Origin of the sequence: Shewanella aquimarina (assembly GCF_023349185.1) — a bacterium.
Lineage (GTDB): Bacteria > Pseudomonadota > Gammaproteobacteria > Enterobacterales > Shewanellaceae > Shewanella > Shewanella aquimarina.
On record NZ_JAKIKY010000001.1, the window covers coordinates 1 to 115,343 of the forward strand.

87 protein-coding genes and 1 rRNA gene (1 of these 88 running past the window's edge) are annotated in these 115,343 nt (G+C 51.2%); 32 read left to right on the forward strand and 56 right to left on the reverse strand.

The genetic code is table 11. The features are described 5' to 3' along the window. The 16 genes from L2731_RS00005 to L2731_RS00080 form a co-directional block, all read right to left on the reverse strand. Nucleotides 1-189 (reverse strand): 16S ribosomal RNA (locus L2731_RS00005); the annotation flags it as partial. A 952-nt stretch (nt 190-1,141) separates the two neighbouring features. Continuing rightward, nucleotides 1,142-2,137, reverse strand: a complete 996-nt coding sequence (locus L2731_RS00010; RefSeq protein WP_249251215.1) for a tetratricopeptide repeat protein — start codon at nt 2,135-2,137, stop codon at nt 1,142-1,144. Nucleotides 2,138-2,188: 51 nt separating this feature from the next. Further along, complete coding sequence (locus L2731_RS00015; RefSeq protein ID WP_249251216.1) at nt 2,189-3,160, reverse strand: type II secretion system F family protein; 972 nt, start codon at nt 3,158-3,160, stop codon at nt 2,189-2,191. A 1-nt stretch (nt 3,161) separates the two neighbouring features. Further along, complete coding sequence (locus L2731_RS00020; protein WP_249251217.1) at nt 3,162-4,139, reverse strand: type II secretion system F family protein; 978 nt, start codon at nt 4,137-4,139, stop codon at nt 3,162-3,164. 11 nt (nt 4,140-4,150) lie between these two features. Beyond that, complete coding sequence (locus L2731_RS00025) at nt 4,151-5,476, reverse strand: TadA family conjugal transfer-associated ATPase (RefSeq protein ID WP_239851966.1); 1,326 nt, start codon at nt 5,474-5,476, stop codon at nt 4,151-4,153. Between the two features lie 15 nt (nt 5,477-5,491). Then, the gene (locus L2731_RS00030; RefSeq protein WP_249251219.1) at nt 5,492-6,739 is read right to left on the reverse strand and encodes a CpaE/TadZ family protein; all 1,248 of its coding nucleotides are present in this window, start codon (nt 6,737-6,739) and stop codon (nt 5,492-5,494) included. Between the two features lie 81 nt (nt 6,740-6,820). Continuing rightward, entirely contained in the window at nt 6,821-7,255 is a 435-nt protein-coding gene (locus tag L2731_RS00035) for a TadE/TadG family type IV pilus assembly protein (protein ID WP_249251221.1), read from the reverse strand. Then, nucleotides 7,252-7,725, reverse strand: a complete 474-nt coding sequence (locus L2731_RS00040; protein ID WP_249251222.1) for a TadE family protein — start codon at nt 7,723-7,725, stop codon at nt 7,252-7,254. Before L2731_RS00040 ends, L2731_RS00035 begins: the two co-directional genes overlap by 4 nt. Before the next feature lie 9 nt (nt 7,726-7,734). Continuing rightward, nucleotides 7,735-8,967, reverse strand: a complete 1,233-nt coding sequence (locus tag L2731_RS00045; protein ID WP_346429469.1) for a pilus assembly protein TadG-related protein — start codon at nt 8,965-8,967, stop codon at nt 7,735-7,737. Between the two features lie 89 nt (nt 8,968-9,056). Continuing rightward, entirely contained in the window at nt 9,057-9,344 is a 288-nt protein-coding gene (locus tag L2731_RS00050; RefSeq protein ID WP_249251223.1) for a hypothetical protein, read from the reverse strand. 15 nt (nt 9,345-9,359) lie between these two features. Next, nucleotides 9,360-10,778 (reverse strand): type II and III secretion system protein family protein, encoded by a 1,419-nt coding sequence (locus L2731_RS00055; RefSeq protein WP_415837000.1) that lies wholly within the window; start codon nt 10,776-10,778, stop codon nt 9,360-9,362. Between the two features lie 89 nt (nt 10,779-10,867). Beyond that, nucleotides 10,868-11,707 (reverse strand): Flp pilus assembly protein CpaB, encoded by an 840-nt coding sequence (gene cpaB / locus L2731_RS00060; RefSeq protein ID WP_249251224.1) that lies wholly within the window; start codon nt 11,705-11,707, stop codon nt 10,868-10,870. A 50-nt stretch (nt 11,708-11,757) separates the two neighbouring features. Continuing rightward, on the reverse strand, nt 11,758-13,098 hold the full coding sequence (locus L2731_RS00065) for an ATP-binding protein (RefSeq protein WP_249251228.1): 1,341 nt from the start codon (nt 13,096-13,098) through the stop codon (nt 11,758-11,760). An 11-nt stretch (nt 13,099-13,109) separates the two neighbouring features. Then, nucleotides 13,110-13,673 (reverse strand): A24 family peptidase, encoded by a 564-nt coding sequence (locus tag L2731_RS00070; protein WP_239851152.1) that lies wholly within the window; start codon nt 13,671-13,673, stop codon nt 13,110-13,112. Between the two features lie 103 nt (nt 13,674-13,776). Then, entirely contained in the window at nt 13,777-13,971 is a 195-nt protein-coding gene (locus L2731_RS00075) for a Flp family type IVb pilin (RefSeq protein ID WP_041509514.1), read from the reverse strand. 534 nt (nt 13,972-14,505) lie between these two features. Further along, nucleotides 14,506-16,020: a L,D-transpeptidase family protein gene (locus L2731_RS00080; RefSeq protein ID WP_249251231.1), complete on the reverse strand. Its 1,515-nt coding sequence runs from the start codon at nt 16,018-16,020 to the stop codon at nt 14,506-14,508. A 318-nt stretch (nt 16,021-16,338) separates the two neighbouring features. Between L2731_RS00080 and L2731_RS00085 the strand changes: the two genes are divergently transcribed. After that, a complete protein-coding gene (locus L2731_RS00085; RefSeq protein ID WP_249251233.1) occupies nt 16,339-16,674 on the forward strand; it encodes a hypothetical protein in 336 nt (111 codons plus the stop codon). A 100-nt stretch (nt 16,675-16,774) separates the two neighbouring features. Continuing rightward, on the forward strand, nt 16,775-18,949 hold the full coding sequence (locus L2731_RS00090) for a sulfatase-like hydrolase/transferase (RefSeq protein ID WP_249251235.1): 2,175 nt from the start codon (nt 16,775-16,777) through the stop codon (nt 18,947-18,949). A gap of 79 nt (nt 18,950-19,028) precedes the next feature. Here L2731_RS00090 and gmhB read toward each other — a convergent pair whose 3' ends face one another. Further along, complete coding sequence (gene gmhB / locus L2731_RS00095; RefSeq protein ID WP_239851161.1) at nt 19,029-19,589, reverse strand: D-glycero-beta-D-manno-heptose 1,7-bisphosphate 7-phosphatase; 561 nt, start codon at nt 19,587-19,589, stop codon at nt 19,029-19,031. Nucleotides 19,590-19,764: 175 nt separating this feature from the next. On the opposite strand from gmhB, the gene L2731_RS00100 reads away from it, so the two are divergent. After that, a complete protein-coding gene (locus L2731_RS00100; RefSeq protein ID WP_239851169.1) occupies nt 19,765-21,084 on the forward strand; it encodes an aminopeptidase P N-terminal domain-containing protein in 1,320 nt (439 codons plus the stop codon). A gap of 94 nt (nt 21,085-21,178) precedes the next feature. Here the strand turns inward: L2731_RS00100 and L2731_RS00105 are convergent, their stop codons facing one another. The 3 genes from L2731_RS00105 to L2731_RS00115 all read right to left on the reverse strand — a co-directional run bounded on the left by L2731_RS00105 (nt 21,179) and on the right by L2731_RS00115 (nt 24,300). Beyond that, the gene (locus tag L2731_RS00105; protein WP_239851171.1) at nt 21,179-21,760 is read right to left on the reverse strand and encodes a uracil-DNA glycosylase family protein; all 582 of its coding nucleotides are present in this window, start codon (nt 21,758-21,760) and stop codon (nt 21,179-21,181) included. 162 nt (nt 21,761-21,922) lie between these two features. Further along, on the reverse strand, nt 21,923-23,245 hold the full coding sequence (locus L2731_RS00110) for an NAD(P)/FAD-dependent oxidoreductase (RefSeq protein WP_249251237.1): 1,323 nt from the start codon (nt 23,243-23,245) through the stop codon (nt 21,923-21,925). Between the two features lie 14 nt (nt 23,246-23,259). Continuing rightward, nucleotides 23,260-24,300, reverse strand: coding sequence for a proline racemase family protein (locus L2731_RS00115; protein WP_239851175.1), 1,041 nt, complete (start codon nt 24,298-24,300; stop codon nt 23,260-23,262). A gap of 203 nt (nt 24,301-24,503) precedes the next feature. On the opposite strand from L2731_RS00115, the gene dapA reads away from it, so the two are divergent. The 5 genes from dapA to L2731_RS00140 all read left to right on the forward strand — a co-directional run bounded on the left by dapA (nt 24,504) and on the right by L2731_RS00140 (nt 29,977). Then, nucleotides 24,504-25,418: a 4-hydroxy-tetrahydrodipicolinate synthase gene (gene dapA / locus L2731_RS00120; protein ID WP_239851177.1), complete on the forward strand. Its 915-nt coding sequence runs from the start codon at nt 24,504-24,506 to the stop codon at nt 25,416-25,418. A gap of 20 nt (nt 25,419-25,438) precedes the next feature. Then, nucleotides 25,439-26,440: a 4-hydroxyproline epimerase gene (locus tag L2731_RS00125; RefSeq protein WP_249251238.1), complete on the forward strand. Its 1,002-nt coding sequence runs from the start codon at nt 25,439-25,441 to the stop codon at nt 26,438-26,440. Between the two features lie 26 nt (nt 26,441-26,466). Next, a complete protein-coding gene (locus tag L2731_RS00130) occupies nt 26,467-28,032 on the forward strand; it encodes an aldehyde dehydrogenase (NADP(+)) (protein ID WP_249251239.1) in 1,566 nt (521 codons plus the stop codon). 106 nt (nt 28,033-28,138) lie between these two features. Then, nucleotides 28,139-28,810 (forward strand): GntR family transcriptional regulator, encoded by a 672-nt coding sequence (locus L2731_RS00135; RefSeq protein ID WP_239851183.1) that lies wholly within the window; start codon nt 28,139-28,141, stop codon nt 28,808-28,810. 99 nt (nt 28,811-28,909) lie between these two features. After that, entirely contained in the window at nt 28,910-29,977 is a 1,068-nt protein-coding gene (locus tag L2731_RS00140; RefSeq protein ID WP_239851184.1) for a ketoacyl-ACP synthase III, read from the forward strand. Nucleotides 29,978-30,162: 185 nt separating this feature from the next. Here the strand turns inward: L2731_RS00140 and L2731_RS00145 are convergent, their stop codons facing one another. The 13 genes from L2731_RS00145 to smc all read right to left on the reverse strand — a co-directional run bounded on the left by L2731_RS00145 (nt 30,163) and on the right by smc (nt 47,162). Further along, nucleotides 30,163-30,750 carry a lecithin retinol acyltransferase family protein gene (locus tag L2731_RS00145; RefSeq protein ID WP_249251241.1) on the reverse strand — a complete coding sequence of 196 codons (588 nt, stop codon included), beginning with the start codon at nt 30,748-30,750 and terminating at the stop codon, nt 30,163-30,165. A gap of 144 nt (nt 30,751-30,894) precedes the next feature. Next, complete coding sequence (locus tag L2731_RS00150) at nt 30,895-31,575, reverse strand: exonuclease domain-containing protein (RefSeq protein ID WP_249251243.1); 681 nt, start codon at nt 31,573-31,575, stop codon at nt 30,895-30,897. Further along, complete coding sequence (locus L2731_RS00155; protein WP_249251245.1) at nt 31,576-33,423, reverse strand: DUF294 nucleotidyltransferase-like domain-containing protein; 1,848 nt, start codon at nt 33,421-33,423, stop codon at nt 31,576-31,578. A gap of 121 nt (nt 33,424-33,544) precedes the next feature. Next, complete coding sequence (locus tag L2731_RS00160; protein ID WP_249251246.1) at nt 33,545-34,165, reverse strand: class I SAM-dependent methyltransferase; 621 nt, start codon at nt 34,163-34,165, stop codon at nt 33,545-33,547. Between the two features lie 151 nt (nt 34,166-34,316). Next, the gene (locus tag L2731_RS00165) at nt 34,317-36,035 is read right to left on the reverse strand and encodes a sodium:solute symporter family protein (RefSeq protein WP_239851194.1); all 1,719 of its coding nucleotides are present in this window, start codon (nt 36,033-36,035) and stop codon (nt 34,317-34,319) included. Nucleotides 36,036-36,046: 11 nt separating this feature from the next. After that, nucleotides 36,047-36,313, reverse strand: a complete 267-nt coding sequence (locus L2731_RS00170) for a DUF4212 domain-containing protein (RefSeq protein ID WP_041509501.1) — start codon at nt 36,311-36,313, stop codon at nt 36,047-36,049. Nucleotides 36,314-36,601: 288 nt separating this feature from the next. After that, nucleotides 36,602-37,234 carry a thiol:disulfide interchange protein DsbA/DsbL gene (locus L2731_RS00175; protein ID WP_249251248.1) on the reverse strand — a complete coding sequence of 211 codons (633 nt, stop codon included), beginning with the start codon at nt 37,232-37,234 and terminating at the stop codon, nt 36,602-36,604. A gap of 80 nt (nt 37,235-37,314) precedes the next feature. Next, a complete protein-coding gene (locus L2731_RS00180; RefSeq protein WP_249251250.1) occupies nt 37,315-38,199 on the reverse strand; it encodes an SDR family oxidoreductase in 885 nt (294 codons plus the stop codon). Between the two features lie 63 nt (nt 38,200-38,262). Continuing rightward, nucleotides 38,263-39,471 carry an HD-GYP domain-containing protein gene (locus tag L2731_RS00185; protein ID WP_415836999.1) on the reverse strand — a complete coding sequence of 403 codons (1,209 nt, stop codon included), beginning with the start codon at nt 39,469-39,471 and terminating at the stop codon, nt 38,263-38,265. A gap of 488 nt (nt 39,472-39,959) precedes the next feature. Then, on the reverse strand, nt 39,960-40,430 hold the full coding sequence (locus L2731_RS00190; protein ID WP_249251253.1) for a DUF2919 domain-containing protein: 471 nt from the start codon (nt 40,428-40,430) through the stop codon (nt 39,960-39,962). Nucleotides 40,431-40,591: 161 nt separating this feature from the next. After that, nucleotides 40,592-42,601 carry an NAD-dependent DNA ligase LigA gene (gene ligA / locus L2731_RS00195; RefSeq protein WP_249251257.1) on the reverse strand — a complete coding sequence of 670 codons (2,010 nt, stop codon included), beginning with the start codon at nt 42,599-42,601 and terminating at the stop codon, nt 40,592-40,594. 68 nt (nt 42,602-42,669) lie between these two features. Continuing rightward, nucleotides 42,670-43,701 carry a cell division protein ZipA gene (gene zipA, locus L2731_RS00200; protein WP_249251259.1) on the reverse strand — a complete coding sequence of 344 codons (1,032 nt, stop codon included), beginning with the start codon at nt 43,699-43,701 and terminating at the stop codon, nt 42,670-42,672. 23 nt (nt 43,702-43,724) lie between these two features. Next, a complete protein-coding gene (smc, locus tag L2731_RS00205) occupies nt 43,725-47,162 on the reverse strand; it encodes a chromosome segregation protein SMC (protein ID WP_249251261.1) in 3,438 nt (1,145 codons plus the stop codon). Between the two features lie 188 nt (nt 47,163-47,350). On the opposite strand from smc, the gene cysZ reads away from it, so the two are divergent. Further along, entirely contained in the window at nt 47,351-48,133 is a 783-nt protein-coding gene (cysZ, locus tag L2731_RS00210) for a sulfate transporter CysZ (protein WP_249251263.1), read from the forward strand. A gap of 49 nt (nt 48,134-48,182) precedes the next feature. Here the strand turns inward: cysZ and L2731_RS00215 are convergent, their stop codons facing one another. Further along, on the reverse strand, nt 48,183-49,379 hold the full coding sequence (locus L2731_RS00215) for an RDD family protein (protein ID WP_283164999.1): 1,197 nt from the start codon (nt 49,377-49,379) through the stop codon (nt 48,183-48,185). 263 nt (nt 49,380-49,642) lie between these two features. Between L2731_RS00215 and cysK the strand changes: the two genes are divergently transcribed. Then, nucleotides 49,643-50,611, forward strand: coding sequence for a cysteine synthase A (gene cysK / locus L2731_RS00220; protein WP_041509491.1), 969 nt, complete (start codon nt 49,643-49,645; stop codon nt 50,609-50,611). A 66-nt stretch (nt 50,612-50,677) separates the two neighbouring features. On the opposite strand, the gene L2731_RS00225 is transcribed toward cysK, so the two are convergent. Beyond that, nucleotides 50,678-51,334: a TetR/AcrR family transcriptional regulator gene (locus tag L2731_RS00225; RefSeq protein ID WP_249251265.1), complete on the reverse strand. Its 657-nt coding sequence runs from the start codon at nt 51,332-51,334 to the stop codon at nt 50,678-50,680. Nucleotides 51,335-51,588: 254 nt separating this feature from the next. On the opposite strand from L2731_RS00225, the gene L2731_RS00230 reads away from it, so the two are divergent. Both L2731_RS00230 and L2731_RS00235 read left to right on the forward strand, forming a co-directional pair. Next, nucleotides 51,589-52,656, forward strand: coding sequence for a methyltransferase (locus tag L2731_RS00230; RefSeq protein ID WP_249251266.1), 1,068 nt, complete (start codon nt 51,589-51,591; stop codon nt 52,654-52,656). 1,084 nt (nt 52,657-53,740) lie between these two features. Further along, complete coding sequence (locus L2731_RS00235) at nt 53,741-56,440, forward strand: TonB-dependent receptor domain-containing protein (RefSeq protein ID WP_249251269.1); 2,700 nt, start codon at nt 53,741-53,743, stop codon at nt 56,438-56,440. A gap of 71 nt (nt 56,441-56,511) precedes the next feature. Here L2731_RS00235 and yfcC read toward each other — a convergent pair whose 3' ends face one another. After that, nucleotides 56,512-58,041: a putative basic amino acid antiporter YfcC gene (gene yfcC / locus L2731_RS00240; RefSeq protein ID WP_249251271.1), complete on the reverse strand. Its 1,530-nt coding sequence runs from the start codon at nt 58,039-58,041 to the stop codon at nt 56,512-56,514. Nucleotides 58,042-58,420: 379 nt separating this feature from the next. Between yfcC and L2731_RS00245 the strand changes: the two genes are divergently transcribed. Continuing rightward, nucleotides 58,421-59,335, forward strand: coding sequence for a LysR substrate-binding domain-containing protein (locus L2731_RS00245; RefSeq protein WP_041509486.1), 915 nt, complete (start codon nt 58,421-58,423; stop codon nt 59,333-59,335). Between the two features lie 299 nt (nt 59,336-59,634). On the opposite strand, the gene focA is transcribed toward L2731_RS00245, so the two are convergent. Then, the gene (gene focA / locus L2731_RS00250; protein ID WP_239851230.1) at nt 59,635-61,158 is read right to left on the reverse strand and encodes a formate transporter FocA; all 1,524 of its coding nucleotides are present in this window, start codon (nt 61,156-61,158) and stop codon (nt 59,635-59,637) included. 971 nt (nt 61,159-62,129) lie between these two features. Here focA and L2731_RS00255 point away from each other — a divergent pair. From L2731_RS00255 to pflA, 3 genes are all read left to right on the forward strand, one after another. Continuing rightward, nucleotides 62,130-63,662 (forward strand): DUF3360 family protein, encoded by a 1,533-nt coding sequence (locus L2731_RS00255; protein ID WP_239851232.1) that lies wholly within the window; start codon nt 62,130-62,132, stop codon nt 63,660-63,662. Nucleotides 63,663-64,225: 563 nt separating this feature from the next. Then, on the forward strand, nt 64,226-66,508 hold the full coding sequence (pflB, locus tag L2731_RS00260; protein ID WP_239851234.1) for a formate C-acetyltransferase: 2,283 nt from the start codon (nt 64,226-64,228) through the stop codon (nt 66,506-66,508). Nucleotides 66,509-66,611: 103 nt separating this feature from the next. Further along, nucleotides 66,612-67,352, forward strand: coding sequence for a pyruvate formate lyase 1-activating protein (gene pflA / locus L2731_RS00265; protein WP_239851236.1), 741 nt, complete (start codon nt 66,612-66,614; stop codon nt 67,350-67,352). Here the strand turns inward: pflA and yfbV are convergent, their stop codons facing one another. Next, nucleotides 67,353-67,796, reverse strand: a complete 444-nt coding sequence (yfbV, locus tag L2731_RS00270) for a terminus macrodomain insulation protein YfbV (RefSeq protein ID WP_249251272.1) — start codon at nt 67,794-67,796, stop codon at nt 67,353-67,355. 195 nt (nt 67,797-67,991) lie between these two features. Here yfbV and ackA point away from each other — a divergent pair, with 195 nt between their 5' ends. The 4 genes from ackA to L2731_RS00290 all read left to right on the forward strand — a co-directional run bounded on the left by ackA (nt 67,992) and on the right by L2731_RS00290 (nt 73,085). Beyond that, nucleotides 67,992-69,188: an acetate kinase gene (ackA, locus tag L2731_RS00275; protein ID WP_041509480.1), complete on the forward strand. Its 1,197-nt coding sequence runs from the start codon at nt 67,992-67,994 to the stop codon at nt 69,186-69,188. Between the two features lie 96 nt (nt 69,189-69,284). Beyond that, nucleotides 69,285-71,423, forward strand: a complete 2,139-nt coding sequence (gene pta, locus L2731_RS00280) for a phosphate acetyltransferase (protein ID WP_041509479.1) — start codon at nt 69,285-69,287, stop codon at nt 71,421-71,423. Between the two features lie 335 nt (nt 71,424-71,758). Continuing rightward, nucleotides 71,759-72,190, forward strand: coding sequence for a hypothetical protein (locus L2731_RS00285; protein ID WP_041509478.1), 432 nt, complete (start codon nt 71,759-71,761; stop codon nt 72,188-72,190). 670 nt (nt 72,191-72,860) lie between these two features. Continuing rightward, a complete protein-coding gene (locus tag L2731_RS00290; protein ID WP_239851244.1) occupies nt 72,861-73,085 on the forward strand; it encodes a hypothetical protein in 225 nt (74 codons plus the stop codon). A gap of 38 nt (nt 73,086-73,123) precedes the next feature. Here the strand turns inward: L2731_RS00290 and L2731_RS00295 are convergent, their stop codons facing one another. Continuing rightward, the gene (locus L2731_RS00295) at nt 73,124-74,041 is read right to left on the reverse strand and encodes a class I SAM-dependent methyltransferase (RefSeq protein ID WP_249251274.1); all 918 of its coding nucleotides are present in this window, start codon (nt 74,039-74,041) and stop codon (nt 73,124-73,126) included. Between the two features lie 43 nt (nt 74,042-74,084). Beyond that, the gene (locus L2731_RS00300) at nt 74,085-75,197 is read right to left on the reverse strand and encodes an AI-2E family transporter (protein ID WP_249251275.1); all 1,113 of its coding nucleotides are present in this window, start codon (nt 75,195-75,197) and stop codon (nt 74,085-74,087) included. 75 nt (nt 75,198-75,272) lie between these two features. Between L2731_RS00300 and folX the strand changes: the two genes are divergently transcribed. Both folX and L2731_RS00310 read left to right on the forward strand, forming a co-directional pair. Continuing rightward, nucleotides 75,273-75,638, forward strand: coding sequence for a dihydroneopterin triphosphate 2'-epimerase (gene folX, locus L2731_RS00305; protein WP_011866196.1), 366 nt, complete (start codon nt 75,273-75,275; stop codon nt 75,636-75,638). Nucleotides 75,639-75,736: 98 nt separating this feature from the next. After that, a complete protein-coding gene (locus tag L2731_RS00310; protein ID WP_249251277.1) occupies nt 75,737-76,666 on the forward strand; it encodes a TIGR01777 family oxidoreductase in 930 nt (309 codons plus the stop codon). A 97-nt stretch (nt 76,667-76,763) separates the two neighbouring features. Here the strand turns inward: L2731_RS00310 and L2731_RS00315 are convergent, their stop codons facing one another. Together L2731_RS00315 and L2731_RS00320 are read right to left on the reverse strand one after the other, a co-directional pair. After that, nucleotides 76,764-79,214 carry an ABC transporter permease gene (locus L2731_RS00315; protein ID WP_249251279.1) on the reverse strand — a complete coding sequence of 817 codons (2,451 nt, stop codon included), beginning with the start codon at nt 79,212-79,214 and terminating at the stop codon, nt 76,764-76,766. Continuing rightward, nucleotides 79,214-79,954 carry an ABC transporter ATP-binding protein gene (locus L2731_RS00320; protein WP_220060444.1) on the reverse strand — a complete coding sequence of 247 codons (741 nt, stop codon included), beginning with the start codon at nt 79,952-79,954 and terminating at the stop codon, nt 79,214-79,216. Before L2731_RS00320 ends, L2731_RS00315 begins: the two co-directional genes overlap by 1 nt. 34 nt (nt 79,955-79,988) lie before the next feature. Between L2731_RS00320 and L2731_RS00325 the strand changes: the two genes are divergently transcribed. The 3 genes from L2731_RS00325 (at nt 79,989) to L2731_RS00335 (ending at nt 85,072) form a co-directional block, all read left to right on the forward strand. Then, nucleotides 79,989-80,582: an arylesterase gene (locus L2731_RS00325; RefSeq protein ID WP_249251281.1), complete on the forward strand. Its 594-nt coding sequence runs from the start codon at nt 79,989-79,991 to the stop codon at nt 80,580-80,582. A gap of 551 nt (nt 80,583-81,133) precedes the next feature. Continuing rightward, complete coding sequence (locus L2731_RS00330) at nt 81,134-83,785, forward strand: parallel beta-helix domain-containing protein (RefSeq protein WP_249251283.1); 2,652 nt, start codon at nt 81,134-81,136, stop codon at nt 83,783-83,785. Nucleotides 83,786-83,836: 51 nt separating this feature from the next. Next, nucleotides 83,837-85,072, forward strand: a complete 1,236-nt coding sequence (locus tag L2731_RS00335) for an SO2930 family diheme c-type cytochrome (protein ID WP_249251285.1) — start codon at nt 83,837-83,839, stop codon at nt 85,070-85,072. On the opposite strand, the gene L2731_RS00340 is transcribed toward L2731_RS00335, so the two are convergent. The 3 genes from L2731_RS00340 to L2731_RS00350 form a co-directional block, all read right to left on the reverse strand. Beyond that, nucleotides 85,069-86,082: a helix-turn-helix transcriptional regulator gene (locus L2731_RS00340; RefSeq protein WP_249251287.1), complete on the reverse strand. Its 1,014-nt coding sequence runs from the start codon at nt 86,080-86,082 to the stop codon at nt 85,069-85,071. The genes L2731_RS00335 and L2731_RS00340 overlap by 4 nt on opposite strands. A 138-nt stretch (nt 86,083-86,220) precedes the next feature. After that, on the reverse strand, nt 86,221-87,252 hold the full coding sequence (gene sohB, locus L2731_RS00345) for a protease SohB (RefSeq protein ID WP_220060439.1): 1,032 nt from the start codon (nt 87,250-87,252) through the stop codon (nt 86,221-86,223). Nucleotides 87,253-87,380: 128 nt separating this feature from the next. Beyond that, nucleotides 87,381-89,867: a VolA/Pla-1 family phospholipase gene (locus tag L2731_RS00350; RefSeq protein WP_249251290.1), complete on the reverse strand. Its 2,487-nt coding sequence runs from the start codon at nt 89,865-89,867 to the stop codon at nt 87,381-87,383. Between the two features lie 260 nt (nt 89,868-90,127). Here L2731_RS00350 and L2731_RS00355 point away from each other — a divergent pair, with 260 nt between their 5' ends. Continuing rightward, nucleotides 90,128-90,865, forward strand: a complete 738-nt coding sequence (locus L2731_RS00355; RefSeq protein ID WP_249251292.1) for a YciK family oxidoreductase — start codon at nt 90,128-90,130, stop codon at nt 90,863-90,865. A 202-nt stretch (nt 90,866-91,067) separates the two neighbouring features. Here L2731_RS00355 and fabB read toward each other — a convergent pair whose 3' ends face one another. Next, entirely contained in the window at nt 91,068-92,279 is a 1,212-nt protein-coding gene (fabB, locus tag L2731_RS00360; protein ID WP_011866207.1) for a beta-ketoacyl-ACP synthase I, read from the reverse strand. Between the two features lie 298 nt (nt 92,280-92,577). Between fabB and mnmC1 the strand changes: the two genes are divergently transcribed. Next, nucleotides 92,578-94,488, forward strand: coding sequence for an FAD-dependent 5-carboxymethylaminomethyl-2-thiouridine(34) oxidoreductase MnmC1 (mnmC1, locus tag L2731_RS00365; RefSeq protein WP_249251295.1), 1,911 nt, complete (start codon nt 92,578-92,580; stop codon nt 94,486-94,488). Nucleotides 94,489-94,617: 129 nt separating this feature from the next. On the opposite strand, the gene L2731_RS00370 is transcribed toward mnmC1, so the two are convergent. The 6 genes from L2731_RS00370 to prmB all read right to left on the reverse strand — a co-directional run bounded on the left by L2731_RS00370 (nt 94,618) and on the right by prmB (nt 100,204). Beyond that, nucleotides 94,618-95,142 (reverse strand): RNA methyltransferase, encoded by a 525-nt coding sequence (locus L2731_RS00370; RefSeq protein WP_220042792.1) that lies wholly within the window; start codon nt 95,140-95,142, stop codon nt 94,618-94,620. Nucleotides 95,143-95,144: 2 nt separating this feature from the next. Next, nucleotides 95,145-95,426, reverse strand: coding sequence for a YfcL family protein (locus tag L2731_RS00375; protein WP_220042793.1), 282 nt, complete (start codon nt 95,424-95,426; stop codon nt 95,145-95,147). 22 nt (nt 95,427-95,448) lie between these two features. Next, nucleotides 95,449-96,615, reverse strand: coding sequence for an ATP-NAD kinase family protein (locus L2731_RS00380; protein ID WP_249251296.1), 1,167 nt, complete (start codon nt 96,613-96,615; stop codon nt 95,449-95,451). A 20-nt stretch (nt 96,616-96,635) separates the two neighbouring features. Continuing rightward, nucleotides 96,636-97,811 carry an MFS transporter gene (locus tag L2731_RS00385; protein WP_249251631.1) on the reverse strand — a complete coding sequence of 392 codons (1,176 nt, stop codon included), beginning with the start codon at nt 97,809-97,811 and terminating at the stop codon, nt 96,636-96,638. 235 nt (nt 97,812-98,046) lie between these two features. Continuing rightward, nucleotides 98,047-99,141 carry a chorismate synthase gene (aroC, locus tag L2731_RS00390; RefSeq protein WP_239851276.1) on the reverse strand — a complete coding sequence of 365 codons (1,095 nt, stop codon included), beginning with the start codon at nt 99,139-99,141 and terminating at the stop codon, nt 98,047-98,049. Nucleotides 99,142-99,259: 118 nt separating this feature from the next. Further along, the gene (gene prmB / locus L2731_RS00395) at nt 99,260-100,204 is read right to left on the reverse strand and encodes a 50S ribosomal protein L3 N(5)-glutamine methyltransferase (RefSeq protein ID WP_239851277.1); all 945 of its coding nucleotides are present in this window, start codon (nt 100,202-100,204) and stop codon (nt 99,260-99,262) included. Between the two features lie 79 nt (nt 100,205-100,283). Between prmB and smrB the strand changes: the two genes are divergently transcribed. Continuing rightward, entirely contained in the window at nt 100,284-100,811 is a 528-nt protein-coding gene (gene smrB / locus L2731_RS00400; RefSeq protein ID WP_041509459.1) for an endonuclease SmrB, read from the forward strand. Between the two features lie 168 nt (nt 100,812-100,979). Here the strand turns inward: smrB and sixA are convergent, their stop codons facing one another. Further along, nucleotides 100,980-101,450, reverse strand: coding sequence for a phosphohistidine phosphatase SixA (gene sixA / locus L2731_RS00405; RefSeq protein ID WP_041509458.1), 471 nt, complete (start codon nt 101,448-101,450; stop codon nt 100,980-100,982). 211 nt (nt 101,451-101,661) lie between these two features. Here sixA and L2731_RS00410 point away from each other — a divergent pair, with 211 nt between their 5' ends. The 3 genes from L2731_RS00410 to L2731_RS00420 all read left to right on the forward strand — a co-directional run bounded on the left by L2731_RS00410 (nt 101,662) and on the right by L2731_RS00420 (nt 109,958). After that, nucleotides 101,662-104,451, forward strand: a complete 2,790-nt coding sequence (locus L2731_RS00410; RefSeq protein ID WP_249251298.1) for an insulinase family protein — start codon at nt 101,662-101,664, stop codon at nt 104,449-104,451. 516 nt (nt 104,452-104,967) lie between these two features. Then, the gene (locus L2731_RS00415; RefSeq protein ID WP_249251300.1) at nt 104,968-109,245 is read left to right on the forward strand and encodes an EAL domain-containing protein; all 4,278 of its coding nucleotides are present in this window, start codon (nt 104,968-104,970) and stop codon (nt 109,243-109,245) included. Between the two features lie 149 nt (nt 109,246-109,394). Further along, nucleotides 109,395-109,958: a hypothetical protein gene (locus L2731_RS00420; RefSeq protein ID WP_249251304.1), complete on the forward strand. Its 564-nt coding sequence runs from the start codon at nt 109,395-109,397 to the stop codon at nt 109,956-109,958. A 270-nt stretch (nt 109,959-110,228) separates the two neighbouring features. Here L2731_RS00420 and L2731_RS00425 read toward each other — a convergent pair whose 3' ends face one another. The 3 genes from L2731_RS00425 to fadI form a co-directional block, all read right to left on the reverse strand. Continuing rightward, nucleotides 110,229-110,429, reverse strand: coding sequence for a hypothetical protein (locus L2731_RS00425; protein WP_249251644.1), 201 nt, complete (start codon nt 110,427-110,429; stop codon nt 110,229-110,231). A 165-nt stretch (nt 110,430-110,594) separates the two neighbouring features. Beyond that, the gene (fadJ, locus tag L2731_RS00430; protein ID WP_249251306.1) at nt 110,595-112,715 is read right to left on the reverse strand and encodes a fatty acid oxidation complex subunit alpha FadJ; all 2,121 of its coding nucleotides are present in this window, start codon (nt 112,713-112,715) and stop codon (nt 110,595-110,597) included. Nucleotides 112,716-112,719: 4 nt separating this feature from the next. Continuing rightward, nucleotides 112,720-114,030, reverse strand: coding sequence for an acetyl-CoA C-acyltransferase FadI (gene fadI / locus L2731_RS00435; protein WP_249251311.1), 1,311 nt, complete (start codon nt 114,028-114,030; stop codon nt 112,720-112,722). Between the two features lie 409 nt (nt 114,031-114,439). On the opposite strand from fadI, the gene L2731_RS00440 reads away from it, so the two are divergent. Further along, nucleotides 114,440-115,343, forward strand: partial view of an AAA family ATPase gene (locus tag L2731_RS00440; protein WP_249251315.1) — the 5' portion only. It continues 53 nt past the right edge of the window; the window shows 904 of its 957 coding nt (coding positions 1-904); it begins with the start codon at nt 114,440-114,442; the stop codon falls past the right edge of the window.

A 115,343-nucleotide genomic window follows, 5' to 3' on the forward strand; every position in this document is an offset into this window, starting at 1 on the left:
AGGGCGTATGCGGTATTAGCAGTCGTTTCCAACTGTTATCCCCCTCGACTGGGCAGTTCCCTAGGCATTACTCACCCGTCCGCCGCTCGTCATCTTCAAAAGCAAGCTTTTAAAATGTTACCGCTCGACTTGCATGTGTTAGGCCTGCCGCCAGCGTTCAATCTGAGCCATGATCAAACTCTTCAATTAAAAGTTTTTGTGCTTGGCTTGCGCCAAACGACTCAATGAATTCTACTGTTTCTCATTCACTGCGTTCACGAAGAAGCAGTAAACTCGATACTTACACTCTTGTAAAAACATGAGCGTAAGACATATTGCTATGAACACTCACTATTTCTAGTTGAGAATGCATTGAGATTTAAATCGTTTTCGATTAACTCAATACCTGTGAGTGTCCACACAGATTACTTGATAAATTGTTAAAGAGCATGCCGACTTGGTGTTCTCTGTGAATCGTTCCAAGTGGCTAGGGCTGCGTATTCTACTCAGCGCGACTAAGGCGTCAAGGCCTTTTCTCAGAATGTTTTATAAATTTGGCCCAAATGCTCAAACATCGAACAATGTGGTGAATTCCCCATCAGAAAAGCGATTTTTTAATAGATAATAACCTGGCTATCAGCCCCAAACTTCGCTTCATCCCCACCATAGAAGCTAGGGATAGCACAAAAGATAGGACAGAAAGATAGGAGAGTTTAAAGCTTTGCGCTGATTAAGCTAAGTCTTGATTAAGACAAGTCATGATTAAGACAAGCCATGACTGTATATGTAACCGTTTCACCGATGAGCACTAAAATACAGGTCGGCACCCCCTGCTCGGCAAACATGCCCTCTGCCCAAAGGGCATATAGTCATCTAGGCTCCAGCCACGACAAGCCGGCTCGGCTCTCTCGTTAAAAACCGTGCAGCTCTCTTGAGCATACACGCCACTATCATGAGCATACAGGCATAGACTTAACACCATCAAAGTGTACCTAGATTTATCCTATGGTTACCCTAAACCACAGATATGCCTGCGTTAATGATTTAATTATCTCTTATGACAGCATAGATCTATCTTGAAAAGTCTAAAAAAACCAGTAAGAGTCATTATACTTCGACTAGGCCTTAGCTAAAGCTAAAATCGAGTTAACTGACCTGATTATTAATTCATTTTAGAAGCCAAGGCTATCTTCAGGTTTTTCTGCGCGCGCTCAAAATACGTGGGTGAAGTGTCTATCGCTTGCTTAAACATAGTGATCGCTTGCTCATACTTGCCTTCTAACATTAAAAAGTAACCCAGATCATTTAATGCATCAGCTTTGGACATTGTTTGCTCAAAACTAGCCAGGGCTTTTCGATACAACCCTTGACGTATGTAGACCAGACCTAAATTTGACCACGCACGATTAAAACTGGGATCGGCTCTTAATGCCTGCTTAAGATAGACTTCTGCCTTTTCATAGTCTCCAACAAGATAAAATGAATAACCTAAGTTAGTGGCAATTATTGACGATTGCGGCTGAAACGCTAAGACCAACAAAAAATAGGTTCTCGCCATCTGATGGTAATTCTCGAGGTCTTCTAAAATCCCCAATGCGTTATACACTCTTAAAGGAGATAGCTCATCCAAAGCAATATACCCTGTATTCGCAGCGGCCATCTTCTGCTCCGCTAATCTTTGTTGATCGAGCATGACGGTCTTTTCAAGGTGTTTGCGAGCCAATGCGTATTGACGCTGGTCAATCTCAAGAATCCCTAATTCAGCATTGGCTAACTTGTGCTCTGGAGCGATAGTAAGAGCTTCGTTATACGCTTTAAACGCTATGTCTTGATTACCTTTTGCTAAGTTAATTCGGGCAATTTGATAAAAAGTATCGGCATTATTCTGATTAAAATCTAACGCTTGAATATAAGCATAAAGCGCCTTATCCAGGTCACCTGCTCGCTCTGCATCGATGGCTCGATTAAGTGCATCCTGCTCAGACATGGGCGCACTAGCTCCCAAAGCAATTTGAGACTGTCCCTTATATAGATCTTGGCGCTGCGGTTTGGGAGAAATTTGAGCTTCCTCATTGGTAGATGCGCAGCCACACAAAATGAGTGAAAAAACCAACACGACAACAGTCAATCGCCGCGATCCCCCGAACCTTGTTAACATAAACTCACTCCTTAGTTTATTTAAAGCACAACATATTACCCCATTGCTAAATTAGAAAGCTTGCCCCCAGACTTTCATCACTTTCAGCACAGCAGGGCCCACGGCAACAATAAAGAAAGAGGGCCATATACAGAACATCATAGGAAATATCATTTTTACAGCCATCTTTGCCGCTTGTTCTTCGGCTTGTTGTAAGCGCTTATCTCGGTATTCCTCAGAAAACACCCTTAGAGTGGCTGCGATTCCGGTACCTAACCTTATACTCTGTGAGATAGCCGAATTGAGTCCCTTAATATCTTCTAGCCCTGTGCGTTCCGTAAACTCATTCAGGGCCACTTTTACTGTCAGTCCCGCTCTAATTTTATTGCACACCAATTCGAGTTCACTGGATAGGTCAGGATGACTTAATGAAAGCTCTCTCGCGACACGCTGTAACGCCGCTAAAAGCCCTAACCCCGCCTCACAACAAACAACCAGCAAGTCAAGCGCATCAGGAAATCCTACCCTCAGCGCACGCATACGTTTATGTGCCATATAGGTCAAAATAGTAGATGGCGCCAAAAACAAAATCCCCATGATCAAACAGACTAAATAGATACTGATCATGACTGATAAATCATTAAAATATTGGAGTAGCACTACAGAGATCACTGCACCAATCAGCAATAACAAAAGTCGAATTGCACTAAATACCGCCAATGCATTGTCTGAATGCAAGCCCGCATGTATTAGTAGTCGACGAGTTTCGTCATTAGATAAATTCAAAAAAGAGAGCTTACTTAACTTTCCAATACCATGCTCTAAGGTCTTGTTTACTTCACTTTGCTCATAGGCACCTGATTGGCTCTGCTCACCTGTAATATGCTGTAAACGCTTTCTTACGGGCGAATAGACGCCGCTAATCAGGAAAGAAACTGATAATGCGAGTGTTATTCCCACTATCGCAGCAACGATATAGATTGCCCATTCAACGTGTTTGGGGTCATCAAAGAGCTGATTAATAAGTCCTATTAAGTAGTCCATATCACATATCAATCCTAATCAATTTACTGATCCAAAGGCCACCGAGTGTCATACCAATCGCGCCCCATACTAATAGACGACGCCCATCTTCGGTTCCTGTGAGTTCGCCGACATAACTAGGTGTCTGGATGTAGATCACAGCAAAGAGTACAAAAGGTAATAAAATTAAAATCCAAGCAGAAAGCCGTCCCTCAGCCGATAGCGTTTTCACTCGTCGACGAAACATAAAACGCTTACGGATAACTTGAGACAGGTTGTCGATATTTTCTGCTAAATTACCACCAGTTTCCTTCTGCACCATGACGGCACTTGCAAATGCCATGGCTGACACGCTTGGTACACGTTCGATGAATCCGAGAATAGCCCTTTTAGTGTCTTTGCTGTAATTGATGTTGGCAAACATTAGACTGAACTCTTTAGCTAGCGGTCCATCCATCTCTTCAGTGATTAACTTAATGGCATCAGAAAAAGAATAGCCCGCTTGTAAGGCACGTCTCAGAACATCAAGCGCATCGGGAAAGCTCGCTTCGATCGCATCCATTCTTTTGGCAGTGTCTCTATTGAGCTTGAAAAAGAACAACATGAAAACCATGAAAACAACGAAGACAGTCATTAATGGTTCACGCATATACCACCAGCTAGCCCCACCAATCACACTGGCAGTCACCAAGGCTAACAGTAAGAACTGATGACCCAATAAACGATAATCAGCGAGCTCCAGTCGATAGCTTAAATCTTCTATAAAACCTATATGCTCTAATGCTCGACCTATCGCGCCCACTTTGCTTAAGCGATTCTTTCTAAGCAACGAGGTTTCCAGTACTCCATCACCAGACTCCTGCGATAACTTCTGTAAACGTTTCCTAACCTGAGCGGTATTAGCACGCTGTGGACTATACACGGGTAAAAATAGGGCTTGAGATAGGAAAATAACCGCGATGAATATTAACCCTAAAAATATCATTTCATTAGAAAGCATAGGTGTATCTCCTAAAACTTAGCGAAAGGATCACCGCAGTTAAACAACTTATAAGGTAAATCGATGCCACGTTGTTTGAGTTTAGAGTGAAAACCCGGGATTACGCCAGTAGCCTCAAAACTGCCCTTTATCTGACCATGTTCATCGATACCTTCGCGAGTAAAACGGAATATCTCAGACATAGTGATGACATCGCCTTCCATGCCGTTAATTTCCTGAATACTAATCACACGCCTTCGCCCATCCTCTTGGCGTTCAAGTTGAACGACCAAATCGATAGCCGAAGCAATTTGAGTTCTAATGTTACTCACTGGCATATCAAATCCAGCCATGCAAACCATATACTCTAATCTGCCGAGCGCGTCTCTAGGGCTATTGGCATGCAATGTGGTAAGCGAGCCTTCATGACCAGTATTCATCGCAGTAAGCATGTCTAATGCTTCACCACCACGAACCTCTCCGACCACGATTCTATCTGGTCGCATACGCAGACAGTTCTTAACGAGATCTCGCTGCGTCACCTCACCACGACCTTCGATGTTTTGCGGTCGTGTCTCTAATCTGACTGTATGAGGTTGCTGCAATTGCAGCTCGGCGGAATCTTCAATGGTTACAATGCGTTCATCAGAAGGAATATAGCCAGACAACATATTTAGTAATGTTGTTTTACCGCTACCGGTACCGCCTGAGACCAATACATTTAACTTTCCCTTAACGCCACCTTGAAGAAGTTCGACCATGTCAGCTGTAATTGACTCATAATCGATCAATTCTTTTGCCGTTAATTTATCAACGCCAAAGCGTCGAATAGATAGCGAAGGGCCATCTAAGGCCAGGGGAGGAATGATGGCATTGACCCTTGAGCCATCAGCCAATCGAGCATCAACCATGGGCGATGACTCATCAATACGACGCCCGACACTAGAGACAATACGATCTATGATATTGAGAAGGTGAGCATTGCTATGGAATTTAACATTAACATGCTCTAATTTACCATGACGCTCCACATATACCCTGTCAAAAGAATTAACCAAAATATCTGAAACTGTCGGATCAGCTAATAATGTCTCTAGCGGTCCCAAGCCTAATACTTCATCAATAATGAGTTTTATTAATCTTTTTCTAGATGCAAGGTTAATTGGAATATGCAAATCACTCATGAGCCTGTCGCATATTTCACTTATTTGACCCCGAGCTTGATCTGCTGAAACCGTTTCAATCAATGACAGATCCATCACCCCTAACAACTTATCATATAACTTGATTTTTAGTTCTTGCTCTTCAACACTCAGAGGTTGATAACTTTCCTCACCAGAAAAACTCTTATTCTCCATCATAAGACACCTCAACTAATGTCCCAATAAACGCGACAAAAAGCCTTTCTCTTTTTTAGGCTCATTACCATTCGCAGGAATTAAATTTTGAGTCAAGTCGATTAAATCTAGATACATTCTCTGTTTTTTAGCTATTTCCGTGATGGGTCGCCCCAAGTCCTCACATTGGCTTGCCAAGTTATAATCATTCCCCACAACAAACACTGAATCAATACCAAGCGCATGCTTAATATCATTTATTTTTATTTGTGCATCGGACTTATTGTATCGATTAACCAATATATGGATTTTACTCTTATCAATTCCCAAATGATTAATTAGCTGTTGAATAAGCGCCTTCACCTCTCTAATTATGATCAGGTTTTGCTGCGCAACCAACAAAATATCGGCATTGCGGAGCAATTCAATATTCCAATGCTCTGGGCCACGAGAATAATCTAAAATAACTTGATCATTAAACTGACGGCACTTCCATATTAAGTCGTATATATTTTCCAACTTAATATCATGGTGCAAATTTAATAATGAGAAAGGAGCCGCGGCAAGCAGGTGTAACTTACCTTTCGAAATCATTGCACTACGCAATGCAACCTCATCGAGCTCATCCAAGGCCTGTAAAGCATCCACAAGGTAATAATTGGGCTCCACGCCTAAAATGTGTGCTAATGCCCCATGGTGTAAGTCGGTATCTAACAAAGCTACATCCATATCACCTCGCTCAGCGGCGATAGCTGCCAAGCTTGACGCAATAAAACTGGCCCCGGATCCGCCCTTACCGTTAACAACGGCTAACACAGGAGCAAGCTCAGCCTTAGTGCTTAACAGCTGAGCAATGTTTTTAAGCGCTGTGATCAGTTCAATATCGGGCGCATCCAAAGGAATAAAATCACTCACTCCATATTGAAAGGCATGTCGTATTACTTTTTGGGGGGTATCTCTTCCTAGAATTATCACCTCTGACTTATAACTGGCAGCACATGCTAAGGCTTGTTGAGCTAACACTTCTTCATTTGGAATGACCAACAAAATTAGGTTAAAAGACTTACCTGACGCATCTGCATTTTTACTTCCTGTCAAATCTGTAGTTTTCTCCCAATGTAAATTGACACACTGAGTTAAACTAGCCTCAATTTTAGGTAAAAACTCTTTTTGCACATCTATCAACAAGACGTTCAATGGAGAAGGCATATAAAAATCCATATTCTCCTCTAAACTCGAAGCATTACTAGATTCACTAGTGAATAATTTCAATGGTTTGTCCATATAGCCAACCCTGAGTTACTACAACAATCCTTATCATTACTATAGTCGCTAATTCGGAGAGTCATCACACTAATATCGTGATTATTGACAGATGGTGCTTCCTCCAGGAAAAACCCCCAAGCTCTCTCGCGGGAGCGTGGTGGTAAATACTGGCGAATTTAGGCTGAGATGTAATCCGGGTATCCAGAGATCATGCTGATAATTTTTAATTTCTGCTTTGACAAGCTCTATATCGGCTCCCGTTACATCATCGCCTTTACCATTAAGATACCTAATATCCAGATTGTCAGCCGTTAAATTAGGTACCAGGTTTGCGCCATTAAACAATGCCAAGTCATCTATATTTGTGCTGGGTTGGCAGACGATAGCCAGTCTAGCGGCGCGACGTGAGGCTTCTTGCAATACACTGTAGGTATACAATAATCGGCCGACCTCAATGGCACCAAACAGTAAGATAAAAAACACTGCCGCAACAATAGCAAACTCGACAGTATAGATGCCTTTATCTCTATTCATAATACTGTGACCGCATAGTGAGCATTGAGATTAAAACTAAGATCGACCTCATTGCCCAGGCCAAAAGTGGTGAGTTTCTCCCCCAGTATCGGTCGCCAATTGTAGGAAACAGAAATAACCAATCTTCGACTGCCGGCTGGATACTCATCAATATTAATATCTGCTGCGCTTAACCCCTTTAAGATAGGGCTTGTCCCTGCAGTCGTCTTACCATAGAGGAGTAAGTTTGTGGTTTTTGTTATACAATCATTACAGTCATCATCCTCCAATGGATCAGGAAGAATTGATGTTTGCCGAGTATCGGCATGAGCCCCTAAGTACAATCCAGCATCGCGAACTAACTTAGTCAGGGTATTATATTGAAACAAAAAATGCCCCAACTCTCCGGTTGCAAAAACCAGTAGCAACATAAAAGGCAATAGAATGGTCATTTCAACTGCCGCGACGCCCTTTTGTAACGAAAAGTTCATTGCATTCTCCTAGGAGTCTGGGCTATCAGGATCTTTATAAAGCACTATTGTATGATTATTGCTGACGAAATAGGGATCGACCGATGCATTGCCAGTTCCTGGGCACTCGGTCACAAACTCCCCAACTACAAAGGATTCTTGTCCACCTTGGTCAACATCTTGTACTAAGAAAAAACAGCCAGTCGTTTTAACTTCAATTTCATTACGTCCATTGGTCAGTCCATCGCAAACACCAATAACCACTGGCATCTCTCTGCGATAATTTGCGTCTATGGTACTGTCTATACAATTATCGATATTGTCATCCGCTAAATATTGGCTATGACTGTAGTAAGCGGCGCTAGGGTTCGCTATGTTACCATCGGCATCAAGATTAATGCGCTCTCCCTGACATATGTTTCGATCTCTTGGGTGATCCGTGGAATTTAATCCCCCGCCTTGCCACTGACCAAAACGGGTATTTAGACCTTGAGACACAGGGCCAACATTATTACCAGGCTCTGTCGGTACGAAATCACCTGCTCCGACACAGCTATTAGTAGAGTATTCACCCGCCAGCGCCTCGCGCATAACATCGGCCCCTGTGCCGTCCAAAGCTAACAATTGAAAATTACCCGGCCCGATAGCTTCATCACTTGCCTGCGCTGAACCCGACTTCATGGCGTACAGGCTGTTAGTCTCTATGCCATAGGGGGCAGGTACTTGCTCTCCACTTGGGCCGGTTACTGTATAATCGGGATCATCATTCACTGCACAAACCAATAAGGGCACAATTTTATTATTGCAGGTTATATCAGTACTTCGCCCCGCGACCGCTGATGCCCTAACACGTTTATTAAAACTCAACAGTTGGGCAAGAAAATTATCTAAACCAACATTTTCAACTCTCACTCTGACATATTCACTCCCTTCGGTCGTGACAGGGATAAAGGGATCGGGCAAAACTGAGAATTCAATCGAGATATTACTCGTTACATTATTTGTGCTGTAATCGGCTGGGCTAAAGCTGATATTAGTTTCCAGTTCATTGTTTTCTTTAAAAGCAAGATTCTGTGACAGCATACTCACTGCCGCCTGCCTTGCTTGCGCTAGCGTTGCACCGTTATCGAGTGCTTTAGCGGCATGCAGGGCCGAGGCATCCACAGCATTTTGTAACCGCCCCTTGCTCAGTAACATATGACCACCATCAAGAGCTAATGCGGCCACCGCAAGCAACGAAAATAAGCCTATGGTAAACATCACCAAAATTGCACCGCGCTGACGCCTTACACCTATATGCGTTATCGAGTCCTTGCCTGACGTGCCATACATATTTGATCTCCGACTAATAATTATTCAATTATCATCGAGGTGCCTAGCTCTTTAGCCTTAGTGGGACTTTCACTACTTTCTCGATAATTCAACATCACTTGCCGACCATAGTTACCCTCTAAACTTAAGACTAATCCGTCGTTACGCTCAGAGGCTTCAGGATCGAGAACTTGAACCTCTCTCACTTGTAAATAGCTGTCTCCCATAGAAAAGTTGTGTTCGTTAGCACAAGCCGACACAAGTAAACTGCATGCAATAACACATAGCCACTTGTTCACTTCACTCACTCTGACATTAAAATTGTTCATACTCATCACTCCAATCTAAAGTGAATGGCCGTATTTCTGTTGAGTGCCACTGTTTTCAATCTTGATATTAGACATCACAGGTTCGTATGGCGTATCCGCCTTGTCCTTAGGACGCTCTTTGGTAGAGCTTTTACCCAGTAGATAAAACTCGACATCCGATGGAGCAACAAAGCCATCTGTGGGAAGGACAACATCCTTTTTATTGAAAGGTCTCACTAAGCGTGGTGTCACTAAAATCACTAGCTCTGTCTGACCACTACGAAAGCTCTTGCTGGAAAAGAGCTGTCCAAATACAGGAACATCACCGAGACCTGGCACCTTATCGATATTTTCACGTAAGGTGTCGCTAATCAGGCCACTAATGGCAATCGTTTGACCGTCGGCCAACTCAACAGTTGTCGCTGTGCTGCGTTTAACCAGAGAGGGAACAATTAACACTGAAGTGGTATTACTCCCTGATATCGAAACAGAATTAGAATTACTTAATTCACTAACGACTACGTCCAAATTTAAATTTATCTGGCCTGAATCCAACACAGTGGGTAAAAACTTCACCCCAACACCAAAATCACGATATTGAATCGTAGTGCTACCATCTTTGTCCGGCACAGGAACGGGAAATTCGCCACCGGATAAGAACTCGGCCGATTGACCACTCATAGCAGTCACATTGGGCTCAGCCAACACCTTGGCTAATCCATTTTGTTTAGCCACATCGAGGGCAAAGTTCATGAGTAAGTCTTGGTTAATATACTGAGCGAAAAAGCCTTTACTTGTTACTCCACCAATACCCGAATCGACGAATCCACCACCGCCACCAACGACACCGCCGGACAGGTGTGAGCCTTGATTAAAGATCAGAAATTTTGAATCAAACTGACGCGCGATTTCACGCTGAACCTCGGCAACGACCACTTCGAGCATCACTTGGTGACCGCCTCCTATGGTCATCATGTTTAATACGGTACTTTTGGGTTTACCTACCGTAGGCGCCGCATCCACATATGCCTGAGCCAACTCCATTGCAGTGTTCATTTTTTGTAGATTGGAGGCCTGACCACTTAATAAAAGTTGTCCCTGAGAGGTTTGTACTGCCAATTTTTCTGTGGGTAAAAACTCATGCAAACGTAATTTTAATCCATTTAAGTCATGGGTCACTTCAATATCCATGACACTGGTTAATATTTCGTTTTCATCCCAGATCATCACATTCGTACTACCCAACTTTTTACCCAGTACATACAGATTATTCTTGGGTAAGAGCTTGATATCTGCGATATCAGGGTTCCCAACAGAGACTCTTTGTACCGATTTAGGTAATGGTAAGACACGAGACTTAAAGATAGGGATCTGCTTTAACTCCTTTGCTCCCTCAAATGGCCCTCCAGCCATTACTGGTAGATGCATCAAGGCCGAAATGAACACCAAGAACATGCATCCTAGCTTCCAGTTTTTGCCAGTCGAACGTAGCATAGTCCACTCCTCTTCAACCCATGGGTTGTATCATGTAAGTATTCAAGCGATTAATCATTCACCTTAACCTCTTGCTCTTTCATTCCTTTTAAGATTCGCACTTTAGATTTAGAGCCAGACTGAGCATATACGACCTTTTCAGTTGGTATTGATGGCTTAATGACTACAGGCTGAGCCTCAACGAGTGGCTTATTCGACTCGGACGGCTCAGATTTGTCTTGATTGAGTAAAGCCACCTCAACTTGTGCATCATCATTGGGGTTTCTTAAGGCTAATTGCAGTGAGCCACGCCCTTTCGCAACCAACAACTGTTCCGCTTGAGCCATACTCAGCTCTAAGGTAACCGCTCTAACCAGCACGGGTTTATTCTCATCGTTTGACGCTCGTTGATCGATAGCCAAAATCTTTACATTAGAAAGCACCACATCGGTCTTATAATCCCCCTCTTTAAAAAGGTTGATTACATCTACTCGGTTACCTGGGAGCAAGAAACCTGCTACGCCAACCACATCGTTTACCCTTATGGTAACTGCTCGCATATTAGGCTGAATAAGGCTAGCTAATGTGCTCCCCTCACCTTTATTGATCAGTTTTTCTTGGCGTAAAATCTCACCAGGGTACAGCTTTTGATTTACGACCTTTCCTTCGGCATCTTCAAACTTGGTCACAGAGCCCTTAGGCACTATGCCTTCAGGGACAGCGGTGAGAACTAAATGCTTGCGATCAACAATGGTCCCCATAGGCACCAAGCTTGACACTGTTACCACGTTGGTGGTGTTTGCCACCTTGGTACCACTGGTGTTGGACTCAAGCCAATTTTGAGCGAGGAAAACCGCTATCACACCAAATATCACTGACAAGACGACAAATAGAATCGTTTTGTTATTCATAATGAACTCCCGTCGTTAACCATAATGTCAACTAAGACAGCGCCTTAACATCAACTCTCAACAAAATATATGGACCATGCTGAGTCGATGAGAGGCTGTGTCACCACTGGTTCAAGCTTCATAAAACAGATTTGGTCAAACATAATGCCGAGTAAATCTCGTGGATAACAAGGAATCAAAGGCTTAGCAAACTTTTGATGATATTCCCTCAGCAGGTATGTAAATGCCTCTTCGTCACAGCTCAGCTCTAATTCATCACATACCTGAAACCAAATCTTGCGGTAGAGTGACTCATCCAGTGCATCAAAATGGATCTTGTAACCAAGTCGCCGAAGAAATGCTTCATCGACTAACTCTTTAGGATCAAGGTTAGTAGAGAAGAGTAGAATTAGCTCGAATGGGATCTCAAAATGTTCGCCAGACTGTAGGCTCAAAAAATCTCTATGCTCTTCCATCGGTATGATCCAACGGTTAAAGAGTTGTTTCGCACTGATGCGTTGTCGCCCTAAATCATCGAGTAACAAGATGCCATTGTTGGCCTTAAGCTGCAGTGGAGCCATATACGTCCGGCTATGGGCATCAAATTGTACCTCTAGCATTTCACTCGTGAGCTCACCGCCTGTGATCCGAAGCGGACGTTGGCATTGAATCCATCTTGGATCATGGCCACTGCCTAAATCTAATGGGTTATTCGTTGTCTCAACTTCAGTGCGATGATGCAGTTCAGGGTCAAAGACCTGAATGATTTCATTGCCAATAGCAATCGCATAGGGAATTAACACTGCATCGCCCAAAGTCAGATTTAGGTTGCGACACAGGTAGCTTTTACCTGTTCCAGGTGGGCCGTATATCAATACAGGCCGACTGGAATTCATTGCCGGCCCAATTTTATAGAGTAGGTCTTGCGGTAACACGAGCGCTTTAAGCCCTTGCTCAAGCATCTCATAGGTAATGGGGCGCGCTCTGCTAGATTGTTGTTTACAGATGGGTATGTATTGTTTAAGGGGTACGGGAGCCAGTCCGAGATAACCGCTGCGGCTAAAAACTAACTTTGCATGAATCTCACCCGTATGACTCAAGGCATAACGCATCTGGCCATCAGCCGTCGTTTGTCGGTTTTCAACCCAGCCTAGCTTCTTGGCGGTATCGAGCAATTGTTGCAAGATACCTCCCGTTATGCCCATTTTGGCGACCAGCAATTCTTTAGTGACTACACCTGCGGTAAATATGTGTTTAACCAATAAATCTAATAATAATGCTTCAGATAAACCTGTATCATCTATGGCAATAGGCTTGGGAGCCAACTTACTCACATCACCAATGTGTTCATGGTCTCTAGGCAGAGATGATGATTGAACATCTACAGAATGACCCACATCCGATTGCAACATAATTAGACTTCCTATCCCAAATAATGACTTAACTGCAAATAGACACTTGGCAAATCATAGTTAATACTGCAAGCCACTAGCCAGCCTATGGCCAATGCCGGTGCATAGGGCACTTTCTGCCCTGCTGCTTCATTAGGCTCTGGTTTAAAGTAGGTTCTGCAATAAATACAGTCCCAATAACGTTTAAGGGTGTTAACAACGCCACTCAGCCCCGTCCGCCACAACACGAGTAATACGCTAGTGACAGCGCCTGCGGCGACGCCATATAAGAGACTCCATGCCAAAAGCTCTGGCCCCATTAGGGCACCAATTCCCATCATCAATTTAATATCGCCAGCGCCGAGTAGCCTAAAAATGAAGACAGGAAACAAAATAATAAACGCCAGTGCAAAACCAAAACTGGCTAAGAGTAAACCATTGAGTTGTGCATAATATCCATTGATGGCAAAACCACAGAAAATCGCCGCAAGCGACAAGGCGTTAGGAATGCGATGCGACCTTAAATCTGTGGCGATGGCTATGATGAAAAACAGCGCCGCCAACGTGATTTGAAGTAATAATTGGGCATCTGTCATTGAGATCGTATCTCTTAGATAGGCATTTAACATTATCCAAATAGCATAGGTGCCTAGTATTCAAGTCAAACTAGGCACCTCTATCACAAGCTGAATGCCTTAATTAGTTTGTACAGTCTTGGCTATTACCATTAACAGCAGAGGCTAGACAATCAATCTTATCTGTTGCGTTTTCACCTAATAGGTTAAATGCGGCAATCATCCCGCCCACAACCAGGCCACCGGCAATGGCATATTCCACTGCCGTTAAGCCACTTTCATCTTCAATAAAATCTTTAAATAAGCTTGTAAGGTTCATAGTTATCTCCTAACGACCCAAAGAGGTGCTTTGTATAGCCGTTGAGCTCACAAAAGCGATTACCCATCTATCTTGCCTTGCTATCAGCTTCATCACCTCGTATCCATCAGTGCCATGACTTGCTACCGAATATGCGTTCCTGTTGCCAATTTTTAATCATGACAGGAATAAGCCTCGTCACTCGCTACCTAACCTGTCGAACAGCAATATTGGAAAAACTGCATAATCCAACATTGCTGTTACATTTAAGGGTAGCAAAGTTTTCACGATTCATAGATTAAAAAACAAACAACTTTAAGAGAGTTATTGTGCTATGGGGAGCTAATTTTTATTCAAACCTAGCTAGTTTGGAAAGCTCTTACTAACAAGTAGTTGCGAGATTTTGTCGTAAGAAGAAGACGTAAGACTTGATGATACATTGTGTATTTGACAGCCAAAGCCAATATCAAACTTGCCAACCAAGTAGGTCAAAAGTATTAATCTAACAAATACAAAACACTTAGATAGGATATAAAAGTGGATATAGGCGATGGCCTATAACCCCAAATCTGTAACTGAGGCTCTCTCTGCTAGAGTTGAATTCAACTTGTAGATATCGGGGCGAAATTGCACCACTCCTCTAGTGTCTACCCAAGTCGTTAAATAGGTTATCAGTACGGGTAGAGGCTCAGCGAGCTTATAATATCGCGGCAATTTTTGTGCTAATGCTTCTTTGATAACCGCTGGCGACTGATCAGTGTGCCGAGTAAAAAGGTACTTGGCTAAGATGTCAGCTTTTTCTAAACGCACGCAGCCATGACTCAAGGCACGATCTTGACGCATAAACAGTTTCTTTACGGGCGTGTCATGTAAGTAAATGGCTGCATTATTCGGAATCGAAAATCTATAGCGTCCCAATGAATTATTAGCGCCTGGTTGCTGAACAAGTTGATACTCGCCCAATAGCGCGGCAATTTGCTTAGAGGAATGGTTTGCCAATGGTACCGCTAAAGAGTGACCCTGAGCCACCTTACGCAGCTCAAACCCGTGGGCGGCAAGATAACCAGGATTTTGTCCATTTTTCGGCAGTAACTCACCATAGACAATACTTCGAGGTGGAGTCCAGGTTGGATTCAGTGTCACCAGGTTCAGTGTTGTCACCATTTGTGGCGTCGGCGTTTCGGGTTTGCCGACAATCACTCGCATACTCAATACACTGGTATCATTCTCCATTACCTGTAATTGGTACGCAGGAATATTGACCCACAAGTATCTCTCCGGCAATTGATTGGGTAACGCAAACCAACGAAATAACGCTTGGCGCAGATGAGCAATCTTTTGTGAGGGTGATATCTGCAGCGCTTTGCGGGTCGAACTATCTAGCTCTCCGCTTTCAGGTAGCCCATGCCTTAGTTGAAAATGCTTTATGGCGCTGACGATAGCAGGGTCATAAATCGCCTCTCTATAGGTATTAGACGGTTTAGTTGGTAAGTCGCCTAATTGAGTGAGCATCCACCTCAACTTGGCGATTTCGGGCGACCGCTGACCCAAACGGTATTGCCTAGCGGAGATGGCTGGCCATACATATTTTTCAAGCTGTTGATAGCGTCTAATTTGTTCACGTAACAGTTGCACCTGCTTGTGCTCAGGTAACATGGTGTCGAGTAGCTCATGTAGCTGCTCAGTTTGCACTGCGCTGCGTAGCTGTTGAATGCTCGACAAGGCTTCATCTCCCTGCCCTAGCCTTAATGTTTTCAGCATTTCAATAAAGAGCTGCGAATATCTATCGTCTAAGTCTCTTGTCACCTGCGCACTCGCCTCATTCGTTGACAAGCCTATCTGCTGCCAAAAACCTAGTTCCTGGGCTAAGGCAAGCATCTCCAGGGTTAACGGCCTGGGCCCTCGCTGATCGAACCAAATAAATTCAGGCTCACTGGTCACGACATGATGGTTTAACGGCGTACCCTGAGCCACATTGTCTGCCGCCAGCGCGGATTGACCTACGAAATTCAGGCTAGCGCTAATTAAACAAGCAAAAACGGTCGGGATATAAGATAAGAGCAATTTCATATTGTCGAGCCCATCCTATTCAACAGAAGAAATATAGTGAGGTATCCTCCTGTAACATTATAGGTAAATCACGCCAACCGGCAGTGGTCAGTGCAACGACCTTTCTGGCGGCAAAGAGACAAATTCATCATTAGGGTTAGCTCAGGTTTAGTTCAGGCATAGCGCTAAGACAAGATTATTTCTTAATTTAAAAGCTTGAATTATCGTCCTCCAAATCGCCTAAACATCAGAGATAAATTATTCATCTATACTTTACCCAACAAGCAACTAATCGCCTCTTTTATAGATGAGGTCACATCAATAGGACGTTATAACACCATGATAAAAATGGAGTTAACTCGCCAGCACATACTTCAGCTGACTTTAATTTTGCTGATAATCGTATTACTGCTGGTCATTATCTATCCTGCTTTTACCGTGGCTAATGCTCGTTTTAAACTAAAAACCGAGGTTGAATCTGGTGCGACATTAGCCGAGCGCTATTTATTGCTAGGTGATTGGCCCTCAGGTAATGAAGATGGTTTATTAAATCAATTCAACGACTTTCAGGTCAAAACAAAGGATTTGTCAACTGACTCAACACTAATACCGCCTACGACACTCGATGCGCAAACAGCAAGAGAGCGGGCCGTTGCCCCATTGCCGCAACCATGACGCACTATGAAGGATGATAGAGAGCGAGATGAGCTGAACGAGGTCAAATGAGGATAGAGATACTTTAAGTATTTACGCCGCAATCCAATAGAGAGAGTCTATGCCTGACGACGCAGAGTTAACCACAACATCGACGAATGCCATCTCACTCAAGCGCACTTTTTTTAGAACGCTAGCCATGCTCATTTTTTTCATGGTCATTGCGATTAACTTTAAACAGTTACTGCAATATTACTCCGCCTTTTCTCTTGCCAATGCCATGACGCGCATCGAAGCTGAGTATCTGCTCACTGAAGGATTATTGTTAGACCTCACTTATTTTGCGCTTATGGTGTTGATACTCCATGCATGCTGGGCGTTGGTGATCACCCTTTCCTGTCGTCCATGGTTTGCCATCACAGCTAATGACAATGTTAAGACACAAATTTGGCTAGTGTTGTTACTCCTGCATTGCATTTGGGTTCTGTCTGCCAATGCCTATTTCTATCCAACATCATTACTGGGTTTTTTTCGCGGCACGCCGCTGGCGACGGGTATCACACTAGTCACCTTGGGGCTCTTACTGTTAGCCAATCTTATCTATGCTTTAATGGGCACACTGGCCAATTACAATAGAGGATTGAGGACCCTGTTTGTGATTAGCCTATTGATATTTAGCTTTGTGCCTCTCTATGTATTTACCCGCAACACAACGACCCCCATTTTTTCCAACAATAGTGATCAGCCTAATATTGTTGTCATTGGTATTGATGCTTTGCGCCCAGATCATCTAGCCTATCGCGGCGCCGACCCATCGCTTGCACCAACACTGAATCAACTATTAGCAGAGTCTCTGATTTATGATCGTACCTATACGCCACTGGGACGCACCTTTGTGGCCTGGATGGGAATTTTATCGGGCTTATATCCGACAAATAACGGGGCCAGATTCAACCTTGCCCCGCCAGAACTCGTCAGTAAACCCTTCCCCCTATTAGAACGGCTTGCCGCCAATGGCTATCAGACTACTTATGCCATAGATGAACGTCGCTTCAACCAAATCGATAAGAGTTACGGCTTTGATCGTGTGATTGGCCCTAAGGTGGGCGCCGCCGATGCGATTATAGCGAATGTGGCCGATCTTCCCTTAGTGAACCTGGCAATTAACTTGCCGTTATTGGGTGACTTGTTTCCCTACCTCTATATCAATCGCGCATACGGTAAAACTTACCATCCCTTGCTGTTTAATCATGAGGTAATACACAGCTTATCGGTCGATAAACCCAATTTTTTGGCCGTACATTTCTGTCAATTACACTGGCCCTTCACCTCAAAAGACTTTATCGAATTAGATAAATCGCGTTGGGATGGTAACTACAACCACTATATGTATGGCGAAATGATTAGAAAAGTCGATATGCAAATTGCCGACTTTATTGCCCAATTACGTCGGGGAGGTCTATTAGACAATGCTGTGGTGTACCTGTTATCGGATCATGGTGAGGGGTTCATGTTGAGTCAAGATAGACTCGCGGCAACCGATACTGAAACGCAAACAGCCGATGCTGCGCAGCCAATGGCGCTCAATGTTGCGGCCTGGGGCCATGGCACCAATGTTTTATCTCAGGAGCAATCGCAAGTGCTGCTCGCCTCATTAAGATATCGAAACGGTAAACCAGTAAATCCAGCAGGCAAAGTCGATGGTTTATTTTCACTAGTTGACGTCGCACCCAGCATAGTTGCCAACCTCTCTGCTACAAACGGCAAGGCAATAGTATCTGAAAATTTGAAGTTTGACGGTCAGCCACTACCTCAAGATTTAACAGAACCACTGACTCCTAGCGACAACCAGAGACATATCTTTGTCGAGTCATCGCTTCCGGTAGCCTCAATTAATACCAGCTTTATCGATGATAAAAAGGTGATGTCAGAAACCGCATCTCATTACGAAATTAGAAAAGATGGTCGCGCTGTGATGAAACCTGAGTCCTATCACAACAATATACGGTTAAAGCAGCGTTCAGTGTATGCCCAGCAATGGCAACTGGTCATGCTACCTAAAGATGAGCGGCTTATCTTAGTCGATACGGCAAACAAACGCTGGCATACCCTCAGTGACTATTCGGGCGATGCGCCTTGGGAAGCTATGCTCGATTCACTATGTCAACACTATCAAGCTGACTTTATTGACACGCCGCGCAGCCAGTGTAGCCTTTCCTTTAAGCAGCGGCTACTCAGCGCCGACGCTGATGGCGCTGAGCATGCCAAGGGACAAAATGTATCGCCGCCTAGGTAAAGACTAATCTAGGTAAACACTAGCCTAGATAAGCATTAATCAGCGAATCGGGTTTAAATTAAATGCTGCGCTTAAACCATTAAGCATCTTGCAAAGAACTTAGGTAAGCGGGCACATCGGCGACAGAGTCTAAAACGACGCTGGCGGCGGCAATAGCCTCATCAGTCACCGTTTTACCCGTGCGCACTAAGATACGGATCGGCACTCCTGCGGCCTGCGCAGCCAACATGTCGTCACGCTTGTCGCCCACCATGACAGAACGGCTAAGATCTATCTTCAAGAACTGCGCCGCACTCTTGAGCATGCCAGGCTTTGGCTTACGGCAATCACAGTCCTGCTTATACTCGCCTATGCCTTTCTCACTGTGATGGGGACAGTAATAGATACCATCGAGGTCGACGCCTTTGTCGGCGAAATTCCAATCCATCCATTCGGTCAGACTATGAAACTGATCTTCCGTATAGAGTCCACGGGCAATACCCGACTGATTAGTCACCACCACCAGCTTATAGCCTTGCTGCTTTAACGCGGCGCACGCTTCGAATACGCCTTCGACATATTCGAAATCATCGACCTGATGCACATAACCATGGTCGACATTAATCACTCCATCTCTATCCAGGAAAACGGCACGATTCACGAAAACTTCCCCAATTCGACTGAACCCAATAATTAGTTGAACAGTATTATCACACTTGAATCAACAAAATGCACCGCACAATCACGAATAAAGTCGAAGGGGGCTAGAAATGAATAAAATATACAAATATAGTTAAGCCAATCGCTAATAGCTAATAGCTACACAAGAGATAGAGATGCCAGTAAACACCCTTCACTCAATCAGACGCCAACGCCTCATGGATAAGCTCCCCGACGACAGCTTTGTGATTCTTGTCGGTTATCAGCAAAAGGTACGTAGCAAAAACATCAAGTATCACTTTCGCCAAGACAATGATTTTCTTTACCTAACTGGGTTTAACGAGCCTGACGCCGTCGCATTGCTCTATCGTGGGCCCCAAGGAGAGATAATCTATACCTTGCTATGCCGCCCAAATGATCCACAACAGGAGGTCAGTTTCGGTGCCAGGGCGGGCATTACCGGTGCCATCGAAAAATTCGGCGCGACTCAGGCCTTTGACATCGCCGAGCTAGATACCGTGATGGCATCGAGTCTCACCCATCAGCGTCAGGTATTTATCAGTGACGAACTGGGCCGCTTTAACCACAAATTAATCGATTGGTGTAACACCCAGCGCCAAGCCAGCGGTTTCGATACCCCCAAATGCTATCGGAGCATCACGCCACTGGCCAAATACCTTCACCCACTTAGGGTGATTAAAGACGAGAGCGAACAAGCGGCAATACGCACCGCGGTTAACGCTTCTGTCGACGGCCACAAGGCAGTGATGAAGGCCTGCCGCGCAGACATCAATGAGGCGCAGCTGGCCGCAACCTTTAACTATGCTATCGCCGCAAACGGCGCTAACGAGGTCGCCTATCCCAACATAGTGGCGGCGGGCAACAACGCCTGCTGCCTCCACTATGAAGAGAACTGCTGTCAGACCCAATCTGGCCAGATGCTGCTGATCGACGCCGGCGCCGAGCTCAACCACTACGCCGCCGATATCACCCGCAGCTATCCGGTCGATGGTAAGTTTACCCAAGCCCAAGGGGCGATCTACCAGCTAGTATTGGATGCACTGGATGCCGCCATCGCCAAGGTAACCCCCGGCACGCAATGGAACGAGATCTATGAGACCTGCATGCAGGTGATGGCCCGCGGCCTCATCGAACTCGGCCTATTACAGGGGAGCTATGAGGAGGTGATGGCCAGCGAAAGTTACAAACGCTTCACTGTGCATAAGACGGGGCACTGGTTGGGGATGGACGTCCACGACGTCGGCCCCTATCATGATGACGATGGCGAGTGGCGCAAGCTTGAGCCAGGGATGATCTTTACCATAGAGCCCGGCATCTATATACCGGCCTCTACCACAGATGTACCCGAAGCTTTTCGCGGCATGGGGATCCGCATCGAAGATGATATCCTGGTTACTGCTGACGGCCATGAAAACCTGTCAGAGAAAGTACCTAGGTCAATTGCCGAGATCGAGGCCTTCATGGCGCGCGGCTAGCGTTATAACGGCGCTAGTTTTAATGACGTGAGCGCTATAACAGTATTAGGGTTCTAATGACTCGAGGTTTCTTGGGCTTAGAACTCTAAAGACGCTATTGCGCGAGAGCGCTCGCCACCCTTGCCTTGAGCACTGGCAACAATTCGGTTTCAAACCAAGGATTACGCCTAAGCCAGAGATTATTGCGAGGGCTGGGATGAGGTAGCGGAATTATGTGGCTGCCATGTTGTTGCCAATCTCGCACACACTCAGTCACCCCGCCGCACTGCTTACCGAAATGATAGGCCTGAGCGTATTGGCCTATCACCAAGGTGAGGCGAATATCCCTAAGGTGCGCCAACAATTGCTCGCGCCATGCTGGCGCGCATTCAGCCCTGGGCGGCAGATCCCCAGAGCGCCCCTTCCCCGGATAGCAAAACCCCATAGGGACGATGGCAAAAAGGTTTGGATCGTAAAACTGCTCGCGGCTAACACCGAGCCAATCCCTGAGCCTGTCACCGCTGGGATCGTCAAAGGGAAGCCCGCTGGCCGCGGCCTTAGTGCCCGGCGCCTGACCGACAATCAGTACCCTGGCGTTCGATGCCGCCTGCAACACGGGCCGCACCTTATGGCTAAGATGCGGCTGGCAGATCTGACAGCGGGCAATACGCTCGAGTAGTTGATCTAAGGTTTCCATAAAAGCTCCGGCAAAATATTATTAGCCACTATAATGCTACAGCAATGCCAAAGCTAAAGCGCAATCGAATCTTCGCCGAGAAGCAATCTTTCAGACATGCATGCCCGCCTTCCTTCTATCTCGTTATCCTTAAATCTCTAAGTTTGTCTCTTAGCATGCCGCTTAAAAACGGTCTATACGGTAAGGGGTTATATCCACCTGAGTCTTCTCTTCTTTGATGGCCTCCGCCATAAGCTGGGCACTAAAGGCGGCCCAGGTGAGTCCCAGGTGCTGGTGACCAAAGGCAAAGAAGATCTTATCGCTCTTGGGTGAGGCACCCAGCACAGGCAGGGAGTCGGGGAGCGATGGCCTAAAGCCCATCCACCGCTCCCCCTGAGAAGTTGTAGCGCCAACCAGTACTTCGGGCAGCAGCGCCTTGGCATGGGGCAGCAGACAGTCGGCTCTGGCCTCGACCAGCGGCGCCTTAAGACCGCCAAATTCAACCGTGCCGGCCAGACAGGTCCCGCGGTTCATGGGGGTGATGATGAACTTACGCTCGAAAGATGCCACCGGCCGCTGCAGACGACTGTGTTGTGGCATCATCAGATGATAGCCACGCTCGGTTTCCAGCGGTACCTTAAAGCCAAGCTGTTGCGCTAAGGGCTTAGACCAGGCGCCGGCGCTGAGCAGCAACTTATCACTATGATAAGTTACTCCGCTAGCGACACTGACATTAACACCTTTCTCTTTATTATCTCCCTTACATTCAGCAGCTAACTGAATTACCTCTCCGATCACCAGCTCGCCCCCCAGCTTCTCAAACTGGGTCGCCAAGCGATGACACAGCTCGGCCGGGTCCGGCGTATGGCCGACCTGGGTAAACCACAGTCCGTGGTTGATATTGGGGCTAAGATCCGGCTCTAGCGCCCTCACCTCCTCACCACTGATTAACTTCACCGCCACGCCGGCTTCACGGTAGCTCTTGTATACCCGCTCGACCTCGATAAAAGGCGTCTGTTCAAACACCAAGAGACTACCCTCGAGTTTGAGTAGCTCGGAGCAGCCGCACTCGCTCACCAGCTGCTGCCAGGCATAGATACTCTTTTGATTTAACGCCTTGATCGCCGCCGAGTTATGGGCGCGTTTTGCGGGCAACATATTGACTAAGAAGCGCATAAACCAAGGCAAGGCCTTGAGGAAATAGCGCGGCTGAATGCGAAACGGCCCTAATGGGTCGAGCAACATGCCTGGCAGTTTGAGTAACATGGCCGGGTCGGCCAGGGGAAACACCTGCTCGGTGGCGAAGTGGCCCGCGTTACCAAAGGAGGCGCCCGCCGCTACCCCTTGCTTGTCGATGACGCGCACACTAAAGCCAGCCTTTTGCAAGGCGATGGCATTGGCAAGGCCTATAACACCAGCGCCTATGACAGTGATATCCGCGTTTTGGGTAGAGGCAGAGCTGGCCTGTGAGGCTTTATCCTGGTCTGTTAACTCATGGTTTGTCATATGTTTAGCCTCGATCATCTGAGCATAAATCCCTGCTGAAACTGATCCTTAGGATCTAAGATAAACTCATGACGCCCGGTGATAAAGGCGCGGCCGCTCACCTCGGGGATCACCGCCGCCTTGCCATAAAAGTCGGCGTTATCCAGCGCGCAAACCTGCATGGCGCCATCGACTATGCTCTCAATCTTCAGGCACTCGCCCAGTGCGACCTCGCCTCGAGTGTGAAGCAAAGCTATTCGACCGGCGACCCCAGTGCCTGTGGGCGAGCGATCCACCTCGCCATCGGCAAAGACGCACACATGGCGCGAGTGGGCATCCGCAGAGCTGGTCTTACTCGATGTAAAGATGGTGCCGTAGAGAAAGCCTAAATCCGCTTCTAATGGATGAGCTAAAGGATGCTGAGCCATCACGGCGTGCTTGATACAACGTCCCCAATCTATCATCTGGGCGACATTATCCGGCGCGCAGCTTAACCCCAGCGCATCGGCATCAACATAAGCGTAATAGGCACCGCCGAAACCTATGTCGTAAGCCACCTCGCCTATGCCCTCGACGGTTACGTGACAATCCAGCGCCTCGGCCCAGGAAGGCACGTTACGAAAACTCACCTTGACCTCGCCCGCGCCGTCGCGACAGGCCCTGGCATGGATAAGCCCGGCCGGCGCATCTATCTTTATCTCTCTTGGCGTATCGCCAAGCGCTAGGGTGCCCGTCTCGACTGCCACAGTTACCAAGGCCAAGATGCCGTGACCGCACATGCTGCTGTAACCCTCGTTATGGAGAAACAGCACGCCGAAATCCGCGCCGGGGGTGATAGGCGCAGTGATGATGGCGCCATACATGTCGGCATGGCCCCTGGGCTCATGCATCAAAAGCTGACGATAATGGTCCAGATGCGCCGTGAGATATCTGCGTTTGGCCAATATGGTGTCCCCGGGGATCTCGGGGTATCCCTCCAGCAGGATCCGCAGCGGCTCGCCTTCGGTGTGAGCGTCGAGGGTCTTGAATCGGGCACAGGCATCGAGAAAGCTAGGACTTAAATCTAATAGGCGCATCGGGACTTCCTTTGTTATTGTTTGTATGCAATATATAGTATTTACCGGTGAGAGATAAAAACATAAATAGCGGCAATCTCACCAAGGGGCTTTTCTTCCCCTTAAAATTGTATACAATATACTATAGCTTTTGGTAAACGCCAAAACTTGATATCACTTTTTCGCCGCGCACGTTGCACGGCAATATCTATAGAGGTCTGAACATGAAAGTAAACTGGCAAGGTGTATTCCCAGCAATTTCTACCCAATTTAATGACGATGGTTCGATCAACTATGAGTCGAACGCAAGAATGCTGGAAGACCTCATTCGTGACGGTATCGATGGGGTGATCGCCCTGGGTACCATAGGCGAGAACGCCTCCCTTTCTCCGCAAGAAAAACGTGAATTTATCAAGCACACGGTCGAGACGGTCAATGGCCGCATCCTGGTGCTCTCTGGCTGCACCGAGAACACAGCCCAGCAGGCGGCGAAATATGCTCAGGATGTCGAGGCGCTCGGTGTCGATGGCCTAATGTTACTGCCCGCCATGGTCTACCGCGGCACTGACCGCGAGGTGATCGCCCACTATCAACACGTGGCGCGCTCGACCAAGCTGCCTATCATGATCTATAACAACCCTGTGGGTTATGGCGTCGACATCAACCTGGAGATGACCGCCGTGCTGGCCGAAGAGCCAAACATAGTGGCCATCAAGGAATCGACCACAGATACCCGCCGTCTCACCGAGTTGCAGAGCCGCTTTGGCGACCGTTTTAACATCCTCTGCGGTGTCGACGATATTGCGCTAGAAAGCATTCTACTGGGCGCCACAGGTTGGATCTCTGGCCTAACCAATGTCTTCCCAAGAGAATCTGTTACTCTGTTTAAACTGGCCCGTGCCGGTCGTATCGAAGAAGCCCGTGAGATCTACCGCTGGTTTATGCCGCTGCTGCGCCTAGACACCATTCCGACCCTGGTACAGTGCATCAAGTTTGCCGAGCAGATCGTCGGCCGCGGCAGCGAAAATGTGCGCCTGCCGCGCATGACCTTGATCGGTGACGAACGTGCCTATGTGGAAAAGGTGATGGCCGAAGCCTTGGCTACCCGCCTAGATCTCGACAAGTACAACCTCAACTAATTCTAGGGAGTACGGCATAGATGTTAAAAGGTACCTTCTTTTGCGTCGATGCTCATACCTGCGGTAACCCGGTCCGTTTGGTCACCAGTGGCCATCCGGACCTCAAGGGTCGCACTATGAGCGAGAAGCGCCAGGATTTCCTGGCGCAGTATGACTGGATCCGCAAGGCGCTTATGTTTGAACCCAGGGGCCACGACATGATGTCCGGAGCCTTCCTCTATCCCCCTTGCAGCGACAACGCCGACGCCGCCATCCTGTTTATCGAGACCAGCGGTTGCCTGCCCATGTGTGGCCACGGCACCATAGGCACCATCACCGCCGCGCTCGAGTCTGGCCTGTTAACCCCTAAAACGCCGGGTCAGCTCACCATAGATGTGCCCGCCGGGCAAATTAAGGTGCAGTATCAGCAAAGCGGCGCCAAGGTAGATTGGGTCAAGATCTTCAACGTGCCCGCCTATCTAGCCCATAAAGATGTGGTGCTGGATATCCCAGGCCTTGGGCCGCTCAAGATAGATGTCTCCTACGGCGGTAACTACTACGCCATCGTCGATCCCCAGGCCAACTTCCCCGGCCTGCGCCACTGGAGCGCCGGCGATATCCTGCGCTGGAGCCCGATCGTGCGCGAAATCGCCCATAGAGAACTAAACTGCGTGCACCCAGACGACCCCACGGTCAACGGCGTCTCCCACGTGCTCTGGACCGGCGACACCATCAGCGAAGGCTCCAATGGCGCGAATGCAGTGTTTTATGGCGACAAAGCGATCGACCGTTCACCCTGCGGCACAGGCACCAGCGCCCGTCTGGCGCAGCTCTATAGCCGCGGCGAGCTCAAGGTCGGCGATGAGTACACCCACGAGAGCATCATAGGCAGCCAGTTTGTCGGCCGCATCGAAGCCGCCACCAAAGTGGGTGAATTTGACGCCATCATGCCAAGTATCAAGGGCTGGGCGCGGATCACCGGGCACAACGCCATCACGGTCGACGATGACGATCCCTATGCCTTCGGATTTCAGGTGGTCTAACCGGCCAGCCCAAAAGGACAATAGCAATGACATCAAGTATCACCAACAGATTAACCGGTCAGCATTACATTTATGGCGAGTGGCAGGGCGAAGCCTGTGCCTTTCAAAGCTTTAACCCCGTCGCCAATACTCAGATTGATTGGCACTTTGCCTGCGCGAGCAACGAGCAGCTCGCCCTGGCCACCAAGGCGGCTGAGCAAGCCTTTAAAAGTTACCGCAACAAGAGCGACAGTGAGCGCGCCGCCTTTCTAAGCGCCATTGCCGAGCATATAGAGGCTGACAAAGAGGCTATCATAGAAGCCGCCCACCTCGAGACCGGCCTGCCTCTGGCCAGATTACAGGGCGAAACCGGGCGCACCTGTGGCCAGCTGCGCCTCTTTGCCCAAAATCTTGTTAACCCAATAGAGCAATCGATTGCCGACATGGCTCAACCTGAGCGTCAGCCGCTGCCAAAGCCAGATACCCGTCTAGGTAAAGTTGCCTTAGGGCCAGTGGCCGTCTTCGGCGCCTCTAACTTCCCGCTGGCCTTTTCCACCGCGGGGGGCGACACCGCATCGGCGCTCGCCGCTGGTTGCCCCGTTATCGTCAAGGGCCACCCTGCGCATCCAGCCACCAGCGAGCTGGTCACTCAGGCCATAGAGAAGGCGATCAAGGCTTGCGACATGCCAGCCGGCGTATTTAGTCTGCTGCAGGGACATACCCCGGACCTCTCGACGGGCTTGGTCGAGGCGCCAGAGATCAAGGCGGTGGGTTTCACCGGCTCGTTAAAGGTGGGTCGCATCCTGGCCGATCGCTGCGCGGCGCGCCCCGAGCCTATTCCCTTCTATGGTGAGCTTGGCTCTACCAACCCACAATTCCTACTGCCTGGGATACTCACCGAGCAGGCAGAGACGCTGGCCGAGACTCAGGTGCAATCTATGATGATGGGCCACGGTCAGTTCTGTACCAGCCCAGGGGTGATTGTCGCCGTCAAGGGCGAGGCGCTGACCCGCTACTGTGACAGACTCAGCCAGGCCCTGGCCGAACAGGCTGCCGGCGCCATGCTCACCCCAGGCATCGCCGCCACCTATCAGCAGCAGACAGAGGCACTGCTGGCAGATCCACGGCTAACGCTACTTGCTCAGGGCAAGGCGGCCGAGGCCAGCCACCATACCCGCCCGGCGGCGGTAAAGGTGGATGCGGCAGGCTATCTGGCCGACAGCGCCCTACAACAAGAGGTCTTTGGTCCCTTCGCGATAGTGGTCGAGTGCCAGGACGCCGCGCAGATGCAGGCCGTTGCCGAGCAGCTCGAGGGGCAGCTTACCGCCACGCTTCATGGCGACGAGGGTGATTGGGCTCACGCCCATAGCCTGGTGGATGCCATAGGTCAGCGTGTCGGCAGGCTTATCTTCAATCAGATGCCAACAGGCGTCGAGGTGTGTCACTCGATGAACCATGGCGGTCCCTACCCTGCCAGCACCGACAGTCGCAGCACCTCGGTGGGCAGCATGGCTATCCACCGCTGGACACGGCCCATCTGCTATCAAAACATGCCATCTGCTTTGCTGCCCGAAGCATTGCGAGATGGACAAAGTCTCCTAAAGCGCTTCTAACAGGCATATTAAATAAAGGGAAACCACGGTTTCCCTTTATTTATAGTGCTATAAGCGGTAATCTTATGCGGATCACATATAATAACGAAAAGACATTACGGGAACTATGAGCCGAACAACTCCAATCGTTCATAAAACGCGCACCCAGGTCGTGGTGGAAGTCTTAAGAGAGAAAATCCTTTCAGGCGAAATTGCCGCCGGCGAACCTTTACGCCAGAGCGCCTTAGCCGAGGCACTGAACGTCAGTCGCATCCCGGTCAGAGAAGCCCTGCTGCAACTCGAAGCCGAAGGACTCGTAAAGTTTGAAGCCCATAAGGGCGCTACCGCTACCGAATTGTCGGTCGATCAGGTTACCGAGCTGTTTGAGCTAAGAGCCCTTATCGAAACCGATCTGCTTGCCAAGGCGATCCCGAATCTCGATGAGGAGATGCTGGCACAGGCTCAGGGTTACCTGGATGAGCTGGAGGCTGCCTTCCAACAGGAAGACGCCGTGAGCAGCTGGAGCGAACTCAATACCAAGTTCCATTCCTGCCTGTATCAGGCGGCCAATCGTCCTCATACCATGGAAGTGGTACACGGTCTAAATACCAACTGTGATCGCTACATTCGTCTACAGCTGCTGCTGGCAGGCGGCATTCCCAGAGCGGCGCAAGACCACAGAGACTTGCTGACCTATTGTCGCAATCAAGAGATCGACAAGGCCGTCACGCTGCTGAGAGACCATATATTACATGCAGCCAACGCCATACGTGAGCTGGTTGCCCAACAGGTGAGCTAAATCACTGTAGCTTGCTTGACTTATTGCTAGGCTTATTAGATTAGTTTGATAAGGCAGAGCTGATGTACTCTGCCTTTTTATTTTTGAGAGAATATTCAGATGCAGTACGCCACCATTACCGGCTGGGGAAAATGTGTTCCCCCCGCAACGCTTACCAACCATGATCTTGCCACCTTTATCGATACTTCCGATGAATGGATTAAGCCGCGTACTGGGATCAGTCAGCGACACATCAGTCATGTCGACACCTCTGAACTGGCAACCGTCGCCGCCCAGCGCGCACTGGCTGCTGCCGGCATCAAGGGCGAAGAGATAGATCTTATCATTCTGGCCACCGCCAGCCCAGATACGCTGATCCCCAACATAGCCTCTACCGTACAGGCCAACATAGGTGCCAGCTGCGGCGCGTTCGATATCAACGCCGCCTGTAGTGGTTTTCTCTACGGCCTGGGTCTGGCCAGCTCGCAGATCAAGAGCGGTCAGTCGAAGAAAGTCTTGGTGATCGGTGCCGAGCGTCTCTCTTTCTACCTAGACTGGTCACGTCGTGAAACTGCCGTACTTTTCGGTGACGGCGCGGGCGCCGTAGTTGTCGAAGCCACAGATCAGCCAGGGGGCGTGTTGGGCTATGAGCTCAACAACGATCCTGCCGGTCGCGATATCCTTAAGGCGGGCTTTGGTACCGCCATGGACAGATTCAACGCCGCTTCACTGGATTTCTATATCGAATTCAATGGTCAGGAGATCTTTAAGCGCGCCATCGCGGGTATGGGTAAGCTCAGCAACACAGTGCTGGAAAAATGTGGCGTCGACAAAGACGAAGTGGATCTGGTGATCCCACACCAAGCGAACGAGCGCATTATCGATACCCTGATCAACCGCATGAAGATCCCGAAAGAAAAGGCAGTGGTCAACATCGCCAACTACGGCAACACCTCGGCGGCCACTATCCCTATCGCCATCTGTGACGCACTGGAGAAGGGACTGATCAAGCCGAATCAGACCATATTGTCTTGCGCCTTCGGTGCCGGCCTGACCTCTGCGGCAGTGCTATTCAAGTGGGGCGAGCGCGTCACGCCAATCAGCGAGTCTGATGCCGAGCTACCACCTTGCGATAAAACCGGTATCGAACTGGTACAGCGCGCCGTAAATTACTTCTGCGGCGAGTAATCGCTAAACAGAAATAGAAGATGCCGACATGATGTCGGCATTTTTTTGTCCAAAGGTTTATGAATATCCATAGGCCTAACGCAATCGGTCCTGGCCACTGCCCCTAGCTCAATCAGCCCAGGTTCACTCACCTCAAGCATAATCCCCGCTGGCTTAATCGAACCATCTTAATCATGCTCTGGCCGTTAAAGCTTAGGAATAGCCGCCTCATCCCAATAGATGGCCTGGGCGAAATGGCGAGACAGCAGACGGTTAAACTTGTCGAAACTCGAGATGCTCAGCTCCTCGCCGGTGAGACACGACCAGACGAAACGGTGACAGTTATTATCGAAAAGATCATAGTCGCGATACTGATAGAGGGTCTGCTGCGCCCTCGCCAGCACAGATTCACCGATTAATGACCTATGCTGATGGTCACAGGCGACGAAGATACGACTGCCCGTGCGTCCGGCGAGAAAACGCCTCGATGAGACAGGCCGAATAAGCCCGCTGCCGTGAAGCTCTAGCAGGGTGTCATCACCGAGCCAGATCCCGGTATGCTCTATCACCCCAAAGACGAAGCAGCACACCAAGGCGCCAGGCTTAGGCGCCACCTTGACCTCACCAAGATGCAATACGCTGGGCGATAGCGGACTCACCCGCTTATCATCGGCCGCCTTAGGTGCACGGCCCAATCGCCTGTCTAAGGTTAACTGCTTTTGTTTCTGCTTGGCATCGGCGATAAAGGCAGCCCCCAGAGCGGCCCCACCGAGCCAGAGTAAAGGAAGCGCCATGATAATCCTCTCAACCTTAGCTCACCCCTTGTCGGACGCCTAAGATGCTAAACATCCAACATACTGTCTCTATTGAGATAATGGCGAAAACTAGCCAAAGATAAAGGCGCAAAATGTAACCAAGTATATTCTTGCCACACGATATTAGGCCAGCAGCTCGGCAATCTTCACCTTATTTGCGCCGCCCATCGCCGCCACCTGCGCCAGCAAGAGCTCACCGCAGGCGAGCGCATCGATGAGCGCATTATGGGCCGCATACACGGGCAGGCCGTAACGGGCGCGGCTACGACCGAGACGCAGACTTCCCTCTTGCAGATGCTCGTGTTGTCTGAGCAGGCGCCGCTTCTCAAGCTGCAGGGTATCTATGGCAAGCAGGCGCGTCTTCTCCCCTAGAGAGGCCTGCAAGCCAGATTGTAGGAAGGCGAGATCCAGCGGCGCGTGATGGGCCACCAATACTTTGCCTTGGCTCACAGTTAAAAACCAGGCCATCGCCTGCTCGGGCGTCAATGCCGCATCCAGATGTGCATCTAAGATGCCATGTATGGTGGCGCTTTGTCCCACGCTGCCCTCTATCTGCACCAGCTTGTGCTGTGCCTCGCTCAGAATAAGCTGCCCCCGACGAATAGGCACCACGCCGATACTCAAGATCTGATCGAAGTTGGCATCGAGCCCCGTCATCTCGAGATCGATGGCCAGCAGCTCTGCCTCCATAAAAGACTCATCAATAACCGGCATCAACGACTGCAGATACCCCTTGAGCATGGCATCTTTTGCCATCAGGGCTCGCCAACAGAGCTGTGATCTGATCTTAATGCCTGCTAGCATCTAGAAACTCCGGGTAAATTTAAGCTTTAAGCCCGCCTGCGCGTCATGTACCACCTTGAAGGCGTCGCGCAGCTGATGGCGCACCAGGGAGGAGAGCTGTTGTGGCATCAAATAGTTCGTGAGGGGTTGATTATGAGTATATTGAAAACCCTGATTTGACAGGCGCATGTGGGCGATAAACTCATGCGCGTCGGCGAGATTCAGGGCATCTTTGCGATTGATGATGTTCTGCTCCATCAAGAGACGGATGCGTTTGGCGGTATTGACCTCACTGATCCCTGCCGACAGGGCGTAGATTCTAGCGATATCATTGATGAGAGCACTGCCCTTATGCTTAAGATCTATCCCCTTCACCTCCTGGCCGTCGCGCTCCAGAACAAACTTCTTGAAGAAGCCCAGCGGCGGCGACACCTGCAATGCATTGCCCGCCATGCCGGCGAGGAAGATGTCATTATCCTTGGTGGACTCCAGAACCTGCGACTGCAGTCCCTCGAACAGGCTAGATGGCCCATAGACGCAGCGCATATCGAAGAAGATGCTGGCATGCATCAAGGCCTTGGGCTCGGGATGCTCGACCCAGTTGGCAAACTTCTGCTGCCACTGTTCCAGGGTAAGCCGCCACTTAGGGTTCTGCGCCATGATGTCCCCTGGGCAGTAGACATAGCCGCAGCGATCCAGCCCCGCACAGACCGCCTTGGTCAGCGCCTCGAAATAGCCCTGGGCATGCTCATCCATCTCATGGGCCAGCAACAGGCCATTGTCCTGATCCGAGCAGGCCGCCTGATCCTGGCGTCCCTGCGAGCCAAACGCCAGCCAGCAAAATGGCATGGGAGCCTGACCGAGTATCTGCTGATTGAGCACAATAAGGCGACGGGTCAAGGCGTCGGTAACCGAGGTTAGGACCCGGCCTATCTCTTCGGCCCTGGCGTCGGCACTGATCAGGTTTTGCAGCAAGAGCGGGATCTGCTTGGAGACATGGATAAGACTCTCGAGATCCTGCTGACGCTCTATCTCGCCGATCAGCAGCAATGGCTGTGAGCTCTGCCCGCGTAAGATATCTGTACTGGTGATCACCCCGATCGGCTTGCCCTCATCCATGATGGGCAAATGATGAATATTGTGCTGGCTCATCAATAACATGGCCTCGAATACCAGGGCATTGGCACTCAGGGTGGTCGGATTCACCGTCATCGCCTGATGCACAGGCAGGCTGCCATCGAGAGACTCGGCCAACACACGATTGCGCAGATCCCTGTCGGTCAAAATTCCGGCCAGCTTATGGTTATCGATAATGAGCACTGAGGAGACCCTGTTATCCCGCATCAGGCGGGCGGCGTCGCTGACACTGGCATTGATATCCAGACACAGGGGCTGCTTGGACATCAGGCTGCTGACCCTGTTGGTCGAGCCAAGCTCCTTGGCCTTGAAGCGCCCCTGGTGGCGCAGACGCTTGGCAAAGGCGCGGTTGAAGAAGCGGTCGAACTCGCGGCTCTCGCTTCTCAGTTGATTAAAGGTTTCCGGGTCCAGGTGGTACACCAGGCCATCTTCGAGGATCTGAACCCGGTTACTCACCATCTCACCGGAGAGCAGCGAGGGAAAACCGAAGAAATCGCCGTCACCGAGACGGTCAATGAGATCGCCATCTTCGCCGCGCACCTCGAAGGCACCGCTGCGGACGATATAGAGCTGGGGGTTGTCGGCATCCAGCGGGACATAGACAGAGGAGCGACTGTAATAGCCGACGCTCAGCGCGCGGCAGCATCGCTCCAAGGTCTTCTCAGATAAGCTGTCAAACGGCGTCAGCTGGCCTAAAAATTGGGTAATAGGTTGCAGTTCGCTCGCGTCCATGATCTCCCTCTTACGCTATGGTCGGCATCTCGCCCTGGACTCTCGCCAAGCATCGGCCGTTTTATTCACTATAGCCTTAACAAACAAACTCTTGCTATACGACTAAAGGCCAGCTAAGGGCTTAACGACGCCTGGCGATGATAAAGAGATCCACATCCCCCCGCTCCGGATAGTCCTGGCGGTGACAGCTTTGCAGCTCAAATCCGGCCATATTTAAGATATGGGTGAGTCGTTCGCCGCAGTGATAATAGATAAAGGCCTGATCGCCGCTACTGGAGGTCTGCAGCTTTGAGGCGGCATAATCGCCCTCCATGGTGCTCAAATAGAGCAGGCCGCCAGGCTTAAGCCGCTTCGCCATTGCCTCGATCAAGGCCTTCGCCTCGTGTTTGTCCAGGTAAGGCAGGCAAAATCCACACACTATGGCATCAAACATCTGAGACAAGCTATCGATTGCCATACAGTCCATTACCTCAAACTGGGCGGTGGGATTATTCTCTCTTGCCAGGCTCACCATCTGAGGGGCTAGGTCTGTGCCTAAGTAATCGAGCTGAGGACGACGCGCCAACAGATAACGGGCGATGTTACCCGGCCCGCAGGCCAGCTCCAATACCCTATCCCGCTCACCGAGTAACTCGCTAAACTGATCATAGGTGGGCTCATAGAGCGGCATCTGCATATATTTGTCCTGATACTGGCGCGCCAGCTTATTGAATGTCGCCACAGAGATTTGATAGTTACTCACACCGACTCCCGCTCACCTTGGTTAATCATCCTTTCACAGAGACTGCCAGATAAGCACTCGCTAAATCAATTAGATATAAAATAAAAAAAGGGAGCGCACTGCGCTCCCTAGGTCGATACTCATAACAATTAGTCGCTAATCATTCCATCGATTAATGGTCGTGGGCCTCGCCGGCTCCCTTAGGGAAGCGGATAGACTCCACCATATCCACTACATTCTGTGGCACCGCAGCGGTCACCTTGCTGACGATGAAGGCCACACCGAAGTTAACTAGCATACCCAGCATGCCTATGCCTTCAGGAGAGATACCAAACAACCAGTTGGCCGCGTTGTTATCGGCAGGGTTCACAAACTTGAAGTAGATGATGTAGCTGGCCGAGAACAGCAGACCGATCACCATACCGGCGATGGCGCCCTCTTTATTCATGGTGCGAGAGAAGATGCCCATGATGATCGCCGGGAAGAGTGACGATGCCGCCAAGCCGAAGGCGATTGCCACCACCGCTGCCACGAATCCTGGAGGGTTAATACCGAAGTAACCCGCCATGACGATACCCAGCGCCGCGGCGATACGGGCATAGAGCAGCTCCTGTTTGTCCGAGATATCCGGCATGAAGTTCTTCTTCAACAGGTCGTGTGAAACCGATGTAGAGATCACCAGTAGCAGACCCGCAGAGGTTGACAGCGCCGCCGCCAGACCACCGGCAGCCACCAAAGCGATTACCCAGGCTGGAAGATTGGCGATCTCAGGGGTAGCCAGTACCATGATGTCGCGGTCGATCTTCATCTCGTTGGTTTCACCCTTGGCATAGTAGATCTTGCCATCGCTGTTCTTGTCGTCCCACTTGATAAGACCTGTCTTCTCCCAGTTCTTGATCCAATCTGGCGCCGTTTCATAGGCCACACCTGTAGACTCAGGGCCGTTGATGGTCTCAATCATGTTCACACGAGAGAAGGCGGCCAGCGCAGGAATGGTGGTATACATGATGGCGATAAACACCAATGCCCAACCCGCTGACACACGCGCATCTTTCACCTTAGGTACGGTGAAGAAGCGAACGATCACGTGTGGCAGGCCCGCAGTACCAAACATCAGTGCGCCCGTGATAAAGAAGACGTCGATCATCCCCTTAGAGCCCTCGGTATACTGAGAGAAACCAAGCTGTGCCGACAGACCATCGAGTTTTTCAAGCAGATATGTGCCTGTACCGTTGCCAGCCGCGTCGACCAACTCGGCGCCAAAACCTAACTGAGGTAGGATATGACCCGTCATCATCACAGAGATGAAGATAGCCGGAACCATGAAGGCGAAGATCAATACGCAGTACTGAGCCACCTGGGTATAAGTGATCCCTTTCATGCCGCCGAGTACGGCGTAGAAGAAGACCACGGCCATACCGATATAAACACCGGTATCGACGTCCACTTCCAAGAAGCGCGAGAATACCACGCCCACGCCACGCATCTGACCTGCAATATAGGTGAAACAGATGAAGATGGCACAGACCACCGCAACGGTACGGGCCGCCTGAGAGTAGTAACGATCGCCGATAAAGTCGGGCACGGTAAACTTGCCAAACTTACGCAGGTAAGGTGCCATACAGAGCGCCAAGAGCACATAGCCCCCGGTCCAGCCCATCAGGTAAACGGAACCATCGTAACCAACGAAGGAAACGATACCCGCCAGGGAGATGAAAGAGGCTGCCGACATCCAGTCAGCCGCGGTGGCCATACCGTTCATCACAGGGTGTACACCACCACCGGCAACATAGAACTCTTTCGTTGAACCGGCGCGAGACCAGATCGCAATGCCAATATAGAGGGCAAAGGTCAGGCCCACTATCAAATAAGTTAACGTTTGAACATCCATCTCATTGCTCCTTAGTCTTCATGAACATTGTATTTTTTGTCTAGCGCATTGGCTTTCGCCACGTAGACAAAAATCAGTGCAACGAATACATACATGGCCCCCTGCTGTGCAAACCAGAAGCCCAGCTTAAAGCCCATGAAATGGATCTCATTGAGTACATCGACCAGTAAAATACCGCAGCCAAATGATACTGCAGCCCAAATTGATAGCAGTCCGAGCACTAGACGTAAATTTTCACGCCAGTAACCTTCTGCCTTTTCGTTATTTTCAAAAGCCATTGCGACTCCCCTGTGCTGATTATTATTAAGTCATGAATTAATCTAGCAAGCGCAGTCTTTAGGACAATCGCGACTTTGGTCTAACGCCAGCGTCAACCTTTAGGCGAATTTGCACATTTTCTTTACAAAACAAGAGGATCAAAGTTGACGCCAGCGTAAACCTATAATTTTCATAGGCTTGCAAACTAGACTAAGGTCGAACAAAAATGTTAACGGAATGTACAAAAAAGCCGCCAGGAGGCGGCTTGAGGGATTAAAGGAGCTTTCCTACCGGGAGGCAAAAACGCGCTATTCCAGCGTCGATAGATAGGCGAGCAGGTCCGCCAGCTCCTCTGCACTGCGCTGCTTATTGCTTACCAGATATTTGCCGTTTACCAGTAAAGAAGGCACGCCGCGGATCCCTGATAGTTGCGCCTGGGTATCATAATCGGCAATGGCTAACTTGTTATCCACAGATGCCAGCGCCTTGTCTATCTCAGTCTTTGGCAGGCCTTGCTCAACGAAGAACTGACTCAGCTCCTCCTGGCGCTTAAAGGCGCCATCGCCCTCGTGGATCCGCTTAAACAGATTGCCATGGGCCTGTTCGGTGACATGAAACTTCTTCGCCAGATAATAGGCCTCCTGGCTCAGCTGCCAGGCCGCGCGGCCGCCCGCCACCGGCGTGCGCTCAAATGCCAGCTTATCCCCCATCTCCGCCTTTAACTTGGCCACGGCCGAACTGATCAAGCCATCCTGGCGATAACAGTGGGGGCAGTTGTAGGAGAAGAACTCACGCACCACGGGCTGGTTCACCTCGGGGATCCCGGCCACCTTCACATAATCGACCCCTTCGACATACTTAGCCTGGGCACTCACCTGAAACGCGGCCAGGACGACGAACAACAGGCTTATATAACGACATAGATTCATGACTCTTTTCATAACCAACTCTTCTTATTATTGAAAAATGTTTCTTCCTCTAGCTCATCAAAGCTTAGGCCTAATTTAGGTTTAGTTAGACATTAGCAATGCGCCAACATGGCCAAAGGATCCGTAAACTGATACTGATAGTTTAGCTCCTGCGTGATAAGGCCTCCATCGACACGCTTATCGTCAACCGAGTCCCCCTCGACAAAGCTTGGTGGCGTGAGCCCCAACTGAGTCGCCGCCAATCGATAAAATTCCGCCTTGGTGGGATGCAGCGGCGCGCAGAGATTATAGGCAGGCGATAAAGGCCCCTGTGCTTTAAGCAGCGCAACTACGGCGCCTATACAGTCATCGAGATGCACCATATTCACCGCCAGGTTACCACCAGGCACATCCTCTCTTCCTGCCAGGAAGCGCCCTGGATGCCGTTTAGGACCTATGAGACCGGCAAAACGCAGGACGACGCAGTGACTCGCAGCTTGCTTGCCGTCAACACTGTTATCTGCCGACAAGAGCGCCTCATCTACCGAAAAAAGCGCTTCGGCCGCCAGCAGAGTCTCACTCGCCGGGCTGTGGGCCTTGGCATCGCGCTCGGTGCAATCACCACCAGAAGGATAAACGCCTGTGGTGCTGATGAAGATGATGCGCTGATATTCGTGGCTCCCCATTAAGGCCTTGAGGCGCTTTAGGCGCTTGAGATAACCATTATCGCCACGACGCAGCCCGGGAGGAATGTTGATCACTATGGCATCGCACTCGAGGCCACGGGTTATCGCTTCACTGTCTTTATCGCAGAGGGTGTCACTATCACTTAATTGCTCGAGATCCAGCGCAAAGCCGGCAATCCCATCGGCAGATAGCGCCTTCGCATCCTCTTGGGCCCGTTTCGAACCTGTGACCTTAAAGCCTTCGGCCACTAATGCCTTGGCGAGAGGCAGACCAAACCAGCCGCAGCCGACGACGGCAACAGAAGTTATCATCTTGAATGCTCTAAATTAAAATATTTTGACTTGAAACCTGACTTCTAAAATAACGCAACGGGACTATGGGGTGCCAGCAAAATAAAAACTAATTCCACTGTCGGCCTGTAACACGCGCATTGCACCTTCGGTTAATTCTTCAAGCTTTAGCACGCTATCGACAAACACCTCCTCCTGACTGAGGAAACGCAGGCCGGGCTCGCTGCCGTCGGGATGACAGGCCCACACCTGAGGCTGTTTCACCGATTGAGTGGTGACCATCACCTTGCCAACATCACCATCGCTGAGACGCACCAGAGTGCCCGGCGGATAGATCCCCAGCAATTTAACCAACACGGCGATCAGCGTCTCCGAATGTTTCCCCGCATGATTCTTAAACAGATAACCCAGGGCTATCTGAGGCGAGCGGCTCTCCTCGGCCCACAGCTGACCGTCATAATCGTTCGCCAAGCTCACCAGCTGGGTGGTGATGGGGATCTTCTTCTCTGTCAGGCCGTCGGGAAAGCCCGAGCCATCGATAAACTCGTGATGGTGCAGGACAATACTGAGCACCGCCTTATTAAACAGGCCCGTCTTGTTGAGCATCTCATAGCCAAAGTTGGGGTGCATCTTGAGGAAATTGGCTTCTGAGGCCGTTAACGGTGTCTTCTTACGGCGGATAGACTCGGGCACCTTGAGCTTTCCTATGTCGTGGAACAGGCAGCCCAGGGCGATGTCGCGCATATCCGATTTGGGCAGCTCCATGGCCCTGGCGATCATCAGCGCCAATACCGCCACCGAGATGCCATGCTGCGTCACGCTGTTATCACTCTCACCTGCGGTCACCAGGGCAAGATGCGTCTGCTTGTACTCAAACATATGCTCTATGAGCGACTCCACCAAAGAGGCCGCCTCACGATAGGCGCCCTCGGGATCGCTGGCCACCTTGCTGAAGGTCGAGCGGCACTCGTTGACACAGTCGATGAAACGCTTCTGACTCAGACGCAGTGATTTACGCACATTGCGTTTGGCTTCGGCAATGGGATCCACTACCTCTTCGGCCTTGACCGCCTGCTCGTCCGTTTCGGTGCTCTCTTCCGCCAGCAACTCTTCGCCTGAAACGAGAAGCACATAAGGCACGCCGAGACTCTTAATCAGCTCTATCTGCGCCTCTTCTTCAATCTTGATACGGTTAAAAAGGAAAGGATGGTTTTTCCAAGACAAGGGTAATTTAACAGTGATGCCTGTTTGTAACTTTGACAGGGGTAATTGTATCGGCTCAGCTCTGGCCACTCGAAGCAACTCCATTGATTTTCCCCATACCCATTGGGTCCCCGCGACCAGATGTGGATGCGAGATAATCCCCTAAGAATATGAAAAGCAACCTAACTTTAATAACATAACTATAGTCAATAGCAACTCAATTTGTACAATCTGTCATTAAATTGACCACTTACGCACAAATTGACGACAAAGCCCCCTAGGGGCGAGTCACTATTGGTTATAAGATATGCAAAAGTTCGAAGCCAATTTTCACAATCAGATATTGTATACAATATTCAAATGGTGTTAGTATGGCTCTGTTCTTTGAAGATACATAGCAACCCCGGATTATGTTTCTTTAAAGAGTGTTGCTGTCAATTGTCCTTAATATAGGTCTTGTGAATTTGTTGTTTTTCACATTGATTTATAAGGTATTTTGTAACATTCCAATATCTTGAGACTGAATTTTCATTCAAAGAGATATGCTTAGCGCTGCATCTTGCAGCGCTTTTTTTTTACTAATCTACCTGGTTGCGCCAATCTTGCAGGTAGTACTTGAGGTGCTTCGACTTGCCAATATAGAGCAGGCTCCAGAAGAGAAATAGCGCGTCCAGGCCGAAACTCCAGCTATAAAGAAAATGGTTGTGAATGAGGCGCTGAATCAAGAGACCGGCATCTACCATCAAAAGCGCAATCAGCAGAGGTTTAAGTTGATTAAAGGCGGGTCTTAACCAGAGTGGAGCGCGTTTGCGCTCGGCGATCACTAAGCCATAGAGAAATAAGCCACCGACGCCTGCGGCCAAGGCCATCAAGAAGTCAGACTTTTGCGGATAGATGAGGGCGACCAAACCGGCTCGATCGCTGGCCTGGGTCAGGGAGGCGATAAACACGCACCATCCCCGCGCGATAAAGGCCAGCATCAGGTACAACATGAGCGGCGGCTTAAAGTGTCCCTTATCGTCTAACCAATTAATATGTCCAAAATTCAACGGCGTTCTCCCTCCCCTATTTCTCTCTATATGGTGATGATGTAGAGGATTTCAACAACCATTAACAAAAAACGGCCATGTGAGATAAAAAAAGCGCCATCTATCGATGGCGCTCCCATAGGCTTTAACCTTGATTTACTCAGCTAATTCACGCATCCAGTTTAGGCGCCGAGAATAGCCAAGAGCTCGGCTTCATCGATCACCTTGACCCCAAGCTCTTGCGCCTTGGTCAATTTAGAACCAGCGGCCTCACCGGCGACCAAGCAGTCTGTGTTCTTCGAGACGCTGCCGGCCACCTTGGCCCCAAGCACCTGTAACTTGGCCTTGGCATCGTTACGGTTCAGCTGAGTCAGGGTACCGGTCAGCACCCAGGTCTGCCCCTTCAGCGACAGACTCTCCTCGGCCACCTCTTCGATATCGGGCCAATTTACTCCGGCCTGAAGCAGGCCGTCTATCACCTCGAGGTTATGAGGCTGCTCGAAGAAGTGCACCAGGTGCTGGGCGACAATCACCCCGACATCATCTACCTTCATAAAGGTCTCTGCATCCGCCTGCTTAAGTTTCTCAAGCGTCTTGAAATGGTTCGCCAGGTTTGCCGCTGTGGCTTCGCCAACCTCGCGGATCCCAAGAGAATAGAGGAAGCGCGCAAAAGTGGTTTGCTTGGCCGCTTCCAGGGCGTTAACCAGGTTAGTGGCCGACTTCATCCCCATGCGGTCCAGCATAGTGATCGCCGACGCGGTGAGCTTAAACAGATCCGCGGGGCTGGCCACCAGCTCCTTGTCGATCAGCTGCTCGACCACCTTGTCACCCATACCATCGATATCTAGCGCCTTGCGTGAGGCGAAGTGCTTGATCGCCTCCTTACGCTGGGCCTCGCAATAGAGACCGCCGGTACAACGGGCGACCGCCTCTCCCTCGACACGCTCCACATCACTGCCGCACACGGGACATTGCGGCGGGAAGGCGATCGCTTGGGCATCACTCGGGCGCTTCTCGGGCACCACGGCGACAATCTGGGGGATCACATCGCCGGCGCGGCGGATGATCACGCTGTCGCCAATCATCACCCCGAGGCGGGCAATTTCATCGGCATTATGCAAGGTGGCGTTAGAGACGGTGACGCCGCCGACAAAGACAGGTTGCAGGCGCGCAACAGGGGTCACGGCGCCGGTGCGTCCCACCTGGAAGTCCACCCCTTCGAGCAGGGTGATCTCCTCCTGGGCCGGAAACTTATAGGCCGTCGCCCAGCGAGGCGCCTTGGCCACAAAGCCCAAGCTTTGTTGCTGGGCGATATCGTTCACCTTAAGCACCACACCGTCTATCTCATAGGCCAGGTCGCCGCGGCGAGTCAGGATATCCTGATAATAGGCCAGCACGCTGGCGGTATCGGCGCACACCTTAACTTCGCTGCTCACCGGGCAGCCCCACTCCTTAAGCTGCATCAACTGCTCGAAATGGCTGCCTGCCAGCGGCCAGGTCTCTGGCTCCACCACACCCAAGGCGTAGGCATAGAATGCCAAGGAGCGACTGGCGGTGATCTTGCTGTCTAGCTGACGCAGGCTACCGGCGGCGGCATTACGCGGATTGACGAAGAGTTTCTCGCCGCGGGCACGGGCCTTATCGTTAACCGCTTCAAAGGCCGCCTTAGGCATGAAGACCTCGCCGCGCACCTCAAGCAGTGGCGGGAAACCGCTGCCCCTAAGTTTCAGGGGCACAGATTTAATGGTGCGGACGTTCTCGGTAATATCCTCACCGACCGTGCCGTCGCCACGAGTAGCGGCGCGCTCGAACACACCATCACGATAGAGAATACTCACCGCCAAGCCGTCTAACTTGGGCTCACAGCAAAATGCAGGCGCCTCGGGCAGCTTGTCGCCGACGCGCTTGTAGAAGGCATTAAACTCCTCTTCGCTAAAGACGTTATCCAGGCTCAACATGGGCTTGAGATGAGTCACCTGAGTGAACTTGCTCAGGGCCTCGCCGCCCACTCTCTGGGTTGGCGAGTCAATCAGCGCCAGCTCCGGATGCTCAGCTTCTAGCGCCTGTAGGCGACGCATGAGGCGATCATATTCGGCGTCGGGGATCGAAGGCGCATCATCGACATAGTAGCGATAGTTGTGCTGATTGAGCTCGTCGGTTAACTGTTTAATCTCATCTTGTATGGCTTGCATGGTTTCTTATCCAGTTTAAGCAACAGAGGCCGCTGATGCGGCCTCTATCTTGAATATCCGATTAGGTATCACATCTGCGCGCGAATGCGCTGCAGGTAAGACTGTTTAGTCTGCTCGCTCCAGGCGCCGCGACCACCGTCGAGCACTTCACCGCCGAGATCGTCGGCAAGCTGATGGGCCGAATTAAGCATGATGGAGAAATTCATCAGCGGGTCGCCATAGCAAGGCAGTGTCATAAACAGCACTATGCCCTGAGTGGTAAACTGCTCCATCTCATCTGGGTTGAATACCCCAGGTTTAACCATGTTAGCCAATGAAAACAGCACCTTACCAGTCCCAGCGTTATCCTCATGACGATGGAAGATATCCATTTCACCAAACTTGAAGTTTAGGGTCAGCAGGCTTGGCAATAACTCGGCGCCGTTGAGGGCCTCACCCTCTTTGGCCACCACGTGCAGCACAAGTACATCCTGTGGCTCGCCCAGAGGTGCCTCTTCGGCTACTTGTGGCTCTGGCTTAGACTCAACTTGCTGTGGTTCAACAGGCTGTGCTTGGGTTGGTTGTGCTTGGGTCGCTTGGGCTGGCTGCGCCGCGTCGACCTGAGGCGCCGGGCGCACTGGCTCCTGCTTGCGCTCGGTGACAGGATCTTCAAACAGCGAGGGCTGCGCCGGCGCCTGACCAAGGCCTAATTCCATCTGCTCAAGTTGGGCATCAGCAACCTCCTCGCCCGGAGTCGCCGACAATACCGGCTCTTGACGCGAACGGGGCGCCTTCTGCTTAGGCTCATCCGACAGAGAGAAGCTCTGTGAAGCCTCTTCAGCCTCGCGCTCTTGTGCCCGCGCACCGGCTGGTGTGGCACGACTGCTAGAGGTGGCCTTGGGAATACCTTGCTCTGCGTTGTTTTTAACGACTCTTACAGGGCCAACGCCATCGGCGTCGAAACCGTCACTGTCACGTGTCTTGTCTGTGTATAGCCCAGTCATGGGTGATTCTTTTAATGATTTAGGTTGCTGCCGCCTAATGGACCAAAAACCATGCACAAGTACCGCGATAATGGCTACCGCGCCTAACACGAACAATACCAGTTGCAAATTTTCCATTGATTACCCTGTTCTTCCCAAAATTATACTGCGTCGGCTAAAGCCACCGCCTCATCGATATCGACGGCAACTATGCGTGAAACCCCTGGCTCATGCATAGTGACACCTATTAGTTGATCGGCCAATTCCATGGTGATCTTATTGTGACTAATATAAACAAATTGCACGCTCTGAGACATCTCTTTCACCAGACGGCAGAACCTGTCGACATTGGCATCATCGAGCGGTGCATCGACCTCATCCAGCATACAAAACGGCGCGGGATTCAGCCTAAAAATCGCAAATACCAATGATAAAGCGGTTAATGCTTTTTCTCCACCCGAAAGCAGGTGAATCGTACTATTCTTTTTACCCGGCGGTCTGGCCATGATGGTGACCCCCGTCTCCAGCAGATCGTCATCGGTCAGTGCCAGATAGGCGCTGCCGCCGCCAAACACCTTAGGGAAGAGCACGCCGAGATCTTGGTTAACCTTATCGAAGGTCTCCTTAAATCGCGTCTTGGTTTCCCGGTCGATCTTGCGAATCGCCTCCTCCAGGCTGCCGAGCGCCTTGGCCAAATCCGCATCTTGACTGTCGAGATAGGCCTTGCGTTGACTCTGCTGCTCGAACTCTTCAATGGCCGCAAGGTTAATCGCGCCCAGATGTTCAATCTGCGCCCGGGTGCGCTCCAGCGCCTTCTGACGATGGCTTAGGCTGACACTCAAATCCAGCGACTGCTGCACCTGAGCAATCTCCACCTCTTGGCTATTAAGCTGTGCTAACTGACTGTCAATTTGACCTTTTATCCCTTCGCGACGTAACTTTAACGCGCTGATGGCTTGAGTCAAGTGCTCTAACTTGCCAAGTTGTTGTTTTTGCTTGGCACCTATCTCGTCTGCTTGATTTTGCAGCTCTGCCTGCTGAAGGCGAAGCACATCGAGCCTCGCCTGCACCTCGGCCTGACGTGCCAGGGCTTGATTGAGCTGGGTAGCCATGGCATCGGCCTGGCGCTTACCATCGGACTTATCCTGCCCCTCGAGTTGCTCCTGCAACTGAGTTAATTCCTGACGCAGATCGCTCATCTGCCTATCGAGCTGCTCTCCCTGTTGGCGGCTAAGTGCCTGCTCGGTATTGATCGCCTGCAGCGACTGCTGTAGCTGCTGGGACTGCTGCGCCAAGGCCTGACGCTCGCGACCAAGATCCTTATGCTGGGCACGGCGATCGGCGAGGTCGGTCACCTTGCCGTCGGCGGCGCGCTTAAGCTCAACCAGCTGCGCCTCATCCTGGTCGCGGCGACTGGTGAGCTCACCTAGGCTCTGCTCCAAAGTCTCTATCTCGCCGCACTGTTCGTCGAGCTGCCCCCTTAGCCTGGTTTGCTGCTCGCTTTGCTGGGCGATGCGGGCCTGGGTCGCCTGGGCCTGCGCCATCAAGCGTTCACGCTCAAGCTGCGTCCCCTGCAGGCTAACATTAAGCTGAGCCAAGGCCTCGCGGCGCTCATCCAGGGCTAGATTAAGATCAGCGAGCACCGCCTTGCGCTCATCTATCGCCTCGACGCTGGCCTCTATGCTACTCGCAAGCGCCTGCTGCTCGGCCTTGAGCTGCACCAGCTGACTGCCCTGCTCTGCCTTTTGCAGCACAAAGCCTTTACCCACTATGTAGCCATCGGCGGTCACTATGCGCTCGTCATCTTCGAGTGATCCCAGCTGCGCCTTGGCCTGGCTCAGGCTATCGACCCAGGTGAGTCTCGACAGCCAGGGAGACAGGTTGGCCTCGCTGCTCAGCCCCGTCCACTGCTGCGGCTCGCATAACTGAAAACCACTCGCTAAGCCTGTAGCATTGGCGGTTTCATCCTCAACCAGCTTGTCGCTGACCCTTTGGGTAAGCAGACCATCGAGCAGCAGGTCGACCGCCGCTTCCCAGCCGGGCGAGACCTGAATAGCCTGCCAGAGGGCACGCCCCTGTAGTGCGTCTTCCTTAGGCAAGATGCGCTCGACCACCGCCAGTCGGCCTCGCTCCTCGGCCAGGGACTGCGACAAGGCATCGACCTGTGTCTGGGTCTGACGTGCCTGCTCCTGCAGCTGAGACTGAGCGCCGGCGCCCTGGTCAATTTCTCCCTTAAGCTCATCGACTCGCAGGGCTAATCGTTCACTCTGGGCATTTTGCAGCGCTAGATTGGCCGTCTCATCCTGATGGGATAACTGCTCTAGCTGCTGGGCGGCGCGCTGATGTTGAGCACTTAGTTGAGTAAGGGCGCTCTGCTTATGTTTCAGCTCACCCTTGGTGAGTTCGAGGCGCAGCTGACATTGATTGACCGCCTGCTTGGCCTGGATATCGGCCTCCTGCGCCTGCTCAAGCGAGAGCTCAACCTCGCCGAGCTGCTCGTCGAGTATTTCAATCTGCAATTGCAACGCCTGATGCGCTTGCTGGGCGCTACTGTTACGCTCGTTAAGATCTTCACAGGTCAAGGTGAGCGCCTGATGTTGGGCTTGCAGCAGCGCCAGCTTGTCCTTGTCCTGGGCGATACGCTGCTTGAGGTGCGCGTCTTGTTGCTGGCGGTGCTTCACCTCCTGCTCGAGCTTGGCGATCTGATTGCCATTGAGGTAGAAGGCCTCGACCTGTTGCTGCTCCTGACGCTCTAATTCATCGAGTTTCAGTTTGAGTTCGGTCAGGGTGCGCGACAGGGCCTCACGTCCGGCGTCACCCTCACTCTGAGTGAGCGTCTTTGCCTCTATCTCCTGAGACAAGTTGTCATGCTGGGCCGTGAGTTCAAGGTATTTGGCCACCTCGAGCTGCGCCTGCTGTTCCCGCTCTGTCTGTTTCAATGCCCGGTATTGACGCGCGGCCTCGGCCTGCTCGGCCAGTTTGTCGATCTGGCGACCAAGCTCCTGACGGATATCCCCTAAACGTTCGAGATTCTCGCGAGTATGCCGGATGCGATTTTCCGTCTCACGGCGTCGCTCCTTATAGCGGGAGATCCCCGCCGCCTCTTCGATAAAGACTCTCAGTTCCTGAGGCTTGGACTCGATAAGGCGGGAGATGGTGCCCTGTTCTATGATGGCGTAGCTGCGCGGGCCAAGGCCCGTGCCCATGAAGAGATCGGTAATGTCCTTGCGGCGACACTTCTGCCCGTTGAGAAAGTAGCTGGATTCACCGTCCCGGCTCACCTGACGTTTGACGGCAATCGCCTGATAGCCGGCATACTGACCGCCCAGACGCCCCTGCTGGTTGTCGAAGCTCAGCTCGACGCTGGCGACTGAGACAGGGCGTCTGGCCGAGGAGCCGTTAAAGATAACGTCAGCCATGGAGTCGCCACGCAGATGTTTGGCCGAGCTTTCACCCAGCACCCAGCGCACGGCATCGATGACATTGGACTTACCACAGCCATTTGGCCCAATAATGGCCGTAAGCGGTTGGTTAAAAGGGATTTTAGTGACATCGACAAACGACTTAAATCCAGCAAGTTTTATCTGTGTGAGTCTCATTGTGCCAGTTTGGTCGTCTTCAGGAGGGCGCGCTTTGCATCGCTGTTATTATTGCTTGTCACTTTATCAAAGCATGCCGCATTTTGTAACGTTTTTTCTGCCCGCCGACGTGATTTCACCCTTGTTTTTACAACAGGGCTGACACACAATCGCCCTTAAGCAAGATCTAAGGATATTCAGATAAGACTATGAATCAACAAGCAAGCAAGGCAGCTAAGCCAGCAAAGAGTGGCGTGAACTATTTCCTCGACGGCTTTCGGCTGATCAAACAGCCGGGCCTGAGACGCTTCGTCTTCATCCCCCTCAGCGTCAACCTGGTGCTGTTTGCGGCGGTGATCTACTTCGCCATCGGTCAGCTGGAACAGGTGTTCCAATGGATCAATGGTCAGCTGCCCGATTATCTCAGCTGGCTCAACTTCCTGCTCTGGCCACTGGCGGTGTTGACCCTGTTGGTGGTGCTCTCCTTTGTCTTCAGTTCTGTGATGAACTGGATTGCGGCGCCCTTCAACGGGCTGCTGGCGGAGAAGGTGGAGCAATATCTCACCGGCAAAGACCTTAATACTGGCGGCACTATCGACCTGATTAAGGATCTGCCGCGCATCCTGGGGCGCGAATGGATAAAGCTTAAATATTATCTCCCCAGAGCCATACTGTTTCTTATCCTGTTTTGGGTACCCTTTATCGGCCAGACGGCGGCGCCAGTGCTCTGGTTCCTGTTTAGCGCCTGGATGATGGCGATTCAGTATTGTGACTATCCCTTCGACAACCACAAGGTGCCCTTTAATGATATGAAGTTTGCCCTCAATCAGACCAAGGGCAGCAGCTTTAGCTTCGGCGCCGCCGTGACCTTGTTTTCCATGATCCCCATCATCAACTTTATCGTGATGCCGGTCGCTATTTGCGGTGCCACCTCCATGTGGGTCGACAAATATCGCGACGCCTATCGCAACGCGCACATTGCCCCTGAATAAAGCTCACTTCAAAAAAAAGGCCTGCAATTGCAGGCCTTTTTCTTACGCATCAGGCGCCGCCATATACCTCAGGGGAGCGCTCCTCTGCCGGGATTTCTCTTGGCTTAGAGAGGTCAACAACGACCGTTTCTGAGATCTTATCCTGAATCGCCTGACGATTGGCATCCCAATAAATCTGTAAGAACCCCAACAGGCCGGTAGCGAAGCCGGCGCCGTAGCCGCCATAACGACCAAAGGCATCCCACAGGGAGATGCGCGAGGCATCAAGCGGCACCACCCGAATGTTAAGCAGCTTCTTACCTAAGGTCTGGCCATCGAACCAGGCGGTGAAAACGGTAAAGTAGAAGGCGGCCCAACCAAAGCCTAAACCGAGATCATTCAATATCCCCTTCGCCCACTCGAGTAGGCTGTAGGGCGAGGGCTTATCTTCCTCATCGAGTCTATCGGCATCGATAACCAGCGGCGTAATCTTATCGGCAATCTCCTGATGGTCTGGCTTTGTACCTGCTGCAGGCTCTTCGTTAGGCGCTGCGGCACTGGTGGCAAGGTTTGCCTCGGTAGACATACTAGGGTTAGACATACCAGGCTTGCTAACCGGCGTTATGTTCGGATAACCCTGAGTCAGACGCTGCATCAGCACCGCTTTTTCTTGGTCGGACAGCGACAACTCCGTGATTAATTGAGACACCAGCGCGACCTTTTCACTGTCACTTGCCTTTAAGGTATCGAGGGCGCCAAATAGTGTCGTTAACTTTTCATCGGCGCAGCCTGCCTCCTCACACAGGCTGAAAGATAAGATCTGCGGCATGATTTTCAGTGTCTCTAACGAGTCGGCCTGCAGCCCTGTGGTCTGAGCCGGTTTGCTCCCCGCATCCGCTTTATCACCTTCGCCGTAAGAGATGATATTGTCGCTGGTGACCCAGATAGTCATTAGCAACATGGCAAGATAGAGCCCCCACTTCAGCGCCTTACCCAGTTGGTGGCTGCGACGTTCAATGACCAAAGTTAAACCAACCAAGAGAATAAACAGCCCGCCGGCCTGCTCAGCCAGCACGCTGATCAACAAGGCATCGATTAACATGGCCAGACCACGCTTGAGCGGCGATGCCAGCGGGGTATAAAGCAGCTCAGGCGCAACATGAAAGGCGAAAGGGGTGACGATTGTTTTGGGATCTTTAGTTTTGGGCGCTCTGGTTTTAGGCGCGCTGGATTTAGGACTCGATGATCGATGCGCTGCGTTCGGCATATGAGTCGAATCCCCTGTCCTATCGTTTGTGCTACTCACTCATCTGCTCCCTGCGAATTATTCTGATTATTTGGGTTAGCGGGCTTAATACATTTCGCTAACTTATCAATAGGATCCTCATTAGGCCAGCCCCCTCAACGAGGTATTTATGATATAAGTGACTGCTTTTATAACTGAAAGGAATAAAGAATATGAAACTATCATTTCTAATGCGCTGAAACCACACTATGATTTAGCTGTATACATAAAGGAGCAAGTAATCCATGAGTAAAATTTTCGAAGACAATTCATATACCATAGGTAATACACCTCTTGTTCGCCTAAATCGCGTCAGCAAGGGAAATGTGCTCGCCAAGGTTGAGGCCCGTAACCCTAGCTTTAGTGTAAAGTGTCGTATCGGCGCGAATATGATTTGGGACGCCGAAAAGAAGGGCTTGCTCACTAAAGATAAAGAATTGATTGAGCCGACTTCAGGTAACACAGGTATTGCGCTGGCCTATGTCGCCGCGGCCCGTGGTTATAAGTTAACCCTAACCATGCCAAACACCATGAGTCTAGAGCGTCGCAAGCTGCTTAAGGCTCTGGGCGCAAACCTTGTCCTAACCGAAGGCGCTAAAGGCATGAAAGGTGCCATCGACAAGGCAGAGGAGCTGCGTCAATCTGCACCTGAGAAATACCTGATCTTGGGTCAATTCGACAACCCAGCTAACCCAGAGATCCACGAGAAGACCACGGGTCCAGAGATCTGGAATGACACAGACGGTGAAGTAGATGTTGTCGTTGCCGGCGTGGGCACAGGTGGTACCATCACAGGTGTTAGCCGTTACATCAAGCAAACCCAAGGTAAGGCGATCACCTCGGTAGCGGTTGAGCCAGCAGACTCGCCGGTCATCGGCCAGACCATGGCCGGTCAACCCGTGCAGCCTGGCCCACATAAGATCCAAGGTATCGGCGCTGGTTTCATCCCGGCTAACCTAGATCTCGAAGTGGTCGACCGTGTAGAAGCCGTGACCAACGAAGAAGCGATCGAGATGGCTCAGCGCCTGATGAAAGAGGAAGGTATCCTGGTGGGTATCTCTTCTGGTGCTGCCGTGGTTGCAGCAAACCGTATCGCCGAACTGCCAGAGTTTGAAGGCAAGAACATAGTGGTGATCCTGCCCTCTGCAGCAGAACGTTACCTCTCATCTGTACTCTTCCAAGGCCAATTTGGCGACGCGGAAAACGTACAGTAAGACTCGCCCTCATCCGGCGCGTTAACTGATTCAAGCCCCCGATAGTTTTGCTAGCTATTGGGGGGCTTATTTTATGGCGCGCAATATCTTATCGATACAGGCGCCCACCGTCTGCTTGAGAAAGTCACTATCTAGATTGCCACTAATCAGACTCTGATACTCCACCCAACGAATGAGCCCGAGTAGCTGATGGGCATCGGCATTGGCCGAGGATGATCCTAAGGCGGTAAAAAACTGCTCGATAGTCCTGATGAAGCCATTATCCAGCAGCTGAATGGCCTCGGCGAGCGCTGGATTTCGTAGCGCCTCTTCGTGAAACGCCAGCTCGAGAATGCGATCGTCTTTGTGACTCACCTGAGTCTGAATATGCTCACAGAGAAACTCGGTCAGATGTACTGCTATGTTATCGAGGGGCATCAACTCACTATCCGCCTTGAGCACCTCGAGCAACTGGAAACTCTTCCCCTCCAGAGTGTTATTCATCCACAGAGTCTTCTCGGCAAAATAGGTTAAGGCGTCGCTGATCAGATCTTTGATATCTTTAAAGTAATAGGTGGTCGAGGCCAGTGGTACCTGCGCCTCGGTTGCCACGGCGCGATGGCGTACGCCGCGCACCCCCTCCCTGATGATCAACCGCAGGGTCGCCTCTAAGATAGCCACGCGCCGGGCCTCACCATCGGCCCTGTGGGTGATACGTCCAACATAACTAAGAGGTTGCTGCATTTACCTATCCTTATCAATCCAAGCCGTCGGCGACTGAGCCACTTCATATTAACACCTGAGTAACACTTGACCTAGCCCGCAACCCTCACACTCAGCAGCACTGTGATCAATAACGCTTTGTATCGCCGTTAATTTCAGCTATCTCTTGTCAGATTTCGCGAGCCAGGTCGATAAATCGACATAGACTTGATGTACTCAACGGGGGATCCGGCTAGAGTGGATGGCATTTCACTCACTCAAGCGTCAGGACTCTGATGGACTTTTACCAATCGCCGAAAACAATTTCGGCATTTGATGCCAAATTCGAAGCACAGAAAATCGCATTCGCTCCCATAACCTTCCAGGTTGCCCGTTGTCTGTTGAAATTTGATCTCTTAGCGAAAATAGAATCCGAACCAGGCTTGAGCCGAGCCAGACTCTCTAACCTGGTTGAGCTGTCAGACTATGCAGTCGGCGTCCTGCTGGATATGGGCCTCAGCATGGGCCTCATCTGGCAAGCAGGGCAAGGTTATCATCTGGATAAGATAGGCCACTTCCTACTTCACGATGAGATGTCCAGAGTCAACCTCAACTTCAATCATGATGTTTGTTATCAAGGGATGTTCGAACTCGACAAGGCGCTAGAAAAAGGCGAAGCCAGTGGCTTGAAAGTATTTGGCGACTGGCAAACCATCTACCCCGGCCTAAGCCAATTGCCAGCAGCAGCTAAGCAGAGTTGGTTCGAGTTTGACCACTTCTATTCGGATCACGCCTTTGGCACTGTGCTACCGTTGATCTTTAAGACCCAACCAAAAACCTTGGTGGATATCGGCGGCAACACGGGGAAATGGGCACTGGCCTGTACCCAATACGATGCCGATGTCGAGGTCACCATCATGGATCTGCCCGGTCAGCTCAAGGTGGCTATAGAAAATGCCAAGGACAAGGGCTTAAGCGAACGTATCCATGGCTTTGAATGCGATCTATTAAAGGTTGATACGCCTTTCTATGAGGGTGGGGATCTCTACTGGATGAGCCAGTTCTTAGATTGCTTCTCCGAGACTCAGATTCTGGCCATATTAAAACTGGCTGCCGCCAATATGGCCCCCCATAGTGAGCTCTGCATCTTAGAGACCTTCTGGGACAGACAACCTTGCGAGGCTGGCGCCTATTGCGTTAACGCCACATCGCTCTACTTCACCGCCATGGCCAACGGCAATAGCCGCATGTACCATTCGAAAGATCTGCTAAAACTGATCTCCTCGGCAGGCCTCTATGTTGACGAAGATATCGATAACATAGGTTTAGGCCATACCTTACTTCGCTGTCGTCGCAAGCCGTAAAACATAAGCCGTAAGCCAACGCCTTAAAACACAAGCCTTAACACACAAGGCATGAGCAGTCGTTACAAGTGTTAGGGGTGAACTCAACGAGGATGAGCCCGAGGATGAACCAACCGGTAGACCAGCCTGCATCGGCAGGAGGTCTACCTATACTCCCTTATTCGCTTCTGACTTTCCCTATTCTTCTTACTCTCTTTAGCTTCTCTACTCTCTACTCTCTACTCTCTACTCTCTACTCTCTACTCTCTTAATTTTGCTTTAGTTCCAATACTGTCCAAACGGTTAAAGCTTAACGGATAGCTCTTAAACGAAAGTACTTAACCAAAAGAACATAACGGAAAAAATTTAACCGCAGGAGCTTAGCTTAAATGCTAAATCTATAAGCCGCTCCTAGGGCCAATCAGAAGCTAAGATTACGCTGCCATTCCTATGACCAGCCAAAGTAACACTGATTTAACAACCCCAGCTCTCAAGCTTAATCATAATGACGCATCATAGACGCCAAATAGGTCATAAATTAAGTGAAATGCCACACCTTTGTATTCGAAAGTCATTCCTCAACACTTAAGAATTAACATTAAGGCAACAATAGACCAGATAAAAAAAGAGGTGATTTTGCTCACAAACAAATCATTTCCACAATATTTTTCATATTTTTTGTATTTTTTTTGAATAACAATCAACACAAACAAAAAACAAATTAACGTAAACTTAAAAACACCAATAAAACACAACACCCCACAACTATTAACACCACAAAAACAATTCTGCACCAAAAACAACATCGAGGGGCGCTTTGAAATAACAGGCTTACATTTTAACCACTCGGCGACATTAGTTGTTTATTTTATGTTGCAAAAAGGATAATCATCTAAATGGATTGGCAAGCGTATCGGCTGTAGCCGCCTTGTTGCAGTTGTTATCTCTCTATGATTATATCGAGCACGAGGTAAAGATTTATCAATATAAGTAAATATTTGAAAAGTTTTTACTAAATAAAGATCGACACTTAGAGCGAATAAATATTCGGTCAGTCCAAGAGTGTTCAAATCAAAAATTAAAATAAGTCTCAGGGAGAAACACAATGCAGCCTAATTCTATATTGGCTAAAGCTGTTCGTTTCGCATTAATTGGTGGTGCCGCAACGGCAGCACTGAGTGCGCCAGCCGTTTATGCAGCAGATGAAGATAGCGTTGAACGTATTCAAGTAACAGGTTCACGTATTAAGCGTACCGATATGGAAACGGCTACACCTGTTACCGTCATGAGCGCTGAAGACATGGCCAAACAGGGCTTCACTAACATTCAAGATGCGTTAGAAAGCTTGACTTCAACCACCAGTGCGATGACTACCCAGTCTGTTCACGGTTTCACACCTGCCGCCTCTTCTATCAGCCTACGTGGTGCGGGTGCTAACCGTACACTGACACTGATCAATGGTAAGCGTCTGAACCAATATCCAAAGCCATCTGGTGGTACGGACAACTTCGTTGATACTGCTAACCTGCCTATGGAAGCCGTACAGCGTATCGAAGTACTGCAATCTGGTGGTTCTGCAATCTACGGTGCTGACGCTGTCGGCGGCGTGATCAACATCATCCTGAAGAAAGATTTCGAAGGTGTTGCACTTAAGTACCGTCACGGTGATACCACTAATGGCGGCGGCGGAAGCGACCGTATCGCGTTATCTCTAGGTGCTTCATCTGATCGCGGTAACGTATCGACTTTCATCGAGTTCACCGACAACGAGCAGCTAAAAGCGACTGACCGTGAAAACTTCGGTCTACATACAGATAAAGTGCCTTACAGCCCTCATTCAGCGTACAGCTCGTACGGCGCACGTATCGCATCTGTACAAAGAAAAGATGAAACTTTCCCTACAGGTCAACGCGTATTAACCCCTGAAGAGTGTACAGCCGGTGGATTCCTATGGACGGGTTCTACTTGTGGTTTCGACCGCTCTGAGTGGCGTGATCTACAACCTGAGAGTTCACGTTTCATCAGCTCAACCAACTTCAACTACGAGCTGTCTGATAACATTAGCTTCGTCGGTCGTCTAGATTTTGCCGAGGCGAAATCTACCACTAACATCGAGCCTATGGCGATCAATGACTACGACATTGCAGTCGCAGGCAACAGTGTCACCGTAAGTAATGGCGCTCTTAGCAAGACTTTCGACGACAAAACGACTGCCCTAGGCGGTGATTTTGCCAACGCAGAAGATGGCGAATACTACTATGTGCGTCGTCTACACGAGTTTGGTAACCGCGCAGGCGAAACCAAGACACGTAACTACTTCTTCACTGCAGGTCTTGAAGGCACACTGGCTGATGAGTACAGCTGGGATGCGTCAGTAAACTATGGCCGTACTAATGTTGATGTATTCCGTAGCGGCTACGCCACTGTTGGCGGCATGTTCAACTACATCACTGCCGGTGAAAACGGTAACTCTCTGCTGAAAAACATGAGCGCAGAAGACGTAGAATCTGTAGCCTACTCTCCATTTGAGAAAGCTCAATCTACTCAGAAGAACGTACAGGCTAACATTTCTGGTATGGCGTTCGAGATGCCAGCTGGCGATGCTCAATTTGCATTCGGTGCCGAGTACACAGAGCAAGACTATGAAACCAACACTGACTCGGAGTCTAAGAAAGGTGCCATCCTGACCACAGGTGGTTCTTCAGGTGCCGGTGAGCGTTCTTACTGGGCAACTTATGCCGAAATCAGCCTACCAGTACTTGATGTATTGACCGTTGATGCGGCAGTACGTTATGACCGCTACGATGATTTCGGTGGCAACCTGTCTCCGCAGCTAACCATTGAATACCGTCCATTGGATGAGTTGTTGGTTCGTGGTTCTATCAGCTCAGTATTCCGTGCGCCAGACATGCACCGCGTATATGGTGACTCAACTAAAGGCTTCTCTACTGTTATCGACTTCAAGCAGTGTCAAGCTTTAGGCGGTGTACCAGGTCAAGGTTACGACAACGATCCTGCGCTAAATGAGGTTTGTAAAGAACTTCACGTAGACACCACAACAGGTGCTAACAAAGATCTAGAAGCCGAAACCGGTTACACGGCTAACATTGGTGCAGTATGGGGCGGTGATTCACTCAACGCGTCGTTCGACCTTTGGGAGTGGAAACTGGATGACATGGTTAGCGACATCAGCGCTAGCAAGGCTGCACGTGAGTACGAACAGTATGAAGACATGCTGACTCGAGATGCATCTGGAAAGATCACTCATGTTAACGCCGTTGCGCAGAACCTGGCATTCCAGAAAGTGCGTGGTTTAGATATCACGGCCGGCTACGGCTGGGATCTAGACAACTATGGTGAGCTGAAGCTTAACTTCAACGGTACCTACATCCTGTTGTCTGAGTATCAACTTACGCCAACAGATCCTGTTGAAGATGATATCGACAACGGTGGTCTGCCACAGTACCGCGCTAACCTAGTACTGGGTTACTATATCGATGACTTCGAAGCGACCTTAGGCGCATACCACACTGCGCGTATGCACGGTATGCAGTACAAGTCATTCAAAGCATCTGGTGGCGAAGACTTCGACGAAAGTGCACACGAAGTAGCATCACAGACTAAGTGGAACCTGACTGCAGGTTACAACTTCACAGATGCTATCAAGGTGAAAGCTGGCGTAGTTAACCTGTTCGACGCAGGTCCTAACTTCGACCCAACAGCAACTTCTTGGCCTCATTACCAGCGTTCAGTGTACAACGCACGCGGTCGTGAGTGGTTCCTAGAAGGTGAAGTGAAGTTCTAATTTCACTGAACTTTAACGAAAAAACGGCATCCTAGGATGCCGTTTTTTATTGCCTAAATGAAAGTGCATTCTTAAACGAAACCAAAGTAGTGAGCGGCGACCACCACAATGCTCGACACCAAAAACAGCGCCAACATGAAACGCCAGATAAACTTGACCCAAATGCCCCAGTCGACCCGGCATACGCCTAAAGTCGCCATCAGAGATGCCGATGTCGGCACCAGCACATTGGTAAAGCCGTCGCCCAGCTGAAAAGCCAACACGGCCACCTGACGCGATACCCCAACGATGTCGGCAAGGGGCGCCATCAAGGGCATGGTCAATGCCGCCTGACCCGAGCCCGAGGTGACAAAGAAATTAAACACAGATTGAAACAGCAACATAAACCAGGCCGAGGCGACTGCGGGGAGCTGACCAATCAGGCTGCCGGCGCCATTGAGTAAGGTATTTAATACACTTGGCTCATCTGGCTTACCACCACCCAAAAGCAGCAAGATCCCCGAGGCACAACCGACCAGCAAGGCTGGCTCCAACATGGTGCCCGCTCCCTGCTTAAAACTACTGGCCATGCCATTAAGCGTCATGCCATTTAACCTGAAGATCACCGCAATCATCCCTACGACAATCCCCATGGCAAAGAACTGACTGGCGATCTCGGGAATGAACCAGGCCTGAGTGACAACGCCCCAGATAACCCAAACGACCGTCAGCAAGATGGTGAGCAGTACCAGACTGTCACCAAGGTTAAAGCGACTCTTTAACTCGCTCGAATTATGATGCTCACGGAAATATCTGTCCGACTCAAAGCAGAGCGAGCTTTGCGGATCCGCTTGGATCTTCGCGCCGTAGCGCATGGTAAAGACCACCCCCATCAGGGTAAACCCAGCCCACATGAGTCCCCTTACACCGGCGCCTGAGAGTACGGGAATGCCGGCAATCCCCTGAGCTATTGCCACGCTGAAGGGGTTCATCCAAGAACTGGCAAAGCCCACCTGAGTCGCCACATAGGTCACCATCACAGTGGTGATGCCATCGAAGCCCAAACGTATCATTAAGGGGCAGATGATGATGGCAAAGGCGATCGCCTCCTCCCCCATACCAAACACGGCGCCGCCGAGGGAGAAGAGAATAAAGAGCACGGGAATGAAGAGACGCTCGTTGCCCTTGGTCTTGTCGATCAAGCGTATAATGCCGTTATCTATGGTGCCGGTTTCCATCACTATGCCGAAGGCGCCACCGATCACCAGCATAAACATGATAACCCCGATGGCAGTGCCCCACTTGGATCCCGAGGTTAAACCTTCGAAGGCAAAATTGAAGAAGCCTATGCCCCCGCCCCCTTCAAACAGGGCTACTGGCTGTTTAAGCTGCTCTCCCGCCTCATCCAGACTGTAACGAAAGGAGTTAGTGTCGACCACACTACGCGTTTTTTCGACGCCATCGGCGAGATAATGGATCTCCTGGGTCTCGAAGGAGCCTACCGGCACCAGATAGGTCAACAACATGGCTGCCAAGGCCACAAAGAAGATGATCACTAAGGTGTCGGGTAAAGGGATTTTATTTTGCGGGTTTGCCGCCGAGGAAGGCGCTTGATTTGCCATTGTTTTTCCATGGTTATTCTTGGAATCTAAGTTATTGCCCGCCAATATAAACCAATTCCCCCTCTGCTGCACAGGAATCACCCGTTGGGCACTGAACCAATCAAGCGCAAAGCTGCCGGCTCGGATCGCCTAAACTGGAATGGCCTAAACTGGGAGCGCCCAAACAAAGCCACCTGCTCGATTGGGCTCACATGTAGCCAAGAAATGTCATGGTGCGCACAAGACACGCTTAAAGAGTGAGGCATGTCGAGTAACTCAGATAAAATCAACGCGTTACTTGTGAAAGCCTTCAGGCGCTCATACAATCAATATCACGCAAGCATCAATTTTATTGATAGTTTTCTTTATTGGTTAATTCAGTTAGGACGCCACAAGGTCAATGAAGTACTCCCTAAAACAAATCATGGTGTTCGATGCCGTAGCCAGCCTGGAAAGTGTGAGTGCGGCGGCGCGCAAATTGTCGATGACACAGTCAGCAGTCAGCATGTCCCTTGGGCAGCTAGAAAATCTACTCGGCCGCCCCCTCTTTATCAGGCAGGGTAATCGCCTCACCCTGAGTCACTGGGGAAACTGGTTACGCCCAAGAGCAAGACGTCTGCTACAAGATGCACAACAAATAGAATTAGGCCTTCACGAACAACACCTTATAAGCGGTCGTTTTCGTTTATGCTCCAGTCAGACCGCCGCCGAGCATCTGCTCCCCGAGCTTATCAGTAAAATCGATACCGATTTTCCTGAACTTAGGATCGAGCTCACAGTGGAAAATACCGAGAACGTGGTCGAGGGCCTGCTTAATTACGAATATGACTTTGGCATCATAGAGGGGCGCAACGACGACAGCCGTCTGTATCAGGAGCAATGGTTAGACGACCATCTGGTGGTAGTCGCCTCGCCTCATCACCCTTATGCCAAGCAGACCAATATCAGCCTGGCGCAGTTAGAGCAGGCAAGATGGGTGCTGCGCGAGCAAGGCGCCGGGACCCGCCGCATCTTCGAGGGGGCGATCCACGGTGTCATCGAAAAGCTCAACGTATGGAAAGAGTATGAGCATGTCTCGCTGCTCAAGGCCCTGGTGAAAAATGGCCCCTACCTCAGCAGCCTGCCTTTTCTGGATGTGGAGAAAGAGGTGGCCGCCGGCGAGTTGGTTATCCTGCCGACGCCACAACTTAATATGCAGAGACACCTCTCTTTTGTGTGGCGCTGCGATTCGGGCGAAAACCCGCTGCGAGACTGTGTGATCACCGAGGCCAGACGTCTCAGCAAGCATCGTCAGCACGCCAAGACCAGCCGATAAGCAGGCTTAGCTGACAGTACAAACCGCAAGAAAGGGGCAAATGCCCCTTTCTACTTTCGCCGATTGACATCAACACGGCTTATAATACCAATCGTAGTAAATAATTAATCATTCTAGTTTGTTAAAACGCTCGATAACTGTATTAGTATTTTTAATTGCAGAATAACTACTTATCTAAAAATCCTGCTTTGTTCTCAAGCGTTTTTCCTGCGCTATTTCTGATCACATATTTACTGTGATTGGTATAAAGTCACGCAGGCCCTTTATTCATATCTTTGCCGAGTTTCATCTGCGACGACTTAGCCATACACAGCACACACTTTGGTCACTATGGCCTCACGGGTGATCACGCCCACTAGCTTGCCTTCACTGACCACAGGGAAGCAGCTCGGCTTGCTGGCGCTGGCGTGACGGAGCCGCTCCTCATAGCTGGCATAGGTGTTGCCGGTCAGCACGCCCATGTCGTTCACCGGAAACAACTTGTCACGATCCACCACCATTACCTCGATCAGATCGGCCACCGCATCATCAGGGGTTACCGTCAGCACCCGGGTTTGCATCAGGTCGGCCACCTTGTAGCCTATGCCACGGACAAACTCTTCTGACCAGAGACTACGCAGCAGGTCTTGCTGAGAAACAAACCCCAGCAGGCGTTGCTGAGCATCGACCACAGGCGCGCCGCGCAGCTGCGCCTGGTTGAGCTGCTTGAGTCCCTCGTACACGGATAGATCGGGGGTTAGGGTAAAAGGAGTCTGCTCCATCAGGGCGCTGACATTGAGTTTTTGAATCGATTTAGGCATTTGGGTCTCTCCCCTGCAAACTTTACTAGATAAAATTGAAATGGTATTGGCAGCGTTATCGCTGTAGCTATTCTGTTCATTGCCCTGCTGGTCACGGCTCAATACTGGCTCCAGATGTACCGCCCTCAGTGGCACTTTTTCTGGTACGACGCGAGCCTTGCCTGCATCTATCCACCAGTAGCCCAGGCCCACCACTATGCCGCCGCCGACGATATTGCCCGCAGTGACAGGAATGAGGTTATTGGCCAAAAAGTGAAGCAGAGTCAGGTCATTAAATTGCTGAGCGGTAAACCCTGGGATCTGATACCAGTCCCAGATGGCCAGCTGCTTAATGGCGATCCCCAGTGGCACCATAAAGAGGTTGGCTATGCTGTGCTCGAAGCCGCTGCTGACAAACATCGCCACGGGTAGCATCAATAAAATGGCCTTGGTGAGCGCCTCCTTGCTGGCAAAGGTCATCCAAACCCCTAAGCAAACCAGCATGTTACATAAGATACCCAAGGTGAAGGCCTGGCCCCAGGAGTGGTGCAGCTTATGTTGTGCGACCTTCAGGGCATTGAGCCCCCACAAGCCGCCGTCCAACAGATACATCTTGGCACTGAGGATCAATGCCAGCATGATCATGGCGCCGCAGAAGTTACCCAAATAGACACGTCCCCAACAGACCAGCAGCTGCCGCGTGCTCACGCGTTTCTGCGCCCAGGCAACGCTGCTCAGTACGCTACTGGTAAAGAGCTCGCCTCCGCAGATGACCACCAACATCAGCCCCAGACTAAAGGCCAGGCCGCCAACCAGGCGCACCATGCCCCAATCGCCCGATGCGCCAGTGGTGACGGTGAGATAAAAAACGAAGGCGAGTGCGATAAAGGCGCCAGCAAACATCGCCTGGCCGATAGACTGCATCGCCTGCTTAGTCACCTTCTCCTGACCGTAAACCGCGGCGCGCTGGCATAGGCTAGTCTCGGCCAAAGGCGCTGGCTGGCTCTGCCTGGTGGCAAGTGGCACTAGATTAGGTATCGTCATGACGTGTCCTTCTCCAGCCAAGCGTAAAACAGGGGGGAAATTTCATTAACATCATCTCCGCAAGTGCCATCTACCTAAAGACGGCTATTGATTAATAAATTTTTTTACAAAGAGTTAGCTTGTTGCCTCGCTCTCTTATGCCGAGATTAGCCACTAAAAAGGCGAAATAAAATTTGATATTAATGAATGAGACAATCAGTAAATTTGATAGCTGAATATCGAGGTGACGAGCTTGTTAAGCCGATAACAACTCACCTTAAAACCGCTTTAATACAGAGGCTTACATAAAAACAATTGTTAACGACATGAAAACCTATGAATGCGGCGTTGAGGCGCGAAGGCGCCTAGCTTGCTTTAGCAAACTGGCAACTGACCACCTATTGCCTAAGCTATAAGGCAAGTTGATTAACATCCCTAGCCAATTTTTTCCCAAGGCAAACTGGCGAGATAGCAAAAGGCTAAGGCGGACATTCGCGCCCCTTGGCGAGACCCTGGTCACAATGAACAGCCCTTTTGCGAGCCGTGACCCAGCTAAAAATGTGAGGTGTGAGAGGCGCCTCTTATTTGCAAAGAATTGGCGGAGTGGCTCTCAAAATTGACAGAAGGCGCGATCTAAAACCAAACGCAATATATATGCCTAATGTAAAAATTGATCTGAAATGGCGACACAAGATGTTAACTAGCTCCCAAATCATCTAATCACCAGTTTCAAGTTTATTGATAGTTAATGTCAGGCAAAAGTCACTATGTTAAGATTTATGAGGTAAATTGGTCAGACCAATTTTAAACAGCGTTAGGGATGCAACTGCTCACCGGATTTAGGGTGTTTTATCCATTCTTGGGGGCGGACAAGTTACTCGAGTGGCACCTGGGGGTCTTTCAACAAACGACACTCGCTGACTTGCAAGGATTACCTCTAAGTCTTCATCGAATTGATGAGTCAATAAGTTCTTTTCGGAGAATGAGAAATTATGTCAGAAACAGTCAAAAAAGAAGAGATGGAAGCCTCTGAGCTGACTTACAAGGCGCTTCACCGTCCTGCCAGCGAGTTTGCCACTCGTGAAGAATATTTAGACCACGAATTACAGATCATGAAGCCCAGACGTTGGGGCCTCAACCTGCCGGGACGCGATTTCCGCTTTGAGTGGGAAGACCTAGTGCCCGCCATCGCAGGCACTATCGGCATCACGGTAATGTATTCGGCCGTAATGGCCGCCTGGGCATCGGGCCTGAGCGAGCGCTGGGATCACATCAACCTGGGCGCCGAATTCGCCATTCAGGTGGTTCGCGTCGAAATGCTCATCCCCGCCCTGCTCTTCTGTATCATCAGTTCTGGATTTATCAACCCTCGCGCCAACCTTGGCGGCAACCACGGCCCCATGATCCCGCTTATCGGTACCATAGCCTTGGCCGGTGCCCACCCATTAGCACTGGCGATCCTCCTGGGTATCTTTGGTCTGCTGCTCAGTTACTTTAAGGGGGGCTCCAGGTTAGTAAACCTCACCTCCAGCGGCGTCGCGGGGGGCCTCTTGGTCTTCCTCGGCTTCATGGGCGCCAAGAGTCAGATCACTTCGCTATTTGACTGGGCCGGCGGCCTGCAGGCCAAGCATGCCCTGGACTATAGCCTTGGGTATGTGGCCTTCTTCATCCTCTTGGTAAACGTCGTTCTCTACGCCTATCTGGCCAAGGTAGGTAAACGTTGGCTGGCGATCCCACTTTGTTCTATCGCCGCGATTGCGCTGGCCTTCGCCCTAGGCGCGGGATTAGATCTGCAGTTTGTTACCGCTCCAGGCATCCCTAACCTGAACCCCGTCTACTGGTGGGGCTCTACCGAGCATGGCTGGCAGCTAGGTTTACCTAACTTCGAGCACTTTATCGCGTCACTCCCCTTTGCCATCCTGGCGGTTGCCATGTGGTCACCCGATTTCTTGGGTCACCGTATCTTCCAGGAGCTGAACTACCCTAAAGGCACAGAGAAAGTGCTGATGGACGTGGATGACACCATGACCACCTGTTCACTACGTCAAATCGTCGGTACTGCTGTGGGTGGCGGTAACATCACCTCTTCATGGGGTACCTATATGATCCCGGCGGCGATCGCTAAGCGTCCTATTCCTGCCGGCGCCATCCTGCTAGGTAGCCTGTGTATCATAGTCGCGGTACTGGGTTACCCAATGGATGTCACCGTATGGCGTCCAGTGATGTCAATCGCCCTCCTGGTTGGCGTATTCCTGCCATTACTGGAAGCCGGCATGCAGATGGTGAAAGACACCCAAAGCAGCCAAGCGGCGGGTATCTGTATCTTCGCCTCTTTCGTTGCTAACCCTGTACTGGCCTGGGCGCTGACCATGTTGCTAGATAACAATGGCCTGATTGGCGACAAAGAACGTGCCGCCAGCCTAAGCCTGGCCGACAGGCTGATCATACCGGGGCTAGCCTTTGTGATCTGTCTCGCCGCCATGCTGGCAGTGGGTATGATTCAGGGGATCCCGGCGCTACTTTAATCGCGCAAACAACAACGAAGAGGGCTTAGGCCCTCTTCTTTTTTATCTCCCCTATACTTACATCAAACTTGCTGATAACCGGCATCAATATGCCCTATAGGCATGACGCTCATAACGCCAGGGAATCACCCTTATCCTCGATGTCACGGACAGTCAGACAAAGGTGTGAACCACCTCGCGCAAATAACCGACTCTTAGGTGAGATGCAAACGAAATTTTGCGCCAAAAATGATAACCCGATAGCAATTTTGGCATTAACTCGGACAAAAGCAGAGCGATTCAGATGCAGCACCTAGGCAGATATGGTACTATTCATATGGTTAATTGGTCTTACCAATTTAACGATAGCCGAATCGGCTTAGACAGTAAGTGTCAAACGAGTTCGGATATCGCGTAAAACAGATTTAAATCGACACGGTTTACCGGTTCGATAATCAGTTCCCATCATCCGGGTAATACATTGAAGGGAGCTGCGAAGAATAGCTATTGGTGTATCGCAACGTCTTAAGTGACAGCCACTCGATAACCAATAACCTTTATCTCAAACAGAAGGTATTAGTACGATGACCGAAAAAACTGAGCTGTTCACCAAAGCGTGGGAAGGTTTTACTCCTGGTGATTGGAAGTCTGAAGTAAATGTACGCGACTTTATTCAAAAGAACTACACGCCCTATGAAGGAGACGAATCTTTCCTAGCCGGCGCCACCGAAGCGACCAGCGCGCTTTGGGACAAAGTGATGGAAGGTATCAAGCAAGAAAACCGCACCCACGCGCCGGTTGATTTCGATACCGACAAAGTCTCTACCATTACCTCTCATGCAGCAGGTTACATCGACCAAGATCTTGAAACCATTGTCGGTCTACAAACAGACGCGCCACTTAAGCGTGCCATGTTACCCAATGGCGGTATCCGCATGGTCGAAGGTTCATGTGCTGCCTATGGTCGTGAACTGGATCCAAACATCAAGTATGTCTACTCAGAACTCCGTAAGACCCACAACCAAGGCGTGTTCGACATCTACACCCCTGAGATCATGCGCTGCCGTAAGTCTGGCGTACTGACTGGTCTGCCAGATGCTTACGGCCGTGGTCGTATCATTGGTGACTACCGTCGTATCGCCCTGTACGGTATCGATTACCTGATGCAGGAAAAATTTGCCCAGTTCAGCTCACTGCAAGCGCAGTTTGAAGCAGGCGAAGATCTTTCTGCCACCATGCAGCTACGCGAAGAGATCGCCGAGCAGCACAAAGCCCTAGGTCAGATGAAGCAGATGGCTGCCAGCTACGGCTGTGACATCTCTGGTCCTGCGACTAACGCGAAAGAAGCGATTCAGTGGACTTACTTCGGCTACCTGGCCGCAGTGAAGAGCCAAAACGGCGCCGCCATGTCTCTGGGCCGTACCTCTAGCTTCCTGGATGTCTACATCGAGCGCGACATCAAGAACGGTGTCCTGACCGAGCAGCAAGCTCAGGAGATGGTTGACCATTTCGTGATGAAGCTACGTATGGTGCGCTTCCTGCGTACTCCTGAGTACGACGAGCTATTCTCTGGCGACCCAATCTGGGCTACCGAGTCTATCGCGGGTATGGGTCTTGACGGCCGCACTCTGGTGACTAAGTCTAGCTTCCGCTTCCTGCACACCCTGTACAACATGGGTCCAAGCCCTGAGCCAAACATCACAGTGCTTTGGTCAGAGAAGCTGCCGCTGAACTTCAAGAAATACTGCGCTAAGGTCTCTATCGACACCAGCTCTATCCAGTACGAAAACGATGACCTGATGCGTCCAGATTTCGACTCAGACGACTACGCCATCGCCTGTTGTGTGAGCCCTATGGTTGTGGGTAAGCACATGCAGTTCTTCGGCGCCCGTGCCAACCTGGCTAAGACCATGCTTTATGCCATCAACGGCGGCGTGGATGAGAAGCTTAAGACACAGATCGGTCCTAAGTTTGAGCCAATCAAAGATGAAGTGCTGGACTTTGACGATGTGATGGGCCGCCTGGACACCATGATGGAGTGGTTAGCCACCCAATATGTGTCTGCACTCAATGCCATCCACTACATGCACGACAAGTACTCTTACGAAGCGGCCCTGATGGCGCTACACGACAGAGACGTACGTCGCACCATGGCTTGTGGTATCGCAGGCCTATCGATTGCTGCCGATTCACTGTCAGCCATCAAGTTTGCCAAGGTGAAGCCTATTCGTGACGAAAACGGCATCGCCGTCGATTTCGACATCGAGGGTGAATATCCTAAGTTTGGTAACAACGATGCACGCGTCGATGACCTCGCCACCGAGCTGGTTGAGCGCTTCATGGCTAAGATCCGTCACAAGAAGATGTACCGTAACGCGATCCCGACTCAGTCTATCCTCACCATCACCTCAAACGTGGTTTATGGTAAGAAGACGGGTACTACGCCAGACGGTCGTCCAGCTGGCGCACCATTTGCACCGGGTGCTAACCCAATGCATGGCCGTGACGAGAAAGGCGCTATCGCCTCGCTGACTTCTGTTGCCAAGCTGCCATTTGCTCACGCACAGGACGGTATCTCTTATACCTTCTCTATCGTGCCAAACGCACTGGGTAAAGATGAAGACGGTCGCCGCGCCAACCTGGCTGCGCTCATGGACGGTTACTTCGCTCATAACGAGACCCGCGAAGGTGGTCAGCACCTTAACGTTAACGTGATGAACCGCGAAATGCTGGAAGATGCAGTGGTTAACCCAGACAAGTATCCACAGCTGACTATCCGTGTATCTGGTTACGCCGTGCGCTTCAACGCACTGACACCAGAGCAACAACAGGACGTCATTACACGTACTTTCACCAAAGGGATGTAATTTCCGTCAATCGAGCGGTCAAACGCTAGATTTTTGGTGAATATAAGCTAGGCTGTGCACTAATTTAGCACAGCCTACTTTAATTGAAGTTTTCGGAGTCACAATGACAGTAAAAGGGCGGATTCACTCACTGGAATCCTTTGGCACAGTTGACGGTCCCGGCATTCGGTTTATCACCTTTATGCAAGGCTGTTTGATGCGCTGCCAATACTGCCATAATCGTGATACCTGGGATCTTCACGGTGGACGTGAAATCGAGGTCGACGAGCTGATGGAGCAGATCATCAGCTATCGACCTTTTCTCGAGTCCAGCGGCGGAGGCGTCACCGCCAGTGGCGGCGAAGCCATACTGCAAGCCGAATTTGTCGCAGACCTGTTCAAGGCCTGTAAAGCGCAAGGAATACACACCTGCTTAGACACCAACGGCTTCGTACGTAAATACACCCCAGTTATCGATGAACTCCTCGATAACACAGACTTGGTACTGCTCGATATCAAACATATCGATGACGACCAACACATCGCCTTAACCCATGTCAGCAATCATCGCACGCTGCAATTTGCCCAGTATCTCCAAAAACGCCAACAAAAAGTGTGGATACGCTATGTGGTCGTAGGCGGCTATACCGACGATGTTGAATCGGCAAAGGGGCTGGCAGAATTTATTAAACCTATGACCAACGTGGAGAAGGTAGAACTGCTGCCCTACCACGAGCTGGGTAAACACAAATGGGAAGCCATGGGCGAAGAGTATACCCTCAAGGATATCTCTCCCCCGTCGCGCGAAACCATGGAACAGATTAAACAGGTGTTTGTGGAAGCTGGCATCAACGCCGTCTACTAACTAGAGCGCTTCCCAATAATGCTTATCGAGACGTTCGAAGGCCATTTTTAAGATGACCGCCATATCGAGATAACAGGCATTGGCACCCAAGGGGTTACAGGCCACCCCCATCCCCTGGAGCTTGGCAGACAGATTGTTGCCCCAGTCCAGCAGAGAAAGTGGCAGAGGATGCTTGGCGCGCCAGCCAAGCCAGAGTAAGCCCTGAATAGGCAAGCTGATAAAGAATAAGGCAATGGTGATAGCCTGAGGTAACCAGGCCCAGCCATACAGATAGAGTTGACTGCCACCGGCCAACATAGCCAGCGGCGGCATCAAACGAATCGCCAGAGCGGTCGCACGGATCACGCGATACTCTGGAAAATAAAAGCTAAGTTGTCGAACCATAGGCCAGGTCTTCATATAGCGACGACCGACCCCTAAGGTTTTTAACACTTGAACAGTCAATGATGACACCTAACACTTAAGAGACTGTCTTTACCATAGCACAAGGCGAGCGCCAGCCCCAAGCGGCATCGCCTTGGCAGAGACCGGCTCTTAATCTCAGGAACGAGAATTTAAAGCGACATCGGCCCTAGGCTTTGAGGTCATTTAATTTTGGTGAATGCCAGTCATTCACTCACTTTGCAAAAGGTTTTAAACATGTCTAACAAACTGGTTTTGGTACTAAACTGCGGCAGCTCCTCACTGAAGTTCGCCATTATCGACGCGCTTACAGGTGACGACCAGATCTCAGGTCTAGCAGAGTGCTTTGGTCTGGAAGATTCACGCATCAAGTGGAAAGTCGATGGCAACAAATTCGAGTCTAAGCTTGGGGCCTTCACCGCCCACCGCGAGGCTGTCGAGTTTATCGTTAAAGAGATTCTGGGTCAGTATCCTGAAGTCGCCGCCCAGATCCAGGCAATCGGACACCGTGTCGTACACGGTGGTGAGAAGTTCACCCATTCTGTGGTGATCGACGACAGCGTGATCGCTGGTATCGAAGATTGTGCCGCCCTGGCGCCACTACACAACCCGGCGCACCTTATCGGTATTCGCGCCGCACAGGCCTCTTTCCCTAACCTGCCACAGGTTGCCGTATTTGACACCGCCTTCCACCAGAGCATGCCTGAGCGTGCCTACGTGTATGCCCTGCCCTACAAGCTCTATCGCGAGCACGGCATTCGTCGCTACGGCATGCATGGCACCAGCCATCTGTTCGTCAGCCGCGAAGCCGCCAAGGCGCTGGGTAAAGAGCTGGCCGACACTAACGTTATCTGTGCCCACCTGGGCAATGGTGCGTCGGTGACTGCGGTTAAAGGCGGTAAGAGTGTCGACACCTCTATGGGCCTGACGCCGCTCGAAGGCCTGGTCATGGGCACCCGCTGTGGTGACATCGACCCTTCTATCATCTACCACCTAGTAGATCGTCTGGGCTACACCCTAGATGAAGTCAACAATCTGATGAACAAGCAGAGCGGCCTACTGGGCATCTCCGAGCTGACCAACGATTGTCGCGGTATCGAAGAAGGTTACGCCGAAGGCCATAAGGGGGCGACGCTGGCGCTTGAGATCTTCTGCTACCGTCTGGCCAAATATATCGCCTCTTACACTGTGCCGCTGGGGCGCTTAGACGCACTTGTATTCACCGGCGGTATCGGCGAAAACTCAGACCTTATCCGTGAGAAAGTGCTTAACCTGCTCGCTATCTTTAACTTTGAGGTAGATGCAGAACGTAACAAGGCTGCCCGCTTTGGTAACCAAGGCCAGATCACGACAGACAATGGCCCTGTTGCCATGGTGATCCCAACAAACGAAGAGTGGGTGATCGCCGAAGACGCCGTTTCACTGCTAAAGTAATGTTATCGCAGCAGTAAATGCTATCGCGGCGCCCTGCGCCGCCACCAATTTTGACAAGACCCGGCCGAGTGTCTGGCCGGGGCATAAGAGGTAACTATGTCTCGCAATATTATGCTCATCCCCAATGGTACCGGCGTCGGCCTGACTTCTATCAGTCTAGGCATGGTACGTGCGCTGGAGCGCCACGGGGTAAAGGTGAGATTCTTCAAGCCTATCGCCCAACAGCGCCCAACCGATAAGGGCCCAGAGCGTTCGACCACCATCCTTAGCAAATCACCGACGGTTAATCCGCTCGAACCCTTCGACATGGCCCATGCCGAGCACTTGATCCGCACCGATCAGACCGATGTCTTGATGGAGCAGATCATCGCCCGCGCCACCGAGTGTGCCGACCCAAGCGAGACCCTGATCGTCGAAGGTCTGGTGCAGACCCGCAACCACCCTTTCTCTGACGACATCAACTATGAGATCGCCAAGGCGCTGGATGCAGACATCATCTTCGTCGCCGCGCCGGGTAACGAAACGCCTACCGCCCTGATGAACCGTCTCGAGATCGCCCACAACGCCTGGGGTGGCAGCAAGAACAAACGCCTCATCGGCGCCATCATCAACAAGATTGGTGCCCCGGTAGACGATGAAGGCCGTGCTCGCCCGGATCTGTCAGAGGTGTTCGACCACCAGGATGTGCAGCGTCCAGACGCTGCCAGCATGTTCCAGCTTCCCGGCAAGAGCAAGCTGCGTATCTTAGGCAGCGTGCCATACAACCTGAATCTGGTCGCGCCACGCGCCTCAGATTTGGCCAAGCACTTGAGTGCCCGCATCATCAACGCCGGTGAGATGAATACCCGTCGTCTGCGCAAGGTCACCTTCTGCGCCCGCAGTATTCCTAACATGGTTACCCACATCAAGACAGACTCTCTGCTGGTGACCTCGGGCGATCGCTCGGACGTGATCGTCTCTGCCTGTTTGGCGGCAATGAATGGCGTCAAGGTGGGTGCACTGCTGCTAACCGGTAGCTACGAGCCAGAACCTGAGATCATGGCCCTGTGTGAACAAGCCTTCGAGACTGGCCTACCGGTATTCTTGATCGACACCAACACCTGGCAGACCTCGCTCAACATCCAGCGCTTCGACCATGAAGTACCGGTGGACGATGCCGTACGTATCGAAGAGGTGCAGGAATATGTTGCCAGCCATATCGACCAGAGCTGGGTAGAAAGCATCACCATGAACTCGCCACGTGAGCACAGACTGTCGCCGCCGGCGTTCCGTTACAAGCTCACCGAGTTGGCCCGCGCCGCTCAAAAGACTGTGGTACTGCCAGAGGGTGACGAACCAAGAACCATCGAGGCGGCCGCCATCTGCGCCGAACGTGGTATCGCCCGCTGTGTGCTGATCGGTAACCGTGAAGAGATCCTGCGTATCGCCGGCCAACAGGGTGTGACCCTAGGCGAAGGCGTTGAAATTGTCGAACCTGAAGCTGCTCGCGAACGCTATGTGGCCCCAATGGTTGAGCTGCGTCGCCATAAAGGCATGACAGAAGTCGTTGCCCGTGAGCAGCTGGAAGACAACATGGTGCTGGGTACCATGATGCTGGCACAGGGTGAAGTCGACGGTATCGTCTCGGGCGCGGTAAACACCACGGCCAACACCATACGTCCACCGCTGCAGCTGATCAAGACGGCACCTGGTTCTAGCCTGGTATCTTCAATCTTCTTCATGCTGATGCCGGATCAGGTACTGGTTTATGGTGATTGCGCCATTAACCCAGATCCAAATGCCGAGCAGCTTGCTGATATCGCCATTCAGTCGGCCGACAGTGCCGCGGCCTTCGGCATCGAGCCTAAGGTTGCCATGATCAGCTACTCAACCGGTAGCTCAGGCACAGGCTCTGACGTTGATAAGGTGCGCGAAGCGACCCGTATCGCCAAAGAGAAACGTCCTGAGCTGGTGATCGATGGCCCACTGCAATATGACGCCGCCGTGATGCCAAATGTCGCCCAGTCTAAGGCGCCTAACAGCCCAGTGGCTGGCCAGGCAACTGTGTTCGTATTCCCAGACCTTAACACGGGTAACACCACCTATAAGGCGGTTCAGCGTAGTGCGGACCTGATCAGTATCGGCCCTATGCTGCAAGGTATGCGCAAGCCGGTTAACGATCTGTCTCGTGGTGCCCTGGTAGACGACATCGTCTACACCATTGCGCTGACAGCGATCCAGGCCTCACAAAACTAAGCAACACCGAGCAATACGCCAAAAGAACGAAAAAAGCCTGTCATGAGACAGGCTTTTTTATGCTTAAACGGTCTGGCAAGATTAAAAAATATTCATAGATGCACAATGCGTCAAAAAATGACCACACTAATTTACCAATTAAGTTCAGTCACTTAAGAGTTATGCATCGACTCTTCAACATACTTGTCCACAGATTCTGTGGATAACCGTAACAATTTGTTCATTCAGATATGCCACCCCAGCCCTAAAGAGTCAAGTACTTTCGACTGACGTGCGCCGCTTGCCAAGGCATTAGAGAATCGCGATACTAGACCAAAGCCAATCGATTAAACCCTATGAAAAAATTACTCTTTATCTTCATTTTGCTCCTATCAGCCTGCAGCCCGGACTCGGAAACCGTCTCGGGCGTCATGACACCAGAACAGGTCTCATTAGGATTCTTTAGAGCCATCTATGTCGACAGAGATGTCGAGAAAGCCAAGCAGTTTGTCGATGAGCCGATGCAAAAGGTATTGTCGCATTACTATATTGCCGCCTCGGTGCAGCGCCATGTGTTAAACCTCTCCATGCGCGACGTCACCCTGGAGATCGAAGAGATAGATATCGACTTCTTCCGTAAATTTACCAAGGATGTCACTGTGATCGTCAAGATGAAGGGGCTCAAGGGCGGACAACCCTGGATAGACGATCGCACTATACGCCTGCACAAGATAAAGAAACGTTGGGTGATAGTCGAAATCCTGCCAGAGAAAGGCAACCTAAACTAAGGCTTGTCTTAAAGGGCCTAGTGTCAGAGGAGCTTGTCTCAAATAAGTTTGCCGAGGCCAGGGCTGACGTTTAAAGGCGCATAGCCAATTCATCACTCATTACGCGGCATACCAATCACTAAAACAACCACAAAAAAGAGCAGCCCTAGGGCTGCTCTTTTTGTCTGAAGACTCTCAACTTTAACGCATCCAGTCAGACTCAACGCGAAGGTGAAAATTCAGTTTGGATATTTCCTTAATCCAAAAACGCTTCGTCATCCATCTCAACGGGTAATGACTCAATTACTTCATCTTGCACTTGGTAATAGGCGTTCTCGTATTCACGGGCTTCCATAACGACTCCAGATTTTTGTGTAGGGTACAGGCATGCTTTTTTATTAGTGCATTTTGCCTTGGGTATAAGCTGCAACTATCTGCTAACTCATGGGCGCTAGTCTAACACTAAAAAACCACGACTTACATAAAACTTTCAGTATTGTGGCCGTATTTAGCAAAAAAAAGCCTAAAAGCGTCAATATTCAAGGGGCAAGGTGAAAGTCTTTCATTTTTTTACTGCTGCGAAAACTAAAAAACATTTTCTTTACAATAAAACGATCTAATGACTCAAATGAGAACTGCTATCAATTAATTAATAGCGAATGGTTTGCGCAGGCAGGAATGAGGTAATGCAATGAACACGCTGATCGAATTTGAGGCTCAAAGGTTAGCCGACCTGTTTACGCAGGGAGACACCTTATCTATCCACATGTTCATGGACTCCATGTCCATGCCCTTCGACGTACAAGAAAAATTGTTTAACGAGATTTCGGCATTAAAAAACCTGGACCAGCAACAGATAGCCCAGGTCATCGAGTCACACGGTCAGTCCTTGATTCAAGAACTCTATCGCTACTGATTTAAGCGGCTCATGGCCATGCCAAGAGCCCAGTTGCCCTATGCCCGCTCCCGCTGGCGGTAGCGCAACACCTTTAATGCCTTATCGGCATCGCTATCCAAGAACACCTCAGGATTAGCCAGCTGCTCGACAAACTCAAGCGTTGGGCTCTGCTCTGCCACCTGCTGTTTAAGAAAATCTATCCCCAGCTCAGGCGCATTAAGGCACAGCAAGACCTCGCCATTTGATGCCAACAATTGCGGCAGGCGGCGCAGCAGGCGAGCATAATCTTTAGTGGCCACAAAACTGCCCCGCTGATTACTCGGCGGGTCGGCGATGATGAGATCATAAGGCCCCATCTTGGTTAGCTTGCCCCAGGACTTAAAAATATCATGCCCCAGAAAGCGGGCACCATGGGGAAGCTCATTAAGCAGGTGGTTCTGCTTGCCTATGGCTAATGCCCCCTTGCTCATGTCGATATTGACCACCTGATCGGCACCGCCCTGCAGCGCCATCACAGAGAAGCCACAGGTATAGGCAAACAGATTAAGCACATTAGCTTGGGCCGCATTGGCCTTCACCCAGGCACGTCCAGCGCGCATATCGAGAAACAGGCCATGATTTTGCCCGCGCAGCAGATGCACCTGAAAACGCGCGCCGTTTTCGCTGACGATATGAGGTTCTGGCACCTCGCCATATAGCAGATGGGTCTGGGTCTGCCCGGCGCACCTGTGCTGAAACACCAGGTTGAAGGCCTGCTCCCCTTTCTCTGCACGCCAGCGCGCCTGAATCGCCTGGGTTAGCTCCTCAAGCGCCGCCTCATCTATCTCTTTAAAGCTGGTGAGCAGCAGAACTGGCGGAAACCAGTCGAGACACAGATGCTCGGCCCCCGCATAGCGACCACCACGGCCATGAAACAGCCGCTCGGCTTCCTCAGAAAATTGCACTTGTTGTAGTGCTTGTTTAAATGACTCCATTTAACGCTATTTACCTATTACTTAAACTTGTATGAATAATGAATCACTGCTTCTCGGCATCAGAGGCTCTATCGGCATCGGCTGAAGCCTCGGTGTTATTCTTGGCCTCTGTATTAATCAAGGTCTCATCGACGCGATCAGACAACAAGATGGCCAGCCAGCTGCCACTCCGACTCGACTCCAGTGCGATCTTGACGATCATGGTCAGCGGAACCGAAAGCAGCATCCCCACAGAGCCCAGCAGCCAGCCCCAGAAGATCAAAGAGAGGAACACCACCAGGGTCGAGAGTCCCAGGCCACGTCCCATATATTTAGGCTCGACTATGTTACCCATCACGGTATTGGTCGCCAGATAGAGGAGCGCCGTGCCGCCCGCTCCCGCAGGGCCGAGTTGAATAAAGGCCAACAGCACAGGTGGAATTGCGGCGATGATAGACCCTATGTTAGGGATATAGTTAAACAGGAAGGCCACCACGGCCCAGAGTAAGGCATAGTCGACCCCCATAATCGCCAGGCCCGTCCCTACGACGACACCGGTTCCCACACTCACCAACGTCTTAATCACCATGTACTGGTTAACCGACTGCAGGAACTTGTCTATCTGCTTGATGCGCATGTCAGGGTCGTCTAGGGCAAAATGCAGCTTCTTAGGTAGGTCCTGGGCCTCGAACAACATAAACACCACTGTCAGTATGATCAGAAACAGGTTAGCCATCACGCCGCCGACGCTGGACAACATGTTAGTGGTCATCGACAGGGCGATCCCTGGGTCAAAATAGGCCAATATCTGCTCTTTGGATAACTCGATATTGAACGCCTGCAACTTAGTCAATATCCAGGCAAACTGCTCCACCAATTGATCGCGATAGACAGGCAGCTGACGGGAAAATTCGTTAATCGAGCTGCCCACCAGAGAAGCCAGCCAGAGCCCCATTAACACGATAAAGACCATCATGATGGCCACCGCCAGAGCCCGAGGCAACTTGAGCCGCGTCATACCGTTGATCGCCGGGTTGCAGATCACCGCTATAAAGGCCGACAACACAAAGGGAACCACGATAGGGCTGGCGGCTTTTATCCCTGCCAGGATCACGACAATAAACGCCATGATGGCAAAGCCTTTAAACGCAACCCCCTGATTATCGAATCGAGTCATCTAAATAAAGTCCTTCTGAATTACCCATAATATTGATAGGCTTAACTTAAATCTTACACAAGAAAAATTACGCTCATGAAACCAGAAATTGCCATCATTCGAATTAAAAACCTACGTCTTCGCACCTACATCGGCATAAAGGAAGATGAGATCAACAACAAGCAGGACGTCACCATCAACGCAGAAATCCATTATTGCGCCGCTAAGGCCCGCAACAGCGATAATATGCAAGATGCCCTGAATTATCGCACGATAACGAAAAAAATCATTGCTTTAGTTGAAAACAATCGTTTCTCGTTGCTCGAACACCTCACGGATCAGGTGTTAAGCATTGCCAGCGATCACGAATGGGTCGATTTTGCTTCTGTGGAGATAGACAAACCACACGCCCTGAGATTTGCCGATTCGGTCTCGATGCAGCTCTGCTACCAAAAGGGCTAAGCCCTCATCACATTCCCATCGCGACTGCCGCCTAAAAGTGATCCTAATCGCGCGCTATGGTGTATATTTTTGATATCCCCTAAATAAATGGAGTCGGCATGCGGATTTTGATCACGGGCGGTACCGGATTCATCGGCAAGGCCTTAGTGAAGGCCTTAGAAGAGGAACATCAACTCACCTTGCTCACCCGTTCGGCTGGCAAGGCCCACCTGATCGTTGGCAATCAGCATAAGTTGCTGGGCAACCTTGGTGCCCTGGCCAACCTCGACGGCTTCGATGCTGTCATCAACTTAGCGGGTGAGCCCATTGCCGACAAGCGCTGGAGCCTGGACGTTAAGCAGAAGATCTGTGACAGCCGCTGGGATATTACCGCTCGCCTAGCCAAACTCTTCGAGGCCAGCAAGACACCGCCCAAAGTCTTCATCAGCGGCTCGGCCATTGGCATCTATGGCGATCATGACAAACAGGAGCACTTAGACGAGAGCTTCGATCTGGCCCACTTCAAAGACACAGGCGAAGAGGAAAAGTTTCCCCATAGCGTCTGCGCCAAGTGGGAGGAACTTGCCCTACAATGCCAGGAGATAACCCGCGTCTGCATCATACGCATCGGCCTGGTACTTGGCCTAAACGGCGGCGCGTTGAAGAAGATGTTGTTACCCTTCAAGCTGGGCGCAGGTGGTGTGGTCGGTTCTGGAAAACAGGGAATGAGCTGGATCCACAGAGAGGATCTGATCGCCATCATCCTATTCTTGTTAAATAACGAGCAGTGCCAAGGGATCTATAATGCCACCGCCCCTAACCCGGTCAGCAATCGCGAATTTACCAATGCCTTGGGCACGGCCCTGAGTCGTCCAACCCTGCTACCTATGCCCGCCCCCGTGTTAAACCTGGCCCTTGGGGAGATGTCTCAGCTATTACTCGAAGGCCAATATGTCTATCCTGAGCGTTTGACCCAGGTAGGCTTTAGCTTTCACTATACCCATCTGGATGACGCGCTGACAAATCTATTTGGCGCCTCCACAAGCTAAAGTCTTCCCCTCAAGCCTTAAGGTTAAAACCTTGAGCAGTGAGCATTGAACTAGCGGCGCGCTAACCACTCGCGCAGCTCTCCTCTTTTCATTCACGCTAGCCTTGCAAGAGTTGTCGGCAGGACTTCTGCAATAGCTGACGACAGCGCCAGGTGCCCAGCAGGGCGACGATGGCGGCACCGGAAAGTGGCGCCAACAGCCACCAATCCCAATGCATATAAATCACCAGCTCAAACACCTGGGTCTTTAGCAGATAGATGGTGAACTCGGCCACTATGGCGGCCAGTAAGCCTGCTATCAGGCCAAGCAGGGCAAACTCCAGCGCGGTCGCCATACGCAGCAACCAACCCGAGGCGCCAAATGTTCGCAGCACAGCCAGCTCACGTTGTCGGGTCGCCATGCCCGCCTCTGTCTGAGCTATCATAACCAGGCTGCTGGCCAGCAATACCAACACCAACACCAGGGTCAGCGACAGAGAGACCTGGTCGATGATCTGTCTAAGCTGCTTCACCATGGCGCCGACATCTATGATGGATACCGTGGGAAAACGTTTGATCAATTCGATCACCAGTGGGCGCTTGCTATCGTCCAGATAGAAGCTCGCCATTGAGGTGTAGGCAAAGGGCGCTAAGGCGTCGGGATGGAAGATCATGAAGAAATTCGGCTGCATCGTCTCCCAGTGTACGGCGCGAATGCTGGCCACCTTAACGGTCAGCGGCTGGTTATCGATAACATAGCTAAGCTCATCCCCGAGCCCGATACCGAGACGCTCGGCCACCCCAGACTCGACCGAGACTTCATCTGCCTTTTGGTTAAAGTGACCCGACACCAGCTCGTTGTTAGGCGGCAGAGAGGTACGCCAGGTCAGATTCAGCTCACGGGAAATCCCTACTCGGCCTTGGGCCCCCTCATCTGCCTGCTCGGCAGAGATCAAATTCTCACCATTGATCGCCACCAGACGGCCTCGGATCACAGGATAGATATCCGTCGCCTTAACCCGATTGTCACTAAAATAGGCTTCCAGCGGCGCCTGCTCCTCGGGCGCTATATTCACCAGGAAGTAGTTGGGCGACTGCTCGGGCAGCTGTTTATGCCACTCATCGAGCAGATCCTGACGTAGCGCTATGATGGTGAGCAGCAGCACCAAGGCGCTGCTAAAGCCCACCAGCTGCACCGCGTTCTGCCGGGCTCGGCGTCTCAGCCCCGCCAAGGCGAGCTGCATAGGGTTGGTGGTCTTCATCCCCACGCCATGTCCTGCGCGGATCAACAAGAAACCAAACAGACTCAGCAAGACGCCGAGCAGCAGGACGCCGGCGACCACAGTCAGGGTAAGCACTAGGCTCTGGGAATAGAGATACCCCAGCAGCGCCATCGCCAATATGCTGAGTACCAGATGCAGCCACATCCCCAGCTGGATCCCCTCGAGCTGGCGCTGCAACACCCTAAGGGGCGGAATGGCCAGCAGCCTCATCAGTGGGTAGGCTGAGAACATGAAGGCCGAGATAAGCCCGGTGGCAACCCCTAAGGCGATAGGCCTAAACAGCGGCGGCGAGTACGCCGAAATAGATGCCGGCAGATAGGCGCTTATCAGCGTATCGAGCAGGAAACCGCCTATAAGTCCCAACGCGATACCCGCAAGGGTTACTAATAGTAGATGCAGGCCAAAGAGAATGCGGATCTGCCGACTGGATGCGCCGAAGGTCTTCAGCATGGCGACCACGTCGAAATGGCGCTGACAGTAACGCTGCGCCGCAATGCCTATGGCGGCGCAGGCGAGCGCGATACCTAAAAGGCTGGCGAGCAGCAAGAAACGCTCTGCCCGTTTGACCGCGCCGGCAATGGGCGAGTCTCCCGACTGCACATCTACCCAGCGCTGACTGTTGTTCAGCAGCGGCTTAACTTCGGCCTCGAAGGCCTTTAGCTGGCCACTGTCGCCCGCAAACTGATGAATATAACTGACCCGGCTACCGGGCTGTATCACCCCAGTCTTGGGCACATCTTGAAGGCGCATCAGCACCACGGGCGATGACGCAAAGGGGTTGAAGCCCGCATCGGGTAGCCTGGCTATCTCGGCGCTCAGGCTGAAGTTGGCATTACCTAGCTCAAGTTGTTTAGGGTAACCCAAGATCCCACCCAGGCGGGTTTCGTACCAGAGCTGATCCGCCTTGGGCAGCTTATCGGTCGGGCCATCGCTCAGCTCTATCACCCCTTTTAAGGGGTAACCGTCGCCGACCGCCCTTACCGTCACCAGCTGAAAGGCATCACCAGCATAAGCCATAGAGTTAAACTGCATGCTAGCAACGTGTCTTAGCCCCAGCGCTTCGGCCTTGGCTAAAATCTTTTCGTTCAGCGGAACCGGCGAGTTGATGATGCGATCGGCGGCGATAAATTTAGAGGCCTGGCCGTTAATGGCCAGCTGCAGGCGCTCACTGACCCGCGCTAGGCCTGATACCGACAAGACCGCCAGGGTGATCGCCAAAATGATGAGTAACAGCTGCCCCTGTAGCAGCTCTCGTTTAAACAACTTCCATGCGATGCGAGACTCCATTAACTCGCCTCCGCTGCGCTCGAACGGGCCATCTCTTGCTCGCCGCTGTTGTCAGTTTCGCTCACCACCTCACTCAACTGTCCCGCCTGCATGTTCAGGCGGCGCTGACAACGATTAGCCAACTGGAGATCATGGGTCACCAGCACCAGGGTGGTGTCGCTCTCGCGGTTGAGCTCAAACAGCATGTCCGCCACCCGGTCGCTGTTGGCGCCATCCAGGTTTCCCGTCGGCTCGTCGGCAAACAGCACCTTTGGCTCGCAGATGAAGGCCCTGGCGATGGCAACACGCTGCTGCTCGCCGCCCGACAGCTGGTTGGGGAAATGGTTGAGTCTGTGGCTTAATCCCACTCGCTCCAGCATCTGCTGCGCCTTCTGCTTGGCGTTACTGATCCCAGACAGCTCGGCCGGTAGCATGACGTTCTCCAGGGCGTTTAGGGTATCGACCAGCATGAAAGACTGAAAGATAAAGCTGACTTTCTGTTTACGCAGTGCGGCCTTGCCTTCCTCATCCAAACCATTGAGTGTCACGCCATCGAGGACTATCTCCCCCTTGCTGGGCGAATCGAGCGCGGCCAGCAGTCCGAGCAGGGTCGACTTGCCCGAGCCAGAGGGGCCAAGAATCGCCACACTCTCCCCCGACTTGACATCCAGATTGATGCCATTGAGGATAGTAAGCTCTCCCTCTTGGGTAGTTACCGATTTATAGAGATCACTGACCTTGATAGCACTATTTTCTAACATAAATTCCTTCTCGCTTCGTCGCTTAAGCCGTTTGGTGCAAGCCACTTGCCTGCTTGTCTTATTCTTGATCCCCCAGGCCCATGCTAACCCGATATTGATCTTAGGTGATAGCCTAAGCGCAAGCTACGGCATGGAACAAGACAAGGGCTGGGTGCATCTTTTGCAGCAGCAATCCCCCGGTGTCACCATCATCAATGGCTCGGTGAGCGGTGAGACCTCGGCCGGCGGCCTGCGTCGACTCCCCGCCCTGCTTGACTCGACCAAGGCCAAGCGGGTCTTTATCGAGCTCGGCGGCAACGATGGTCTGCGCGGATTTTCGCCTAAGCAATTGAAAAATAATCTTACAAAAATGATCCAGCTCGCCAAGGACTCAGGCGCCGAGGTGCTGCTCAGCGAAGTGATGGTACCGCCCAACTATGGCCCACGCTACGCCAAGCAATTTACCCAAGTCTATCAGGAGCTATCGAGCGAGCATGGGGTAACCTTAGTGCCCTTCTTCATGACAGAAATAGCCATCCATCCCGAGCTGATGCAGGCCGACGGCATACACCCCAACGAGCAGGCGCAGCCACAGATTGTCAGCTTTATTCGCCCTTGGCTTATCGATACGCAGCAATCGAGTGAATAGGATCACCTGAGGCACGCATTTGGGCAGACTATCCCGGTATGCTGACCTGTTTGCCTGGGGGCATAGCTATTACGCCGAGTGCTGACCGTCTTCTCCGACTGTACACTTGGCGTTTTCCTTCCTGTTTTGCACCAACCTGCGGCCCAATATCTCCCCAGGCTCTGCTTGCTCAAACTCCTTCTTGCTCAAACCCGTGCTAAATCCCCTCTGCCTATCTGTGCCTCGCCACGATTTACCGCAAGCGGCTTACGCCCATGCCACCAAGCTCTAAGCTCTAAGCCCTAGGCCTCAAGACTAAAGGTTTAGGCTCCCTATCAGGCTTGAATGCTAAAAACAACTCCTCCTACCAGTTAAGTGTGGCAAATGTTACCGTTTGATAAATCCCACACCTCACTGTTTTCCCTCAATTTTATCTCAAACACCTGTTTAATAAATGTACTAAACCACTGATTGTTACGGATGTTAATGGTTTGTTGGCCGGATTTCACATTGCTTATCTAGTACGCCAGTGCAATCTAGAATGGGAATAATAACAATAAGTAGGAGATACTATGTTCAACAAGATGCCTTCGTGGCTGCTCCCAAGTCTAGTGGCCAGTGCAGTGGCCCTCTCCATCACCGCCTGTTCCTCAGATGATGAAGATAAACCTCAAGTAGAAACACCACCTGTTACCACCACACCAACGGATCCCGGCCCAAGCTTTCCGGTCGGTGCCATCATCATCGAAGATGGTGAGAACCTGACCACACGTATCCAGGAAGCCCTGATCAACGCCCAAAGCAATGATGTGATCGTGCTGCCTAAGGGACACTTTAAGATAGAGTCTACCCTGCTATTTGACGGCGACGTGGACGGTGACGGCGCCTATGCCAAGAACATCACCATCATGGGCTACGGCATGGAAGAGACTGTGCTGGACTTCTCCGAGTCGATCACCGGCGACGGTATCTTCGTGCAGAACGCCGTTAACATCACCATCCAGGATCTGTCGGTCAATGAGGCCAAGAACAACGGCATCAAGCTGAAAAACACCAATGGCATCATCTTGAGACGCCTGGCCACAGTATGGGAAGGCGCGCTTGATGAAGATAACGGCGCTTATGGCCTCTATCCTGTAGAGTGTGAAAACATCCTCATCGAAGACACCTATGTGCGCGGCAGCGCCGATGCCGGCATATATGTAGGTCAGTCTGAGTACATAGTGGTTCGCCGTAACATCGCCAAGGAAAACGTTGCCGGTATCGAGATTGAAAACTCTAAATACGCCGACGTCTACGACAACGAAGCCATGGGCAACACGGGCGGCATCCTGGTATTCGATCTGCCGATCAACAACCACAGATATGGCTCCAGCGTGCGTATCTTCAACAACAAGGTGTATAACAACAACACCCCTAACTTCGCCAACGCCTCCTCTAACCCTGCCGGGGTGCATATCGTGCCGCCTGGCACTGGGGTGATCATCCTCTCCACTAACGATGTGGAGATCTTTAACAACGAGATCACCGGCCACGACACCTTAGGGGTGACCGTCTCCAGCTTCTTCATCGCCGAGCCGGATATGACCAGCTTTGTGGGCAACTATGGCCAGCCGGGCCAACCGATAGAAGATGGCTGGCGCCCGACACCACGCAACATCTATCTGCATGACAACGTCATCACAGACTATGGCAAGAAGCCTAATGGCTATCTGATCGAAGATATCATCAAGGCCTACCTGCTGAGCCACGGCGCCTTCCCGGGGATCCTCTACGATGGCTTGGGCGAGATGCTCTCCAACAACGGCACCGCCGCCTACCTGGGGCTTAAGGAGTTGCCATTTGCCGACGATGGCAGCGACAACATCTGTGCCCGGGATAACGGCGATGTCTCCTTCGGTCGTCTCTATGCCAACAGCAACACAGATATCAGCATCGCCGACGTCCTCTATGAGAAGACCCAGGATAAGATCATGAACTGTGCCCAGGTCAGTTTGCCTGTGCATACTGTCACCTTTGGCGATCAGATCTTCGGCTGCGGCGTGGATGACGATGTCGAGGGCTGTGACGGCGGCAACCTGGTCGGTGGCGGCGGCACCATAGGCGAAGGTGAAGGTGGTCTGGTGGGCGATGGTGACCTTAGTCTGTGTAGCACCACCACCCCTGGCGTAAATTGGGATGCCCTGCTGGGCGCCAACTGCCCTAACCTCTCTGACTATCAGCTGTTTGCCGATACTAAAGATCCGAGTACCGGGGCGAACTCAGGCGGTATCCCTTACGATCTCAACACTCAGCTATTTACCGACTATGCCAGCAAGTATCGCTTCGTCTTCGTGCCAGAGGGCAAGGTGGCCAACTACTCTGCTAACGAGAGTATGGACTTCCCGGTCGGTACTGTGATCACTAAGACCTTCGCCCTGCCAAGCGACACCAGCAAGCGCGGCGTGGCCAACGAGACACTGGTCGAGACCCGACTGCTTATTAAGCGCACCACCGGCTGGTCGGCCCTGCCCTATGTGTTTAACGCAGAGCAGACAGATGCGGTGCTGGCCAAGGCCGGTGCCATCCAGGCCAAGCAGGTGGTTCACAATGGTAAGACGCTGGACTTCGACTATGTGGTCCCCAGCATGAACCAGTGTAAGCAGTGTCACCAGTTCAAGAGTGACGACGCCAGTAACGCGGTATTCGTGCCCATTGGCCCTAAGGCGCGTCATCTGAACAAGGACTATGCCTATAGCGACGGCACCATGAACCAGCTGATGAAATGGCAGTCCGCCGGTATCTTGCAGGGTGTGCCAGACACGGCAAGCATCCCTACAGTGCCCGCCTTCCACGATGGCGATGAGGCCAAGTTAGCAACCATGACAGATGCCGAGCTGATGCAAACCGCTAAGGGCTACCTGGATATCAACTGCGCCCACTGTCACCGCCCAGAAGGCAACGCCTCTAACACAGGCCTGAAGCTGGAGTACTGGCGTACCTACGAGGAGGATAGCGGTTATTCTCACGGTACCTGTAAGTCGCCAATCGCCTATGGCGGTGGCTCGCTGAGCTATGACGTGGTGCCTGGCTCGAGCGAGACCTCTATCCTGCACTTCCGCATGGATAGCACGACACCTGGCGATCGCATGCCAGAGATTGGTCGCAGCCTGTCCCACACCGAAGGCACGGCCTTGATTGCCGAGTGGATCAAGCGACTGCCGCTAGCCACCTGCTCTCAATAACCCCACCCAAGGGCTGCCATCTGGCGGCCCTTTTTCTCACGAGCCGAAATTATGTTAACCAGCCCAGAAAAAGGTTTGCTGCCACTTTCGAGCCCAGCTCTATTCGCTCTCTTGCTGCTATGCCTCACGGCCTGCGGCGGCAGCGATGACTCCTCGACCAATCAAACAGGCACAGACACCAACCAGCCTGGCACGCCTGTGACCCCGCCGACGGGCGGCACAGATCCCTCATCGGATATATGCGATAGCCAGGAGGGGGAGATCAACTGGCAGGCGCTGATGGAGCAAGACTGCCAGCTTCTGTCCCAATATCGGCTGTTTCAGCAGCCTGATAAACCAACAGCGGATCCTAATGGACCAGGTTTTAGCTATCAACTCTCGAGCCAACTATTTACCAACTACGCCCATAAATACCGTTTCATCTTCCTGCCCGATGGCAGCCAGATCGATTATCATCCGAGCGACACCTTCGACCTGCCGGTAGGCGCCGTGCTGGTTAAAACCTTTGCCCTGCCGAGCGATACTCAGCTTATCGGGGAAGCCAATGAGACCTTGGTTGAGACCCGGCTGCTTATCCACCGCGAGAGCGGCTGGACGGCGCTGCCCTATCTCTGGCAAGGCGGCGAGGCGCGCCTCGCCGTTGCCGGCGCCAATCAGGCCCACAGCCTAACGCGTCAGGGCGAGCAGCTCGAATTCACCTATCATGTGCCCAGCCGTGCAGAATGTAAGGTGTGCCATCAACGGGCCGGTGACAATGGCGCCCAGATCTATCCCATAGGCCTCAAGCCCTACCTGCTTAACCATGAGGTGTTAGTCGAGAATCAGACGGTGAATCAGCTCGAACATTGGCGCGACCAAGGGCGCTTGAAAGGCCTGCCGCAGGGCGGCGCCCCAGATTCGGCGCCGGCGATCACAGATGAGAGCGGCGATCTGACCATTAGAGCCAAGGGATACCTGGATATCAACTGCGCCCACTGTCACAGAGCCGAAGGCTTTGCCAGCATCTCAGGCCTGCGCCTGGGTTTCTATGTGGATCATACCAGCTATCTATATGGGATATGTAAGCAACCACCGGGCTGGGATGGCGGTGAGAAAGGGCTCTCCTATGACATCATTCCCGGCGATGGCGAGCACTCCATCTTACTCTATCGCCAGATGCTCGATGCCCCCAAAGATCGCATGCCCCCCGTCGGCCGCAGCCTGAGTCATGTGGAGGCATTGACCGTACTGCAAAGCTGGATAGATAGCCTGTCGCCCAGTTTAGGCAACTGCCAACATGCAGGCTAGATCTTGCGAATAAACTGGCCTGGCGGCAGACCAAGCCAGTGCTTGAAGCTCTGACGGAAATGGCTCACATCGCCGAACCCCATGGTGTCGGCGATATCCACTATGCTCTTGTCGCCCTGAACGATGAGGCCGATAGCCGTCTGGCAGCGCACCTGATCCACCAGCTTCTGATAGCTGGTGCCGGCACTCGCCAGGTGTCGTCTAAGGGTGCGATCGCTCATGTTGAGTCTCAGCGCCATCGACTCCAACTTAGGGTTATTGGGAAAATCCTGGTTTAGGATGGCCAACACCTTCTCGATCAAGGAGGTGTCATGCAGGGCCTGCTCATCAAGTTGTAGCTGGGAGAAGTCATACACAACAGGCAGCGAAAGCATTTCATGGGAGATGGCCCACTCGAAGAACTCGCCGTCGAAATCAACGTCGGCCTGGCAGAACGCCGCCAGGAACTCACTGTCGTGAACCGGGGTGGCCAGCTGCACCCGCTCGAGTGTCACCATCTGGCCCGTGAGCTGACGCGCCAGGGCTAACATAGAGCAGACGCTGTTTTGAAACTGCAGGCTGAAATAGGGCGCCGAGATCTTCGCCGTATTGAGCCAGCGAAAATAGAGGCATCGCTCGCCATGGCTCACCAGGGTATCCGAGACGCTGCCCACCAGCTCGGGATGGGCGATAACAAACTCAAGGCATTCACCTAAGGTCTGACACTTGGCCAGATAGGGCCAGATAAGCGCCAGCTCTTCCACCTTGTAGGTCTCGCCGAGCCGCGCGCCTATCTGAGGGTCTTCAGCTAAGTTCCCCAGAAACGCCATGGCATAGTCCACCTGCCAGACATAGACAAAGTTTAACTTGGCCAGCTCGTTTAGCCCCAGGCCTATCTCCTGACACAGCTGCTCGGCATGATGCTCGCCGTAACGCTCGGCTAGGAAATGAACCAGGCTTCTCAGTTCATAGGCGGGATAAGATTGATCGCCAACTTTTAATGTCGCCTGATAGCGGGTATTACTCGTCATCTCATCATTACAACATCCAAGGATAATAGTATTTTGTATAAGATTTTAGGGACGAGTAAAAGCCCAGTAGGGATAAAAAGTTACAAATATGTAAAAACCCGCCGAGGGCGGGTTTTTATCCGGTGAAAGTCACAAGCCTTAGTTAAGAGGTTGATTCTTTTCCGCCAAGCGATTGAACACGGCATTGACCGCCAGCGAGGCGCTATGGGCAAACTTGTCGGCTATCTTCTTCTTCAGCTGATAGCGAACCTTGATCACCGTCTTCTCTTCGGCAAGCTTCATCACCACATCGTCACTGGTAGAGAGGCCATCGACCAGACCAAGATCCAGCGCCTGCTGACCATACCAATGCTCACCGGTCGCCACCTTGGCAATGTCCAACGTAGGACGATACTTGCTGATGAAGGCTTTAAACAGCACATGGGTTTCTTCCAGCTCTTCCTGGAACTTCTGTCTTCCTTCGTCGGTGTTTTCACCAAACAGGGTCAGGGTACGCTTGAAGTCACCGGCGGTGTGCTGCTCATAATCGATATCATGTTTCTTCAGCAGACGATTGAAGTTAGGGATCTGCGCGACCACGCCGATAGAACCTACGATGGCAAAGGGTGCGGCATAGATGGTATTGGCCACACAGGCCATCATATAGCCACCACTCGCGGCCACCTTGTCGACGCAGATGGTCAATGGGATCTCGGCGCTGCGCAGTCTGTCGAGCTGGCTGGCCGCCAAGCCATAGCCATGGACCATGCCGCCGCCACTCTCGACATTGACCACCACTTCGTCGCCTTGCTCGGCAATGGCCAGGATGGCGCTGATCTCCTCTCGCAGTGACGCCACCTCATGGGCATCTATGCTGCCCTTGAAGTCGATAACAAATACGCGAGGCGTAGGCGCGGCTTCGCCATCGGCCTTCTCTGCCTTCTCCTTAGCCTTCGCCTCGGCCTTGAGGCCCTTCTCGTAGGCCTTAAACTGCTTCTTACTCAGCAGTTCTTCCTTCAAGTCATGTTTGAGGTCCTTAAGCTCCTCAGACACATTGGTCAGCTTAAGCTCACCCTTATCGGCCTTCTGCTTCACCGCCGATGCCAGCACCAACACCACGACGGCGACGATAGCCACCACTATGGTGACGGCTTTTGCCAGAAAGAGTCCATACTCGTACAAAAATTCCAAAATTCAGCTCCGTGATCAGGCCTTTAAAATCTGGCCGCTATTCTATCAGCCCTGAGGGCAATAACAAATCCAGCCATAAAAAAACCCAGCCAGGCTGGGTTTTTATTTAGTCCTTTTTGGATTTAGGCTTAGTTAGCCGGCACAGCACAAGGCTGAATGACTGAATCATCCTGCACCAGTACGCTTGCCTGGCCCTTACCCGCAGTCAGGGCAAACGCGGCAACTTGCTGCTGCATCTCAACCGTAGCCGCGGCGGCGCTACCATCTGTCACGCCTGGGACCTCACTTGGGCTAATCAGCGAACTGTGATGACCCTTGCTAAAGCGCACCGCGCCAGAGCCAACTGTCGTGGTATCAATACATTCAAGACCCAGGTTGGCAATCAGCGGCTCGGTACCCGCCACAGGGAACTTGTCTACGCGATTCGGCAGTACCTGATCCCCTAAGTTGCTGCCATCTCCCACGATTTCGATCAGATGTACAGGCAGGCCAGTCGATTTAAGCGTCGCTGCATGGTTGATAGGATCCGCACCATCTACCGCCGTCTGCACCGCAAAGGCGAAGGTTGGAATGAACTCGGCATACACAGCCTGAACCAGGGCCGCATACTCAGGCGTACCAGGCTCATAACCGGCAACGTTTGCCTCGTCCACTAGCGCCTTGAAGGTATCGCTGGCAGTCACGTTTTCAAACAGCAGCGGGCCGAAGGTGGCAGAGCCGATGAAGGTGCCCGATAAGCCGCCAGTTGGCGCAACCAGAGAAACCGCATTGAGTTTATGCACATAGCTAAGGTCTGCACCGTTAGCCGGATGGCTCAGGCCAGAGTTAGCATAGGTAGCAAAGTCGGTGCCGACGATGGCGCCAAGACTCAGGCCCTGTGCGCTGATCTTGGTGATATCAAACATCTGCGGCATCTGCGCGGCGGCCAGGCCACCGGCAAGCCCTGTGAGGGCGGCGCGAAGCGCTAGATGGTCAACCGTTGCCTGTCTGAAGTTATCACGTACCGCCAGAGTGCTCGCTATGTTAACAAACACCAAGGGGTTACCATTCTTAAACGCATCTGGGTTACCTATCACAGCGCCAAATGCTGGATCTGAAGCCGATACCTCATAGATGCCGTCACCGTTGGCGTCGAATGAGCGAGCGCCGTGCAGCGGCATATCGATGGCGATAGTGGCAACGCCCATGGCCGCATAACTACCGGCATAGGCTAGTGACATCTCTTTACCACCGCCCAGGCCATGCATGGCGATGGTGGTCGGCCAACCACCAGTTGGCGGCGTAAAAGGTAGTCCCTGAGAGGCGTAGAACTGCGCCAGACGCTCGGCGTTTGGCATAGAGATCAACACAGGGACCTTCTCTGCGCCAGTTGGTGCAGGGATAGGGTTGAACTTAGTCAGGTGCTTGGCCTTATCGGCCGGCGTACCATCATCGAGAAGCCAGGTCTTACCCGCCAACAGGGCAGGATCTGCCAGACCGGCCGCAGGATCGATACCGTGCGCCACGGCCTGCGCGCCGTAATTTTGCTGACTCAGGGTACCCGATTGCAGGGCTAGCAATACGGCTACAGGGCTGTCGCCCAGCGCATGCCAGTTGCCGTTGATGCCATTACACATCACAGAGTTACAGGCGCCATAAGTAGGCAGGGTCAGCTCTGCTACATAAACATCGGCCAGGCTAGAAACCACATAGGCCACGCCATCGGCAGGTGTCAGACCAGCCGCCTGGGCAACCGTGATCCCCAGCGGATGCGGTTGAGGCACTGAGATAGACGGCGCAAAAGGTGTGCCCTCTTGCAGCATCAGTAACTTAGTCGTCTCATAGACATCGCTGATCGCCTGGGTAGTAAACAGGCCAGCATAGCTGATAGTCGCGCTATCTACGCCATGAGCGGCGGCCATGCCCTTCTCATAACTGTTCACCAGCGTTTGCAGCATCAGCTGATCGGGTGTCTGCAGCGGCTTGGTCTCGATATCGAGTTTCAGCGTGGCATAGGTGGTCGACGGCGCAATAGGGCGGCCAGCCGAGTCTTGAATCAGGTCTGTGGTGGCATACACATAAGATTGGCCCGCCTTAAGCGGCTTGAGTGGTACGATAGCGATAGTGTTGCCCGAGGCGCTGGCGACAAAGTCTACGCCAAACTGAAGCTCGTTGCCTATCTTACAGGCTGACACAGATGGCGCAGACTGACACTCAGGATCCGATGATAGCGGACCACCTACAGTGGCTTCGAACATGCGCACCGCGCCAGGCTGGGCCACAGAGGCTGCCGCCAGCGTCAGCATGGTGCCGTCATGGTCGGTAGCAGGTTCAACCGTGATAGAGATGGGAGAAGTGGTAGACCAACCGTCCAGTGCGCCCAGCGCCATCTGAGGGTCGGTGTAATCGCTTGAGCCGTCGGCTTTTTCGCCCGGCATGGTCAGGGTACCGTCAGTGGTACCGCTAAAGAGTAGATCGTTGGGTAATGGTACCTTCTTGTTTTCAGGATCGAATACCATATGTGAAAGAGGGATTAGCGGCTCAGTCTTCTCTGCGAGTTGATCGACGCTATCTTCGCTACAACCAGCCATTCCCAATGCGGATGCAATTGCGACACCCAAAAAGAGTCTTTTCATCTTTTTTCCCCAAATCTTGTTGTAATAATTTTGTTTTCCCCAAAAATTGGTCACAATAGTCTTCCTTGTGTGACCAATAGGACTTTTACCGTCCTTATTGCCACTCAAGTTAACGCAAAATTATTGAGTTAGCTACAATTTTGTCACACACAAACAACAGATTGACGGTCATTAATCAATCATTTGTTTAAAACATGCGTATTAGGCTCGAATAAATCATAGAAATGGCGGGGATTTCCGCTTACAGGAAAAATTGACTCATGTTGGAATATCAGGCAGCAAAAGATTTACTTAAAGATAAAACGATACTGGTCACTGGTGCCGGAGATGGTATTGGCCGCGCCGCTGCTCTGGCCTACGCCGAACATGGTGCCACCGTTATCTTGCTTGGCAAGACGGTCAAGAAACTGGAAGCCGTCTATGACGAAATAGAACAGGCCGGCTACCCTACCCCTGCTATCGTGCCACTCGATCTCAAAGGCGCCACAGAGCAAAACTACCAGGACATGGCCGAAACTATAGAACAGCAGTTTGGTCACCTCGACGGTCTGCTGCATAACGCCAGTCTGCTGGGTGTACTTGGCCCGTTCGAGCATATCTCGATGGATTCGGTCAAGGAAGTGCTACAGGTTAATCTGGTCGCCGAGATCATGATGACCAAGGCGCTGCTGCCTGTTATGAAGAAAGCCCCTTCTGCGTCTATCCTGTTCACCTCCAGCAGCGTTGGCCGTCAGGGACGCGCCTTCTGGGGTGAGTATGCCATCTCAAAATTTGCCACCGAAGGCATGATGCAGTCTCTGGCACACGAATATGAAGGCAGCAACCTGCGCGTCAACAGCATCAACCCAGGTGCGACTCGCACTAAGATGCGCGCCAATGCTTACCCAGCCGAGAACCCACAGGATCTCAAGACCCCAGAAGCGATCATGACCACCTATCTCTACCTCATGGGTGACGATGCTAAAGGCGTCACTGGCCAGCAGTTTAACGCCCAGTAGCTTAAGACTCAGTAGTTTAAGACTTGGTAGTTTAAAGCTTGGTAGTTTAAAGCTTGGTGGTTTAAGCCTCAGTCATCAGTAACACGCCCGCTTTTATGGGCGTGTTTTACTGTCTATCAGTAAGATGACCAGCTAAAGCTAAACACAAAAAAGGGAAGCATCTGCTTCCCTTTTCTAATAACTGTCAAAAACAGCTGAGCAATTACTTGTACTTGCGCATAACCAAGGTAGCGTTTGTGCCACCGAAGCCGAAGCTGTTGCTCATGATAGTGTTAAGCTCGGCATCGCGATATTCGGTCACGATAGGCATACCTTGAGCCTTCTCGTCGAGAGTATCGATGTTGATGCTTGGTGCGATGAAGCTGTTCTCCATCATGATAAGGCTATAGATAGCCTCATGCACACCCGCAGCGCCCAGCGCGTGACCGGTCAGCGACTTTGTCGATGCGATAGCAGGCAGATTGTCACCGAAGGTTTCGGCCAAGGCTTCCAACTCACGCATGTCGCCAACAGGCGTTGAAGTACCATGAGTGTTGATGTAGTCGATCGGTGTGTCTACACCTTCGAGTGCCATCTTCATGCAACGCACCGCGCCTTCGCCCGATGGTGCAACCATGTCGTAACCATCTGAAGATGCGCCGTAACCGATCACTTCGGCATAGATCTTAGCGCCGCGAGCGAGCGCATGCTCAAGCTCTTCGACAACCACGATTCCGCCGCCACCAGAGATAACGAAACCATCACGATCCGCATCATAGGTACGAGAAGCCTTCTCAGGGCAGTCGTTATACTTAGTCGACAGTGCGCCCATGGCGTCGAAGCCCATCGTCAGGGTCCAATCCACCTCTTCGGCACCACCGGCGAAGACCATGTCTTGCTTACCCATCTGAATCAACTCGACCGCATGGCCGATACAGTGAGCACTGGTTGCACAAGCCGAACTGATTGAGTAGTTCATGCCCTTGATCTTAAACGGCGTGGCCAAACAGGCACTGGCCGTGCTCGACATGATGCGTGGCACGATATAAGGGCCTACGCGCTTCACACCTTTTTCACGCAGAGTATCGGCCGCCTGAACCTGGTTAGCCGATGACGCGCCGCCAGTACCGGCGATGATACCGACGCGGTGATTTGAATATTGTTCTTCGGTGAGGCCAGCATCGGCTATCGCTTGCTCCATGGCAATATAAGCGTATGCGGCTGCATCACCCATAAAACGTAATGCTTTACGGTCGATATGTTCTTTAGGGTCTAACTTAATGTCGCCCCAAACATGGCTACGAAGCTTCATTTCTTCAAACTGATCTGAGTGGGTAATACCACTGCGACCCGCTTTGAGTGACTCGGTGACTTCTTGCTTGTTGTTACCGATACTTGACACTATGCCAAGGCCGGTGATCACGACTCTTTTCATTATTTACTATCCATTCCGTACGTCTAGTACCAATTTAGCTGCGCCAATAGTATCGCTTTTACTGCATTTAAGTGGTCAGCTTTCCATAAAGGCAGGTAAAATAATGCCTAATATCCCCTTGAGAGTAAATTCATTGGCTACCGAACACCCGAATAACGCACAAAATAGTGACAAAATGCCTACATTCGAAGAAATTTTCAGCCATTTATCGGCGATAACGGGTCAAAACACTCCCCACATTATCGCCCTACTCCCAAGATGTGACGCCAACTGGCCCGTGGCAGTGCTAGCAGATCGATTGAAACAAGCCCATGCTAGGCAGCCTCTTCATCTTCACCTGTGTGCCCAGCATCAGGCGCCTTGGCTGCTCGCACTTACCAACTGTGACGCCTTCACCTCATCAGCCAGAGAGCAAATTAAGGTGATTGCCGAGGCCCAAGTGTCCGGTTGCCACAGGATAAAACTAGCAAGCACCCAGCTCATTATAGACATTCACCAGGGCGAGCCGCTCTCGCAGCTCAAGGCCTTGCTCGCTCCGAACGAGGCAAGTCAAGCCATCCATAGCTGGCTGGTCGACCAAGATCTCCTAGATGAAGCAATCATCTGGCAGATGGCGCGCCTCAGCCAGGATAACGCCAATGTGCTGATAGCCGATGCGAAATTTTCCGATGAAAAACGCTCGGATGTACGACTTGCTACCCCCGGTAATATTAGCGCGGATAACGCCTCGTCGGGCACAGACTCAAATTCTAAACCGGCCGCAGCTACCGCAAACGAGCTGACCGAGCGCGTCACCAAGGCGGGATTTACCTGCTATCGCCTTAACCTATCTGCCAAAGATGACCGCTTGATGACTCTGGCAGATAAGCCGAGCAAAGCATCAAAGGATATCGCGATGCAGGAGCGTCGCGCCCTGAGGCGTCAACAAAATGATGGGCTTGCCTTCAACCCCCTGCATCAAGGATATGCAGGAGAAACTGCCATCATAGGTGGCGGGGTGGCCAGCGCGAATTTAGCACTCTCTCTGGCCGAGCGCGGCAAGTCGGTTAGTCTCTTCTGTATGGATAAGGCGCCCGGTGAGCAAGCCTCGGGCAACAAACAGGGCGCCATCTATCCCCTGCTCACCCCAGAACATGGCAGCCTGAGTCACTATTTTCTGCAGGGTTATCTCTTTAGCCGCCAGCGCATCGCTCACTTGGTCGATGCCGGCCACGACATCCCCCATGACTTTTGCGGTGTGTTACAGACAGGTCATGATGAACGCAGCCATAAGCGCCTGGCTAAGATCGTCAATGCCCAGCCCTGGGCTGACTCTATCGCTCAGGCCGTCAACGCCACAGAGGCTACGACGCTTGCCGGCGTCACCATAGAGCATGAGGGGATCTACTACCTGCTCGGTGGCTGGGTATCGCCCCAGGCATTTACCCGCGCGGCCATCAGCCTAGCCGAGCAGCTCGGTAAGCAGAGCACACACTACCAATGCCAGATCACAGCTATTCGGTTCGAAGATCAGCAATGGTATCTGAGCGCAGTGCAGCAAGGTCAGAGGCAAGAATTTGGCCCCTTTGCCAACCTAGTGCTGGCCAATGGCCGTCACCTGACCGATTTTTCGCAAACGGCCCAGCTACCCATCAGCGGTTTTCGCGGCCAGGTCAGCCATATCCCGGCAAGAGCACCACTTGCCGAGCTTAAGACGGTACTCTGCGCCCACGGCTATCTCACGCCCGCCCACGACAGGCTGCACTGTACGGGCGCCAGCTATGTGAAAGACGCAAGTAATCTCGACTACAGCGCGGTGGAACAAGTAGAGAACCTAGATAAGATCCGCACCAGCTACGGCGGAGACTGGACGAAGGCCGTGGACATCACAGGCCATAGCGCTCGCGTAGGCGTGCGCATGGTGACTAGGGATCACGCCCCCATGATGGGCTGCGCCCCAGATTTCGAGGCGATATTGGCAGCCTACGGCGAGCACCAGCATACCAAGGAGAGTGCCAAATATTGGCAGGCTACACCTGCTCCTGTGCATCATGGTCTGTATATTCTCGGCGGACTCGGCTCCCGCGGTCTCACCTCGGGTCCATTGGCGGCAGAGATCTTAGCCGCTCAGCTTTGCGGCGAGCTGCTACCTGCGACGAATGATATATTAGCCCTGCTCAACCCCAATCGTATGTGGATGAGAAAGCTTATCAAGGGTAAGGCGCTGTGAGAAAGGATTAAAACCTCGCCCGTTTAGCAACCAAAAGACGATGGTCACTCCTTGGCATGATTAACGATATAGCCACCAGATAACAAAACGCCGACTCAAGGAGTCGGCGTTTTCATTGTATAAATAAGGCTAAGACTTTACCTTGACGCGGTTGTTGGTGTCTCTGCTAGCCCGAATGAGCTCATCGCCTGCGAGGTGTTCGCCCTTCGCCAGCCGATCATAGAGCAACACATTAACCGAGGAGGCCAGATTCATACAGCCCACTGTGGGGACATAGACCACCTCATCCGCACGATCGATAAGCGCCTGATCTAGGGTGCCGTCTTCGGGGCCGAAGAGATAAATGGCTTTCTCTGGATGATTAAACGCCGGCAGCGGCGTGGCGCCTTCCACCAGGTCGACACAGATCACCTTAGTATCGACATCGAGGTCATCCAGCAATGACTCGACCCCTTTTAGCGGAATATGCTGACTCACCCGCTTGGTATCTGTGTTGTACTGCTCGCCCCTGTGCTGTGCGGCCAGCGCATAACGCTTGCCCGTATATCGCACCTCATCGGCACGATAACAGCCGGCGGCGCGCATCACGCCGCCCACGTTGGTAGGGCTCTTGGGATTTTGCAACCCGATAATCGCCTTGCTTGTGTTAGCCATGACTAGGCGCTTGCCACCTGAGCCATCTTCTCGCGCAGTTCATTCCAGGCATTAACCACCAGGGCAAGGTCTGCAGGTTCCAGCTCAGACTTGGCAGTCTCCAGACAGGCCTGCATCTTAGTATCCAGCGCCTGGTAATCCTGAGACTCTTCCACTTCGAGTTCAGACAGGACTACGGCGACATGGCCCTGCAGGTAACCGCTGGCGAAGAGTTGATCGTCATCACCGCCTGTAACCTTGGTGGCGATCCACTCGTCTAATGCTTGCTCATACTGCTCTAACATTGCGTCTCCAATTATCATTTCGCTACTCAGGCTGGCCGATTAAATCTGGGCTGACTAAATCTGGGCTGATTAAGTCAGGATTAGCCACCTGATACATCACATAATCGTGGTAGCCGGTCACGACTTTATAATAACCACATAATTCGCTGTCTAACTCTGGGTCGCCACTATCCACAATTAAGGGCCGACCTTCAAGTGCTTTTAACTTAGTTTTTGTCGCCAGGATGATAATATTTTCTTTGCCGACCTGACGAATCAGCGCTGGCGACAGCTGCTGATTACCCCGCCCCAGGATATGCCCTTGCCCGCCGATGAGGGTGATCACTAACTTACACTGACGATTGGCAGTCAGCTCGAGCAGCGACTGAGCGCTCATATCGCTGGCAACAAGCTCGCCCTCCTCAATCAAGTCCACCCCCAGTAGGGTGTTATCCAGTCCAAGCTCGTCCATCACGGCCGCGACTGTGCTACCAGAGCCCATGATGGCACGGCCATCGTCTATCAGCTCGATCGCCTCGGCGGCAATGTCCGCCAGCACCAACTCATCGACCTCTTTACCGCCCATCTTAACGGCCTGAATGTAGCGTGGCTCGGCAGGCACCTGCATCTCGCCGAATCGGCGCGCCCTTACCACACCTTGCCTGAAGGCCACCTCGTCGATATCCATCACATCGGCCGACATCAAGCTCACCAAAGCCCCCTCGAGCAGCAACTTGACCACCATGCCCGAGGCGTGCGGCGTGATGCCATAGACGCCCGAGTGAATCTTCACCCCGGCAGGCACCCCCAGCACGGGCTGAGCCTCATCGATGACCTCAAACAGATCCCGCGCCGTGCCGTCACCACCGGCAAATAACAAGAGATCCACACCCGCTTGTTGCAGGGCCGTCGCGGCAGCTTGGGTATCGCTGGCCGCCGTCGTCTCGCCCGCCTGATAGACCACCTGATGCTTAAACCCCAGCTGAACGGCCAAATCGGCCCCCATGGCACCGGAGGCGGTAACGACAGTGATCTTTTGCTGATAGGGTTTAATCACCTCGAGCGCCTGCGCCATTCTCAGGTGCGCCTTGGGCTCGGCGCCGCGAGCGATAGCCTCCAGCGCCACACCATCGCTGCCCTTGAGGGCCACGCTGCCCCCAAGGCCTGCCAGAGGATTGATGATCACGCCGAGGCGAAATGTCTGTTTCATGGATATTTCCTTATCATCTCTTATTGTTTTACCACTTCACACGCCTTAGGGATTAGGAGCACCGCAAGCATGGACAGCAGTGCACAAACCGCGGCCACCAACCAGCTGAGCCTGGCCTGAGAGCCATCGCCCCAGATGAAGCCACACAGCCAAGTACCCAAGGCGCCACCGACGCCGAAACTCAGGCTGGCATAGAGCGCCTGCCCCTTGCTGCGATGACGCACGTCGAATCTTTGATGCACAAACTGAATCGAGGCCGCATGCACTAAGCCAAAGGTGAAGGCGTGCAGCAACTGACTAACCCCAAGCCAGATCATGCTACTGGCACAAAAGGCCATCAGCAGCCAGCGCACCGCCGTGAAGCCGATAGAGACCACCAGCAAGGCGCTGACCCCGTAGCGCCCGAGCAGCCTTGGCGCAAACATGAACATCACTATCTCGGCCAGCACCCCAAGGGCGACATAGATGCCGGCACTGGACTCGCTGTAGCCTACCTGTTTTAGATAGAGCACAAAGAAACCATAAAATGGCCCGGCGCTCATCTGCAGTAACATAGCCGACAGCAAAAACCAGATGATGCCAGCATCTAACTTGAGCAGCGTAACCACCTGGCTGTTATCGACTTTTACCCGGGTGCTTGGCAGAGATAAGGCGCAGCCCAGCAAGCCCAGGAACAAGGCGAGGCCCACAAAGGGTAAGATCTCTGTGCCGAACTGGCTGATGGCGAAGCCCACGCTCACCACGAAGACAAGGTAGCCTAGGCTACCAAAACTGCGGATCTTGCCATACCCCCCCGTGTTCTCCCCAAGGGTCTCGAGGGTGATCACCTCGAGCTGGGCCAAAATCGCATTCCAGAAAAAGGTATAGATGCTGAGACTAATCGCTAAGTAGAGAAATCCGCCGTGATAGAAGAAGGTCATGAAGGTCACCGCCGAACAGGCGGCCCCCATCTTAACCAGCTGACCGCGCATGCCTGTTCTATCGGCCACCATGGCCCAGATATTGGGCGCTATGATGCGGGTCGCCATCAAGATGGCGAGCAGGAAACCTATCTGCTGAGCATCGAACCCTCTGTGCTCGAAGAAGACTCCAAGGTAAGGCACCAGCACGCCAAGGATCGCGAAGAAGAAAAAGTAACAGGCGCTGATCCAATGTAGTTGCTGCTGTGATGCTGACGACCCGCTGTTGGGTGTCATGCTGGAAGGAAACTTAATGTTGGACGACATTTATGTAGGGCTATTCCTAGCAGGGTTATTATCCGCTCTCATATTGTTGGGAGCGATTTATTTTAATGAGTACTTATTTTTAACTTATTGTGAGTGGCTTCTGCTACTGGCCGAAGCTTATTTATACTGGCTCGACCCCATGGCATTGTGGGCCCCATAAAAGAAGGCACATTACTGTGCCCTCTTACTCGCTTTAGATTGCGCCTTACTTCATCCCTATCACAGGGGTGATGCTCTCAACATTCATGTTTTGTGCCCTGTGTCTGAGAAGGTGATCCATCAAGACGATGGCCAGCATGGCCTCGGCAATCGGCACGGCGCGGATGCCTACGCAGGGGTCGTGGCGTCCCTTAGTGACCACCTCTGAGCGCTCACCCTGCACCGTCATGCTCTCTCCCGGCACGCTAATGCTGGAAGTCGGCTTCATGGCGATATGCGCGACAATTGGCTGACCCGATGAGATCCCGCCGAGAATGCCACCGGCATGGTTAGAGGCAAAGCCCTCTGGCGACATAAGATCCCTGTGCTCAGATCCCTTCTGATTGACTACGGCGAAACCGTCACCAATCTCAACCCCCTTAACGGCGTTGATCCCCATCAGGGCATGGGCAATATCGGCGTCGAGACGATCGAATACGGGCTCGCCCAGTCCCACAGGCACATTGGTCGCCACGACCGACACCTTGGCACCGATAGAATCACCACTCTTTTTCAGCTCGCGCATATACTCGTCGAGCTGCTCGAGCTTGCTAGCATCGGGGAAGAAGAAGGCATTTTGCTCTACCTGGTCGAAATCCAGGGTCTCGGCGCAAATAGGGCCGAGCTGAGACAGATAACCTTTAATCTCTATACTATGCACCTGCTTAAGGTATTTCTTCGCCACAGCGCCGGCCGCTACGCGCATAGCGGTTTCCCGCGCAGAAGAACGACCGCCACCGCGATAGTCTCGCAGGCCATATTTTTGCTGGTAGGTATAGTCGGCGTGACCCGGGCGGAACTGATCTTTGATGTTGGAGTAATCCTGGCTACGCTGATCGGTATTTTCGATCACCAAGCCGATGGAAGTCCCTGTGGTCTGACCCTCAAATACGCCTGAGAGTATCTTCACCTGATCCGGCTCGCGTCTGGCCGTGGTATAACGCGAGGTGCCCGGACGGCGCCTGTCGAGATCGTGTTGCATATCGGCTTCATCAATCGCCAGACCCGGAGGACAACCATCGATAATGCATCCCAGGGCCTTACCATGGCTCTCACCAAACGTCGTCACCACAAAATTTTGACCGATACTGTTACCCGACATTCGCTTACTTCACCTCTACTTAATTATTTGACCCCAGCATAACCCAAAGCCGCCAGTGGCTATATTCCTAAATCGGCTTAGTCATGCTAAGCCGATAAACCATTTAGCCGACCATACATTATTCACTATCTTTGTAGATGGCGAAAAGTGATTCATTTTCAACTAACTGATCACGAGTGAGCACAAACACGCCGTCGCCACCATGTTCGAAGTTAACCCAGGTAAATGGCACCTCAGGGAATTGCTCCATAAGGTGAACCATAGAGTTGCCCACCTCGACCACTAGCAGACCATCTTGAGTCAAATAGTCGGCCGCATTGGCAAGGATGCGTTTCGTCAAATCCAGGCCATCGCGCCCCGAAGCTAACCCAAGCTCTGGCTCATGGTGATATTCATCAGGCATGTCACCAATATCTTCGGCGTCTACATAAGGCGGATTGGAGACGATAAGATCGTACTGCGGCCCCTTAGGGACGGCAGCAAACAAATTAGACTCGATAGGGAAAACCCTGTCCATCACCCCTAAGGATTCAACGTTGATCTGCGCCACTTCCAGCGCGTCACTGCTGATATCGATAGCGTCGACCTCTGCATCTTCAAACTCATAGGCACAGGCGATGGCAATGCAAGCGCTACCGGTACAGAGATCTAAGATACGGTCTACCGGCTTGTTATAGAGCCAAGGGCTGAAACGGTTTGCGATCATCTCGGCAATGGGCGAGCGCGGCACCAACACCCTTTCATCCACATAAAACTCGAGGCCGGCAAAGAAGGCGCGGTTGGTCAAATAAGGCACGGGCAGACGCTCACGTACCCGGCGAATGATGAGTTCGACAATCTTATGCTTTTCGCTACTGGTCAGATTGCTATGGATCACCTGCTGGCCAATCTCTTCTGGCAGATGCAGCGCATGGAATACGAGAGCGATGGCTTCATCCCAAGCGTTATCGGTACCATGACCATAGTAGATATTGGCATCGTTGAAGCGGCTCACCGCCCAACGTAACATATCGCCGATTGTACGTAATTCCGTCACGGCTTCATCAACAAAAATCTTGTCCAAAACTGGCTCCCGCTAGATAGTTCCGCCTCATTGTAACTGAACTCTATTCATATGGCATCGGATTCAATAAAATAGCGTAATGAATAAAGAAAATGATGATGAATTGGCGCTTTTTTCGGCGTTAACCAAAGGGATAAAGCCGCTTAAACAGGATAAGCGTCATTTCTCCGCGCCACAAAAACCTAAGCGTGAGCTGGAAGTCGCGACCACTCAGCTGCACGCCGACAGCTATTTTTCAGATACCTATCAGCCCCTGCTGCCACTAGAAGGCGCCATGCGCTGGGCCAGAGAGGATGTGGACAGTCACGAACTTAAGCGGCTCAGGCGCGGCGACTATCAGCCGGATCTGCTGCTGGATCTCCACGGCATGCGCCAAACCGAGGCCAAACTGGAACTTGCCGCCCTGATTCAGGCTTGTGTTAAGCAGCACAGCCAATGCTGCTGCGTCATGCACGGACATGGCACTGGGATATTAAAGCAGAATATTCCCATGTGGCTGGCACAGCATCCACAGGTTAAGGCCTTCCACAAGGCGCCCAAGGAATGGGGCGGCGATGCGGCGCTTTTGGTCTTAGTCGAGGTGGGTGAGTTCCCTAGCTGGGAGTAATCCCTTTTTCGACTGAGAGTATTAGGGAGCCCCCATCAGGATTGACAAGTTTTGCGACCGGCCTAGAAGTCGAAATTAGCTCTCATCTTTGGGCGCAAATAGATATCAAAAAGGACGCCGAGGCGTCCTTTTTCTATGGTTAACTTTTATTCTAACCTTTTATTTGATTTAGCTCACCGTATGAGGGGTGTGCTGCCAGCTCAGGGAGCCACGCTCACCGTGACGGTCGATAAGGGTCACACCTGAAGTCGCAAACAGCGGCGGCTCTATGCCAGGCACCAACTCGCTCACCATATAGCCCAGCAGCGGCATGTGGGCAATCACTAACACATTATCCGCCTTATACTGTTCGGCATAGGCCAGGGTCAGATCGGCGGCCAGGGTCGGCTCGGCCGAAGGGGTCAGCTCATCTAATACCAGCCACTTTCTCGGTTCGGGGAAGTGCTTACTCACTTCCTGCCATGTTTGCTGCGCACGCAGATAGGGACTCACCAACACAAGATCGAACTCGGTCACATCACGGGCCAGCCAATTACTCATCAATTCAGTCTGATAACGGCCGATTTCTGTCAGTACACGTTCTCGATCTGAGTGGGCGTGATAACCCGCCTCACCATGTCGCATCAAATATAGCTTCATACTACTCTCGCTATGATTATTCTTGTTCTACTATGAATTGTAGCGTTAAAGTTCGACGCAACAAACCTTAACCCTGTTATTAATTAGTCGAATAATGGATAAGATATTTGCCAAAGTCTTTTTTGAGGCTCAATATGTAGGCTTACCGCTTTAGTCGCCTAAACTCCGATGAATATCATACGTTTGTCCAGCATAAGGATGGAGCCAGCAATTGCAAACATCTATGCCGATCACTAAAAGCCCCAACGATCATCGCCAGTATCAATATCTGCAGCTGGACAATGGGCTACGTGTATTGCTAGTGGAAGATCTCCAGGCCCAGCAGGCCGCCGCGTCTATGGCGGTTAACGTTGGCCATTTTGACGATCCCGCCTCACGTCCCGGTATGGCACATTTCCTCGAGCATATGCTGTTTCTGGGCACAGAGAAATACCCTAAATCTGGCGAATATCATGCCTTCATCAATCAGCATGGCGGCAGCAACAACGCCTGGACAGGCACAGAGCAGACTAACTTCTTCTTTGCCATCGACGCCGAAGTGTTTGAAGAGTCTCTGGATAGATTTAGCCAGTTTTTTATCGCGCCCAGCTTCGATCTGGAACTGGTCGACAGAGAGCGCCACGCAATAGAGTCAGAATTTAGCCTCAAGCTCAAAGATGATATTCGCCGCACCTACCAGGTCCAGAAGGAAACCGTAAACCCGGCGCATCCCTTTTCAAAGTTTTCGGTTGGCAATCTCAAGACCTTAGACGGCGATGAGAAAACCCTTAGGCAAGAGCTGCTGGATTTCTATCAAACTCATTACAGTGCCAACCTGATGACTCTGTGTCTAGTCGCGCCCTTGCCACTAAATGAACTCTTGGCACTGGCCGAGAACTATTTTGCGCCGATTGAAAACCGTGCGCTTGAAAAGCAATATCCCAAGGTGGCCATCTATGAAGCGGCCCAACTTGGCCAGCAGATCAACATAGTGCCGCTAAAAGAGCAGCGCCGCGTGGCGATCACCTTTCCCCTGCCCGCCATCGACCGCTTCTATAAGCGCAAGCCGCTGACCTTTATCAGTCATCTATTGGGTTATGAGGGTAAGGGAAGCCTGCTGAGTCACCTCAAGGAACAAGGGCTGGCCATCAATCTCTCGGCCGGTGGTGGAGTCAATGGTTATAACTTTAAAGACTATAACATCAGCATTCAGCTGACAGAGAAAGGCCTGCTACAACTCGATGATGTGATTCAGGCGAGCTTCGAATACCTTAAACTGATTAAAATCCAGGGCATGCAGGCCTGGCGATATCAAGAGCGCGCCAATCTGCTAAAGCTTGCCTTTAAATATCAGGAACAGATCAAACCGCTGGATCTGGCCAGTCACCTCAGCATCAACATGCACCACTATGAGGTAGCCGATCTCATCTATGGCGATTATCGCATGGATGGTTTGGACGTCACTCAAGTCACCGAATTACTGGATCTAATGAGTCCGGACAATCTACGTATTCAGCTGATCTCGCCCGACTTAGACACAGAAAAGCAGGCCGCCTGGTACCACTCCCCCTATCAGATGAAGCCCATAGATAAACAACGGCTTCATCCGTGGCGTGACCCTGATGTCAGAGAGGCACTAAAACTACCGGACCCCAACCCCTTTATTATCGAGGATTCGATAGCCAGAGATGTTAAGAGTGACCATCCGGTACCTGTCGTTGTCTGCCAGGAAACCGGCTATCGCATCTGGCATAAGAAAGATGATGAATTTAATGTTCCCAAGGGACATATGTACCTGTCGCTCGATTCACATCAAGCGGCCGCCACCCCCAAACATGCGGCACTCACCCGTCTCTATGTGGAGATGCTGCTCGACTACCTGACTGAATTTACCTATCCGGCCGAGGTAGCTGGACTCAGCTATAACATCTACCCTCATCAAGGGGGCATCACCCTTCACCTAACGGGATTGACAGGTAAGCAAGAGGCGCTGCTGTCGCTGCTGATTAATAAAGCCAGAGAACGTAACTTTACCCAGGACAGATTTAAGCAGATTAAGAAGCAGATCTTGCGTAACTGGTTTAATCAGAGCCGGGCAAAACCTATCTCACAGCTATTCACCAGCCTGACGGTGACGCTGCAGAAACGTAGTTTCGAGCCTCAACGCATGGCCGAGGAGCTTGAAGATATCACCCTAGACGATCTTCACAACCACGTACGAGCCTTCTATGAGAAGATCCACCTCGAGGGGCTGGTCTATGGCGATTGGCTGACCGAGGAAGCGCAGGCCTTAGGTAAGCGACTCGATCATATTCTCTCTCTGGTTTCCTCTCCCAGCGGCGAATCGGAACGTGAGCTGATAAAGCTTGAAAATGTCGGCACCCTGATGCGCGAGGTTAGCGTCAATCATCAAGACAGCAGCATCATAGTCTACTATCAGTCTGCTGAGGCGACACCACTCAAGATGGCCCTATTCAGCCTGTTAAACCACACCATGTCTTCGACCTTCTTCCACGAGCTAAGAACTAAGCGTCAGCTGGGTTACATGGTGGGCACGGGATATCTGCCACTCAATCGTTACCCAGGCATGATCTTCTATGTGCAATCCCCCACAGCAGGGCCTCTAAAGCTACTCGAGGCCATCGACGAATTTATCGCAGACTTTAATTATGCCGTCATGCAGATCACTAATGATCAGTGGGAGCTCACCAAGCAAGGTCTGGTCAACCAGATTATGGAACATGACCCCAACCTTAAGACCCGGGGGCAGAGATATTGGTCGAGCATAGGGAATAAAGACTACGACTTTAACCAGCGAGAACTGGTGGCCGAAAAAATTGGCGAACTAACCCGTTCGGATCTGATTAAGTTTATGATGCAGAAGATGCGCACCAAACACGGTGACCGCCTGATCCTCTTCGCCACAGGAGAGCAACACAGAAATCAGGAACAGCTCTCATCAGACAATATGATCACAGATCTGAGAAGCTTTAAACAACGGGCAGCCAAGTTTAGCTATTAGGCAGCCCCCTTCCCTTAAGCCATATCGCCGAGGCCTTATCTCTGAGCGATATGTTCTAGAGACTGCCTCTTAAGCAATTTCTTTTAGAGGCTGCCTTTGAGCGATATCTATTAGATGCTGCTGTTAGACGCTCTCTTCTAAGTGTTAGCTGTTAGCTGTCTGGCCAAAGTGGCTTTTGGTCAACGCTTTACCCCTTAGCTAGCTCTACCCTCTTAACTATAGATCGCCTTAGCTCTCGCTCGCCTGCTGCGCTAGGGGAATGATTCTTAGCCCCTTTATCGCTTCATTCGCTAAAATATTCGTGATAGGACAAACGCCTGATTTGAGCGCAAACAGCAGACAAAGCCAAATCAGACAGAACTTCTCATAGAACAAAGCCCTAAAAGACAATGAAAATGAAAGTAATTTGCAAACAAGAAAATTCAGTGTTCCTTTGACAAATCCCCCTATTTCTGAATAAATTAGGTTAAATAACTGTTGCCTATGCATTATTGGCTGATAATCAAACTAATAATTATGCCTAAAATCCTCTCAAGATTGCTACTCTCACTGCTAATGGCCCTGACTGTCTCCGGCTATGCCTCCGCCAGTGACACCCCAAGCAATGCGCCGATCTTAAAAGTCAATCACTACAATGTTCCCGAAGGTTTATCGCAAAGTACTGTGTCATCAATTGTAGAAGACCAATATGGCTACATATGGATTGGCACTGTAAATGGACTTAATCGATTTGACGGTATTAACTTCAAACATTATTTCTCGGATGGAAGTGAGAAAACATTACCAAGTTCATTTATTCGAAGTCTTTATGTTGACTCTAAAAATAGACTGTTGATTGGTACGGACAATGGTCTTGCAGTTTATGATCGATCACTAGATAACTTTGTAAAAGTAACTGCTCTACAAAATATGCCTGTTTGGTCGATTAATGAAGACAGCGACACGTTAATAGTCGCTAATGAGAATACTGTAACAAGGCTTAACACAGCCAATTTCAAAAAAACATATGAACAACGCATTAATACTAGTGGAATAAAAAAAATCATTCCAAACCAATCTGGAATAATAGTTAGAGCTTACAATGGCGACGTTTTCATTTTGAAAAATGAGCACGTAGAAAAAATTACCAAAGCAACTACAGACCTAATTTCTCTCAACAACGAAGTCTATTACCTAAAAGATGGGGAGTTAATAAGCGCATTAGATGGTAAAAAAACAACCTTAGATTCAGGATACATTGATTCTGCATCAGCTTCAAAAAACAAATTACTAATACTTAGTGAAGGAAAGATATTAAAAAAAAGCAAAGACAACTTAATTTCACTAGGAGATTTTAATTACAACCAAGACAACCTAAAAATATCCAACATCTATATTGGTAATGATAAAATATTTTTAGAACATCCTAACAATGGATTTTCTGTACTCGATGAAAAACAAAACTTATTAAAAACTTATAATATTGACAAAAATATTTGGTCGATAAGCAATGTTAGTAGTGACAGACTGGTAATCACTTCGGACAATTCATTTGTTAATATCTACAGTAATAAACTTGTTCATATATCTAGTTACGACACAGGTGTAAGTGGCCCTAAGACAGCAATAGTAAAAGAAAATCAAATTTTCGTCGGCACGACAGATGGCTTGTATTCTATAAACCTAAACGATGGAACCCTAACAAAATTACTGGATGAAAGTCTTTTTATAGTAAAAGACATCCCTGAAACACAAAAGTTAATAGCCGGAACGTTAAATGGAAAAGCTATAATAATTGATATCGCATCAATGGATGTTAACGAAACGGTTATTGATAAAGGAAACCCTATTTATGATATAGTCCCGAGCAATGATGAAATATTCATTGCCAGTCAAGGCGGTCTTTTCAAACTCAACAACGGTAGCGTAGAAAAGTTATTCACAGATGATCTTGTAACAAATATTTACATAGACAAGGACGATGTTTATTTTGGCACCAGAACTTCTTTACTAAAAATATCTAAAAATGGACTAGTCACAAAACCATTTGAAACTGGGAATAAACCAATATACTCAATAAGTGTTATCAAAGATTTCATAGTCGCTTCATCAAATTCAGAGATATTAATTTTCAACAAGAAAAAAAGCGAACTACTCACTTTAACATCAGATTTTGGCAGCCAAGATGAATACAACACACAATCTATAGAGAAAGTAGGGAATGACATCTTTATTGGCGGAATAAACGGCATAACCAAAATAACACCTGAAAAACTATCATCAATAGTCTTCTCAATGTCACCACCTGATGTTTTTATTGATGAATTGTTAGTTTTTAACATACCGGAGAAAGTAGGAGGAAACATACTGAAATCTTCGCTTTCCGAGGCAAAAAAAATAGTATTAAAATACTCTGACTATCCCTTTGCATTTCGCTTTTTAGTACCAGGCAATCTCAATAAAAATCTACAATTCACTTATCAACTGGAAGGATTATCAGATGTTTGGGTTGATTCAAAAGGAATTAATTCAGCAACATATACCAACCTGTCGCCAGGACAGTATGTTTTCAAAATACATGCCATTGATCCGTTAACAGAAAAATTTGGACCAACAAGAAGTATTGAAGTTGAAATCACCCCTCCCTGGTGGTTATCGATTCAAGCAAAGCTCGTCTACCTACTCATTACTCTGTTGATCACTGGCGCCATAGTCAAGGCAGCGCTCAGGAGAAGAGAGGTGCAACGCCAGATCGCTAAGTCAGAAGAACGACTGAAGCTTTCTCTGTGGGGAAGTGGTGATGAAATGTGGGACTGGGATATCGAAACTGGACAGATTTATCGATCTAATATCTGGGGTTCCCTGGAATTTCCAAGGGATGGTCAGCGTTCGGGTGAGGATGGTGAAGAAAGCAACATTCATCCCATGGACCAAGAACGAGTGAATACGGCGCTGAATAAGCACTTCTATGGCGAAACCGACCACTTCGAGGCGGCCTATCGCGTCAAAGGCAAAGATGACCAATGGATCTGGATATTGGACAGGGCAAAAATCGTTGAACGCGATGAGGAAGATAAAGCCCTGCGTATGACAGGTACAATCAAAAACATCAGCAACTTCAAGCAAGCAGAGGAACAACTGAGACTGTTCGAGCGAGCTATCGAGAATATCTCCGAAGGCATGTTTATCTTGGACAACAAGTTTACATTCGTTGAAGTCAACGAGGCCTGCTGTGATCTGTGTGAGAAGAGCCGCAATGACTTTATCGGCGAGCTGTTTAAGTTTGACCTTTATCCCGAAAGCTACTCCGAACAAATTCGTCATATTTTGCAACAGCAAGGCAGCTGGAGTAACGAAGTCGAATCCGCCAAGGGCGATGGTAGCAGCTTCCTGATGGAGCTAACGGTCGATGCAATTTACGATGAACAGGGGGTCCTCTCCCACTATGTTGGCGTATTCTCTGATATTTCTCGTCGTAAACAACAGGAAGAGGAGCTACGTAAACTCACCAACAACGATCTCCTCACCAGCCTACCAAACCGTTCAAGCCTCATGGTTACCCTGGGTAACCTGGTGAAGAAGGATACCCATCATACCCTTATGGTGCTGGACTTAGATAACTTCAAGAAGATTAACGACTCCCTTGGTCACCAGGTAGGCGATGAACTGCTGATCAAAGTGGCCAGACGCATCGAATCCACCGTACCTTATCATACGAGTATCTATCGTTTAGGGGGCGATGAGTTTGCCATACTGGTCGATAACAACCCGGATATCGGCTCAAGCGCCGTAATTGCTAATCATGTGGTCGATGCCTTCTCCAGCCCGTTCGAACTCACCAAAGACAGAGTCGTTGTGGGAGTGAGTATCGGCATTGTGCTCTACCCGGAAGATGATCAGAACGAGCAGGCGCTTCTGCGTAAGGCTGACATTGCCATGTATCACGCCAAATCTGCCGGCGGCAATCGTTATCAGTTCTATTCTGAATCGCTCAATCGCAATGCCATTCGCCAGCTGGAAGTCGAAAACCTCATCCGCGAAGGTTTAAGGGATGATCTCTTCGAAGTCTACTACCAACCTAAGATAGATCTTAGAAGCAGCAAGATGGCTGGTATGGAGGCTCTGGTAAGGCTCAATCACCCAGAACACGGTCTTATTCCGCCGGGCGACTTTATCCCGCTGGCAGAAGAGAATGGGCTTATCGTTGAGATTGGCGAGGTCGTACTACGTAAAGCCTGCTTTGCGGCGCAAAATTGGCGCCGTCAAAATTTGTTCAACGGCCGAGTCGCCGTCAATTTATCATCGCAACAATTCGCTCTTCCAGACCTCCAGCAGCGGATAGAGTCAATTTTACGTCTCACTCAGCTGCCTGCAGCCAACCTTGAGCTAGAAATTACCGAAGGAACCGTCATAAAACAGCCAGAAAAGGCTATAAAGGTGATGATGCAACTCTCTAAAATGGGCGTCAGCCTTGCGTTAGACGACTTCGGCACCGGATATTCGTCACTGTCATATTTAAAGCGCTTCCCAATTGACACCCTGAAAATCGATAAGGCTTTTGTTGACGACATAGATAAATCTGACAGAGATCTAAAAATGGTCGACTCTATCATCACTATCGCCCATAACATGGGGCTCTCGGTGGTCGGTGAAGGCGTCGAAGAGGCTTCTCAGCTCAGCATATTAAAAGCACTAAAATGCGAGGAAATACAAGGCTTTATATACAGCAAAGCCGTCAATGAGACTAGCTTTACCGAACTGCTAAAACAAGAAAGCTTTAGCTATACACCAGTCTCTCAACATAAGAAAGCCTAATATTTAATGAGCACATGACAGACTGAAGAAAAGAATGCTTAACTAAAATTAAGCTAAAAATAAAAATTGGCATAACACCTGCAATACATCTCTCAGACGTCAACGAATAGTTGGCACTATAACTTCAATAACCCTGAGAGATTAAGACAATGATTAACGGACTAGTTACTGCCATCGCTTTAGCGCTTTCTATTTCTTCAGTGAATGCTGAAACAATTTCTACTGAATCAGTAGTTACCGCTGGCTTTCCACATGTAAAAGTTAAGCCTATGGAAGTTACTGGTTTCCCACACGTAAAAGTTAAGCCTGTCGAAGTTGCCGGTTTCCCACATGTAAAAGTTAAGCCTGTTGAAGTTGCCGGATTCCCACATGTAAAGGTTAAGCCTGTCGAAGTTGCCGGTTTCCCACATGTGAAAGTTAAGCCTGTCGAAGTTGCTGGATTCCCACACGTAAAGGTCAAGCCTGTCGAGGTTGCCGGGTTCCCACACGTGAAAGTTAAGCCTGTCGAGGTTGCCGGATTCCCACACGTGAAAGTTAAGCCTGTCAAGGTTGCCGGATTCCCACACGTGAAAGTTAAGCCTGTCGAGGTTGCCGGATTCCCACACGTGAAAGTTAAGCCTGTCGAGGTTGCCGGATTCCCACACGTGAAAGTTAAGCCTTTCGAGGTTGCCGGATTCCCACACGTGAAAGTCATCAACTCAGCCGTTGCTTAAGTCTTAAGGAGAATGATTATGTTAGATTCATTGAAAAAAGCTCTAGGACTTACTCACAAACCAGAGCGTAAAAAAGTACAGCTTCCGGAAGGCCTAAATCACCTAGAAGTGATTCCTGCAAAAGGTTGGTGGAACTAATTGACATCAAACGTCTTTCGAAAACCAGATACATAAAAAAGGAGCTACTAAAGGCTCCTTTTTTATCTTGCTATATGACTTTTAATTAGAGGTTTGCACCTAGTATACATCTACATGGCCACAGAGGCTGACCTACGCCTTTATCGCAATGCTTTGCTTTCCCTGGGCCCGCTTATGGGCGAATCGCTTATGTGTACTTAGCAGCGGATAGGCTACCGGCCCCATGATGAGTCCTAGCATGGCCCAGCGTTTCACCCCTAGCCCGGCGCGAAATGCCATATTGCCCATCGCCACACTACTCACCATCAACACACCAAGAATGTAAATCACCACAGACACTACCTCACAACAACGGCGTCAATAAGGCTGAAAACAGCCAAAACGAGCCCAGCATGATAACCGAATCCACGCATTGAATGAACAAAAAACAGGCAAGAATAATCCTAAGGCAAAAAAAATGCGGCATTATGTTGCCGCATTGTTAACAATCTAGATACCCTAATCGTAGAACTTACATCCCGATTCGGCCATCTCGACTAGGCGATCACAAGGTGCGAATCGCTCACCAAACTGATCTTGATAACGTTTTAAGGTCTCGACCAAGTGCTTGGCGCCCAGTGAGTCCATGTAACGGAAGGGGCCACCTAAGAATGGCGGGAAGCCGATACCGAATATCGCGCCTATGTCGCCGTCTCTTGGTGAAGCGATAATCCCCTCCTCCAGACAACGCACCGCTTCATTTAGCATCTGCACAACACATCGCTCGGCCAAGGCTCTCGGTTCACCGCCGTTACCAGGTGTTAGACCCAGCACGCCGTAGACACTCTCATCCACCAGCTTCTTCTTAGACTTGGCACCATACTGGTAGAAGCCCTTACCATTCTTACGACCCTTACGATCATCGGCCAACAGCTTGTCAAAGGCGGCGGGTGCCTTAAAGCGCTCACCCAACTCCTTCTCCAGAATCGGCGAGATTTTGGCGCCCACATCTATGCCGACCTCATCGAGCAGCGTCATTGGACCTACCGGGAAACCAAACTTCACCAGCGCCTTATCCAGATGATCGACGCTCTGGCCTTCGAGTAGCAGATTCGCTGCCTCGTTCATATAGAGCGCCAGAATACGGTTCACATAAAAACCGGCACCATCTTTTACCACAATCGGTGTCTTGCCCTGCTTGCGGGCGAAGGCGACCGTGGTGGCGATCGTTTGTGGCGAAGTCTTGTCATGGGCAATCACCTCGACCAGAGGCATCTTCTCAACCGGCGAGAAGTAGTGCAGGCCAATGACGTTTTCGGGACGTTCGGCGGCCTCGGCGATCTGTTTGATCGGCAACGATGACGTGTTAGAGGCAAAAATCGTGTGCTCACCACATTCACGCTCCACATCCCGCACCATCTGATGTTTCAGTTTAAGATCTTCAAATACGGCTTCCACCACCATATCCGCATCCTTTATCCCTTTATATTCGGTGGTGGTGGTCATCAGCGCCATCAGGTTATCTCGCACCGCAGGCGTCATATGACGTCGTTTAACTCCTTTAGCCAGCAGCTTATAGGCATAGGCCAGTGCGTTGCTCAAACCGGTTTCGCTGATATCTTTCACCCGCACAGGGATCTTGGCCTTAGTGGTCGTGACAGAGGCGATACCACCGCCCATCAAGCCACCGCCCAATACCATCACCTTGTTGACAGACTGAGGCGATACGTCACCGGCGCCGGTTTCCTTCTTCATCTCTGTGGTCGCAAAGAAGATGCTACGTAAAGCTTCCGACTCACTCGAGACCACGAGATCGCCAAAATGCTGCGCCTCCACCTCGAGGCCTTTCACCATGCCTTTAGTCACGCCCTGACGCACACAATCGATAATCTTTTCTGGCGCAGGGTAGTTACCCTGGGTCTTCTTGTTGACCTGCTTGAGTGCCTGATCGAATATGATGTTACGGCCAACCGGCGTGCCTTCCAGCAGCTTCTCCACCATGGACACCTTGCGCTTCTTCGCAGGACGCGCACCTGCTAGCGCCATCTCTACAGCTGTCTGTAGCAAGATTGACTCGGGCACCACATCATCCACCAGCCCAAGCTTCAATGCCTGCTTGGCGCGCAGCTGCTTACCGGTGAGCATCATATCCAATGACTTAGCAATCCCCACCAGACGAGGCAGGCGCTGTGTGCCGCCACCGCCGGGCAGCAGGCCGAGTTGCACCTCGGGCAATCCCAGCATGGTCTTCTTGCTATCGGTACACACGCGCTGATGACAGGCCAGGGCCAGTTCGAGCCCCCCACCGAGACAGGCGCCATTGATAGCGGCTACCACGGGAATCGAGAGCGACTCTAGAGCCAAAAACACTTCATGGCCCTGCTTCGACAGCTCTCTGGCGTCTTCGGCTGTAGCGCAGGTATCGAGCATAGATATGTCGGCGCCCGCCACAAAGGAATCTTTCTTGCCCGAGATGATCACCACGCCGCGAATACTAGCGTCGCTCTTAATCTCGGCCAACATCTCACAGATCTCTGGGCCAAACTCGGCTCTCAGGGTATTCATGGTCTCACCGGGTACATTCATGGTGAGCACGGCGATCCCGTTATCCTGACGATTTAATGTAAAACTCTTTTCCATGAGATCACTCCACTTCTACTATCATAGCTGCACCCAGACCACCCGCCGCACAGGCCGTTGCCAGGCCAGTACCGCCGCCACGGCGTTTCAGCTCGCGACAAACTTGAGTGATCAAACGTGTCCCGGTCGCCGCAAACGGGTGACCATAGGCCAAAGAGCCGCCCAAGACGTTGAACTTTGTCATATCGATCTCGCCGATGGCGCGATCTCGGCCCAGCTTCTCCTTGGCAAACTTCTTCGAGGCAAACATCTGCATGTTGGCCAGGGTCTGCGCCGCAAAGGCCTCATGCATCTCGATAAGGGTAAGATCCTCAAGCTCCATGCCTGCACGCTTAAGCGCCAGCGGCGTCGCATAGGAAGGCCCCATCAACATATCTTCCCACACGTCGATAGCACTGAAGGCATAACTCTTGATGTAACCAATCGGCTCATAGCCCAGGGCCTTGGCACGGCTCTCACTCATCAGGAGTACCGCCGAGGCACCATCGGTCAGCGGCGTACTGTTGGCCGCAGTCACCGAGCCATGTTTGCGGTCAAACGCCGGACGTAGCTTGGCGTAAGAGTCCAGCGAAGAGTTCTCGCGAATATTATTGTCTCTGTCGATGAAAGACTCGTATGGCGGTACATGCGCCACCATCACCTCATCACGCAAATGGCCCGAATCCCAGGTCTCTGTCGCCAGGGTGTGAGAGCGATGGGCTAAGGCATCTTGGTCGGCGCGGCTAATGCTGTAGGTTTTGGCCATCTGCTCGGCGGTCTGCCCCATAGAGAGGCCAGTGGAGTACTCGGCCACCGCAGGCGGTACAGGGAGCAGATCTTTCAGCCCGAGACGACGGATAATAGACCACTTTTGACCAAAGCTACGGGCCTTATTGAGATCCACCAAGGCATGGGCCAGCTTCTTCGATACGCCGATAGGCAATACAGATGATGAGTCGGCGCCGCCGGCGATCCCTATCTCGATATTGCCCGTCATGATGGACTCGGCCACATTGACCGTCGACTGGAAACTGGTGGCGCAGGCACGTGTCACGCTGTAGGCGTCGGTGGACACATTCATGCCAGTGCCTAGGACTATCTCGCGGGCGATGTTGGGCGCCGCAGGCATCTGAACCACCTGACCGTAAACGAGCTGTTCAATCTCCTTCGGATCGAGTTCCGAGCGCGATAGCAGCTCATTGACTACCATCTTGCCCATATCCAATGCCGACACCCCATGAAACGCGGTCGCCTGCTTAGCAAAGGGGGTTCTAAGCCCCATCACTATCGCTATGCGATCGCCCTTCGCGTTCCTTACTTGCTGTAGTTCACTCATCTTTTGCCCTCGTGACGCGTCTGATAGAAACGCTTCTACTAACGCCGTTATTATTCTTCCCTACCCCGTTGCCAGCAGTCTTGCTACATGCTCGCAACAGGTCAGACCATCAAAGTGTGATCTGATTCTAACTTCTTATTTCAAGGTTTTAAACACCTGTTTGGTTTTTAAACGACAATTATCGAAAAAGATGATGATTAACAATGTTTAATAAAATACAAATTAGCCATTAAAGTCGGTTTTATTCCCCGTTTAAGCATGCTAACTTATTTTGCTGATTGAAATTTGGCGCCGCCAAGCCCCGCAAGGTCTTCTGACACTCCCAAGGTTGCGGTAAGCCGTTTATCACTGAATTTTTTACCCGATACGCTGTCTACAGCTCACACAATAGATAATACCGAGTAGCATCATGCCCTTAAGTCGATTTCATGCATTACGTGAATACCTGAATAAAGTGATCCTGGGTCAACCCACTCTTACCGAAAACTTATTGATCGCACTGATTGCCGATGGTCACTTACTGGTTGAGGGGCCACCGGGTCTGGCCAAGACCCGCGCGGTGAAGGCGCTGAGCGATGGGGTCGAGGGGGATTTCCACCGCATCCAGTTTACACCAGACCTATTGCCAGCAGATCTGACCGGCACCGACATCTATCGTGCGCAGACGGCCACCTTCGAGTTTGAAGCAGGTCCTATCTTTCATAACCTGATCTTGGCCGACGAGATCAACCGCGCGCCGGCCAAGGTGCAGTCGGCGCTATTGGAAGCCATGGCCGAGGGTCAGGTCACTGTCGGTAAACAAAGCTACAAGCTGCCAAAGCTGTTTCTGGTAATGGCAACTCAAAACCCGCTGGAAAACGAGGGCACCTATCCCCTGCCCGAGGCGCAGCTGGATCGCTTCCTGATGCACCTAAATCTGGACTACCCCAGCGCCGCCACCGAATTTGAGATCATGCGTCTGTCGCGCAGCGAGGCCATCACTCAGGAACTGCCAAGGGTCGAGCCCATCGCCCAGGAGGAAGTATTCGCCGCCCGTAAGGCCGCGCTCGACATCTATCTGGCCGAGCCGCTGGAGCAATATATTGTCAATATCGTGATGGCCACCCGTCAGCCACAACAATACAGTGACGAGCTGGCGAGCTGGCTGGAATATGGCGTCAGCCCACGTGCAACCATCTCCATCGAGCGCTGCGCCCGCGCCCGGGCCTGGCTGATGGAGCGCGACTTTGTCTCGCCGGAAGATATTCAAGCCGTGGTGCCAAATGTGCTGCGCCACCGTCTGCTCCTCAGCTATCAGGCACAGGCGGAAGGAG

What these genes read in the sequence shown, in the direction of transcription:
- yfcC (WP_249251271.1), bottom strand. Translation starts at nt 58,041, where the DNA reads ATGGCAAATCAAGCGCCTTCCTCGGCGGCAAACCCGCAAAATAAAATC.
- L2731_RS00420 (WP_249251304.1), top strand. Translation starts at nt 109,395, where the DNA reads ATGATTAACGGACTAGTTACTGCCATCGCTTTAGCGCTTTCTATTTCT.
- L2731_RS00165 (WP_239851194.1), bottom strand. Translation starts at nt 36,035, where the DNA reads ATGGATGTTCAAACGTTAACTTATTTGATAGTGGGCCTGACCTTTGCC.
- L2731_RS00050 (WP_249251223.1), bottom strand. Translation starts at nt 9,344, where the DNA reads ATGAACAATTTTAATGTCAGAGTGAGTGAAGTGAACAAGTGGCTATGT.
- L2731_RS00380 (WP_249251296.1), bottom strand. Translation starts at nt 96,615, where the DNA reads ATGAAACAGACATTTCGCCTCGGCGTGATCATCAATCCTCTGGCAGGC.
- L2731_RS00090 (WP_249251235.1), top strand. Translation starts at nt 16,775, where the DNA reads ATGCCTGACGACGCAGAGTTAACCACAACATCGACGAATGCCATCTCA.
- cysK (WP_041509491.1), top strand. Translation starts at nt 49,643, where the DNA reads ATGAGTAAAATTTTCGAAGACAATTCATATACCATAGGTAATACACCT.
- L2731_RS00155 (WP_249251245.1), bottom strand. Translation starts at nt 33,423, where the DNA reads ATGGACGCGAGCGAACTGCAACCTATTACCCAATTTTTAGGCCAGCTG.
- L2731_RS00085 (WP_249251233.1), top strand. Translation starts at nt 16,339, where the DNA reads ATGATAAAAATGGAGTTAACTCGCCAGCACATACTTCAGCTGACTTTA.
- L2731_RS00245 (WP_041509486.1), top strand. Translation starts at nt 58,421, where the DNA reads ATGAAGTACTCCCTAAAACAAATCATGGTGTTCGATGCCGTAGCCAGC.
- L2731_RS00215 (WP_283164999.1), bottom strand. Translation starts at nt 49,379, where the DNA reads ATGCCGAACGCAGCGCATCGATCATCGAGTCCTAAATCCAGCGCGCCT.
- L2731_RS00080 (WP_249251231.1), bottom strand. Translation starts at nt 16,020, where the DNA reads ATGAAATTGCTCTTATCTTATATCCCGACCGTTTTTGCTTGTTTAATT.
- L2731_RS00020 (WP_249251217.1), bottom strand. Translation starts at nt 4,139, where the DNA reads ATGCTTTCTAATGAAATGATATTTTTAGGGTTAATATTCATCGCGGTT.
- L2731_RS00055 (WP_415837000.1), bottom strand. Translation starts at nt 10,778, where the DNA reads ATGTTCTTGGTGTTCATTTCGGCCTTGATGCATCTACCAGTAATGGCT.
- L2731_RS00125 (WP_249251238.1), top strand. Translation starts at nt 25,439, where the DNA reads ATGTTAAAAGGTACCTTCTTTTGCGTCGATGCTCATACCTGCGGTAAC.
- L2731_RS00225 (WP_249251265.1), bottom strand. Translation starts at nt 51,334, where the DNA reads ATGCAGCAACCTCTTAGTTATGTTGGACGTATCACCCACAGGGCCGAT.
- L2731_RS00320 (WP_220060444.1), bottom strand. Translation starts at nt 79,954, where the DNA reads ATGTTAGAAAATAGTGCTATCAAGGTCAGTGATCTCTATAAATCGGTA.
- dapA (WP_239851177.1), top strand. Translation starts at nt 24,504, where the DNA reads ATGAAAGTAAACTGGCAAGGTGTATTCCCAGCAATTTCTACCCAATTT.
- fadI (WP_249251311.1), bottom strand. Translation starts at nt 114,030, where the DNA reads ATGAGTGAACTACAGCAAGTAAGGAACGCGAAGGGCGATCGCATAGCG.
- sixA (WP_041509458.1), bottom strand. Translation starts at nt 101,450, where the DNA reads ATGAAGCTATATTTGATGCGACATGGTGAGGCGGGTTATCACGCCCAC.
- L2731_RS00035 (WP_249251221.1), bottom strand. Translation starts at nt 7,255, where the DNA reads ATGAATAGAGATAAAGGCATCTATACTGTCGAGTTTGCTATTGTTGCG.
- L2731_RS00350 (WP_249251290.1), bottom strand. Translation starts at nt 89,867, where the DNA reads ATGAAAAGACTCTTTTTGGGTGTCGCAATTGCATCCGCATTGGGAATG.
- L2731_RS00175 (WP_249251248.1), bottom strand. Translation starts at nt 37,234, where the DNA reads ATGAAAAGAGTCATGAATCTATGTCGTTATATAAGCCTGTTGTTCGTC.
- smc (WP_249251261.1), bottom strand. Translation starts at nt 47,162, where the DNA reads ATGAGACTCACACAGATAAAACTTGCTGGATTTAAGTCGTTTGTCGAT.
- L2731_RS00290 (WP_239851244.1), top strand. Translation starts at nt 72,861, where the DNA reads ATGAACACGCTGATCGAATTTGAGGCTCAAAGGTTAGCCGACCTGTTT.
- L2731_RS00010 (WP_249251215.1), bottom strand. Translation starts at nt 2,137, where the DNA reads ATGTTAACAAGGTTCGGGGGATCGCGGCGATTGACTGTTGTCGTGTTG.
- ligA (WP_249251257.1), bottom strand. Translation starts at nt 42,601, where the DNA reads ATGCAAGCCATACAAGATGAGATTAAACAGTTAACCGACGAGCTCAAT.
- L2731_RS00300 (WP_249251275.1), bottom strand. Translation starts at nt 75,197, where the DNA reads ATGACTCGATTCGATAATCAGGGGGTTGCGTTTAAAGGCTTTGCCATC.
- pta (WP_041509479.1), top strand. Translation starts at nt 69,285, where the DNA reads ATGTCTCGCAATATTATGCTCATCCCCAATGGTACCGGCGTCGGCCTG.
- L2731_RS00140 (WP_239851184.1), top strand. Translation starts at nt 28,910, where the DNA reads ATGCAGTACGCCACCATTACCGGCTGGGGAAAATGTGTTCCCCCCGCA.
- L2731_RS00355 (WP_249251292.1), top strand. Translation starts at nt 90,128, where the DNA reads ATGTTGGAATATCAGGCAGCAAAAGATTTACTTAAAGATAAAACGATA.
- L2731_RS00340 (WP_249251287.1), bottom strand. Translation starts at nt 86,082, where the DNA reads ATGACGAGTAATACCCGCTATCAGGCGACATTAAAAGTTGGCGATCAA.
- L2731_RS00315 (WP_249251279.1), bottom strand. Translation starts at nt 79,214, where the DNA reads ATGGAGTCTCGCATCGCATGGAAGTTGTTTAAACGAGAGCTGCTACAG.
- L2731_RS00330 (WP_249251283.1), top strand. Translation starts at nt 81,134, where the DNA reads ATGTTCAACAAGATGCCTTCGTGGCTGCTCCCAAGTCTAGTGGCCAGT.
- L2731_RS00375 (WP_220042793.1), bottom strand. Translation starts at nt 95,426, where the DNA reads ATGTTAGAGCAGTATGAGCAAGCATTAGACGAGTGGATCGCCACCAAG.
- L2731_RS00370 (WP_220042792.1), bottom strand. Translation starts at nt 95,142, where the DNA reads ATGGCTAACACAAGCAAGGCGATTATCGGGTTGCAAAATCCCAAGAGC.
- L2731_RS00170 (WP_041509501.1), bottom strand. Translation starts at nt 36,313, where the DNA reads ATGGCTTTTGAAAATAACGAAAAGGCAGAAGGTTACTGGCGTGAAAAT.
- aroC (WP_239851276.1), bottom strand. Translation starts at nt 99,141, where the DNA reads ATGTCGGGTAACAGTATCGGTCAAAATTTTGTGGTGACGACGTTTGGT.
- L2731_RS00135 (WP_239851183.1), top strand. Translation starts at nt 28,139, where the DNA reads ATGAGCCGAACAACTCCAATCGTTCATAAAACGCGCACCCAGGTCGTG.
- L2731_RS00015 (WP_249251216.1), bottom strand. Translation starts at nt 3,160, where the DNA reads ATGGACTACTTAATAGGACTTATTAATCAGCTCTTTGATGACCCCAAA.
- L2731_RS00075 (WP_041509514.1), bottom strand. Translation starts at nt 13,971, where the DNA reads ATGAACCTTACAAGCTTATTTAAAGATTTTATTGAAGATGAAAGTGGC.
- cpaB (WP_249251224.1), bottom strand. Translation starts at nt 11,707, where the DNA reads ATGAATAACAAAACGATTCTATTTGTCGTCTTGTCAGTGATATTTGGT.
- focA (WP_239851230.1), bottom strand. Translation starts at nt 61,158, where the DNA reads ATGACGATACCTAATCTAGTGCCACTTGCCACCAGGCAGAGCCAGCCA.
- cysZ (WP_249251263.1), top strand. Translation starts at nt 47,351, where the DNA reads ATGAATCAACAAGCAAGCAAGGCAGCTAAGCCAGCAAAGAGTGGCGTG.
- L2731_RS00070 (WP_239851152.1), bottom strand. Translation starts at nt 13,673, where the DNA reads ATGACAGATGCCCAATTATTACTTCAAATCACGTTGGCGGCGCTGTTT.
- L2731_RS00040 (WP_249251222.1), bottom strand. Translation starts at nt 7,725, where the DNA reads ATGAACTTTTCGTTACAAAAGGGCGTCGCGGCAGTTGAAATGACCATT.
- L2731_RS00145 (WP_249251241.1), bottom strand. Translation starts at nt 30,750, where the DNA reads ATGGCGCTTCCTTTACTCTGGCTCGGTGGGGCCGCTCTGGGGGCTGCC.
- fadJ (WP_249251306.1), bottom strand. Translation starts at nt 112,715, where the DNA reads ATGGAAAAGAGTTTTACATTAAATCGTCAGGATAACGGGATCGCCGTG.
- smrB (WP_041509459.1), top strand. Translation starts at nt 100,284, where the DNA reads ATGAATAAAGAAAATGATGATGAATTGGCGCTTTTTTCGGCGTTAACC.
- L2731_RS00255 (WP_239851232.1), top strand. Translation starts at nt 62,130, where the DNA reads ATGTCAGAAACAGTCAAAAAAGAAGAGATGGAAGCCTCTGAGCTGACT.
- L2731_RS00310 (WP_249251277.1), top strand. Translation starts at nt 75,737, where the DNA reads ATGCGGATTTTGATCACGGGCGGTACCGGATTCATCGGCAAGGCCTTA.
- pflA (WP_239851236.1), top strand. Translation starts at nt 66,612, where the DNA reads ATGACAGTAAAAGGGCGGATTCACTCACTGGAATCCTTTGGCACAGTT.
- L2731_RS00105 (WP_239851171.1), bottom strand. Translation starts at nt 21,760, where the DNA reads ATGGAAACCTTAGATCAACTACTCGAGCGTATTGCCCGCTGTCAGATC.
- fabB (WP_011866207.1), bottom strand. Translation starts at nt 92,279, where the DNA reads ATGAAAAGAGTCGTGATCACCGGCCTTGGCATAGTGTCAAGTATCGGT.
- L2731_RS00230 (WP_249251266.1), top strand. Translation starts at nt 51,589, where the DNA reads ATGGACTTTTACCAATCGCCGAAAACAATTTCGGCATTTGATGCCAAA.
- L2731_RS00285 (WP_041509478.1), top strand. Translation starts at nt 71,759, where the DNA reads ATGAAAAAATTACTCTTTATCTTCATTTTGCTCCTATCAGCCTGCAGC.
- folX (WP_011866196.1), top strand. Translation starts at nt 75,273, where the DNA reads ATGAAACCAGAAATTGCCATCATTCGAATTAAAAACCTACGTCTTCGC.
- L2731_RS00115 (WP_239851175.1), bottom strand. Translation starts at nt 24,300, where the DNA reads ATGCGCCTATTAGATTTAAGTCCTAGCTTTCTCGATGCCTGTGCCCGA.
- L2731_RS00150 (WP_249251243.1), bottom strand. Translation starts at nt 31,575, where the DNA reads ATGCTAGCAGGCATTAAGATCAGATCACAGCTCTGTTGGCGAGCCCTG.
- pflB (WP_239851234.1), top strand. Translation starts at nt 64,226, where the DNA reads ATGACCGAAAAAACTGAGCTGTTCACCAAAGCGTGGGAAGGTTTTACT.
- L2731_RS00235 (WP_249251269.1), top strand. Translation starts at nt 53,741, where the DNA reads ATGCAGCCTAATTCTATATTGGCTAAAGCTGTTCGTTTCGCATTAATT.
- L2731_RS00025 (WP_239851966.1), bottom strand. Translation starts at nt 5,476, where the DNA reads ATGGAGAATAAGAGTTTTTCTGGTGAGGAAAGTTATCAACCTCTGAGT.
- L2731_RS00100 (WP_239851169.1), top strand. Translation starts at nt 19,765, where the DNA reads ATGCCAGTAAACACCCTTCACTCAATCAGACGCCAACGCCTCATGGAT.
- L2731_RS00180 (WP_249251250.1), bottom strand. Translation starts at nt 38,199, where the DNA reads ATGATAACTTCTGTTGCCGTCGTCGGCTGCGGCTGGTTTGGTCTGCCT.
- L2731_RS00110 (WP_249251237.1), bottom strand. Translation starts at nt 23,245, where the DNA reads ATGACAAACCATGAGTTAACAGACCAGGATAAAGCCTCACAGGCCAGC.
- L2731_RS00030 (WP_249251219.1), bottom strand. Translation starts at nt 6,739, where the DNA reads ATGGACAAACCATTGAAATTATTCACTAGTGAATCTAGTAATGCTTCG.
- zipA (WP_249251259.1), bottom strand. Translation starts at nt 43,701, where the DNA reads ATGGAAAATTTGCAACTGGTATTGTTCGTGTTAGGCGCGGTAGCCATT.
- L2731_RS00295 (WP_249251274.1), bottom strand. Translation starts at nt 74,041, where the DNA reads ATGGAGTCATTTAAACAAGCACTACAACAAGTGCAATTTTCTGAGGAA.
- L2731_RS00335 (WP_249251285.1), top strand. Translation starts at nt 83,837, where the DNA reads ATGTTAACCAGCCCAGAAAAAGGTTTGCTGCCACTTTCGAGCCCAGCT.
- L2731_RS00130 (WP_249251239.1), top strand. Translation starts at nt 26,467, where the DNA reads ATGACATCAAGTATCACCAACAGATTAACCGGTCAGCATTACATTTAT.
- L2731_RS00385 (WP_249251631.1), bottom strand. Translation starts at nt 97,811, where the DNA reads ATGACACCCAACAGCGGGTCGTCAGCATCACAGCAGCAACTACATTGG.
- L2731_RS00415 (WP_249251300.1), top strand. Translation starts at nt 104,968, where the DNA reads ATGCCTAAAATCCTCTCAAGATTGCTACTCTCACTGCTAATGGCCCTG.
- L2731_RS00065 (WP_249251228.1), bottom strand. Translation starts at nt 13,098, where the DNA reads ATGTTGCAATCGGATGTGGGTCATTCTGTAGATGTTCAATCATCATCT.
- ackA (WP_041509480.1), top strand. Translation starts at nt 67,992, where the DNA reads ATGTCTAACAAACTGGTTTTGGTACTAAACTGCGGCAGCTCCTCACTG.